The organism is Stenotrophomonas sp. VV52 (assembly GCF_002893095.1).
Lineage (GTDB): Bacteria > Pseudomonadota > Gammaproteobacteria > Xanthomonadales > Xanthomonadaceae > Stenotrophomonas > Stenotrophomonas aracearum.
Window position 1 is genome coordinate 1 of the sequence record NZ_PKQQ01000008.1, and the last position, 114,590, is coordinate 114,590.

General features: G+C 67.9%; 96 protein-coding genes, 1 other RNA gene, 2 pseudogenes and 1 riboswitch (1 of these 100 running past the window's edge). Of the genes and pseudogenes, 64 read left to right on the forward strand and 35 right to left on the reverse strand.

The window, feature by feature from the left end; all coding sequences use genetic code 11:
• A partial coding sequence (locus C2U58_RS13535; protein WP_146033472.1) for an SIS domain-containing protein occupies positions 1-517 on the forward strand: 517 nt, incomplete at its 5' end.
• Between the two features lie 34 nt (positions 518-551).
• Here the strand turns inward: C2U58_RS13535 and C2U58_RS13540 are convergent.
• Positions 552-1,955 (reverse strand): mannose-1-phosphate guanylyltransferase/mannose-6-phosphate isomerase, encoded by a 1,404-nt coding sequence (locus C2U58_RS13540; protein WP_102946323.1) that lies wholly within the window; start codon positions 1,953-1,955, stop codon positions 552-554.
• A gap of 11 nt (positions 1,956-1,966) precedes the next feature.
• Complete coding sequence (locus C2U58_RS13545; protein ID WP_102946324.1) at positions 1,967-3,316, reverse strand: phosphomannomutase; 1,350 nt, start codon at positions 3,314-3,316, stop codon at positions 1,967-1,969.
• A gap of 141 nt (positions 3,317-3,457) precedes the next feature.
• Here C2U58_RS13545 and C2U58_RS13550 point away from each other — a divergent pair, with 141 nt between their 5' ends.
• Positions 3,458-4,189 carry a CoA transferase subunit A gene (locus tag C2U58_RS13550; protein ID WP_102946325.1) on the forward strand — a complete coding sequence of 244 codons (732 nt, stop codon included), beginning with the start codon at positions 3,458-3,460 and terminating at the stop codon, positions 4,187-4,189.
• Position 4,190: 1 nt separating this feature from the next.
• Entirely contained in the window at positions 4,191-4,817 is a 627-nt protein-coding gene (locus C2U58_RS13555; protein WP_102946326.1) for a CoA transferase subunit B, read from the forward strand.
• A gap of 41 nt (positions 4,818-4,858) precedes the next feature.
• Here the strand turns inward: C2U58_RS13555 and C2U58_RS13560 are convergent, their stop codons facing one another.
• From C2U58_RS13560 to C2U58_RS13570, 3 genes are all read right to left on the reverse strand, one after another.
• On the reverse strand, positions 4,859-6,907 hold the full coding sequence (locus C2U58_RS13560) for a glycoside hydrolase family 99-like domain-containing protein (protein WP_102946327.1): 2,049 nt from the start codon (positions 6,905-6,907) through the stop codon (positions 4,859-4,861).
• A gap of 206 nt (positions 6,908-7,113) precedes the next feature.
• On the reverse strand, positions 7,114-9,945 hold the full coding sequence (locus C2U58_RS13565) for a rhamnan synthesis F family protein (protein ID WP_102946475.1): 2,832 nt from the start codon (positions 9,943-9,945) through the stop codon (positions 7,114-7,116).
• 323 nt (positions 9,946-10,268) lie between these two features.
• On the reverse strand, positions 10,269-10,577 hold the full coding sequence (locus C2U58_RS13570) for a SymE family type I addiction module toxin (protein ID WP_102946328.1): 309 nt from the start codon (positions 10,575-10,577) through the stop codon (positions 10,269-10,271).
• A gap of 571 nt (positions 10,578-11,148) precedes the next feature.
• On the opposite strand from C2U58_RS13570, the gene C2U58_RS13575 reads away from it, so the two are divergent.
• Genes C2U58_RS13575 through C2U58_RS13595 form a run of 5 tightly spaced genes read left to right on the forward strand, consistent with a single transcriptional unit; the run spans position 11,149 to position 14,681 of the window.
• A complete protein-coding gene (locus tag C2U58_RS13575; RefSeq protein ID WP_102946329.1) occupies positions 11,149-11,565 on the forward strand; it encodes a hypothetical protein in 417 nt (138 codons plus the stop codon).
• On the forward strand, positions 11,534-12,757 hold the full coding sequence (locus tag C2U58_RS13580) for a hypothetical protein (RefSeq protein ID WP_253256742.1): 1,224 nt from the start codon (positions 11,534-11,536) through the stop codon (positions 12,755-12,757). Before C2U58_RS13575 ends, C2U58_RS13580 begins: the two co-directional genes overlap by 32 nt.
• A complete protein-coding gene (locus tag C2U58_RS13585; protein WP_102946330.1) occupies positions 12,750-13,712 on the forward strand; it encodes a glycosyltransferase in 963 nt (320 codons plus the stop codon). The genes C2U58_RS13580 and C2U58_RS13585 overlap by 8 nt, the downstream gene beginning before the upstream one ends.
• Entirely contained in the window at positions 13,696-14,088 is a 393-nt protein-coding gene (locus tag C2U58_RS13590) for a GtrA family protein (RefSeq protein WP_070207012.1), read from the forward strand. The genes C2U58_RS13585 and C2U58_RS13590 overlap by 17 nt, the downstream gene beginning before the upstream one ends.
• Positions 14,085-14,681 carry a hypothetical protein gene (locus C2U58_RS13595; RefSeq protein WP_102946331.1) on the forward strand — a complete coding sequence of 199 codons (597 nt, stop codon included), beginning with the start codon at positions 14,085-14,087 and terminating at the stop codon, positions 14,679-14,681. The genes C2U58_RS13590 and C2U58_RS13595 overlap by 4 nt, the downstream gene beginning before the upstream one ends.
• Positions 14,682-14,788: 107 nt before the next feature.
• Here C2U58_RS13595 and C2U58_RS13600 read toward each other — a convergent pair whose 3' ends face one another.
• The gene (locus tag C2U58_RS13600; protein WP_102946332.1) at positions 14,789-15,748 is read right to left on the reverse strand and encodes a UDP-glucuronic acid decarboxylase family protein; all 960 of its coding nucleotides are present in this window, start codon (positions 15,746-15,748) and stop codon (positions 14,789-14,791) included.
• Between the two features lie 222 nt (positions 15,749-15,970).
• Between C2U58_RS13600 and C2U58_RS13605 the strand changes: the two genes are divergently transcribed.
• Positions 15,971-16,549 carry an alpha-ketoglutarate-dependent dioxygenase AlkB gene (locus tag C2U58_RS13605; protein WP_102946333.1) on the forward strand — a complete coding sequence of 193 codons (579 nt, stop codon included), beginning with the start codon at positions 15,971-15,973 and terminating at the stop codon, positions 16,547-16,549.
• A 185-nt stretch (positions 16,550-16,734) separates the two neighbouring features.
• Here the strand turns inward: C2U58_RS13605 and C2U58_RS13610 are convergent, their stop codons facing one another.
• The 4 genes from C2U58_RS13610 to C2U58_RS13625 are packed head-to-tail and all read right to left on the reverse strand — an operon-like array spanning position 16,735 to position 20,281.
• On the reverse strand, positions 16,735-17,412 hold the full coding sequence (locus tag C2U58_RS13610) for an ABC-type transport auxiliary lipoprotein family protein (RefSeq protein ID WP_102946334.1): 678 nt from the start codon (positions 17,410-17,412) through the stop codon (positions 16,735-16,737).
• Positions 17,409-18,335 (reverse strand): MlaD family protein, encoded by a 927-nt coding sequence (locus C2U58_RS13615; RefSeq protein WP_102946335.1) that lies wholly within the window; start codon positions 18,333-18,335, stop codon positions 17,409-17,411. The genes C2U58_RS13610 and C2U58_RS13615 overlap by 4 nt, the downstream gene beginning before the upstream one ends.
• Before the next feature lie 3 nt (positions 18,336-18,338).
• Entirely contained in the window at positions 18,339-19,169 is an 831-nt protein-coding gene (locus tag C2U58_RS13620) for an ABC transporter ATP-binding protein (RefSeq protein WP_102946336.1), read from the reverse strand.
• Entirely contained in the window at positions 19,169-20,281 is a 1,113-nt protein-coding gene (locus C2U58_RS13625) for an ABC transporter permease (RefSeq protein WP_102946337.1), read from the reverse strand. Before C2U58_RS13625 ends, C2U58_RS13620 begins: the two co-directional genes overlap by 1 nt.
• Positions 20,282-20,371: 90 nt before the next feature.
• Between C2U58_RS13625 and C2U58_RS13630 the strand changes: the two genes are divergently transcribed.
• Positions 20,372-21,631, forward strand: coding sequence for a threonine/serine exporter family protein (locus tag C2U58_RS13630; protein ID WP_102946338.1), 1,260 nt, complete (start codon positions 20,372-20,374; stop codon positions 21,629-21,631).
• 136 nt (positions 21,632-21,767) lie between these two features.
• Here the strand turns inward: C2U58_RS13630 and C2U58_RS13635 are convergent.
• The 3 genes and pseudogenes from C2U58_RS13635 to C2U58_RS13645 form a co-directional block, all read right to left on the reverse strand.
• Positions 21,768-22,139 (reverse strand): annotated as a pseudogene (locus C2U58_RS13635) (H-NS histone family protein); the annotation flags it as partial.
• A 154-nt stretch (positions 22,140-22,293) separates the two neighbouring features.
• Positions 22,294-23,985 carry a proline--tRNA ligase gene (locus tag C2U58_RS13640; protein WP_102946340.1) on the reverse strand — a complete coding sequence of 564 codons (1,692 nt, stop codon included), beginning with the start codon at positions 23,983-23,985 and terminating at the stop codon, positions 22,294-22,296.
• 61 nt (positions 23,986-24,046) lie between these two features.
• Positions 24,047-24,427: a DUF4124 domain-containing protein gene (locus C2U58_RS13645; protein ID WP_102946341.1), complete on the reverse strand. Its 381-nt coding sequence runs from the start codon at positions 24,425-24,427 to the stop codon at positions 24,047-24,049.
• A gap of 102 nt (positions 24,428-24,529) precedes the next feature.
• On the opposite strand from C2U58_RS13645, the gene pssA reads away from it, so the two are divergent.
• The 3 genes from pssA to rimI are packed head-to-tail and all read left to right on the forward strand — an operon-like array spanning position 24,530 to position 26,282.
• Positions 24,530-25,309 carry a CDP-diacylglycerol--serine O-phosphatidyltransferase gene (pssA, locus tag C2U58_RS13650; protein WP_102946342.1) on the forward strand — a complete coding sequence of 260 codons (780 nt, stop codon included), beginning with the start codon at positions 24,530-24,532 and terminating at the stop codon, positions 25,307-25,309.
• 56 nt (positions 25,310-25,365) lie between these two features.
• On the forward strand, positions 25,366-25,788 hold the full coding sequence (locus C2U58_RS13655) for a hypothetical protein (RefSeq protein WP_102946477.1): 423 nt from the start codon (positions 25,366-25,368) through the stop codon (positions 25,786-25,788).
• Complete coding sequence (rimI, locus tag C2U58_RS13660) at positions 25,785-26,282, forward strand: ribosomal protein S18-alanine N-acetyltransferase (RefSeq protein WP_102946343.1); 498 nt, start codon at positions 25,785-25,787, stop codon at positions 26,280-26,282. The genes C2U58_RS13655 and rimI overlap by 4 nt, the downstream gene beginning before the upstream one ends.
• A gap of 68 nt (positions 26,283-26,350) precedes the next feature.
• Here rimI and C2U58_RS13665 read toward each other — a convergent pair whose 3' ends face one another.
• From C2U58_RS13665 to C2U58_RS13675, 3 genes are all read right to left on the reverse strand, one after another.
• Positions 26,351-29,176 carry a valine--tRNA ligase gene (locus tag C2U58_RS13665; protein ID WP_102946344.1) on the reverse strand — a complete coding sequence of 942 codons (2,826 nt, stop codon included), beginning with the start codon at positions 29,174-29,176 and terminating at the stop codon, positions 26,351-26,353.
• A 73-nt stretch (positions 29,177-29,249) separates the two neighbouring features.
• Complete coding sequence (locus C2U58_RS13670; RefSeq protein WP_070207670.1) at positions 29,250-29,675, reverse strand: DNA polymerase III subunit chi; 426 nt, start codon at positions 29,673-29,675, stop codon at positions 29,250-29,252.
• The gene (locus tag C2U58_RS13675) at positions 29,662-31,152 is read right to left on the reverse strand and encodes a leucyl aminopeptidase (protein WP_102946345.1); all 1,491 of its coding nucleotides are present in this window, start codon (positions 31,150-31,152) and stop codon (positions 29,662-29,664) included. Before C2U58_RS13675 ends, C2U58_RS13670 begins: the two co-directional genes overlap by 14 nt.
• Before the next feature lie 104 nt (positions 31,153-31,256).
• Between C2U58_RS13675 and lptF the strand changes: the two genes are divergently transcribed.
• Positions 31,257-32,336: an LPS export ABC transporter permease LptF gene (gene lptF / locus C2U58_RS13680; protein ID WP_102946346.1), complete on the forward strand. Its 1,080-nt coding sequence runs from the start codon at positions 31,257-31,259 to the stop codon at positions 32,334-32,336.
• Positions 32,333-33,439 (forward strand): LPS export ABC transporter permease LptG, encoded by a 1,107-nt coding sequence (gene lptG, locus C2U58_RS13685; protein WP_102946347.1) that lies wholly within the window; start codon positions 32,333-32,335, stop codon positions 33,437-33,439. Before lptF ends, lptG begins: the two co-directional genes overlap by 4 nt.
• Before the next feature lie 30 nt (positions 33,440-33,469).
• Here the strand turns inward: lptG and C2U58_RS13690 are convergent, their stop codons facing one another.
• Positions 33,470-33,943, reverse strand: coding sequence for an RDD family protein (locus C2U58_RS13690; RefSeq protein WP_102946348.1), 474 nt, complete (start codon positions 33,941-33,943; stop codon positions 33,470-33,472).
• 30 nt (positions 33,944-33,973) lie between these two features.
• Here C2U58_RS13690 and xerD point away from each other — a divergent pair, with 30 nt between their 5' ends.
• Entirely contained in the window at positions 33,974-34,951 is a 978-nt protein-coding gene (gene xerD, locus C2U58_RS13695) for a site-specific tyrosine recombinase XerD (RefSeq protein WP_102946349.1), read from the forward strand.
• A gap of 7 nt (positions 34,952-34,958) precedes the next feature.
• Here xerD and C2U58_RS13700 read toward each other — a convergent pair whose 3' ends face one another.
• Positions 34,959-35,786, reverse strand: a complete 828-nt coding sequence (locus C2U58_RS13700; protein WP_102946350.1) for a hypothetical protein — start codon at positions 35,784-35,786, stop codon at positions 34,959-34,961.
• A 133-nt stretch (positions 35,787-35,919) separates the two neighbouring features.
• On the opposite strand from C2U58_RS13700, the gene C2U58_RS13705 reads away from it, so the two are divergent.
• Complete coding sequence (locus C2U58_RS13705) at positions 35,920-36,708, forward strand: thioredoxin fold domain-containing protein (RefSeq protein WP_102946351.1); 789 nt, start codon at positions 35,920-35,922, stop codon at positions 36,706-36,708.
• A 461-nt stretch (positions 36,709-37,169) separates the two neighbouring features.
• On the opposite strand, the gene C2U58_RS20430 is transcribed toward C2U58_RS13705, so the two are convergent.
• Complete coding sequence (locus tag C2U58_RS20430) at positions 37,170-39,251, reverse strand: glycosyl hydrolase family 18 protein (RefSeq protein WP_102946352.1); 2,082 nt, start codon at positions 39,249-39,251, stop codon at positions 37,170-37,172.
• Positions 39,252-39,551: 300 nt separating this feature from the next.
• Between C2U58_RS20430 and purL the strand changes: the two genes are divergently transcribed.
• The 17 genes from purL to pncB all read left to right on the forward strand — a co-directional run bounded on the left by purL (position 39,552) and on the right by pncB (position 68,266).
• On the forward strand, positions 39,552-43,436 hold the full coding sequence (gene purL, locus C2U58_RS13715; RefSeq protein WP_102946353.1) for a phosphoribosylformylglycinamidine synthase: 3,885 nt from the start codon (positions 39,552-39,554) through the stop codon (positions 43,434-43,436).
• A gap of 447 nt (positions 43,437-43,883) precedes the next feature.
• Positions 43,884-52,472: an ESPR-type extended signal peptide-containing protein gene (locus tag C2U58_RS13720; protein WP_102946354.1), complete on the forward strand. Its 8,589-nt coding sequence runs from the start codon at positions 43,884-43,886 to the stop codon at positions 52,470-52,472.
• A gap of 127 nt (positions 52,473-52,599) precedes the next feature.
• Positions 52,600-54,453 carry a S8 family peptidase gene (locus C2U58_RS13725; protein ID WP_102946478.1) on the forward strand — a complete coding sequence of 618 codons (1,854 nt, stop codon included), beginning with the start codon at positions 52,600-52,602 and terminating at the stop codon, positions 54,451-54,453.
• A 119-nt stretch (positions 54,454-54,572) separates the two neighbouring features.
• The gene (gene gspE / locus C2U58_RS13730) at positions 54,573-56,306 is read left to right on the forward strand and encodes a type II secretion system ATPase GspE (protein ID WP_102946355.1); all 1,734 of its coding nucleotides are present in this window, start codon (positions 54,573-54,575) and stop codon (positions 56,304-56,306) included.
• 2 nt (positions 56,307-56,308) lie between these two features.
• A complete protein-coding gene (locus C2U58_RS13735; RefSeq protein ID WP_102946356.1) occupies positions 56,309-57,529 on the forward strand; it encodes a type II secretion system F family protein in 1,221 nt (406 codons plus the stop codon).
• 10 nt (positions 57,530-57,539) lie between these two features.
• The gene (gene gspG, locus C2U58_RS13740; RefSeq protein ID WP_102946357.1) at positions 57,540-57,974 is read left to right on the forward strand and encodes a type II secretion system major pseudopilin GspG; all 435 of its coding nucleotides are present in this window, start codon (positions 57,540-57,542) and stop codon (positions 57,972-57,974) included.
• A 93-nt stretch (positions 57,975-58,067) separates the two neighbouring features.
• Positions 58,068-58,490: a GspH/FimT family pseudopilin gene (locus C2U58_RS13745; RefSeq protein WP_102946479.1), complete on the forward strand. Its 423-nt coding sequence runs from the start codon at positions 58,068-58,070 to the stop codon at positions 58,488-58,490.
• Positions 58,487-58,909 (forward strand): prepilin-type N-terminal cleavage/methylation domain-containing protein, encoded by a 423-nt coding sequence (locus tag C2U58_RS13750; RefSeq protein ID WP_102946358.1) that lies wholly within the window; start codon positions 58,487-58,489, stop codon positions 58,907-58,909. Before C2U58_RS13745 ends, C2U58_RS13750 begins: the two co-directional genes overlap by 4 nt.
• Positions 58,906-59,538, forward strand: coding sequence for a type II secretion system protein J (locus tag C2U58_RS13755; protein WP_102946359.1), 633 nt, complete (start codon positions 58,906-58,908; stop codon positions 59,536-59,538). Before C2U58_RS13750 ends, C2U58_RS13755 begins: the two co-directional genes overlap by 4 nt.
• Complete coding sequence (locus C2U58_RS13760) at positions 59,535-60,395, forward strand: type II secretion system protein GspK (RefSeq protein ID WP_102946360.1); 861 nt, start codon at positions 59,535-59,537, stop codon at positions 60,393-60,395. Before C2U58_RS13755 ends, C2U58_RS13760 begins: the two co-directional genes overlap by 4 nt.
• Positions 60,392-61,564 carry a PilN domain-containing protein gene (locus tag C2U58_RS13765; RefSeq protein WP_102946361.1) on the forward strand — a complete coding sequence of 391 codons (1,173 nt, stop codon included), beginning with the start codon at positions 60,392-60,394 and terminating at the stop codon, positions 61,562-61,564. The genes C2U58_RS13760 and C2U58_RS13765 overlap by 4 nt, the downstream gene beginning before the upstream one ends.
• Complete coding sequence (gspM, locus tag C2U58_RS13770; RefSeq protein ID WP_102946362.1) at positions 61,539-62,270, forward strand: type II secretion system protein GspM; 732 nt, start codon at positions 61,539-61,541, stop codon at positions 62,268-62,270. The genes C2U58_RS13765 and gspM overlap by 26 nt, the downstream gene beginning before the upstream one ends.
• Positions 62,260-63,075: a general secretion pathway protein GspN gene (locus C2U58_RS13775; protein WP_102946363.1), complete on the forward strand. Its 816-nt coding sequence runs from the start codon at positions 62,260-62,262 to the stop codon at positions 63,073-63,075. Before gspM ends, C2U58_RS13775 begins: the two co-directional genes overlap by 11 nt.
• A gap of 9 nt (positions 63,076-63,084) precedes the next feature.
• Complete coding sequence (gene gspD, locus C2U58_RS13780) at positions 63,085-65,286, forward strand: type II secretion system secretin GspD (RefSeq protein WP_102946364.1); 2,202 nt, start codon at positions 63,085-63,087, stop codon at positions 65,284-65,286.
• 72 nt (positions 65,287-65,358) lie between these two features.
• Entirely contained in the window at positions 65,359-66,216 is an 858-nt protein-coding gene (locus C2U58_RS13785; RefSeq protein WP_102946365.1) for a glycosyltransferase, read from the forward strand.
• Positions 66,213-67,043: a glycosyltransferase family 2 protein gene (locus C2U58_RS13790; protein WP_102946366.1), complete on the forward strand. Its 831-nt coding sequence runs from the start codon at positions 66,213-66,215 to the stop codon at positions 67,041-67,043. Before C2U58_RS13785 ends, C2U58_RS13790 begins: the two co-directional genes overlap by 4 nt.
• A 47-nt stretch (positions 67,044-67,090) precedes the next feature.
• Entirely contained in the window at positions 67,091-68,266 is a 1,176-nt protein-coding gene (gene pncB, locus C2U58_RS13795) for a nicotinate phosphoribosyltransferase (protein WP_102946367.1), read from the forward strand.
• Between the two features lie 6 nt (positions 68,267-68,272).
• Here the strand turns inward: pncB and C2U58_RS13800 are convergent, their stop codons facing one another.
• Complete coding sequence (locus C2U58_RS13800; RefSeq protein WP_102946368.1) at positions 68,273-69,589, reverse strand: NCS2 family permease; 1,317 nt, start codon at positions 69,587-69,589, stop codon at positions 68,273-68,275.
• Between the two features lie 470 nt (positions 69,590-70,059).
• Entirely contained in the window at positions 70,060-71,724 is a 1,665-nt protein-coding gene (ettA, locus tag C2U58_RS13805) for an energy-dependent translational throttle protein EttA (protein WP_070207759.1), read from the reverse strand.
• Positions 71,725-71,960: 236 nt separating this feature from the next.
• Here ettA and C2U58_RS13810 point away from each other — a divergent pair, with 236 nt between their 5' ends.
• The 4 genes from C2U58_RS13810 to ribD all read left to right on the forward strand — a co-directional run bounded on the left by C2U58_RS13810 (position 71,961) and on the right by ribD (position 75,637).
• Positions 71,961-72,449: an RcnB family protein gene (locus C2U58_RS13810; RefSeq protein ID WP_102946369.1), complete on the forward strand. Its 489-nt coding sequence runs from the start codon at positions 71,961-71,963 to the stop codon at positions 72,447-72,449.
• A gap of 139 nt (positions 72,450-72,588) precedes the next feature.
• Positions 72,589-73,842, forward strand: a complete 1,254-nt coding sequence (gene glyA, locus C2U58_RS13815) for a serine hydroxymethyltransferase (protein WP_102946370.1) — start codon at positions 72,589-72,591, stop codon at positions 73,840-73,842.
• Positions 73,843-73,981: 139 nt separating this feature from the next.
• Positions 73,982-74,503 (forward strand): transcriptional regulator NrdR, encoded by a 522-nt coding sequence (nrdR, locus tag C2U58_RS13820; RefSeq protein ID WP_070207761.1) that lies wholly within the window; start codon positions 73,982-73,984, stop codon positions 74,501-74,503.
• A 48-nt stretch (positions 74,504-74,551) separates the two neighbouring features.
• Positions 74,552-75,637 carry a bifunctional diaminohydroxyphosphoribosylaminopyrimidine deaminase/5-amino-6-(5-phosphoribosylamino)uracil reductase RibD gene (gene ribD, locus C2U58_RS13825; protein ID WP_102946371.1) on the forward strand — a complete coding sequence of 362 codons (1,086 nt, stop codon included), beginning with the start codon at positions 74,552-74,554 and terminating at the stop codon, positions 75,635-75,637.
• A 15-nt stretch (positions 75,638-75,652) separates the two neighbouring features.
• Here ribD and C2U58_RS13830 read toward each other — a convergent pair whose 3' ends face one another.
• From C2U58_RS13830 to C2U58_RS13840, 3 genes are all read right to left on the reverse strand, one after another.
• Positions 75,653-75,979: a transcriptional regulator gene (locus C2U58_RS13830; RefSeq protein WP_102946372.1), complete on the reverse strand. Its 327-nt coding sequence runs from the start codon at positions 75,977-75,979 to the stop codon at positions 75,653-75,655.
• Positions 75,976-76,311 (reverse strand): hypothetical protein, encoded by a 336-nt coding sequence (locus C2U58_RS13835; protein ID WP_216362404.1) that lies wholly within the window; start codon positions 76,309-76,311, stop codon positions 75,976-75,978. The genes C2U58_RS13830 and C2U58_RS13835 overlap by 4 nt, the downstream gene beginning before the upstream one ends.
• Before the next feature lie 204 nt (positions 76,312-76,515).
• On the reverse strand, positions 76,516-77,148 hold the full coding sequence (locus tag C2U58_RS13840) for an outer membrane beta-barrel protein (protein ID WP_102946374.1): 633 nt from the start codon (positions 77,146-77,148) through the stop codon (positions 76,516-76,518).
• 156 nt (positions 77,149-77,304) lie between these two features.
• Positions 77,305-77,449, forward strand: a riboswitch (FMN riboswitch).
• A 76-nt stretch (positions 77,450-77,525) separates the two neighbouring features.
• Between C2U58_RS13840 and C2U58_RS13845 the strand changes: the two genes are divergently transcribed.
• From C2U58_RS13845 to thiL, 5 genes are all read left to right on the forward strand, one after another.
• Positions 77,526-78,137, forward strand: coding sequence for a riboflavin synthase (locus C2U58_RS13845; protein WP_102946375.1), 612 nt, complete (start codon positions 77,526-77,528; stop codon positions 78,135-78,137).
• On the forward strand, positions 78,134-79,249 hold the full coding sequence (gene ribB / locus C2U58_RS13850) for a 3,4-dihydroxy-2-butanone-4-phosphate synthase (protein WP_102946376.1): 1,116 nt from the start codon (positions 78,134-78,136) through the stop codon (positions 79,247-79,249). Before C2U58_RS13845 ends, ribB begins: the two co-directional genes overlap by 4 nt.
• A gap of 183 nt (positions 79,250-79,432) precedes the next feature.
• Entirely contained in the window at positions 79,433-79,900 is a 468-nt protein-coding gene (gene ribH / locus C2U58_RS13855; protein ID WP_102946480.1) for a 6,7-dimethyl-8-ribityllumazine synthase, read from the forward strand.
• The gene (nusB, locus tag C2U58_RS13860) at positions 79,897-80,376 is read left to right on the forward strand and encodes a transcription antitermination factor NusB (RefSeq protein WP_102946377.1); all 480 of its coding nucleotides are present in this window, start codon (positions 79,897-79,899) and stop codon (positions 80,374-80,376) included. Before ribH ends, nusB begins: the two co-directional genes overlap by 4 nt.
• A gap of 19 nt (positions 80,377-80,395) precedes the next feature.
• On the forward strand, positions 80,396-81,367 hold the full coding sequence (gene thiL, locus C2U58_RS13865) for a thiamine-phosphate kinase (RefSeq protein WP_102946378.1): 972 nt from the start codon (positions 80,396-80,398) through the stop codon (positions 81,365-81,367).
• A gap of 48 nt (positions 81,368-81,415) precedes the next feature.
• Here thiL and C2U58_RS13870 read toward each other — a convergent pair whose 3' ends face one another.
• From C2U58_RS13870 to C2U58_RS13880, 3 genes are read right to left on the reverse strand one after another with little or no spacing between them, the layout of a single operon-like run.
• Positions 81,416-82,795, reverse strand: coding sequence for an FAD-linked oxidase C-terminal domain-containing protein (locus C2U58_RS13870; RefSeq protein WP_102946379.1), 1,380 nt, complete (start codon positions 82,793-82,795; stop codon positions 81,416-81,418).
• Between the two features lie 54 nt (positions 82,796-82,849).
• A complete protein-coding gene (locus C2U58_RS13875; RefSeq protein ID WP_102946380.1) occupies positions 82,850-83,218 on the reverse strand; it encodes a YraN family protein in 369 nt (122 codons plus the stop codon).
• Between the two features lie 7 nt (positions 83,219-83,225).
• Entirely contained in the window at positions 83,226-84,944 is a 1,719-nt protein-coding gene (locus C2U58_RS13880) for a penicillin-binding protein activator (protein ID WP_102946481.1), read from the reverse strand.
• 68 nt (positions 84,945-85,012) lie between these two features.
• Here C2U58_RS13880 and rsmI point away from each other — a divergent pair, with 68 nt between their 5' ends.
• Together rsmI and rnpB are read left to right on the forward strand one after the other, a co-directional pair.
• Positions 85,013-85,834, forward strand: coding sequence for a 16S rRNA (cytidine(1402)-2'-O)-methyltransferase (rsmI, locus tag C2U58_RS13885; RefSeq protein WP_070207771.1), 822 nt, complete (start codon positions 85,013-85,015; stop codon positions 85,832-85,834).
• A 141-nt stretch (positions 85,835-85,975) separates the two neighbouring features.
• An RNA gene (rnpB, locus tag C2U58_RS13890) (RNase P RNA component class A) lies at positions 85,976-86,331 on the forward strand.
• 64 nt (positions 86,332-86,395) lie between these two features.
• Here the strand turns inward: rnpB and C2U58_RS13895 are convergent.
• Positions 86,396-86,881 carry a DM13 domain-containing protein gene (locus tag C2U58_RS13895; protein ID WP_102946381.1) on the reverse strand — a complete coding sequence of 162 codons (486 nt, stop codon included), beginning with the start codon at positions 86,879-86,881 and terminating at the stop codon, positions 86,396-86,398.
• A gap of 107 nt (positions 86,882-86,988) precedes the next feature.
• Positions 86,989-87,780, reverse strand: coding sequence for an NRDE family protein (locus C2U58_RS13900; RefSeq protein WP_102946382.1), 792 nt, complete (start codon positions 87,778-87,780; stop codon positions 86,989-86,991).
• A 324-nt stretch (positions 87,781-88,104) separates the two neighbouring features.
• Between C2U58_RS13900 and mraZ the strand changes: the two genes are divergently transcribed.
• The 15 genes and pseudogenes from mraZ (at position 88,105) to lpxC (ending at position 104,864) form a co-directional block, all read left to right on the forward strand.
• The gene (gene mraZ / locus C2U58_RS13905; protein WP_070207774.1) at positions 88,105-88,551 is read left to right on the forward strand and encodes a division/cell wall cluster transcriptional repressor MraZ; all 447 of its coding nucleotides are present in this window, start codon (positions 88,105-88,107) and stop codon (positions 88,549-88,551) included.
• A 14-nt stretch (positions 88,552-88,565) separates the two neighbouring features.
• Positions 88,566-89,534 carry a 16S rRNA (cytosine(1402)-N(4))-methyltransferase RsmH gene (gene rsmH / locus C2U58_RS13910; protein WP_102946383.1) on the forward strand — a complete coding sequence of 323 codons (969 nt, stop codon included), beginning with the start codon at positions 88,566-88,568 and terminating at the stop codon, positions 89,532-89,534.
• Positions 89,531-89,794, forward strand: a complete 264-nt coding sequence (gene ftsL / locus C2U58_RS13915) for a cell division protein FtsL (protein ID WP_068849221.1) — start codon at positions 89,531-89,533, stop codon at positions 89,792-89,794. The genes rsmH and ftsL overlap by 4 nt, the downstream gene beginning before the upstream one ends.
• Positions 89,791-91,638 (forward strand): penicillin-binding transpeptidase domain-containing protein, encoded by a 1,848-nt coding sequence (locus C2U58_RS13920; RefSeq protein ID WP_102946384.1) that lies wholly within the window; start codon positions 89,791-89,793, stop codon positions 91,636-91,638. Before ftsL ends, C2U58_RS13920 begins: the two co-directional genes overlap by 4 nt.
• On the forward strand, positions 91,635-93,116 hold the full coding sequence (locus tag C2U58_RS13925) for a UDP-N-acetylmuramoyl-L-alanyl-D-glutamate--2,6-diaminopimelate ligase (RefSeq protein WP_102946385.1): 1,482 nt from the start codon (positions 91,635-91,637) through the stop codon (positions 93,114-93,116). Before C2U58_RS13920 ends, C2U58_RS13925 begins: the two co-directional genes overlap by 4 nt.
• Complete coding sequence (gene murF / locus C2U58_RS13930; protein WP_102946386.1) at positions 93,113-94,507, forward strand: UDP-N-acetylmuramoyl-tripeptide--D-alanyl-D-alanine ligase; 1,395 nt, start codon at positions 93,113-93,115, stop codon at positions 94,505-94,507. Before C2U58_RS13925 ends, murF begins: the two co-directional genes overlap by 4 nt.
• The gene (gene mraY, locus C2U58_RS13935; RefSeq protein ID WP_068849228.1) at positions 94,497-95,582 is read left to right on the forward strand and encodes a phospho-N-acetylmuramoyl-pentapeptide-transferase; all 1,086 of its coding nucleotides are present in this window, start codon (positions 94,497-94,499) and stop codon (positions 95,580-95,582) included. The genes murF and mraY overlap by 11 nt, the downstream gene beginning before the upstream one ends.
• Complete coding sequence (ftsW, locus tag C2U58_RS13940; RefSeq protein WP_102946387.1) at positions 95,582-96,907, forward strand: putative lipid II flippase FtsW; 1,326 nt, start codon at positions 95,582-95,584, stop codon at positions 96,905-96,907. Before mraY ends, ftsW begins: the two co-directional genes overlap by 1 nt.
• Positions 96,904-97,989 (forward strand): undecaprenyldiphospho-muramoylpentapeptide beta-N-acetylglucosaminyltransferase, encoded by a 1,086-nt coding sequence (gene murG / locus C2U58_RS13945; protein WP_102946388.1) that lies wholly within the window; start codon positions 96,904-96,906, stop codon positions 97,987-97,989. The genes ftsW and murG overlap by 4 nt, the downstream gene beginning before the upstream one ends.
• 22 nt (positions 97,990-98,011) lie before the next feature.
• The gene (murC, locus tag C2U58_RS13950; protein ID WP_102946389.1) at positions 98,012-99,448 is read left to right on the forward strand and encodes a UDP-N-acetylmuramate--L-alanine ligase; all 1,437 of its coding nucleotides are present in this window, start codon (positions 98,012-98,014) and stop codon (positions 99,446-99,448) included.
• The gene (locus tag C2U58_RS13955; protein WP_102946390.1) at positions 99,445-100,407 is read left to right on the forward strand and encodes a D-alanine--D-alanine ligase; all 963 of its coding nucleotides are present in this window, start codon (positions 99,445-99,447) and stop codon (positions 100,405-100,407) included. Before murC ends, C2U58_RS13955 begins: the two co-directional genes overlap by 4 nt.
• A pseudogene (locus C2U58_RS13960) lies at positions 100,404-101,081 on the forward strand (cell division protein FtsQ/DivIB); the annotation flags it as partial. The gene C2U58_RS13955 and the pseudogene C2U58_RS13960, both read left to right, overlap by 4 nt.
• 62 nt (positions 101,082-101,143) lie before the next feature.
• Positions 101,144-102,379 carry a cell division protein FtsA gene (gene ftsA / locus C2U58_RS13965; RefSeq protein ID WP_070209161.1) on the forward strand — a complete coding sequence of 412 codons (1,236 nt, stop codon included), beginning with the start codon at positions 101,144-101,146 and terminating at the stop codon, positions 102,377-102,379.
• Between the two features lie 174 nt (positions 102,380-102,553).
• Positions 102,554-103,780, forward strand: a complete 1,227-nt coding sequence (ftsZ, locus tag C2U58_RS13970) for a cell division protein FtsZ (protein WP_102946392.1) — start codon at positions 102,554-102,556, stop codon at positions 103,778-103,780.
• Positions 103,781-103,952: 172 nt separating this feature from the next.
• Complete coding sequence (lpxC, locus tag C2U58_RS13975) at positions 103,953-104,864, forward strand: UDP-3-O-acyl-N-acetylglucosamine deacetylase (RefSeq protein ID WP_102946393.1); 912 nt, start codon at positions 103,953-103,955, stop codon at positions 104,862-104,864.
• A 280-nt stretch (positions 104,865-105,144) separates the two neighbouring features.
• On the opposite strand, the gene C2U58_RS13980 is transcribed toward lpxC, so the two are convergent.
• Positions 105,145-105,573, reverse strand: coding sequence for a DUF721 domain-containing protein (locus C2U58_RS13980; protein ID WP_102946394.1), 429 nt, complete (start codon positions 105,571-105,573; stop codon positions 105,145-105,147).
• 12 nt (positions 105,574-105,585) lie between these two features.
• Here C2U58_RS13980 and C2U58_RS13985 point away from each other — a divergent pair, with 12 nt between their 5' ends.
• The 3 genes from C2U58_RS13985 (at position 105,586) to C2U58_RS13995 (ending at position 110,435) form a co-directional block, all read left to right on the forward strand.
• Positions 105,586-106,536 carry a M23 family metallopeptidase gene (locus C2U58_RS13985; protein ID WP_102946395.1) on the forward strand — a complete coding sequence of 317 codons (951 nt, stop codon included), beginning with the start codon at positions 105,586-105,588 and terminating at the stop codon, positions 106,534-106,536.
• A 164-nt stretch (positions 106,537-106,700) separates the two neighbouring features.
• Positions 106,701-109,433, forward strand: a complete 2,733-nt coding sequence (gene secA / locus C2U58_RS13990; protein WP_102946396.1) for a preprotein translocase subunit SecA — start codon at positions 106,701-106,703, stop codon at positions 109,431-109,433.
• Between the two features lie 48 nt (positions 109,434-109,481).
• Entirely contained in the window at positions 109,482-110,435 is a 954-nt protein-coding gene (locus C2U58_RS13995) for a Nudix family hydrolase (RefSeq protein WP_102946397.1), read from the forward strand.
• Positions 110,436-110,480: 45 nt separating this feature from the next.
• On the opposite strand, the gene C2U58_RS14000 is transcribed toward C2U58_RS13995, so the two are convergent.
• Both C2U58_RS14000 and metF read right to left on the reverse strand, forming a co-directional pair.
• Entirely contained in the window at positions 110,481-111,068 is a 588-nt protein-coding gene (locus C2U58_RS14000) for a DUF4124 domain-containing protein (protein ID WP_102946398.1), read from the reverse strand.
• Between the two features lie 53 nt (positions 111,069-111,121).
• The gene (metF, locus tag C2U58_RS14005) at positions 111,122-111,949 is read right to left on the reverse strand and encodes a methylenetetrahydrofolate reductase [NAD(P)H] (protein WP_102946482.1); all 828 of its coding nucleotides are present in this window, start codon (positions 111,947-111,949) and stop codon (positions 111,122-111,124) included.
• Positions 111,950-112,055: 106 nt separating this feature from the next.
• On the opposite strand from metF, the gene C2U58_RS14010 reads away from it, so the two are divergent.
• Positions 112,056-112,613, forward strand: a complete 558-nt coding sequence (locus C2U58_RS14010; RefSeq protein ID WP_102946483.1) for a DUF3228 family protein — start codon at positions 112,056-112,058, stop codon at positions 112,611-112,613.
• A gap of 85 nt (positions 112,614-112,698) precedes the next feature.
• On the opposite strand, the gene ybaK is transcribed toward C2U58_RS14010, so the two are convergent.
• The 3 genes from ybaK to ahcY form a co-directional block, all read right to left on the reverse strand.
• Positions 112,699-113,166: a Cys-tRNA(Pro) deacylase gene (gene ybaK, locus C2U58_RS14015; protein ID WP_102946399.1), complete on the reverse strand. Its 468-nt coding sequence runs from the start codon at positions 113,164-113,166 to the stop codon at positions 112,699-112,701.
• Between the two features lie 134 nt (positions 113,167-113,300).
• Entirely contained in the window at positions 113,301-113,855 is a 555-nt protein-coding gene (locus C2U58_RS14020; RefSeq protein ID WP_102946400.1) for a hypothetical protein, read from the reverse strand.
• A gap of 194 nt (positions 113,856-114,049) precedes the next feature.
• Positions 114,050-114,590, reverse strand: partial view of an adenosylhomocysteinase gene (gene ahcY / locus C2U58_RS14025; protein WP_070208734.1) — the 3' portion only. It continues 905 nt past the right edge of the window; only the last 541 of its 1,446 coding nucleotides appear in the window; the start codon falls outside the window, past its right edge; the stop codon is at positions 114,050-114,052.

Sequence of the window (114,590 nt, forward strand, 5' to 3'; positions counted from 1 at the left end):
GCGCTTCCTGCCGGGCAGCGTGCAGCATGCGTTGAACATGGAACCGCAGATCGCGGCGTGGGCCGAGCGCTTCGCGCGCAAGAATAGCGCGCTGTTCCTCGGCCGTGGCCTGCATTACCCGATCGCACTGGAAGGCGCGCTCAAGCTCAAGGAAATCACCTACATCCATGCCGAAGCCTACCCGGCCGGCGAACTGAAGCACGGCCCGCTGGCGCTGGTGGACGAAGACATGCCGGTGGTGGTGATCGCGCCCAACGACAGCCTGCTGGAGAAGGTGAAGTCCAATATGGAGGAAGTGCGAGCACGCGGGGGCGAGCTGTTCGTGTTCGCCGACCAGGACAGCCACTTCGTAGAGTCGGAGGGCGTGCATGTCATACGCACACCCCGCCACGTGGGTGCGCTGAGTGCGGTCGTTCACACCATCCCGGTGCAGCTGCTGGCGTATCACACCGCGCTGGCGCGTGGGACGGATGTCGACAAGCCTCGTAACCTTGCCAAAAGCGTTACGGTGGAATGAAAGGAGGGCCGGTCAATGACCGGCCCTTCTTCTTTCAGCTCCGCCCGTACGTATCCTCAAACCGCACGATGTCATCCTCGCCCAGGTAACTGCCGGACTGCACCTCGATGAGCTCCAGCGGAAGCTTGCCCGGGTTGCGCAGCCGGTGGGTCACGCCCAGCGGAATGTAGGTGCTCTGGTTTTCACCCAGCAGGATTACCTCATCACCGCGCGTAACTTCGGCGGTTCCGCTCACCACCACCCAGTGCTCGGCGCGGTGATGGTGCATCTGCAGGCTGAGCGTACCGCCGGGTTTCACCGTGATCCGCTTGACCTGGAAGCGCTCGCCATTGTCGATGGAGTCATAGGCGCCCCACGGGCGATACACCTTGCGGTGCCAGGTGGCTTCGGGGCGCGAATCGGCCTTGAGCTGGGCCACCACCTGCTTTATCTCCTGCATGCGGTCGCTGCGGCCGACCATCACCGCGTCATCGGTCTCGACCACGATCACATCGTCCAGCCCGACCAGCGCGATCAGGCGCTCGCCGTAGGCATAGGTATTGCGGCAGTCGATGGCGATCACGTCGCCGTGGTGTGCATTGCCATCCGCATCCTGTGCCGACACGTCGCGCAGCGCGGTCCAGGAGCCCACATCGTTCCAGCCGGCATCCAGCGGCACCACCACGGCGTCGTTGGTCTTCTCCATCACCGCGTAGTCGATGGAGTCGGCCGGCACCGCCGCAAATGCGTCCTTGTCCAGGCGGGTGAAGTCGGTATCGCGGCGCGCCAGCTGCCAGGCATTGCGACTGGCAGCCAGCATCTCCGGATGCAGGCGCTCCAGCTCGGCCAGGTAGCGTGAGGCCTTGAAGAGGAACATGCCGCTGTTCCAGAAGTACTCGCCAGACTGGACGTACTGAAGGGCGGTATCCGCATCCGGCTTCTCGACGAAGCGGTCCACCGCACGGACGGCACCGCCCGACGAGGCCTTGATGTAGCCATAGCCGGTTTCCGGCCCGGTCGGCACGATACCGAAAGTGACCAGCTTGCCCTCGCGCGCGGCCGGCAGTGCACTGAGAACCGCAGCCCGGAAGGCTTCCTCATCGGCGATCACATGGTCCGACGGCAAAACCAGCAACACAGGGTCGCCTTCCTCCAGCGTGGCTTCCAGCGCGGCCACCGCAATGGCCGGTGCGGTATTGCGCCCGACCGGCTCCAGCAGGATGGCCTGTGGCTGCACATCCAGCTGCTGCAGCTGCTCGGCGGCCACGAAGCGATGCTCCTCGTTGGCCACCACCAGCGGCGGTCGGCCCGCAATGGGTGCCACGCGTTCCCAGGTGGCCTGCAGCATGGTCTGCTCGCCGGCCAGTGCGAGGAACTGCTTCGGATAGGCCTCGCGCGACAGCGGCCAAAGGCGCGTGCCGGAGCCGCCAGACAGGATCACCGGAAGAATGTCGTTCATCGGACTACGCCTCAGGATGCCTTGAGCAACTGGGAGATTTCGTCGGTGCGCTGCTGCAGCAGGGCGGCATCACCTCGCGCTTCCACGTTCAGGCGAAGCAGCGGCTCGGTATTGGAGCTGCGCAGGTTGAAGCGCCACTCACCAAAGTCGGCGCTGATGCCATCGGTGTGGTCCAGCGTGGGCCCGTGCGAAGCGAAATGCTCCATCACCCGTGCCACCGCCAGCTTGGCGTCGCTGACCTTGAAGTTGATTTCGCCGCTGCACGGGAACTTCTGCATACGCTCTTCGACCAGCTCGGCCAGCGAAAGGCCGGATTCGGAGACCAGCGCCGCGATCAGCAGCCACGGAATCATGCCCGAGTCGGCGTAGGCGAACTCGCGGAAGTAATGGTGCGCGCTCATTTCACCGCCATACACGGCATCTTCGTCGCGCATCTTTTCCTTGATGAAGGCATGCCCGCTCTTGCACAGCACCGCCTGGCCACCGGCCTCTTCGACCATTTCCACGGTGTTCCAGAGCAGGCGCGGGTCGTGCACGATCTTGCCGCCCGGCTGCCGCGCCAGGATCGCCTTGGCCAGCAGGCCGACCAGGTAGTAGCCCTCGATGAAGCGGCCGGTATGGTCGAAGAAGAAGCAGCGGTCGAAGTCGCCGTCCCACGCGATCCCGAAGTCCGCACCGTTCTCAAGCACCGCCTTCGCGGTGAGCTCGCGGTTCTCGACCAGCAGCGGGTTCGGAATGCCGTTCGGGAAGCTGCCATCCGGCTCGTGCGCGATGCGGACGAACTCGAACGGGAGGTGGGGCGCCAGCAGGTCCACGATGGCACCCGCGCCGCCGTTGCCGGCGTTGACCACCAGCTTGAGCGGCTTGAGCGCGGTGCGCTCTACGTAGCTCAGCAGGTGCTCGATGTATGCGGACTTGTCGGGGTGCGACTGAATGCCGGCCTTGGGTTCAGCTGCAGGCGCGGTATCAGCCTCGACAGCGTCGGAGATGGCGAACAGACCAGTGTCCGAGCTGATTGGGCGGGCCTGCTCCTTGACCAGCTTCATGCCGTTGTAGTCCATCGGGTTGTGGCTGGCGGTGACCATCACCCCGCCGGCGGCCTTCAGGTGGTCCACCTGGAAGTAGACCTCCTCGGTGCCGCACAGCCCGATGTCCAGTACCTCGCGCCCGGCGCCGCGCAGGCCCGCGGCCAACGCGTCCTGCAGGCCAGGGCTGGTCAGGCGTACGTCGTGGCCGACGACGACGGTGCCCGGCGCCAGTTGGGCCGCCAAGGCCACGCCGATCCGGCGCGCCATGTCTTCGTTCAGCTCGTCCGGCACGCGGCCGCGGATGTCGTATGCCTTGAATGCGGGGAGGGTCATCGGGTGTCCTTTCAAAGTCAGTAGGCGAGTTTAGCTGGTGCCGTGTATGGGAAGCGTTTTCAGCCCGAACTCTCCGTTTAGCCGGGGCTACCCCTGCCAATGGCTACAATGGCGGCTTACATCAACGAGGTGAGGGCGTAGATGAGCAAGTCCCCAGACAACGGCCGGCGCGGCAAGCGCTACGCCAGTGCCGCCGAGGCGCTGCAGGGCGCGGTGGCCGACGGCCAGACCCTGGCGGTCGGCGGTTTCGGCCTGTGCGGCATTCCCGAAGCGCTGATCGCCGCGCTTCGCGACACCGGGGTGAAGGGCCTGACGGTGATTTCCAACAACGCCGGCGTGGACGGATTCGGCCTGGGCCAGTTGCTGGAAACGCGCCAGATCAGCAAGATGATTTCGTCCTACGTGGGCGAGAACAAGGAGTTCGAGCGCCAGTACCTGGCCGGTGAACTGCAGTTGGAGTTCAACCCGCAGGGCACCCTGGCCGAGCGCCTGCGCGCCGGCGGTGCGGGCATCCCGGCGTTCTTTACCGCCACCGGCTACGGCACGGTGGTGGCCGAGGGCAAGGAAACCCGCGAGTTCGACGGCAAGCACTATGTGATGGAAACCGCGCTGCGCGCCGACGTGGCGCTGGTCAAGGCGTGGAAGGCCGACGAGGCCGGCAACCTGGTGTTCCGCAAGACCGCCCGCAACTTCAACCCGGCCTGCGCCATGGCCGGCAAGCTGTGCGTGGTGGAAGTGGAAGAGGTGGTGCCGATGGGCAGCATCGACCCGGACCAGGTGCACCTGCCGGGCATCTACGTGCACCGCATCGTGCACAACCCGACTCCCGAAAAACGCATCGAACAGCGCACCGTGCGTGCGGAGGGCAACTGAGATGGCATGGACCCGCGATGAAATGGCGCAGCGCGCCGCCCGCGAACTCACCGACGGCGCCTATGTGAACCTGGGTATCGGCCTGCCGACCCTGGTGGCCAACCACATTCCCGAAGGCGTGGACGTGTGGCTGCAGTCGGAAAATGGCCTGCTCGGGATCGGCCCGTTCCCGACCGAAGCGGAAGTGGACGCCGACCTTATCAACGCCGGCAAGCAGACCGTGACCGCGCGTGCCGGTGCCAGCTACTTCGGCAGCCACGACAGCTTCGCGATGATCCGCGGTGGCCACGTCAACCTGGCGATCCTCGGTGCCATGCAGGTCACCGACAAGGGCGACCTGGCGAACTGGATGGTGCCCGGCAAAATGGTCAAGGGCATGGGCGGCGCCATGGACCTGGTGGCCGGCGTGCAGCGCGTAGTGGTGCTGATGGAGCACACCGCAAAAAACGGCGAGCACAAGATCCTGCCCGAATGCACGCTTCCGCTGACCGGCGTGGGCGTGGTCGACCGCATCATCACCGACCTGGCCGTGTTCGACGTTACCGATGCTGGCCTGAAGTTGGTCGAGGCCGCACCCGGCGTAAGCGATGAAGAACTGAAGGAAAAGACCGGGGTCAGCTTCAGCTGACCCGGGGTAACGGCGGTCCGCATACCTTGCCGGTGTGCGGATCAGCCGCGCTTTGCATAGGCGTAGGTTGAGCCGGTCTCTGCAACGCCCAGCGTTGCCAGTGTGTAGCCGGCGTCTTCGCAGACGGCGCCCAGCGCACGTTCCAGTACGTGCGCCAAGGTGCCATCGATCTGGCCCGCTTCAGGCTCGAACGCGCTGGGCGGCAGATGCGCGTCCAGCAACGGGCGCAGGGCCGCCAAACGCACCCAGAACATGCTGCCAGCACTGAACCGCGCGTCCAACAGGTCGGCGTGCAGCCCCAGTCGAACCTGCAGGCGCTGCAGCGCTTCTGCATTGGCGCCGACGTAGTCGCGCACCGCCAGCAGGTGTCCGGCCGGAGCGAGCAGGCCCAAGGTGGCATCCTGCGCGAACCGCTCCACAGCCTGTGCGCCGCGTCCGTCGTCCAGCAGGTGCTGCAGCAACTCCTGGCGCCATTGCGCGCCCTGCTGCATATGGGTGGAGCGCTTGGTATGCAGTTTCAGCACCACGTCTTCGCCCTGATCAAGCAGCAGGTTGGCAACATGAAGGAAGGGAAGGATGTCGCGACCGTGGTTGGCGAAGGTCAGGATCTCGCCAGCAAGGTCGGAGGCGTGCAGCAGGGCCTCAACGCGCTCGCGGTGTTCGGCGGCAGTGGTGATGACGAGTCGGTGTTCCAGCGCACTCTGCCGCAGGTGGGAGAGCAGCTCGGCCAGTTCTTCCAGATACCAGGCATGGATCACCACGCACGGGCGTGCCGGCTTGGCAGTGGTCGGCACCCGCAATGCCTGACGCGTTGCCTCGAGGTAGCCGTGGCCCAGCCGCAGGTCGGGCTCGAGCACAGCGCCTTCGGCCCACTCGTTCCACGCGTTGATGAAGACGAGCTTCTGCGCAGGCGCCACCGGTGCCAGGCGCTCGTGGATGGTCTTGGACAGCCAGTCCCGATACCCACGCGGTGAAGCATGCAGGTACACGCGGCCGCGCCCGGAGCGGCGTGCCTCGTTGTCCCAGCCGGGGTTCACACCGGGGTAGAGCGGGTAGTCCGGCAATGCACGCGCGCCGATCTCGCCGGCCAGCTCGCGCCAATCGCGCACGTCGCCCTGGAACTCCGGATTGATCAGGTACTGCTCGGCCGTTAGTGAACGCGGGTTGCTCATGTTGGGTGGGAACTCCACCGCCGCATCGAAATCGATTTCGCGCGGATCCGGGCGCTCGAAACCCTGCACGTAAGCCAGATGGATCTCGCCAATGTCGTTATCGCGGCACCACTGGCGCCAGCGCTGCGCGGTGCCGCGCGCGTCGGGAAGCAGATGGGGACGGTACACCAGCAGCATCGGCTTGCCGTCCACTTTCAGGGCACGGCGGTCACGCAGGTAATCCGCTACGTGGGCGATGAAGGCCAGATCGTCTTCGGCGCTGTGCTGCTGGCCGATCAGGATGTCTTCGCTGCGCCCGTCCCAGCGACGCGCCCAGTTCTCGTTGGCCCAGCACAGGCAGAACGGCATCTCGATACTGTCATCGGCCAGCCACTGGCGTAGCGGAGATTCCAGCAACGTCGTGCCGCTGAACCAGTAGTAATAGAAACAGAAGGCGCCGATGCCGTATTCCCGCGCCAGGGTGGCCTGCTCGCGCATGATCTGCGGGTTACGCAGGTCATAGAAGCCCAGGTCGGCCGGCAGCCGGGGCTGCACATGGCCTTCGAACTGGGGCAGGGCGCGAGTGACGTTCCGCCATTCGGTGAAGCCCTTGCCCCACCAGGCATCGTTCTGCTCGATGGGGTGGAACTGCGGCAGGTAGAACGCCACCAGGGTGGCTGGCAGCGTGTCTGGCAGGGCTCCGGCGCGATACGGTGAATGGCCGATGGCGGGCTCGTCGGCGCGCACCAGCGGGCGACGCGCGCTGTCGCCTGTGGAGCCTACTCGCCCGCGAGGCGGTGGTGGCACCCAGTCGCCGTGGCGGTCCAGGAAGCGCGCCCGTAGCCGATCGCGCTGCCCGTCGGGCAGGGGGAGTGCCCGGAAGCCTGTTCGCAGCACCAGGTAGACCGCCGAACGCAGGCGTGCCCTGAGGGTGGTCATGAACGGCAGACCCCGGTCAGAACAGGCGCAGCAGCAGGCATGGAGGTTCCGGCGTGTCGTTAATAGCCCCATTCTCGGGGTTTGAACGAACGGCGGCAACCGGGGGTAGTCGTGTCAGACGCGAGGGCGCATCGGGGCCTCCGAAGGCATCATCGGCTTATCTGGTAGTAGCGCTGCCGCTCAGTGCGGCGATTCGGTGGGAGGACCTAGCGAGGAGGCCGTGCGGAAACCGAGCCGCGTCCCGTGTAGGCGTCTTCGGTGTTCAGCTGGGCGAGCGGCGCGTGTGCGTCCCATCGACCGCTGGCAATACTGTGCAGTGGAATCTGCACGCCCGAGGGATCGAGCTTTAACCAAGCGATGTCTTCGCCAAGCGCAGCGCAGGCATCGTCGACGAAGTCCAAAGCACCTGCATGGATGCTCGCCAGGACCTCGGTGCCATCGGCAGACAGCTCGACGGGACCGAATCGTGGCTGCGGGTGGAGGCTGTCTTCGCAGGAAAACCCATTGAACTGCCCCTGTGGGGCCGCCAGAAGCGCCTCCAGCAACAGGTCATTGTCCAGGATGCTTGAGTCGGGCTCGCCCTCGGTGTCCCGCCCATCGGCGTATCGCGCATGGGCCCAGCCGCTGTCGCACACTGCTCGCGCACCGCTTCTCAGAGCCATGTAGTACCCGCCCTGATTTGCCTCCAGTACCCGGGCGAGGTTCCGCTGGATGCTGCCTGCGTAGCCGATGTCCACAAGCATTGCGGTGGCATCGCCCACGCTGGCGCGGTGATACATCCTATAAGCCTTGCGCTGCTGGCTTGCAAGCTTCATCAGTTCCGGCAGCGCAGGCAATAGCCAATGCGCCGCTTCGTCGGACATCTCCGGCAGAAACACATCCTGCTCCATGTGCTCTGGTGCATGGGCCCGCACGACACTCTCCGCCTCATCGCCCAATCGGGCCTGTAGCAGTGCGCTGAACGTTCCATTGAACGTCCCCTGGACTACCCGCGCGAGATCCTGTTCGTCGAACAGTGAAGGGAGCAACGTGGCGCGACGTGAGGCAAGGAAGTAGCGGCCCGACAGGGCCTTTGCAGGTGCGTGGTACGCCTGCAGGCGAACAAAGGCGTCCTGCAGCAGGTATCCTTCACGGCTCAGGAAGAGCAGGGTCTCGACCCCCCTGTCACACGCTACATCGATGGCAGCGAGCAGGAAGTCCAGCACCAGTGGGCCCAGTACCGCGTAGCCCAGTGTCGCGGCATCGAGTGTGGGTGCGCCTGTCAGCCGCCGAGGCGTTGTATCGGCGATCGCTGTAAACCGGTTGGCAAGCAGTCCGCGCCAGAGCTGCTCCGGCCATGGCGCATGCGCGCCCTGCGGATGCCGCAGCACCCGCAGCCCGGGCACTATGTCGAACAAGGCCGAAGGCCGCAGTATGTGCATCGGCGTGAGCAACCCTGCCTGCTGCGGCAACTGGACATCGGAATGCTCGTTGTCTCCAACGTGCAGCCAGCGCCCGTCCGAACATCCAACTTCGCGCGCGATCTGCTTCCATGTGCCGAGTCTGTCCTTGCGCAGGCCTGTCTCACACGAAATCCGCCAGTGTCCGATGTCGCGCACCACGGCTGAAGGAAGCACTACCTGCATGTCGCTGCGCGAAAGGTACATGTCTGAAAATGCGGATAGCGGCTGAATGCCAAGGCGCCGCAGTGCCGTCAGAACGCCTGTGCGGGGCTGCAGCAGGGCCTGCTCATGCGCGCGCTCCAGCTCTGCGAGCGAAGCGGCGTCCAGATCAGGGTGTGCAATCCGTTGTGCCAGCAGATCATGAATCTCCGCGAGTGTCGGATCGCGAGCCAGTCGTACCCGCAGCGCCGCTTCGGCATCGTCGCGATGTTCGGCGAATTGCTCAATACCGAAGCGTCGGTGCAGTCGCCATGCGAGGTGATCGCGCGCTGAGTTCGGCGTCAGGAAAGCGCGGGTGACCAGGGTGTCGAACACGTCCACGGTTACCCGCTCCGCCTCCAGCGACGCCATCTGCAACCGTTCGAACACATTGAACTCCAGGGCTGAAGCTGCGTTGCGCTCCCCCTCTACAGGGAGCGCCATGCGGCCATCTACTGGAAGGATGCCCAAGCGGTAACCCTGGTGACGCGTAACGATCCCCAGCAGACGTTCGACTGCATGGTGCAACGTGCCGTCAATCTGGCCAAGCTCGGGTGGAAATTCCTCCAGCCGCAATCGCAGGTGATAAAGCGGCCGTAGCGCAGGCACGCGTGCCCAGAACATGGAGCCCGCAGGAAAGTCGATGTAGCGCTGCCGATCAATCGCGATGCCCATGCGATTGGCGAGCGCCTGGCAGACATCGGCATTGCTGAGAAGGGTGTGACCCCACAATGGAACGCCCGCGTAACTCTCCGGGTAGACCATGCCCAGCTCCAGGTCGGCCTGGAACATGCCGAGGATCCACGCCAGGCGCTCAGGTGAACCGAACAGGCTTTGGATCAGATAGCGTCGCCATTCATCCTGCTCGCGGCCGGTATAGAACGATTTCTTGGTATGGATGTGCCCAACCATGTCCAGGGCGAGGATCTCGTCATGGAACGTAACCAACAGCGGGGCGATATCGCGTCCGCGGTTCTCGACGCGTTTCACAACCAGCCCGGAGAGGTTCGGCAGGGCGGCAAATCTCCGCCGCGCCTGTTCCTCGGCCTCCGCATCCACCACCGACACAAGGAGGGCATACGGCACCGGCAGCAGGGACAATGCTGCCGCGAATTCCTCAATCAGGTCGGGGTAGTAGACATGCGCCATCACGCCAACGCGAAGGCTGAAATCCCGTAGGGGGATGGGATCCGGCCGCGTCGGCGCGTCGAATGGCTCGGCTGCAGGAGTGTAAACCTTGCTGGCAGAGCGCAGGCGGCCAATGAGGCCGACCAGGCCCATGGCTCGAATGACCTTCAATCCACGCCGGATAACTGACCAGACGCCGACAGCGCCTCCGCCATGCCGGGCAATCGAACGATGGGCCGCGCCCACGTAACGGCGAAGGCTCAACGCCATGCCCTCCAACACCAGACCAAGAGAAGCGCGAGACGGTACCAACAGCGGCACGTTTCCGGTCGCGCCCTTTCATGCCTGGAGCGAACAATGGATTCGAGGCGGTCGGCCGCGACGGGGCGGAGCGCCTTGTGGGGAAAGGGTGCCGCCATCAGCGGCTGTGCTGGAGGAGCAGAAATCTCCAAATGAAACCGCGCCGGCTGCGGCGGAGATGCAGGTGACGGTAATGGCACCAACTTCGTACTTCCGCGCGCGAAGGGTGCGGAAGTACGCCACGCAGACGGCGTCGCCCCAGGTAGAGCGACGCCTTGCGTCGCTGGAACGCCTCAACGCCCGGAGTGCACCCGCCCAATCCGCCGCCTGATCGGCCGAAGCTGCACCGACACCGCCGGTTCCGCCGCACGCAGCAGGATGGCGCCGTCAAACATCTCCACGGTCAATCGCGTCCCTGGCGAGATGCCCGCCTCAGCCATCCACATGCCGCGCAGTTTGATGCAGGGGACGATCGGCTCACCGGGCTGGGGCCTGTGGTGTTGATAAATGAGCGATCCGACGATCACGCGCTTGGGTTTGTGCCAGCCAAGGCTGGGGCGGGTGGGGTGACTCGTGGGCGCATCGTTGTCACTGGAATACATGGTGGCTCTCCAAGGTGTTTCCCCCGCCGGGGTGGCGAGGGGAGTCGGGAGGTTGAAAGCCGTGCTGCAACAGACGGTGCGACGTATTCCCCTGAAGGGTTTTATATTCCGTCGCCCTCCCGACGTAGGAGGACCAGTGTGTTACAGCAGAGCTTTCAAACTCTCGGGTTCACCATGCGAACGACGTGACGATACCTCCAGTAGATTGTTTCTGTTGATTCACGCGCTTCAGTTGACGCTATCAATGGATGTGACGTTCTGGGCCCGGATAGCCCTGAAAGCGTTGCGGGGCGTGGGCGTAACGAAGTGGAATGGAGTTGGCAGTTGGGGTTTTTGCCGGGATTTCGGGTGGACCGCAGGGAGATCCGAGCTGGCAGTTTTGGCACCAAAATCTCTTCATCGCGCGATGTGGGCGATGTTTCGATCAGGGGTCATGCGTTACCGGACGTTGGAGGATTACGTGCGGTCGTCTGGGGACCGACCCTACCCGGCCCCCGCCCCCAAGGATGGCGAAGAGGCGCCATCGGGCCAATGCTAGAATTTCCGGCTTGGCTGAACCTGGAACGCTGCCGTGATCAAACCCGGGAAGGGAACCTCCTCCGTACTGCAACGCTGGCTGGTCGGCCTGTTGATAGGCGCGCTTCTGCTGGTGGGGCTGCGCGGCATCGCCAAGGACATCCGTTTCGACAGCTCGCTGTTGCGCCAGGCCTTTGATGCCGGTGCAGGGTGGAAGGAGTCGGTGCCGCCCGAGGTGGTCGAAGCCCGCGAGTTGCTCGCCCGCCACGGCGACCCCAGCGTGCCGGTTGCGCTGGCATCTGGCCTCTGGGAAGACCCGCTGGTGCGCGAGCGCCTGTGGGACGGGCTGTACCCCCGCCGCGTGCATTGGGCCGATAAGGGCCTGATGCTCTGGCGCACCCCCGGCCCGCAGCAGCCGAACTGCACTGAAATCTCAAGGAGTGAGCGCATTGTTCTCGTTGACTGCCACTGACGGGGGCGCGCGCGCCGCGCTGGGCATGCTGGCTGGCGTGCTGCTCTGTTATGCCTTTGCTGCCTTCGGCTGGCTAGGGCTGCCGACCCAGATCGCCTTCATCGCCGTGCTGGCCTGTGCGGTGTGGTCGCTGCTGGCCCTTCGCGACGGGCGGGCGGCCTGGATGGTGGGTATTGTCGCCGTACTGCTGGTCCTCGCGCTGGGCAGCCCCACCGACGAATGGGACCCGCGCTCGATCTGGATGCTGCACGCCAAGCGCATCTACCTGGAAAATTCGCTGTACGCCCAGCTGGATAATTACGCGATCTTCAGCCACAACGACTACCCCTCGCTGATGCCGCTGTGGTCGGCCACGGCGGCCAAGGTTGTTGGGCACTGGAACGAGATCTTCCCCAAGGCCGCCGCCACGCTCCTGCTGCTGCCGCCGCTACTGCTGATCGCGCGCAGCCTGCGCACCTGGTGGGCGGCGGGCCTGTTCGCGATGGCGGTGCTGGAAGTAGGCGGGCGCTATCTGGTTGACGGCTACATGGATGCCTTCCTGGCGGTCTATGCGGTGGCAGCGCTGGCTGTGGCGATCCAACCGCGCCGCGACGTCGCCGAGGGCACGTGGTTCAACCTCGCCGCCTATGCGGCGCTGTCGGCGGTGCTGACCCTGATCAAGAACGAAGGCGCGGTGCTGGCGATCCTGGTGGGGCTGGTCGCCGTCGCCACCGTGCTGCTGCGCGACCGACGCATCCCTTGGGCCCTGCTGGCCGCCTTCGCCCTGTCGATGGTCCCGCTGGTGGCTTGGAAGCTGGCTGTGGCCGGTACGGATCTGGGCAACGACCTGGCCCAGAGCGATCTGAAGGGGCAGCTGCTGGCGCGCCTGCCCGACCTTACCCAGAGCGTGCTGATCCTGAAGGCCCTGCTGCGCAGTGCCGCGTGGGTCCCGCTGGTGCTGCTGCTGGTACTGTGGGCGCGCATGTGGCGCGCGTCGGCCGCCCGGGCCGCGCTGGCGGTCGCTCTGGCCTACTTCGGCGTCCTGTTTGCGGTGTACCTGAGCACCCCGCACGACCTGGTCTGGCACCTGGCCACCAGTGCCAAGCGCGTGGCGCTGCCGGTACAGTTGCTGTTGATGTACGGCGTCCTGGTGCTGCTGGACCAGTGGAAACAGGCGGCCCCGCGCCAGCGTGCAGGAGAACGGAATGCTTGAGCCCAACGAATCGTTCGTGGTGGTCACCCCGGTCTACGAAGACCACGTGGCCTCGACCCGCTTGTTCACCGAGCTGGCGCGCCTGTATGGCGACCGCGTGTTCGTGGTGGCGGTGGACGACGGCTCGATCCGTGAGCCGGTGCAGCCGTTCCAGCTGTCCAGCTCCGGGGTGAGCGGGGTGGTGCTGAAGCTGCGCCGCAATGTCGGCCACCAGAAGGCCATCGCGGTCGGGCTGGGCTATGTAGAGGAAAACCTGCCGGACGCGCAGCGGGTGATCGTAATGGACTCGGACGGCGAGGACCTGCCCGAGACCATCGCCACGCTGCTGGAAGCCACCCGCGACGAGAATGTCGACGTGGCCGTGGCGCGGCGCAAGAGCCGGGTGGAAACGCTGCGCTTCCGCGCGTTCTACGTGGTCTACAAGTTCATTTTCCAGCTGCTCACCGGGCGCACCATCAGCTTCGGCAATTTCATGGCGATCAAGGTCAGTGCGCTGCACCGCCTCAACGCGATGCACGAGGTCTGGACCCATGTGGCCGCCGGCCTGATCGCCAGCAAGCTGCGCCTGGCGGTGTGCCCGATCAACCGTGGCCCGCGCTACGCCGGGCAGAGCAAGATGAACTTCGTGGGGCTCACGCTGCATGGGTTCCGCGCGCTGATGGTGTTCGCCGAAGACGTGCTGGTGCGGGTGGGCCTGATGTGCGTGCTGGTGTCCTCGGCCTCCATCGTACTGGCCGTGGTGGCCACCCTGCTCAAGCTGGCCGGTTATGCCACGCCGGGCTGGTTCTCGATGGCGCTGGGCGTGTTGTTCCTGGTGTTCCTGCAGACCGGCACGCTGACCCTGATGACGCTGATGCTGAGCGGGATCGTGCGCGGCACCATCCAGAAGCCGGGTGCCTACCGCGAGTACCTGGCGGGCGTTACCGAAGTCACCGCCGATGTCGCGCCGCGCTGATTTCCGCCAGCTGCTGCGGTACGTCATCAACGGGCTGGTAGCCACCGGCGTGCACTTCGCGGTGCTGACCCTGCTGGTGGAGGTGGTGCACGTGCCCTCCAAGGGCGTGGCCAATCTCGTGGCGGCAGCGGTCGCCATCGTGGCGTCGTTCCTGGGCAACCGCTACTTCGTGTTTGCCGCCACCCAGGCCCGCGCCAGTGGCCAGCTGTGGCGGTTCGTGCTGCTGTATGCCGCCATCGCGCTGATCAATGGCGGCCTGATGGCGCTCTGGTCGGACCTGTTCAAGTTCGATTACCGGATCGGCTTCGTGCTGATCAGCATCATCCAGTTCATCCTGTCGTTCCTCGGCAATCGCCTGCTGGTGTTCAAACCATGAAAACCCTGCGCAACGCACTGCTGCTCACCGCCGTCTACGTGCTGCTGCTGCTGGGCATCCACTTCCTGCATGTGCGCTTTTTCAGCGTCGACGTGGTGTTCTACGCGGCCATCGGCGATGCGTTGCTCGCGGCGGTGCTCACCGGCCTGTTGCTGCTGGTACCCGCGCTGCGCCGCTTCACCCTGACCGAGAAGGTTTTGCTGGTTGCGGTATGGCTGCTGGGCGGATACGCCTTCGCCATTTCGGTGCCCACCGTGATCGACCGCTCGCTGTCGTTCTACATCCTGGAAAAGCTGGACCAGCGCGGTGGCGGCATCCGCCAGGACGCCTTCCAGGACGTGTTCACCAAGGAATACATGGTGGAGCACCGGCTGGTGGACGTGCGCCTGACCGAACAGGAAAGCTCCGGCACCATCCAGATCAAAAACGGCTGCGTGCTACTCACCGAAAAGGGCCACCGCATGGCCGCGATGAGCCGCTTCTACCGCCAGCACTTCCTGCCCAAACAGCGCCTGCTGCTGGGCAAATACTCAGACGACCTGACCGACCCGTTCCGCCACAGCCGCCAGGACGTCACCTACCAGTGCAAGTGACGCGCAGGCTATTTGAACGCGATGAGGTGCGGTAGGGTCGGTTCCCAAACGACCGCACGTACCGATGCATCGCCCGGGAACGCATGACGCCCGAACGTAGCGATCTCTCAGGCGCTCAACAACCCATCAAAATACGCAATCGTCCGCCGAAGCCCATCCTCCAGCTTCACCTGCGGCTCCCACCCACCCAGCTTGCTCTTCGCCAACGTGATATCCGGCTGGCGTTGCATCGGGTCATCCTGCGGCAACGGCTTGAACACCAGCTTCGACCCCGAATTGGTCAACGCAATCACCGCCTCGGCAAGCTCGCGAATGGTCATCTCGGCCGGATTCCCCAGGTTGACCGGCCCGGTGAAATCCTTGTCCGTGGCCATCAACCGGATGAACCCCTCGATCAAGTCATCCACGTAGCAGAACGAGCGCGTCTGCTGCCCCTCGCCGTAGATGGTGATGTTCTCCCCGCGCAACGCCTGCACGATGAAGTTCGACACCACGCGCCCATCATTCGGGTGCATGCGCGGACCATAGGTGTTGAAGATGCGCGCCACCTTGATGTCCAGCCCATGCTGGCGGTGGTAGTCGAAGAACAGTGTTTCGGCGCAGCGCTTGCCTTCGTCATAGCAGGAGCGCGGGCCGATCGGGTTCACGTTGCCCCAGTATTCCTCGCGCTGCGGGTGCACGCTCGGGTCGCCGTAGACCTCGCTGGTGGAGGCCTGGAAAATCCGGCAGTCCAGCCGCTTGGCCAGCCCCAGCAGGTTGATCGCACCGTGCACCGAGGTCTTGGTGGTCTGCACGGGGTCATGGCTGTAGTGAACCGGCGAGGCGGGGCAGGCCAGGTTCCAGATCTCGTCCACTTCGATGTACAGCGGGAAGGTGACGTCGTGGCGCAGGAACTCAAAGTGCGGGTTGCCCAGCAGGTGCGCGATGTTGCGCTTGGTGCCGGTGAACAGGTTGTCCGCGCACACCACTTCGTGGCCCTGCCCGAGCAGGCGCTCGATCAGGTGCGAGCCGAGGAAACCCGCACCGCCGGTGACCAGGATGCGCTTGGTGCTGTCATGACTTCTCATTCGGGGTCTCTGGCTGTGGGCGGCTTGGGAAGGCCGAAGGGGGCCATTGTAGGCGGGTGGGGTGTGCGGGGCGTAGGGGTGGTCGCGCGGGGTGGGGTTGTTTCGATTGAGGTCCATGCGTTACCGGGCGTTGCGGGTCTCCGTGCGGTCGTTTGGGAACCGACCCTACCAGTGGGATTTCCGGCTGAGCTGAGTGAGTCCCCGCCGTGCTAGCGTTTGACCATGGATCTCCATCTTCCCGACGCCCAGGTGCACTGGCACCGCCATTGGCTGGCTACGCCTGCGGCCGATGCGCTGCAACGGCAGCTGCGCGGGGAGGTGCCGTGGGAGGTGCACAAGATCAGAATGTTCGGCCGGCAGGTGGATTCGCCGCGGCTGAGTTGCTGGATGGGGGATCCGGCGGCGCGCTACCGGTATTCGGGTACGGACTTCGTGCCGCATGCGTGGCATCCGGCGCTGGTGCCGTTGCGAGACGCGTTGGGCGAGTTCTGCGGGCAGGCATTCAACAGCGTGCTGCTGAACTGTTACCGGGATAACGATGACGGGATGGGGTGGCATAGCGACAATGAGCCGGAGCTTGGGCCTACGCCGGTGATTGCGTCATTGAGCCTGGGTGCTGCGCGCCGGTTCCTGCTGCGGCGGCGGGATGATCACACGCGCAAAGCCGAGGTGACGTTGGGTCATGGCGATCTGTTGATCATGGGAGGGCGGACGCAGTCGTTCTATCAGCATGCGTTGCCGAAGAGCGCGCGGCCTTTGGCCGAGCGCATCAACCTCACATTCCGGTGGATCAACGGGTAGAGCCACGCCGCGCCGCTTGACCAGTGTGCGCCATTGAGATGAACGCGTCGCCACGCGCCCGGAAAGGGACGCATCACCCGTAGCATGCATTTGTAGCGTGGCTGCGCGGTGTACGGGACGTTCCAGCCACGCAGGGCGTGGCTCTACCGATGATCGGCCACACACCCTCGATGTGCGTGACGCAATCAGCGCAGGCGTGAGGGAATCACCGTCGCCGTCTTGCTGTCATTCTGCCCCGTCACCAGCGTCCAACCCACCAGCTCACGGGTCACTTCCTCCAACCCCTTCTCCAGCGCATGCGCCACGTCACCGGTCGCCGTGCTCCCCACCGGCTGTTCCTGCCGGAACGTCCGATCGGCAACAACCCGCTGGTCAATCACATGGATCAGCTTGGCGTTGATCTCAATCAGCGCGGTCGGCGTCGCCTGGCCCCGGTAGTCCGACTCGAACCGTCGTACATCCAGCGCCAGCTTGTAGTCGGCGCGGATACCAGTAGTGGCGCGCGCCACCCCGGTAATGCGGCCGGAATCCTCGAAGGCGCGCACCAGTGCGTCGTCCACCATGTCGGTGGCCGGCTGCGCCCAGCTCACGCCCTTGTAGACCTCGAGCTCACCGGGGTTCGGGCGCACGTTGATGCGCGGGCTGTCGACCACGCGCGCGGCGGTCGGCTTGACCAGCACCAGCGCCCAGTCGACCTTCGGCCACGACGGGTCCGGCTGCACGCGCACCACCGGCGAGTAGATGGTGACCTGGCTGCGCTCGCCGCCGCCCAGCAAGGAGGAGCAGGCGCCCAGCGCGATCATCAGTGCCGCCGGCAGCAGCAGGCGGGGCAGGGAGGCGGGAAGAAGCGGCATGCGGCTCATTTGGGTTCGAACTCCTTCGGCGCGTCACGGCCGAGCAGGTAGCGGGCCGGGTTGTTGTCCAGTTTGTCGCTGACCCGGCGCAGGTCGCGGATCAGTCCGCGCAGTTCGGTCAGGGTCGGGCCGAGCTGGGCCAGGCCGTCGTTGGCGAAGCTGTTGATCGCCGCCCGGTTCTCGCCAAGGATGGAATCGGCACTGCCGGCGGCCGAGTCGAGCTTGGTCAGGGTGGTTTCCAGCTTGTCCAGGATCGGCGGCAGCTGCTGCACCAGGTTGGTGTCCAGGCGCTTGATGGTGCCGTTGGTGGTCTTGAGCGTGTCGTCCAGGCTGCGCGCGGCGTCACGCGCGCTCATCAGCAGTGCCTGGGTGCCCTGATCGCGGTCGGCCAGGCCGCCGCTGATGGTCTCCAGGTTGGCCAGGGTGGCGTTGATGCTGGCCACGTTGCGGTCGCTCAGCACCTGGTCCATGCGCTCGACGATGCGGTTGGCGACGTCGGTGATGTTCTGCAGCGCCGACGGCGTGGTCGGAATGATAGGGGCCGGGTCGCGGTTCACCGCGGTCAACGCCTGCGCCTGCGGGGTACCGCCGCTGAGTTGGATGATCGAGGGACCGGTCAGGCTGGTGATGGCCAGCTTGGCGCGGGTGTCCGTCTTGACCGGGGTGTTGGAGTTCAGGCGGATGCGGGCCACCACCTGGCGCGGGTCGTCCGGCACTAGGTTGAGTTCGGTGATCGAGCCGACCGCGATGCCGTTGTACTGCACCGGGCTGCCCACGGAGAGGCCGGTGACGGCCTCGCGGAACACCACGCGGTACTCGGTCCAGGTGCGGTCGGAGGAGTACTTGGCCGCCCACAACCCGAACGCCAGCAGTGCCAGCCCGACGATGATGGTGAAGGCGCCGATCAGTACGTAATTGGCTTTGGTTTCCATGGCTTACTCGCTCTTCTGCTTTGCGTCGCGTGCAGCACGCGCGCGCGGTCCGTGGAAATATTCCTGGATCCACGGATGGTCCAGTTGTTCGATCTCGTGCAACGGGGCGTTGGCGATCACCTTGCGGTCGGCCAGTACCGCCACGCGGTCGCAGATCGCATACAGCGTGTCCAGGTCGTGGGTGATCAGCATCACGGTCAGGCCCAGCGCTTCCTGCAGGGTCTTGATCAGGCGGTCGAAGGCGGCCGCGCCGATCGGGTCGAGCCCGGCAGTGGGTTCATCCAGGAACAGCAGGGGCGGGTCCAGCGCCAGCGCACGGGCCAGGCCGGCGCGCTTGCGCATGCCGCCGGACAGCTGCGAGGGCAGCTTGTTGATCGCATCGGCGGGCAGGCCGGCCAGTTTCACCTTGAGCAGGGCCAGCTCGTAATGCCAGCGCTCGGGCAGCTCGCCGTGGTGCTCCTTCAGCGGCACCTGCACGTTCTCGCCGACGGTCATCGAGGAGAACAGCGCGCCGTCCTGGAACAGTACGCCGGTGTTGCGTTCGATGTGCAGGCGGTCGGCGCGGTTGTCCGAACGTGCGTCCACGCCGAGCACTTCGATCTGGCCTTCGTCGGGATGGCGCAGGCCGAGGATGCTGCGCATCAGCACCGACTTGCCGGTACCCGAGCCGCCGACCACGCCGAGGATCTCGCCGCGGCGCACGTCCAGATCCAGCCCGTCGTGCACGACCTGGCTGCCGAAGCGGTTGGTGAGCCCGCGCACGCGGATCGCCAGCCCTTGGTCGTCGGCCAGTTCGGTGCGGGTGTCTTGTTCAGGGGCGGCCGTGGTCGTCATCACCAGTCCATGTGCATGAACCACAACGCGGCGAACGCGTCGATGATGATCACCAGCGAGATGGTCTGCACCACGCTGGACGTGGTGCGCTCGCCGACCGACTGCGCGGTGCCTTCCACCTTCAGCCCTTCCAGGCAGCCGATCAGGCCGATCACCGCGGCGAACACCGGCGCTTTGGCCAGGCCCACGAGCATGTGCCGCACTTCAATGGTGTCGTGCAGGCGCGCCAGGTACATCTGGGGCGGAATATCCAGGTCGAACGCGCCGACGGTGACGCCGCCGGCCAGGCCGGCGATCATCGCGATGAAGGTCAGCAGCGGCAGGGTGATGAGCAGCGCGATCAGGCGCGGCAGCACCAGCAGGTCGACCGGGTCCAGGCCGAGGGTCTGGATCGCGTCGATCTCCTCGCGCGCCTTCATCGAGCCGATCTGCGCGGTGAATGCGCTGGCGGTGCGGCCGGCCAGCACGATGGCGGTGAGCAGCACGGCGAATTCGCGCAGGAAGGCGATGCTGACCAGTTCCACCACGTAAATTTCGGCGCCGAAGTCGCGCAGGATGGTCGAGCCGAGGAAGGCGATCACCGCGCCGACCAGGTAGGACAGCAGCGCCACCAGCGGCACCGCGTCCAGGCCGACCTGCTCCATGTGGTGCACGGTGGAGGTGAGCCGGAAACGACGCGGTTCGCGGATCAGGCGCCCGGCCTTGACCAGGTTCTCGCCGAGGAAGCTGGCCAGCGCCACGATGTTGTGGGCGGTGGCATGCACGCTGACGCCCAGGCGTTCGAGCGCGGCCAGCACGCCGAAGTCGCGCTTGGCCTTGGGCCGGTCGTCGGCGACCTCTTCGATGGTGCAGACCAGCGCGCGGTGTTCCTCGCGGAAGGTGAGCGCGTCTTCGCCCAGGTCCGCGCGATGGGCCACGCGCAGCACCTGCAGCACGCCGGCCGAGTCCAGCTGGGTGATGCCGCTGGCGTCGATCCCGGTGACCTTTTCCGGCCCGGCGCGCAGGACTTCGGCCGCATCCAGCGCGGTGCGCAACGTCCACTGGCCAGACAAGAGGATCTTGCCGGGGTCCTGTGGATCCTGTTCGAGGTGGGGGGCGTTGTCGGGCGTCATGGCGTCTCCACGCAGCATAACCTGTCTACGTGTAGACCCCGTAGTGCCGGCCGCTGGCCGGCTTCCCTGATGCGGGTAATACTACGCCGCATGTCTGCCGACGCACCCGCCATTGCAACCCCTCCGGCCACCTACGCACAGCGGGTGGCTTTCGTGTCCGAAATCGCCGGGCGGCTGCACAGCTACGGCACCACCGCCCAGCGGCTGGAGGCCGCGGTAGTGGCGCTGGCGCAGCGGCTGGACCTGGACTGCGAGCCCTGGTCGAATCCGACCGGGCTGATCCTGAGCTTCAGCGACCCGACCAAGGCGATCGGTTCGTCGGACATCACGCGCGTGATCCGGCTGGCACCGGGCGAAAACGACCTGCACAAACTCAGCATTGCCGACCAGATCACCGACGCGGTGGCCAACGGCACCATGAGCATCGCCCAGGGGCATACCGCACTGCGGCAACTGGACAAGGATCCCGGCCGGCGCGGCAAGATCCGCATGATCCTGTCCTACAGCCTGGGGGCGGCCGGCGTGGCCGGGTTGTGGAAGCTGCCCTGGCTGGATATCGCCACGGCCGGCGTGATCGGGCTGCTGATCGGATTGATGACGCTGATCACCGACCGTCGCCCGGCCAGCCGCGAGGCGAGCGAGGCATTGGCCGCATTGCTGGCCGGTACCGTTGCGGCGCTGGTGGCTTCGTTCGTGGGCGCGCTGAACCTCAATACGGTGATCATCGCCTCGCTGGTGGTGATGCTGCCCGGTATGTCGCTGACCAACGCGGTGAATGAACTGGCCAGCCAGCACTGGGTATCGGGCACGGCGCGTTTCGCCGGTGCGATCACCACCATTCTGAAACTGACCGTGGGTGCGGTGATCGCGGTGACGCTGTCGGGCATTTTCGGCCTGGACCCGCTGGTGCGCGCGTCGCGACCGCAGGATGCGTGGGTGGAATGGAGCGCGCTGCTGCTGGCGGCATTTGCGTTCGCGATGCTGTTCAAGGCCAGCCGTCGCGATTATCCGTGGGTGATTGCCGCGTCTGTGGCCGGGTATGCGATTTCAAAATTCGCCGGGCAGGCATGGGGTATGCCGGCAGGGATTTTCATGTCGGCGATGGTGATGACCGCGGCGGGCAATCTGTTCGGGCGGCTGATGCAGCGCCCGGGGGCGATCATCCGGCTGCCGGGCATCATCATGCTGGTGCCGGGCAGTACCAGCCTGCGCGGGGTGCTGACCCTGGTGCAGCAGCAGGACATGGGCGCGGGGCAGGTGGTGTTGATGACGGTGTTGAATGTGGTGATGGCGCTGGTGGCCGGGTTGTTGTTTGGCAATCTATTGTTCCCGGCCAGAAAGAATCTGTGAGTTTCTGAGAGGTTCCCAAGGACACGCATGGCGTGTCTCTACGCGTGGATTTGCGCAAAAACGCATTCGGGCGGACAAAAAAAACGCCGGCATATCGCCGGCGTTTTCAATGCGTGCGCCAGGGGCGCGCCGCTTACTTCTTGATCAGGAAATCTTCCAGCTTCTTGCCCTTGGTGGTGTGCGCGGCCAGCCAGCGCGGCTGCTTGCCACGACCGGTCCAGGTTTCCTTGGGATTGGCCGGGTTGCGGTACTTCGGGGCAACCTTGCCAAGCACGCGAACCGGCTTGGCAGGCGCGGCCTTGGTCGCCTTGCCGGCGCGGCCGCGGGTGGGGGCTGCAACGCCCGCCACTTCTTCCAGGGTGTAGCCGTTGGCCTTGGCCAGCTTGCTCAACTGGGCCCGGACCTTGGTGAGGGCCGGACGCTTTGCGACGATGGTCTGCTGCTTCTTGGCGTTCTTGATCAGGGCGCCCAGCTCTTTGGCGGACAAACCACTCAGGTCAATACTCATCAACTACTCCGGAATCTAAAAAGAACGGCGGGGTGTGGCCAGTCCCTGGCATCGGCAACAGCATACATTCTCATTTGCCGCATGCACAGCCAGTAGGAATAATCAATGGAAATGGGACAATTAAATGCCGGGGTCTTTCACCCGGCATCCGTCATCATTTCGCAAACTTCGCCATCAGCCCGGCGCGGTCCAGGCTTTCCGCTTCACTGGCCGTGCGCGCACGGTATTCGAACGTGCCGGCAGCCAGGCCACGTTCGGACACCACCACGCGGTGCGGCACGCCGATCAGTTCGATGTCGGCGAACATGTTGCCCGGGCGCAGGCCACGGTCGTCCAGTGCCGCATCCAGACCGGCGGCCTGCAGCTCGGCGAGCAGTTCGGCGGCGGCCGCGGAAACGCTTTCGTCCTGCTTCGGGTTGATCACGCACACCACCACCTGCCACGGCGCCATCGCGTCCGGCCAGATAATGCCGGCGTCGTCATGGTTCTGCTCGATGGCCGCGGCCACGATGCGCGAAATGCCGATGCCGTAGCAGCCCATCGCCATCACCTGCGCCTTGCCGTTCTCGTCCAGCACGGTGGCATTCAATGCCTGCGCATACTGGCGACCGAGCTGGAACACGTGGCCCACTTCAATGCCACGGGCCACGCGCAGTTCGCCACCGTCGGCGGCGCGGTCGCCTTCCTTCGCGTTGCGGATGTCGGCCACTTCCGGTTCGGGCAGGTCGCGGCCCCAATTTACGCCGGCAATGTGGAAACCGGCTTCATTGGCACCGACCACGAAGTCGGCCATGGCTGCAACGTCGCGATCGGCCACGACGCGGATCGGCTGGGCGGGGTTGAGCGGGCCCAGGAAGCCCGGCTCGCTGCCCAGGTGGGTGGCGATTTCTGCTTCGCCGGCCATGCGGTAGCCCTGCAGGCCGTCCACCTTGCCCAGTTTGATTTCATTGACGTCGTGGTCGCCGCGCACCAGCGCCAGCACGAAGCCGGCCTCGGTCATTACCGCGATGGACTTCACCGTGCGCGAAAGCTCGATGCCGAGCAGGGCGGCCACTGCTTCGCAGGTCCTCTGGGTGGGGGTTTCCACCTTGCGCAGCGCCTCGCCGGCGGCCGCGCGCGGGCCGGGGGCTGCGGCAACGGCCGCTTCCATGTTGGCCGCGTAGTCCGAACCGGTGGAGAACACCAGCGCGTCTTCGCCGGAGTCGGCGATCACGTGGAATTCCTGCGAGGCGTCGCCGCCGATCGCGCCGGAATCAGCCTGCACCATGCGGAAGTCCAGGCCCAGGCGGGTGAACACGCGGGCGTAGGCGGCCTTCATGTTCTCGTACTCGCGCACCAGGCACTCGTCGTCCAGGTGGAAGGAGTAGGCGTCCTTCATCAGGAACTCGCGCGCGCGCATCACGCCGAAGCGCGGGCGGATCTCGTCGCGGAACTTGGTCTGGATCTGGAAGAAGTTGACCGGCAGCTGCTTGTAGCTGGACAGCTCCTGGCGCGCGAAATCGGCCGCGGCCTCTTCAGCGGTGGGGCTGTAGCAGAACACCTGCTCCTTGCGGTCCTTGATCTTGAGCAGCTGCGGGCCGAACTTTTCCCAGCGGCCGGTGGCTTCCCACAGCTCCTTGGGCTGGATGGTCGGCACCTGGAATTCCACGGCGCCGGCATTTTCCATTTCCTCGCGCACGATGCGCTCGACCTTGCGCAGCACGCGCAGGCCCAGCGGCGACCAGATGTACAGCCCCGAGGCCAGCTTGCGGATCATGCCCGCGCGCAGCATCAGCCGGTGGCTGGTGAGCTCGGCATCGCTGGGGGTTTCCTTGGTGGTACGCAGGTGGAACTGGGAGAGGCGCATCGTCGGCTTCGCTGAACGGCGGAAACCTATATTCTGACACGACCCTCCCGTGTATGGCCTGTCAGGCCGCCGGCTTGCAGTACGCCTTGATGGCTGCTTCAGCCAGGCCCTTCTGGGCCGTGCGCTGGTCCGCGTCCAGCGCCTTGTCGGGCTTGCCGTCGCCGTCGGTGTCCTGCATCACATCGCCCTTGCCGTTGAGCAGGGTCAGGTTGTTGCGGGCATTGGTGCAGTCGGTCGACTCGGCGGGGGCCGCTGCCTTGGCCGTGACGGGGCCGGCGGCCGGGTCGCGGTTCTGGATCTGGCGCTGCTCGGCCTGCTGGCCGGTGGGCGGCTTCTCGGAATACTGGGTGACGCCATTGGCGTCTTTCCACTTGTAGACGTTTCCGGCGCTGGCCGTAGCGCTGGCGAGCAGCAGGCAGCACACGAGGGGCAGGGCACGCATGGCAACTCCGGGCAGCAAGGGGTCAGGTGCGCGATTGCAGCATTCCCGCCCGGCGCTGGCAAGCCTCCCCCCAAACCGGGCCGCAGCCACTAAACTGGCCGCATGGATCAGATGAAACCCCCGCCGCGCTCGCGCAGCATTTACCTGTTGCCCAACCTGTTCACCACGGCCGGCCTGTTCGCGGGGTTCTACGCGATCATCGCCGCCGCCAATGGCGACTTCGTCAATGCCGCCATTGCGGTGTTCGTGGCAGCGGTCATGGACGGCCTGGACGGCCGCGTGGCCCGGCTGACCGGCACCAGCAGCGAATTCGGCGTGCAGTACGACTCGCTGGCCGACCTGGTCAGCTTCGGCATGGCCCCGGCGCTGGTGATGTACCACTGGTCGCTGTCGTGGCTGAAGTTCGACGACCCGATCATGGGCCGGGTGGGCTGGGCGGTGGCCTTCCTGTATGCGGCCTGCGCGGCGCTGCGCCTGGCCCGCTTCAACACCCAGGTCAGCGTGGTCGACAAGCGCTGGTTCATCGGCCTGGCCAGCCCGGCGGCCGCCGGTCTGATGATGTCCTTCGTATGGGCCTTCGCCGACGGCGCGCTGGGCTGGGATGGCAATGAACTGCGCTACGTGGCGCTGGGCGTGACCCTGATCGCTGCCCTGCTGATGGTCAGCCGGATCCGCTTCTGGAGCTTCAAGGGTGGCGGCGAGAAGGGCCCGCGCGCCGACCGCGTGCCGTTCCTGGCGCTGGCGCTGGTGCCGATCGCCATTGCGATCATGGTCATCGACCTGCCGCGCGTGCTGTTCGCGATGGGCGTGATCTATGCGCTGTCCGGCCCGGTCAGCTGGATCTGGCAGCGCACCCGCAAGTCGGCCGAGCCGACCGCGTGAGCGCGCCGGCCGCCCCGCCACTGTGGACCCCCGCCCAGCAGTCCTGGCTGCAGGCGATGGGGTACACGGTGTTCGTGGACGGCAGCGTCGAAGCGGGCCCCGAACCGGTGGTCGAGCTGGGCACGATCCCGGCGGTAGAGCCGGGCCCTGCCCGGCTGAACGAAGCCAATCCCCGTCAGGACGCAATCCCCACCCGCGACCCGGGTCCGGCCACCCCCCCTCGCCGCAACGCGCCGGCGGCCGAAGCTCCCGCCGCGCCCACACCCGCGCCCACCCGCACCGGCGCCCGCCGCCCGGCCGTCCGCATGCCGCCGCCGCTGCAGATCGCCCTGCTGCGCGCGTCCGGCTGCAATCCGAACGATCCTGACACCCAGGCGTTGATGGCCAGCTGGAACCTGGACGAGCTGCGCGGCAACGCGGCCGCCAAGCGCGCGCTGTGGCCGCAGTTGAGGGCACTGCGCAAGCGGGGCACCGCGTGAGCGCGGTCAGCTCGCCGCGCCCGCCGGCGCTGCGCGCACTGCGCGAGGCCGATCTTGATGCGGTGATGGAAATCGAACTGCGCGGCTACCCGTTCCCGTGGACGCGCGGCATCTTCGTGGATTGCCTGCGCGCCGGGTATCCGGCGTTGGCGATGGAAGACGATGGCGTACTGGTTGGCTACGGCGTGCTCAGCATCGCTGCCGACGAAGCGCATGTACTCAATGTCTGCATCGATCCGTACAGCCAGACCCGTGGCCTGGGGCGGAGACTGTTCCGCGCGCTGGTGAAGCTGGCGCGCGACCACGGCGCGCAGCGTGTGTTCCTGGAAGTGCGCCCGTCCAACACGCCCGCGGTGGCGCTGTACCACAGCGAAGGATTCAATGAGATTGGCCGTCGGCCGCGGTATTACCCGGCCAAGGACGGACGCGAAGATGCGCTGGTGATGGCGATGGAACTGGTGGACGACGACATCACGGTGATGCCGCCGTTGTGATCGGCGCAGCCACGCAGGGCGTGGCTCTACCCGAAGGTGGCGACAAACGCCGCCACCCCGATTCCTGATTACAGCTTCGCGCGCTGCGCGACCAACCCTTCCAGCTGCGTGGTCCATTCGACCAGGCGCACGCGCTCCTGCTCGACCACGGCGGCCGGTACCTTGTCGGTGAACTTGGAGAGCTTCATCGCGCTCTTCTCCTTCTCCGATTCCACCCGGCCGATTTCCTTGTCCAGGCGGGCGCGTTCGGCGCCCAGGTCGACCAGGCCTTCCAGCGGCACCAGCAGCTTCAGCTCGCCCACGATGGCGGCGGCCGCCGGCGGGGTGTCCGCGTCGGCAGCCAGCCATTCGATGCGTTCCAGCTTGAGCAGGAACGACAGCGACGAGGTGAAGCGCGCAACACGGTTGCGGTCCTCTTCACTGCCACCCTGCAGCAGCAGCGAGACCTGCTTGGCCGGCGGCAGGTTCAATTCACTGCGCACGCGGCGCAGTGCGTTGACCATCGACTTCAGCCATTCCACGTCCGCTTCGGCGCGCGCGTAGTCCCCGGCGAATTCCTCGGCGGTCGGGTAGGCGCGCAGCGAAATGGTGTCCGCGTCCAGGCCCAGGCGCGGCGCGACCTGCAGCCACAGCTGCTCGGTCACGAACGGGGTCAGCGGGTGCAGCAGGCGCAGCAGCGCTTCCAGCACGTACAGCAGGGTGTGGCGGGTGCTGGCCGCATCCTCGGCGTTGTCGCCGTTGAGCGCCGGCTTGGTCAGTTCCAGGAACCAGTCGCAGAACTCGTTCCAGGCAAACTCATACAGCGCCTGCGCCAGCAGGTCGAAACGGTAGTTGGCGTAATGCCCCTGCGCTTCGGCCGACACGGCTGCCAGTCGCGCCAGGATCCAGCGCTCGGCGTCGGTACGCGGTTGCGGCACGCCGCTGAACTGCGCACCTTCGGTGTTCATCAGGGTGAAGCGGCTGGCGTTCCACAGCTTGTTGCAGAAATTCTTGTAGCCCTCGGCGCGGCTCATGTCGAACTTGATGTCGCGGCCATGGGTAGCCAGCGCGGCGATGGTGAAGCGCAGCGCGTCGGCACCGTGGGCAATGATGCCGTCCGGGAAATCCTTGCGGGTCTGCTTCTCGATCTTCGGCGCGTCCTTGGGCTTCATCAGCCCGGTGGTGCGCTTGGCGACCAGGTCGTCGATGGAAATGCCGTCGATGATGTCCAGCGGGTCGAGCACGTTGCCCTTGGACTTGGACATCTTCTGGCCCTGCGCGTCGCGGATCAGGCCGGTGATGTAGACGTCCTTGAACGGGATCTTCCCGGTGAAGCTGTCGGTGGCCATGATCATGCGCGCCACCCAGAAGAAGATGATGTCGAACCCGGTGATCAGCACCGAGGACGGCAGGTAGCGCTCGAAACCACGCTCAGCCATGGCCTGCTCGTTCGGCCAGCCCAGGGTCGAGAACGGCCACAGCTGCGAGGAGAACCAGGTTTCCAGCACATCGCTGTCCTGGCGCAGCACCACGTCCGCGCCCAGCCCGGCGCGCGCGCGCGCGTCGGCTTCGTCGCGGCCCACGTAGCAGGTGCCGGCCTCGTCGAACCATGCCGGAATGCGGTGGCCCCACCAGAGCTGGCGGCTGATGCACCAGTCCTGGATGTTCTCCATCCAGTGGCGGTAGGTGTTGATCCAGTTGGCCGGAACGAACTGGATCGAACCGTTCTCGACCAGCTCCAGGCCGCGCTTTGCCAGCGCGTCCATCTTCACGAACCACTGGTCGGTCAGGTACGGCTCGATCACCTGCTGGGTGCGGTCGCCACGCGGCACCTGCAGCTTGTGCGCCTTGGTTTCGACCAGGATGCCCAGCGCTTCCAGCTCGGCCAGGATCACCTTGCGCGCTTCATAACGATCAAGGCCGCGATACTTTTCCGGCGCGTTGTCGTTGATCGCCGCCACCGGGGTGAACAGGTTGATCATCGGCAGGTTGTGGCGCAGGCCGACCTGATAGTCGTTGAAGTCGTGCGCCGGGGTGACCTTGACCACGCCGGTGCCGAACGCACGGTCCACGTACTCGTCGGCGATCACCGGCACGCTGCGCCCGGTCAGCGGCAGGGTGACGCTGCGGCCGATCAGGTGCGCGTAGCGCTCGTCTTCCGGATGCACCATCACGGCGGTATCGCCCAGCAGGGTTTCCGGGCGGGTGGTGGCCACGACCAGGTACGGGCGGGTTTCGCGCAGCGTCTCGACGCCGTCGGCGTCGCGCTCGACGTGCTCGTAGCTGGCGCCGTCTTCCAGCGCGTAGGCGATCGACCACAGGAAGCCGTCTTCCTCCACGCTTTCCACTTCCAGGTCGGAAATGGCGGTCTTCAGCACCGGGTCCCAGTTGACCAGGCGCTGGCCACGGTAGATCAGGCCCTGCTCATGCCAGCGCAGGAACGCCTCGACCACCGCTTCGGACGGCTGCGGGTCCATGGTGAAGGTGCTGCGCGACCAGTCGGCCGAGGTGCCCATGCGGCGCATCTGGCGCTCGATGATGTCGCCCGACTGCGCCTTCCATTCCCACACTTTCTCGATGAAGCCCTCGCGGCCCAGCGAGTCGCGGCTTTCGCCGTTGCCGGCCAGCGCCAGGTTGCGCGAGACCACCATTTCAGTGGCGATGCCGGCGTGGTCGGTGCCCACCTGCCACAACGTGTCGTAGCCGCGCATGCGGTGGTAGCGCACCAGCGCGTCCATCAGGGTCTGCTGGAAGGCATGGCCCATGTGCAGCGTGCCGGTCACGTTCGGCGGCGGCAGCAGGATGGTGTACGGCTCGCCCTTGCCGGACGGCTTGAAGTGCCCGGCCTTCTCCCAGGCGTCGTACAGCGCCGTTTCGAAGGTCTTGGGGTCGTAGCTGGAGGCAAGTTGGGTCATGCGGGGGCAACCAGGAGGCAATGAATAAAGGATCAGGGCGCCGGCCAGCCCGATCAAGGGCGCCGGCACGGGCTTACATGTCGTACTTGTTCAGGGTGAAGTCCAGCGCCTTGTACTGGCGCCAGCGCTCGCGCAGCGGTTCGCGCGCGGCCGGGTCGGCCGGGACTACTTCCAGCACCCGGTCGCAGGCGCCCAGGTACGGGTCGTCGCGCAGGTTGATCACCAGCGGCCGCGACGGGGCGGTGCTGCCGGGCACCGCGATCAGCACCAAGGCTTCTTCCTCGTCGGCGTCTTCCCCGGCGATCTGGTGCGGAATGTAGGCATCGTCGTCGAACGACCACAGCAGCTCGTCCAGCTCCTCGGCCTGGGCCTGGTCGCGGGCCAGCACCAGGGTCTGCAACCCGGCGTCATTGGCCTTGCGGGCCAGCTCGCAGACCAGGCGCAGCGGTTCGGTCAGGAACCGCGGCTTGGCGATCAGGTAGAAATCAGCCCGCGACATGGGCGCGGCCGGCCTGGTCCAGCAGCCACTGGGTCAGCAGGCCGACCGGGCGGCCGGTGGCCATGCCACGCTTGCCTTCGTCGCTGGCCACGCCGGCGATGTCCAGGTGCGCCCAGCGCTGGCCTTCGGTGAAGCGCGACAGGAAGCAGCCGGCGGTGATCGCACCGGCCCAGCGGCCGCCGATGTTGTAGACGTCGGCGAAGCTGGAATCCAGCATCGGCTGGTACTCGTCCCACAGCGGCAGGCGCCAGGCGCGGTCGAACACGTGCTCGCCGGCGGCCAGCAGCTCGTTGGCCAGGTCGTCGTGCTTGGTCATCAGGCCGGCGGTCTGGTGGCCCAGCGCGACCAGGCAGGCGCCGGTCAGGGTGGCCACGTCGACCAGCGCGGCCGGCTCGAAGCGCTGCGCGTAGGTGAGCGCGTCGCACAGGATCAGGCGGCCTTCGGCGTCGGTGTTGCCCACTTCAATGGTCTTGCCCGACATCGAGGTGATCACGTCGGACGGACGGTAGGCGTTGCCGTCGATGGCGTTTTCCACGGCCGGCACCACTACCACCAGGTTCAAGGGCAGCTTGGCGGTGACCGCAGCGACGAAGGTGCCGATGACGTTGGCGCCACCGCACATGTCGTACTTCATTTCCTCGATGCCGCCCTGGGTCTTCAGGTTCACGCCACCGGTGTCGAAGGTGATGCCCTTGCCGACCAGCACGTACGGCTTGGCGCTGCCGCCGTTGTTCCACTTCAGCACCACCATGCGCGGGCGGTTGGCCGAGCCACGGGCCACGGCCAGCAGCGAGCCCATGCCCAGGGCTTCCATGGCGGTTTCGTCCAGGATCTCGCCTTCAGCGCCGGCGTGGGCCTGGGCGAAGGCGACCGAGGACTCGGCCAGGTAGGCCGGGGTGCACAGGTTGGGCGGCAGGTTGCCCAGCTCGCGGGCGTGCTGCACGCCGGCGGCGATGGCCTGGCCCTGCAGCAGCGCCTGGGCGTCGGTGCCGGCGATGGCCAGCGTGGCCAGGCCCGGGGCCTCCGGCTTCTTCGTGCCCAGGGTGGCGGTGTAGCGGTAGCTGGCGTGGTCGGCCGCAATCACGGCCTGGCGGATGTTCCACGCGGCGTCGCGGCCCTTGATCTCCAGCTCGGAGAGGGTGAACAGCGCGTGGCGGACGACCCCGCTCTTCAGCGCCCGGCTGGCGTCGCCGACCGCCTTGAGGTACTGCGGCACGCCGAACTTGGCCGGTTCGCCCAGCCCGACCACCAGCACGCGCGGGGCGGACACGCCGTCCACGTCATGCAGCAGGGTGGTGGCGCCGGTCTTGCCGCTGACATCGCCGCGGGCGACCAGGGCGGCCAGGCGGCCACCGGAAGCGGCGTCCAGGGCCTGCGCCGCCGGGCTCAGGGTCTGGTCGGCGTAGGCGCCGACGATGACGCAGTCGACCTCAGCCGATGCCGGGGCTGCGTGATTCAGGGTAAATTCGAGGGCCATTGATCAGATTCCGTTGGCAAATCCGTACAATCGCGAGCTGTTTACGTCCCGTCAGTAGACTGGGCAGCCACGCGAACGAATCCGAGAGTTTAAACCACCGCCCCATGTCGAAGCTCGATCGCTATCTCCTGCGTGATTTCGTCCAGAGTTTCCTGGCCACCCTGATCGTCCTGCTGGTCGTAAGCGTCGGTGGCGTGCTGGTGGACATCCTCGGCAACATCGCCGACGGCCGCCTCCCGGCCAAGCTGCTGTTCTCCCAGCTGGGCCTGCAGTTCATCGTCTACATGCCGCTGATCCTGCCGCTGGCGCTGATGCTGGGCATGCTGCTGGCGGTTGCGCGGCTGTACCGGGACTCGGAAATGGCGGTGCTGACCGCCATCGGGGTCGGGCCCAAGCGGCTGTTGCGCCCGGTGCTCATGCTGGTGCTGCCTGTGGTGGGGCTGGTGGGCCTGTGCTCGATGTGGCTGGGGCCCTGGGCCGACCGGACCAGCGAGCAGATGATCGAAAGCGCCAACCGGAGCCTGGTCATGGCCGGGCTGGAGTCGGGCAAATTCACCATGCTGCCCAACGGCGGGGTGGTCTACCTGTCCTCGGTGAGCCCTGACGGCAGCGGCCTGGGCCGGATCTTCCTGCAGCGTTCGCGCGGGGACCGGATCGAGGTGGCGTCGGCGGCCAGCGGCAAAATGTTCTTCGAAGGCGACCGCCAGCGCTACCTGCAGCTGGACGACGGGCACCAGATCGAGGGCCCGGCCAACGGTGGGCTGGACTACCGCCTGATGCGCTTCGCCCGCAACGACGTGGCCCTGCCCGACGGGGCGGTGACCCGCGACGAGAAAGACCCCGAGCTGCTGCCGACCACCCAGCTGTTCGGCGACGCGCGCCCGGAGGCGCAGGCGCAGCTGCATTCGCGCATCACCCCGCCGCTGATCGCGCTGGCGTTCGCGCTGATGACCGTGCCGCTGGCGCGCAGTTCGCCGCGCCAGCAACGCTACGGCCGCATGATGCTGGCCTTCCTCGCCTACATGGTCGGCATGAATCTGATGTTCATTGGTACCCGCTGGATCGCCGACGGCAAGCTGTCGGGCACGGTGGGGCTGTGGTGGTTGAGCCTGCCGCTGCTGGCGCTGGCGATCTGGATGTACCTGCGTGACGGCAAGCTGTCGCGCCCGCGGAGGACCGCATGAAGCTTCTTCCGATGCGGTTCGACCTGTACCTGGGCCGGGCGGTGTTCAGCACCGTCCTGATCACCTGGGCCGTGCTGGTCGGCCTCGATGTGGTCATGGCCTTCTCCGGCGAGTTCAAGGACGTGGGCAAGGGCGGGTACACGCTCGGCCATGCGGCGGCCGGGGTGCTCTACACCGTGCCGCGCCGGGCCTACACGTTCTTCCCCACCGCGGCGGTGATCGGCGCGCTGATGGGCCTGGGCCAGATGGCGGCTACCTCCGAGCTCACTGCGCTGCGCGCGCTGGGGCTGTCGCGCAAGCGGCTCAGCGCCTCGGTGGCAATCGCCCTGTCGCTGATGACCGCGGTGATGGTGGTGAACGGCGAAACGCTGGCGCCGTGGGCCCAGCAGCGCTCGGACAGCATCAAGGCCAGCGCGAAGTCCGGGCAGAGCCTGGCGTCCTCGCGCTATTCCGGGGTGTGGGTACGCGAAGGCGACACCTTCCTCAGTGCGGGCAGCGGCGACGAGCAGCTGTTGCCGGGCGCCGGCACGCGCCTGGTGCTCAACGACGTGCGTCTGTACAAGATTGCCGAGGACGGCAAGATCGCATCGCTGACCCACGCCGAATCGGTGGTGCATGACGCCAGCGGCTGGACCTTGAACAAGGTGCGTCGCGACACGTTCAATGAACGCTCGGCCACGCGCACAACGGCCGAGTCGGAGAAGTGGGATTCGCAGCTGGATGCGGGCGCGCTGGCAACGGGCTTCTCCAAGCCGCGCAACCTGGCCGCGCGCGACCTGCGCACCAGCATCGAGTACCGCAAGCGGAACGGACTGGACGCGCGCGATTACGAAGACATCTACTGGAGCCGCTGGTTCTACCCGCTCAACGTGCTGGCGCTGTGCCTGGCAGCGGTGCCGTTCGCCTTCGGTTCGCTGCGCAGCGGCGGCATGGGCAAGCGGTTGTTCCTGGGCATCCTGTTCGCGCTGGGCTTCTGGCTGCTGCAGCTGTTCTTCGGGCGCATGGCCGGCGCGTTGAAGTTCGATTACCGCATCGCGTACGCGCTGCCGCCGATCGTGATGCTGGTGGTGTCGGGGATGTTGTTCCGGCGGAAGTCGGGGTAACCCCGGCCGTTGGCCGGACCACGTACCCCGTTACCGTTTCGGATTGCGTCGCAACCGTGTACCGCTTGCACGGTCGTGCCAGGTAAGACGTTCCCGGTCGGCCAGGGCCCACCAGAATCCCAACCCGCCCAGCAGGACCGACACGGTGCCCACCGCGTAGCGGATCCACAGCTGCCGCACCGTCGGCACGGTGCCATCGGCGCCCACCACCTGCAACCGCCACGGCCGCATCCCCAACGTCTGCCCGCCGCGCCGCCAGCTCATCGTGGCGTACAGCCCGGTGACGACCCAGCAGCACACCCATAGCGCCCATTGCAGCGCACTGAACGGCGCGATGTTCTCCCGCGCCGCGTGGCCCACCGCATAGCCGGCGGTGAACAGCGCGCCTGCCAGCATCCATAGCGCCAGCGCGGGGAAGAAGTCATACACCAGCGCCAGCAGCCGCCAGTGCAGCAGCGCGCTCGGGCGGGGGGTGTCGGTGGCGGCAACGGTCGGCGTGCTCATGCGCCGAGCATACCTGCGTATCCTGTGCGCATGTCCACCCCCTCCACGCCCGCCGCGCGCCGCCAGCTGGTGCAGCACCTGCCCGAACTGCGTGCCGACGACGCCGCCTCGATCCGCCACTTCCTCGACGCGATCTGGGCAGAGCAGGGCCTGGCCCGGGCCAGCCTGGACAGCTACCGGCGCGACCTGGAAGGGCTGGCGCGCTGGCGCGACGGCACCGGCGGCGGCCTGGCCGGCATCGACCGCGCCGGCCTGTTCGACTACCTGGCCTGGCGTGCGAAACACGGCTGGTCGCCGCGCAGCAATGCGCGCCTGCTGTCGGCGCTGCGTGCGTTCTACGGCGACGCGCTGCGACGCGGGCTGCGCAGCGAAGACCCCAGTGCGCTGCTGGACCCGCCGCGGCTGCCGCGGCTGCTGCCCAAGGCGCTCGCCGAAAGCCAGATCGACGCGCTGCTGGCCGCGCCCGACGTGGAGCAGCCCCTCGGCCTGCGCGACCGCGCCATGCTCGAGCTGATGTACGCCGCCGGCCTTCGCGTGAGCGAGCTGGTGGACCTGCCGGCCAACGCGGTCAACCTGCGCCAGGGCGTGCTGCGGGTGACCGGCAAGGGCAGCAAGGAACGGCTGGTGCCGCTGGGCGAGGAATCCCAGCACTGGCTGGAGCGCTACCTGCGCGAAGCCCGCCCGCAGTTGACCGGTACCCGCACGGTGCCCGCCGCCCGCGACGGCAGCGTGCCGCTGTTCCTTGAACTGTCACTGCATCCGCTGAGCCGGCAGCAGTTCTGGGCGCTGGTGAAGAAGTACGCCGTGCTGGCCGGGATCGACCCGGTGCGGATCAGCCCGCACGGCCTGCGCCACAGTTTCGCCACCCACCTGCTCAACCGTGGCGCGGACCTGCGCGCGCTGCAGATGCTGCTCGGCCACAGCTCATTGTCCACCACCCAGATCTACACCCTGGTCGCGCGCGAGCATCTGCAGAAGCTGCACGCGAAGCACCATCCGCGCGGTTAGCGCCGCCTCAGGCGTTGGATTCACCCGGTCGCCAGTCGCGCGCCAGGCTGATGGCGCGGGGCTGGCCAACGCGGGGCGGCTTCGGCGGGGCATCGCCGGTGGGCAGCGGTCGGGCGAGAAACGCCGTGAAGCGGTCGGGGTTGTCGGGGTCGACCAGCCTGTCGGTGGCCACGCGCCCGCTCGGGCCGTCGCTGTTGGTCAGCATTTCCCGCCGCAGGTAGCGCACCACGCTCCATTCGGCGCTCATGCCCGATCCGACCGGCGCACGCGCCTGCAGCGTGTCGAACACCGCTGCCACCACCTCGGACTGACTCCGGGCGGGATCGGCGTCTGCGAGGAGGTCGGCGGTGGCCAGGACTTCCGCGCGCAGATCCTTCAGCGAATTCAACTGGCCCTTCCACACGGCATCGGCCAATGCCGCAAGGGCGCGGTCCTGGAACTGTTCGTTGGACGTGACCGACGTCCTGGAGCTGGTCGAGGTGCGCGATGCCAGCGACTCCAGCGATCCCGAGAGGCTTCGCGCCGCCGGCACCGGCGACGGGTTGCTGATGCGGGTCAGCATGTCGTGCATGGACCGGCTGTGTGCCATCGGCGATGCGTTCTGGTACAGCGTCTGGCGCAGGTCGGTGAGGTAGCGGGTGCGGTTGAGCAGCTGCGGTTCGGATACCTGGTCCCGCCGCCACGCCTGGGTCAAACGCGCCTCCCGGTTCTGGATCGCCACCAAGGCGGTCCTGAAGCGATTGCCGTCATGGGGCGAGCGGACACTCAGCTCCACCTTGGCTGACGTGCTGCCAAGCTGTGCCTTGAACCAGAGCAGGGAGGAGGGAATGCGCATGGCTGGGAATCGATTCGGGGGAAGGAATCATCGTCGGCCCCGCCGGCAGCGACTTCCAGAAATCCCTCGGCCTCACAGGCTGCGCCCGGGCGCCTGTGCGAGAATCCGCCCACTCTCTCCCGTGGATGTAACGATGCGTCGAGTTCTTACCGTGGCCCTGTTCGGTGCGCTCAGCCTGACCGCCTGCGCCCAGCCGGCCGCTCCCGGTGCCACGCCGGCCGCCAAGCCGGGCAGCAGCGCTGCCGCCCCGGCCGCCAAAGACAATCCCAATGCCGACCAGACCGTGCGCAGCGCGCTGGCCGGGCTGGACCCGAAGTTCAAGCCGGACTACGTCGGCGCCGCACCGTTCCCGGGCTTCCGTGAAGTGCTGGTCGGCGGTCAGGTGCTGTACGTCTCCGACGACGGCCGCTACCTGATGCAGTCCCAGCCGTACGACATCCAGAACCGCGCCCCGGCCAGCAGCGCCGGCCTGCTGGCCTACCGCAAGGCCCTGCTGGACAAGGTGCCGCGCGGCGATCGGATCGTGTTCGCCGCGCCCAATCCCAAGCACACCCTGACCGTGTTCACCGACATCGAATGCGGCTACTGCCGCAAGATGCACCAGGACATCCCGGAACTGAACAAGCTGGGCATCACCGTGGAATACCTGGCCTTCCCGCGCATGGGCCCGGCCAGCAAGGACTTCACCGACATGATCTCGGTCTGGTGCGCGACCGACCGCCGCCAGGCGCTGACCCATGCCAAGCAGGGCCAGCCGGTTGCCCCGAAGAACTGCACCAGCCCGGTGGCGATGCAGTACGACCTCGGCCAGCAGGTCGGCGTGAGCGGCACCCCGGCGGTGTTCGCGGCCGACGGCACCCAGCTCGGCGGCTACGTGCCGCCGGCGCAGCTGGTCAAGGCGCTGGAGCGCCAGGCGCGCTGAGCCTGGCACGCCCGGGCGGTTGATACAGGCGCGCGCCCCAGCCGTTGTGCAGCCAGCTGGCGTTGGACGTTGCCCGGTCGGATTCGACCGCGGCAACCCGATTGGTAAGGGTGTCCGGGGCGCAGCTGCGTAGTGGCAGGGTGGTCAGGTCAGGCGCGGTTGTCCTGCTGCCGTTGCCCCAGGTCGGCTCCCATCGGCGGGCTGCCTGCCAGTTCCTGATCGTCTTGATGGAAATGGGCTTGAGCAGCGTCCGGATTTCGACTTTGTCCCGGGCGCGCGCATTGCCGAATACAGCCGCCACGCGTAGAAAAACCGTTGGGGTTCGCAAGCTGGGTTACCGCACTGTTGAACAGGGTGGCCCATTATTCGTCGGCGACGCTTGCCGACGACTTCCATGATTCGATCAACGACTACGCCGTATCGCGCCCGGAGCCATCGCGGCCCCGGGCGCGTCCTGCGCGTTACTTCAAGCCATTGCTGATCGTGTTCACCAGCGTGCCCTGGGTGTCATCGCCGCTGAACTCCCAGAAGAACGCGCCGCCGAGGCCCTGGGTTTTCACGTAGCCCATCTTCTCGGTGACCATCGCCGGAGTGTCGAAGCTCCAGAACGTGGTGCCGTTGTAGCTCCAGGTGGCGCGTGCGTTGGCGTCGGTGAAGATCGGATGGTTGAGGTTCTTCAGCACCTTCCAGTCTTCAATGCCCGCTTCGTACGTCCCCGCCGCCGCACTGCCGCTCTGGTACAGGCCGTTGTTGACGTTCGGCACGTTGGTCCAGCCGCGACCGTAGAAACCGATGCCCAGGTTGAGCTTGCTGGCCGGCACGCCACGCGCGATGAACGCTTCCATCGCATCGTTGCTGTTGTACAGCTTCGTATCGCCGGTCGACGGGTCCGACGGCGAATCGAACAGCGCCGAATGGTGGCCGGTGATCGGGTCGAACGCGCCGTGGAAGTCGTACGTCATCACGTTGATGTAATCGAGATAGCCGTGATACGCCGCCGGGTCGGTCACCCGGATCTTGTCGATGCCCGCGCCGACCGCCACGGTCAGCAACAGGCCCGGGCGCACCGCATCGAGCTGGCGGCGGAACTCGGCCATCAGCGCGGTGAAGTTGGCGTTGTCGGCCGCAGTACCGCAGCTCAAGCCGCACGCGACCGGGTACTCCCAGTCGATGTCGATGCCATCAAACACCCCGGCCGCCGCGCCTACGCCACCAGCACCGTCGGTCACCGGCAGGTTGCCCTTGATGTAGGCGTCGATGCACGACGCCACGAAGGCCTGGCGGTTGGCCGGCTGCGCCGCGCTGGAGAAGCCGCGCGACCAGGTCCAGCCACCGAGCGAGATCAGCACCTTCACGTTCGGGTGCTTGGCCTTGAGCTGCTTGAGCTGGTTCCAGTTGCCGCGCAGCGGCTGGTCCCACGTGTCTGCGCTGCCGCTGACGCTTTCACCGGCCTGGAAGGCCTTGGTGTAGTCGGCGAACGCGTCGCCGCCGGCCCCGGTGTTCGGGTCCGAAGGCTGGGTGACGCCCACTTCGCAGCGGTTGTTGCGCACGTTGCCGAACGCGTAATTGATGTGGGTCAGCTTGCTGGCCGAGCCGCTGGTGTCGATGTTCTTGACCCGGTAGTTGCGGCCGTAGATGCCCCACTGGGTGAAGTAGCCGATCACCCGCTTGTTGCCACCGCCGCCACCGCCCGCTGCGGTGGTGACGCTGATCGACGCGCTCTGCGCCGAGGCGTTGCCGGCGTTGTCGCGCGCACGCACACGGTAGGTGTACGCGGTGCTGGCAGTCAGCCCGCCGTCGGTGTACTGGGTGGCGCTGGGCGAACCGACCAGGGCGCCGTTGCGGTACACGTCATAGCCTGCGACGCCGCTGCCGCCGTTGTTGTCGGTGGCTGCGGTCCAGGCCAGGTTGACCGTGGTGGCGGTCTTCGAGGGCGAGGACAGACCACCCGGCACGCTGGGCGCGGTGGTGTCATTGCTGGCCGCGTTCACGGTCACGCTCACCGTGGCCGAAGACGTCACCGCATTGTTGTTGTCGGTGGCCACCGCCTTGAAGGTGTGGGTGCCGGCCAAGGCATTGGCCCAGGTGACGCTGTAGGGCGCGCTGGTGTCGATGCCGAGCGAAGTGCCGCCCCGGAAGAATTCGACCTTGCTCACGCTGCCGTCGGCGTCGCTGGCGTTGGCGCTCACGGTAATGCTGCTGCCGGCGCTGAAGCTGGCGCCGTTGGCCGGCGAGGTCAGGCTGACGCTGGGGGCCTGGTTGCTGCCGCCGCTGTCGCAGGCGCCCAGGTTGGTGTAGTACGGCGCGCCGGCCGGATGGTCGGGCGGGGCGTTCCAGATGTCCTGGTTGGCCCGGTAGAGGATGCCGCCTTTCTGCAGCGTGCTGCCTGCCAGGTAGATCGCATTGCCGTTCCACTCGGGCACTCCGGTACAGCTCGCGGCAAGCGCGACGCCGGGGGCGAGGGTGGCCGAGGCCAGCGCAAGCGCCAGCAGCCAGCGAGGGGATAACGATGTCACCGTACTGCGCGCAATCGGGTCAGCCATGGTCGTACTCCGATCAAGGGTGGCGCTGGGCGGCGGGGTGCCGCCCAGCGGTGCAGCAGGTCCGGGGCCGGTGAGAGGGGCCGGCAACAGCAGTGGGGGCGGACGGGGTCCCGCCGGGCGTCGGGCTGGGCGGGTCGTGGCAACGTTGTCATGGATCGGCGGGCCATTCCGTGCGCCAGCGCAAAGTTCGGGCGGCTGGTCGGTGAACCGGGACGGGCCGGCGGCAGCCCGGCAGCGACCACCCGGGGGCGTCGGACCGGTACAATAGTGGGCCCCGTCTCCAACCACGGTTCCCCGGACATGATGGTCCTCGAGGGCGCATCCGCCCTTTCGCCGTTCCGCCGCGAACGGCTTGAAACCCGCCTGCAGTCCCTTGCCGCCGACGTTCGCATCACCGGTGCCTGGCACGTCTACTTCATCCAGACCGAGGGCGAGGCCACGCCGGACCCGGCGATCCTGAGCCGGATCCTGGAAGCCCAGCCCGCGCTGGCACCGCAGGAGGCCGGGGCCGTCACCCGCTTCGTGGTGCCGCGCCTGGGCACGCTGTCGCCGTGGTCGAGCAAGGCCACCGAACTGGTGCGTGGCGCCGGGCAGCCGATCCGCCGCGTGGAACGCGGCCTGCGTATCGACCTGGCCGGCTGGCCGGCCGATGCCGACGCCCGCGAGGCGCTGGTGCGCGCGCTGCATGACCCGATGACCCAGTCGGTGCTGGACGACGCCGCCCAGGCCCAGGCGCTGTTCACCGCGCCGGCCCGTGGCGAGCTGGAGCGGGTGGCGCTGGACGACCTGGAAGAGGCCAACCGCCGGCTCGGCCTGGCCATGGCCCAGGACGAGATCGACTACCTGCGCCAGCGCTTCGGCGAACTGGGCCGCAAGCCGTCGGACGTGGAACTGATGATGTTCGCGCAGGCCAATTCCGAGCACTGCCGGCACAAGATCTTCAACGCCAGCTGGACCATCGACGGCGCCGACAAGCCGCACTCGCTGTTCCGCATGATCAAGAACACCCACCAGCAGACCCCGCAGCACACGCTCAGCGCGTACAGCGACAACGCGGCGGTGGTGGCCGGTTTCCCGGCCGCGCGCTATCGGCCGGACCCGGACAGTGGCCAGTACCGCAGCGAGCCGGTGGTCGACTCGGCGTTCTGCATCAAGGTGGAAACGCATAACCACCCGACCGCGATCGCCCCATTCCCGGGTGCTTCGACCGGCGCCGGCGGCGAGATCCGCGACGAAGGCGCCACCGGTCGCGGCGGCAAGCCGAAGGCCGGCCTGACCGGCTTCTCGGTCTCGCACCTGCGCATTCCGACCCTGCCGCAGCCGTGGGAAGCGCCGCGCGCGCTGAACCCGCGCATGGCCCCGGCACTGGACATCATGCTGGAGGGCCCGCTCGGCGGCGCCGCCTTCAACAACGAGTTCGGCCGGCCCAACCTGCTCGGCTACTTCCGCAGCTTCGAACTGCCCGAAGGCGAGGGCCTGACCCGCGCCTACGACAAGCCGATCATGCTGGCCGGTGGCCTCGGCGCGATCGACCAGGTCCAGGTGGAAAAGCTCAAGCTGCAGCCCGGCGACGCGGTGATCGTGCTCGGTGGCCCGGCCATGCTGATCGGCCTCGGTGGCGGTGCCGCCAGTTCGGTGGCTTCCGGCGAAAGCGCCGAGGACCTGGACTTTGCCAGCGTGCAGCGCGACAACCCGGAAATGGAGCGGCGCTGCCAGGAGGTGATCGACCGCTGCGTCGCGCTCGGCCTGGACAATCCGATCCGCTGGTTCCATGACGTTGGCGCCGGTGGCCTGTCCAACGCCATTCCCGAGCTGCTGCACGACTCCGGCGTGGGCGGTGTGATCGACCTGGGCAAGGTGCCCACCGACGATCCGTCGCTGTCGCCGATGCAGTTGTGGTGCAACGAATCGCAGGAACGCTACGTGCTCGGCGTGCCGCAGGCGCGCCTGGCCGAGTTCGCCGCGCTGTGCGCGCGCGAGCGTTGCCCGTTCGCTGCTGTCGGCGTGGCCACGGCGGAAGAGCGCCTGGTGGTCGCCTACGGCGCCACGGTCGGCAACATTCCGGCCGATGCGCCGATCGACCTACCGATGGACGTGCTGTTCGGCAAGCCGCCGAAGATGCACCGCGACACCGCGCACCCGCCGGCACCGCGCTGGCCCGCGCTGAAGACCCACGGGCTGGACCTGCACGAGGCCGGCCTGCGCGTGCTGGCGCACCCGTCGGTGGCCTCGAAGAACTTCCTGGTCACCATCGGCGACCGCAGCGTCGGCGGCCTGACCGCGCGCGAACAGATGATCGGCCCGTGGCAGCTGCCGCTGGCCAACGTCGCGATCACCCTGTCCGGCTTCGACACCCTGGCCGGTGAAGCGATGGCCATCGGCGAACGCACCCCGCTGGCCCTGCTGGACGCGGCTGCGTCGGCGCGCATGGCGGTCGGCGAAGCCATCACCAACCTGTGCGCGGCCCCGGTCGATGCGCTGGAGACGGTGAAGCTGTCGGCCAACTGGATGGCTGCGGCCGGCCACAATGGTGAAGATGCGCTGCTGTACGACGCGGTGCGCGCCGTGGGCATGGAACTGTGCCCGCAGCTGGACCTGAGCATTCCGGTCGGCAAGGACTCGCTGTCGATGCAGGCGCAGTGGCACGACGCCGGCCAGGCACACAAGTCGGTGTCGCCGGTGTCGCTGGTGATCTCCGCGTTCGCCCCGGTGGCCGACGCCAGCACCCAGCTGACCCCGCTGCTGGACCGCGACACCGACAGCGAGCTGTGGCTGATCGGACTGGGCGCGGGCAAGCAGCGCCTGGGCGGTTCGATCCTGGCCCAGGTGCATGCCGACCACAGCGCGCTGCCGGCCTTCGCCGGTGCCGTGCCGGACCTGGATGACCCGCAGCGCCTGCGTGGCTTCTTCGAACTGATCCGCGACGCCCGCCAGGCCGGCCTGCTGCTGGCGTACCACGACCGCAGCGACGGCGGTGCGTTTGCCGCCCTGTGCGAGATGGCCTTCGCCTCGCGCCAGGGCCTGGACATCACCCTGGACGCCTGGGGCGATGACCCCTTCCGCAGCCTGTTCAATGAAGAACTGGGCGCCGTGGTGCAGATCGCGCGCGAAGACCGCGCCGCGTTCGCCGACCTGGTCGAGCGCCATGCGCTGACCGAATGCGCACAGCGCATCGCGCGCCCGACCACCGCACCGGTGGTGCGGGTCTCGCTGCAGGGCGAAAGCCTGGTCGAGTGGCGCTGGGAAGCGCTGTTCGACGCCTGGTGGTCGGTCACCCACGCCATGCAGAAGCTGCGCGACAACCCGGACAATGCCGACCAGGAACGCGCCGTCGCGCGCAGCTTCACCGCGCCGGGCCTGAAGCCGAAGCTCAGCTTCGACCTCAATGAAGATGTGGCAGCTCCGTTCATCAACACCGGTGCGCGTCCGCGCGTGGCGGTGCTGCGCGAGCAGGGCGTCAACGGCCAGATCGAAATGGCCAACATCTTCGAACGTGCCGGCTTCGACAGCTTCGACGTGCACATGAGCGACTTGATCGAAGGCCGCGTGCAGCTGTCCGACTTCACCGGCCTGGCCGCGTGCGGTGGCTTCAGCTACGGCGACGTGCTCGGTGCCGGTCGCGGCTGGGCCACCTCGGTGCTGGAGCGCAGCGCACTGCGCGATGCGTTCGCTGCGTTCTTCGCGCGCGAAGACAGCTTCGCGCTGGGTGTTTGCAACGGCTGCCAGATGATGAGCCAGCTCAAGGACATCATTCCCGGTGCCGAACACTGGCCGCAGTTCCGCCGCAACCGCAGCGAGCAGTTCGAAGCACGTACCGCGTTGCTGGAAGTGGTGGAGTCGCCGTCGATCCTGCTGCGTGGCATGGCCGGTTCGCGCCTGCCGGTGGCAGTGGCGCACGGTGAGGGCCAGGCGGTGTTCGCCAGCCCGGTCGACCAGGCGGCGGCACGCGTCTCGCTGCGCTACGTGGACGGTGATGGCAACGTTGCCAGCCAGTACCCGTTCAACCCGAACGGGTCGCCCGACGGCATCACCGGCCTGACCAGCAGCGACGGCCGCGTCACCATCATGATGCCGCACCCGGAGCGCACGCCGCGCGCAGTGAACCTGAGCTGGCGTCCGGCGGACTGGAACGGTGACTCGCCGTGGCTGCGCATGTTCCGCAACGCAAGAGTATGGTGCGGCTGAGTGCGTGTGATGACGCAGTGAGCACCATGTGAAAAAACCGCCGACGTTGTCGGCGGTTTTTTTTTGCGCGCGATTTCAACCTGTGTCGAAGCAACGAGTTACAGCGCGTTACATGCGTGAATGCGTGTGATGAAGAATGCTCACATCGATCTAACAAAACACGTTGATGAATAGTCAGATCTGTGACGACTCTCGCGTTCGCACAGTTTTTGACGTCAAAGTCTTGACGCCACCAAAACCCTGCGTTAACACTGAGGTCTCATTTCGACAGCGTTCAGTTCTGCAGTAACCCCACGGATGGCGCGTTCTCTGTTCGTTGCACACGCCGTTCGGCACTTCACGCAGTGATCCAAAAAATTCAAGCACACGCCCCCAGGGGACGTTGGACCACGGTGTCCGGCGTTGGCGTCGCTTTGCCTAAAACCAGTCCAACCAGGAGTCGCATCGATGAATCGGATTTATCGCAAGGTCTGGAACAAAGCACTGGGGCAGATGGTGGTTGCCTCCGAATTGGCCAGCAGCCAGACCCCGGGCGTGGTGATCGACCAGCGACGGTCTGCCGACGCACGCGGTGCGTCGGTGTTGTCCGCCGCCATTGCGTTGACGCTGGGACTCGGCATGAGCGGCGCGATATCCGATGCGCATGCGCAATCGGTGGAAGTGGGCGGCAACGCGAACTGCGTGGTGCTCAACAGCAACGTGATCGACAGCTGCGTGGTTGACGGCAACGCCACGGCGTCCGGCACCAATGCGGTGGCGATCGGCAGCAACAGCACGGCCTCGGCCGCCAACAGCGTGGCACTCGGCGCCGGCTCGCGTGCCGCACGCGCCAACACGGTGTCGGTGGGTGACGCCGGCAAGGAACGCCAGGTGACCAATGTCGCCGCCGGCACCGCCGCGACCGACGCGGTGAACAAGGCACAGCTGGACACGGTGGCGGCGACCGCTGCCGGTGCAACCCGCTATTTCAAGGCCGACGGCGCTGGCGACAACAGCGACGCGGCCAGCATCGACGGTGACGGCGCGCTCGCTGCCGGTGCCGACGCCAACGCCGACGGCGACGGTGCGATCGCACTCGGCCACAACAGCCAGGCGCTGGCCAACGCCACCACGGCAGTGGGCACCGATGCGGTGGCTGCGGGCCTCGGCGGTAGTGCATTCGGCCAGAACAGCCTCGCCATCGGCGACGCGACCGTGGCTGTCGGCCAGAGCGCGATGGCGTTCGGCCTCGGCGATGTCGCGCTCGGTGCGTCCGCCTTTGCCGCCAGCGAAAACGGCGCAGCTACGGCGATCGGTGGCCTGGCCGAAGCCAGTGCCGACGGTGCCACCGCGATTGGTGGCGGCGCATTGGCCATCGGCGCGGGCAGCACCTCGCTCGGCCGCGGCGCCGGCAGCGGCGGCGAAGCCTCGATTGCGGTGGGTGCGTTCAGCACCGCCGTGGCCGACTTCAGCGCGGCCCTGGGCTCCAACTCCGCTGCCGTTGCCGTGGGCAGCGTCGCGCTGGGTGCAGGCTCGTACGCGGATCGCGTCGACACCGTCTCGGTCGGCAACAACAACGGCCTGGAACGCCAGATCACCCACGTCGCCGCCGGCACCGAAGCCAGCGACGCGGTGAACAAGGCCCAGCTCGACGAAGTGGGCGACGTGGCCGCCACCACCGCGAAGTACGTGCAGGTCACCGGCAGCGCCGACAGCGATGCCGGCGCATTTGCCGATGGCGACAACGCCACCGCCGTGGGTGAAGCCACCAACGCACTTGGCAACGGCACCACCGCGCTCGGCAGCGGCGCTACCGCCGTTGCGCAGAACGCCACTGCGGTCGGCTACAACGCACTGGCCAGTGGCCAGAACAGCGCCGCGTTCGGCAACAACGCCCAGGCCAACGGCCCGGGCAGCGTCGCCGTGGGCGGCGCCGCCGTGGACGAAGACGGCAACCCGCTGATCACCAACGGCGGGGTGCCGGTCGATACCGGTGCCACCAGCGCCGGCGTCGGCGGCACCGCGGTGGGCGCCAGCGCCGAAGCCTCCGGCTTCGCCGCGTCCTCCTACGGCGTCGGCGCGTATGCGGCCGGTGCGCAGTCGTCCGCGTTCGGTGCGGTCGCCAATGCGACGGGCGACTACGCCACGGCGGTCGGCACCCAGAGCGTGGCCGCCGGTACCAGCAGCACCGCCATCGGTGGTCCGGCCGACCTGATCCCGGGCCTGGGCTTCTTCGTGCAGACCCAGGCCAGCGGCGAAGCCGCCACGGCGGTCGGCGCCGGTGCGATTGCCAGCGGCGACTACGCGGTGGCCAACGGCACGCTGAGCGAAGCCTCCGGCACTGAAGCGACGGCCGTGGGCTACTTCGCCTATGCGCCGGGCGAGGGCGCCTCCGCGCTCGGCGCGGAAAGCTGGGCCAGCGGCGAGCTGAGCACGGCAGTTGGCTTCTACAGCACCGCACGCGGTGCCAACAGCGTCGCGCTGGGTGCCAACTCCACCGCGGTGCGCGACAACACCGTGTCGGTCGGCGATGTCGGCAGCGAGCGCCAGGTCACCCACGTGGCCGCCGGTACCGAAGACACCGATGCGGTGAACAAGGCGCAGCTGGACAGCGTGGCCGCCACCGCCGATGAAACCGCCAAGCGCTTCAAGGCCAATCCGTCGCAGGACAGCGACGTGGGTGCGTTCGCCGACGGCGACGGCGCCCTGGCTGCCGGCGAAGCCAGCAACGCGTTCGGCGCGGGTGCGACCGCGGTGGGTAATGGCGCGTCGGCACTCGGCGATGACAGCGTCGCGGTCGGCCGCAACGTCGCCGCCACCGGCACTGGCAGCGTCGCCATCGGCGGCCTTGGCCAGGCCTACGACCAGTACAACCAGCCCATCGTCGACGGCGATGGCAATGCCGTCACCGTGGGCACCACCGCTGCACAGGACGCAGTTGCGGTCGGTGCCGGTGCGCAGGCCACCGGTGCGCAGAGCAACGCGTTCGGCAACGGCGCACAGGCGCTGGGCGACAACAGCCTGGCCCAGGGCTACAAGTCGCGCGCGACCGGCGACTACAGCACTGCACAGGGCGACAACGCGTTTGCCAGCGGCGTGGAAAGCACCGCCACCGGTGCGTACGCATGGGCCACTGCTGAGAGCGCCACCGCGTTCGGCGCCAGCGCCTGGGCTACCGACGCCAATGCCACTGCGGTGGGGTACGCGGCCTGGGCCGACGGCGCCGGTGCCACCTCCGTGGGCTACAACAGCTGGGCGCGCGGCAGCAGTTCCACCGCACTGGGTCGCGGCGCCTTCGGCTACGGCGACAACAGCGTCGCGGTCGGCTACCAGGCGCTGGGCAACAGCATCAACACCATCGCCATCGGCACCAATGTCGTGGCCGGTGGCGAAAGTGCCATCGGCATCGGTGCCGGCAGCAACGCCAGCGCCTCCAACGCAGTGGCGCTCGGTGCAGGTTCGCGCGCGGATCGTGCGTACACCGTCTCGGTCGGCAACGACGACCAGCAGCGCCAGATCACCCAGGTGGCTGCCGGTACCGAAGGCACCGACGCGGTCAACGTGGACCAGCTGACCGCCGCCACGGACAAGTTCCAGGCCACCGGTGACGGCGTGGCCGTGGCCGGCGGCGCTGAAAGCGTGGCGGCCGGTTCGAATGCCGCCACCGATGGCGACTACGCCACGGCGGTGGGCTCCAGCAGCTTCGCCAGCGGCAGCGGTGCGTCGGCAGTCGGCAGCGGCGCGTTCGCCCTCGAGACCAATGCCACCGCGGTCGGTTTCAACGCGCTGGCCACCACCGCCAATGCAACGGCGAGCGGGGCCAACGCGCAGGCCACCGCCGAGTACGCCACCGCCAGCGGCGCTGAAAGCCTGGCCTCGGGCGAGCAGAGCACCGCCAGCGGTGCGGCCAGCGTGGCCTCCGGCGCAGGCAGCCTGGCCGGCGGCGCACTTTCCGAAGCAGCCGGTGAGGAATCGGTCGCGCTCGGTTACTACAGCACCGCCAGCGGTTCCGGGGCCACGGCAGTGGGCGCGGAAAGCGTGGTCAGCGGCACCCTGTCGGCCGGTTACGGCTTCGCCTCCGAAGCCACCGCCGGCTACACCACCGCCATTGGTGGCTACGCCGCCGCCACGGCCTTCAACGCGACTGCGCTGGGCAGCTTCGCCCAGGCCACCGGGTCGAACAGTGTCGCGCTCGGCGGCGATGCCGTCGCCAGCGGTTCCTACAGTACCGCCACCGGCCAGGGCAGCCTCGCCAGCGGCACCAACAGCGTGGCCGTCGGTGGCGCGCTGTTCGGCCTGCTGCCGACCGAAGCCTCCGGCAACTACTCCACCGCCGTGGGTGGTGGTGCGTGGTCGCCGGGCTTGAACAGCACGGCGCTGGGTAACGCCGCCACCTCCGAAGGCGAAAACAGCGTGGCGCTCGGTGCGGACTCGATTGCCGACCGCGACGACAGCGTGTCGGTGGGCAGCGCCGGCAGCGAACGCCAGGTCACCAACGTGGCCGCCGGTACCGAAGGTACCGACGCGGTGAACCTCGACCAGCTCAACGCGGTCGCCGACGCGGCCGCCACCACCAGCAAGTACTTCCAGGCCAGCGGCAGCGATGCCAGCGACGCCGGTGCGTTCGTCGACGGCGACGATGCACTGGCCGCCGGTGAAGCCAGCAACGCCATCGGCAACGGCGCCACCGCGCTGGGCGCCGGCAGCACCGTGGTCGCAAACGAAGCCACCGCGGTCGGCTTCAACGCCACCGCCACCGCCGACAACGCGGTAGCACTGGGCAGCAATGCCGCCAGCAGCGGCGCCGGTGCCGTTGCAGTGGGCGACCTGAGCAATGCCAGCGGCAACGCCTCGGTCGCCATCGGCGGCGGCGCGCTGTCGCAGGGCTTTGGCGGCGTGGCGATCGGTGCCGGTTCCGAAGCCAGCGGCCTGGCCGCAACGGCGGTCGGTTACGGCGCCTGGGCGCTGGGTCGCGAGACCACCGCGATCGGCAACTTCGCCACCGCTGACGGCTGGGCCGCCAGTGCGTTCGGTGCAGGTGCCACCGCCGGCTTCTTCGGCACCGCCATCGGTACCTACAGCCAAGCCTCTGAAGTCGCCACCGCGGTCGGCCAGGGCACCTTCGCCGACATCGCCGGTGCGGCGTTCGGCGTGCAGGCGCGCGCCGGTACCTACGGCGTGGCACTGGGCAACAACGCAGCGACCGCCGACTCCGGTGTAGCCGTCGGCTTCAACGCGCTGGCCGGCGCCGATGCCAACAGCGCCAGCCAGGGCGTGCAGACCACGGCGGTCGGCAGCGAAGCCTGGGCCACCGAAGACGGTGCCACCGTGGTCGGTTACAACAGCTATGCGCAGGCGGTGAACTCGAGCGTGCTCGGCAGCAACACCTGGACCACCAAGGACGCTGAAAACAGCGTCGCGCTGGGTGCCGGCACGCTGGCCGATCGTGCCAACTCGGTCTCGGTCGGTGCCGCGCAGGCCTGGACCGATGCCGCCGGTGTAGTGCATGACGCCATCGATCGCCAGATCACCAATGTCGGTGCGGGTACCGAAGACACCGATGCGGTCAACCTGGCGCAGTTGAAGGAAGTGGCAGCGGTGGCTGAAACCACCAGCAAGTACTTCCAGGCCAGCGGCAGCGACGACAGTGATGCCGGTGCCTTCGTCGACGGCGACAACGCGCTCGCCGCCGGTGAGGCTTCCAACGCGATCGGCAACGGTGCCAGTGCACTCGGCAGCGGCGCCAACGCCCTGGCCGACAACGCCACTGCAGTGGGCTTCAACGCGCTGGCCACGGCCGAAGGCGCCGCAGCGCTGGGCAGCGAGGCCCAGGCGACCGGCGAGAACAGCGTCGCGGTCGGTAACGGTGCCGCCGCCAGCGAGATCGGTGCCAGCGCCATCGGTGCCGGTGCGCAGGCCTCGGGCGCCTACAGCAGCGCCAGTGGCAGCGAAGCAATTGCGTCGGGCCAGCAGGCCACCGCGAACGGCTTCCGCGCCACTGCATCCGAAGCCGGTGCATCGGCGTTCGGCAGCTACAGCGAAGCCAGCGGCCAGCTGTCCTCGGCACTGGGTTACGGTTCAATCGCCTCCGGCGCCAGCGCCGTTGCGGTCGGTGAGTACAGCGAAGCGACCGGCGATGAAAGCGTCGCCATTGGCGGCAGCACCTTCTTCGGCTTCATTCCGGCGCGTGCGTCGGGCACCGGTGCTGCGGCCTTCGGTGCGGGTGCCTGGGCCACCGACGACTACACCACCGCGATCGGCTGGAATTCGTGGGCCGACGCCGTCAGTGCCACCGCACTGGGCGAAAGCGCCACCGCCACCGGCGTGAACAGCGTGGCGCTGGGTGCCGGTTCCAGTGCGGACCGCGACAACAGCGTCTCGGTCGGCACTGCCACTTCGCAGCGCCAGATCACCAACGTGGCAGCGGGTACGGAAGGCACCGACGCGGTGAACCTCGACCAGCTCAATGAAGTGGCCGACACCGCCGAGGAAACCAACCGCTACTTCAAGGCCTCCGGCAGCGGCAACGGCGATGACGTGGGCAGCTACGTCGATGGCACCTACGCCACCGCCGCAGGTGAAGCCTCCAACGCGTTCGGCACCGGCGCTTCGGCCTACGGCAGCGGTTCGCTGGCGTCCGGCCGCTATGCTTCGGCGTCGGGTTACAACGCGTCGGCCACCGCCGATTCGGCCACCGCGGTCGGTGGTGCGCTGTACTACGAAGATGCCAACGGCAACGTGTTGCTGGACAAGGCGACCAGCGCCAGCGGCACCGGCGCCACCGCGCTGGGTGCCGGTGCGCAGGCGGACGGGGCGTTCAGCACCGCCAGTGGTGCCGGTTCCACCGCAGCGGGTGTGCAGTCGTCCGCCTTCGGCTACAGCGCCGAAGCGGGCAGCGACTACAGCACCGCCGTCGGTGCGTTCAGCGCGGCCAGTGGCGTGCGCACCACGGCGGTGGGCTACGGTGCCGAAGCCAGCGGCGATTACGCCACTGCGTTCGGCTGGGGCAGCACCGCCTCCGGTGCGTACAGCATCGCCATCGGCAACAGCGCACAGGCCAGCGGCGCCAACAGCTTCGCCAGTGGCGCCAGTGCCTGGGCCACCGCTGCGCAGACCACCGCGGTCGGACAGCTGGCGTGGGCTACCTCGGCCGGCTCCACCGCCCTCGGCCAGGACAGCTACGCCTACAGCGGCATCAACGCCACCGCCCTGGGCAAGAGCGCCTGGGCCAACGGCACCGGCAGCGTGGCGCTGGGCGCAGGCTCGCGTGCCACCGAAGCCAACGTGGTCTCGGTTGGTGGCGGCAACGGCACCACCGGTCCGGCCACGCGCCGCATCACCAATGTGGGCGCGGCGGTGCATGCCACCGATGCGGTGAACAAGGCGCAGCTGGACAGCGTCGCTGCAACCGCCGATGCGGTGGGGCAGCGCTTCCAGGCCAGCGGCACCGGCGTGGCCAGCGCCAGCGGCACCGATGCGCTGGCGGCCGGCTCGGCAGCCACCGCCAGCGGCACCCGCAGCAGCGCACTGGGCACCGCCGCCACCGCGTCGGCCACGGGCGCCACCGCGGTGGGTGCCGATGCCAAGGCAAGCGGCACCAACAGCACGGTGCTCGGCCGTTTGTCCTCCACCAATGCCACCAACGCGGTGGCGATCGGTAACGGCGCGTTCGTCAGCAACGGCGCCGGGGGTGTCGCACTCGGTGCCGGCGCTGCCGCGTCCGGGGCGAACTCGCTGGCGCTGGGTGCGGGGTCGCGTGCTACTGAAGCCAACGTGGTCTCGGTCGGTGGCGGCAACGGTACCGATTCGCCGGCCACCCGCCGCATCGTCAATGTCGCGGCCGGTCGTGTCGCCGCCGGCAGCACCGACGCGGTCACCGGTGGCCAGCTCAACACCACCAACCAGCGCGTGGGCGCGGTGGAAACCCGGGTCGGCGACATCGACGACCGCATCGGGTCGGTGGAGAACGCCACGGTCAATGCGCTGAGCTACGACGACAGCAGCCGCGGCACGCTGACCCTGTCGGGGATCGAAGGCACCACCGTGGACAACGTCGCCAACGGGTCCATCGCCAGCAGCAGCCGCCAGGCCATCAACGGCGGGCAGCTGTTCCAGGCACTGACCGACACCGCCAGCTTCCTCGGCGGCGGCGCCAGCGTCGGCATGCAGGGCGTGTTCGTGGCGCCGAACTACGTGATCCAGGGCAGCACCTACAACAACGTAGGCGATGCACTGGGCGCGCTCGACGCCAAGGTCAGCGACCTCGACCAGCGCATCGCCGGTGGCGGCAGCAACGCGGCACGTGCGCGCACCGCGTCGGTGTCCACCGCCAGCGTGGCGGCCGCGCCCGAAGCGGCTGACACGGCGGCGACCACCGCTGCCAGCGCGGACACGGCCCGCGTCGCCAGTGCGGATGCGCCGGTGGTGCAGGGCACGCCGACCGCGACCAGCTACGGCAGCTCGCAGCCGGTGGCAGCCGCGCTGCCGGTCACCTCGGTGGCCATGGGCGAAGGCGCCGTCGCCAGCGGCGCGTCGGCAACCGCGATCGGGCAGGGGGCCAGCGCCACCGCCGCCAACTCGGTGGCCCTGGGCCAGGGCTCGGTCGCCGACCGTGCCGACACGGTCTCGGTGGGTGCGGTGGGGGCCGAACGCCAGGTCACCAACGTCGCCGCCGGCAGCGCCGCTACCGACGCGGTCAACAAGGGCCAGCTGGATGGCGGGGTTGCCGCGGCCAACAGCTATACCGACCAGCGGTACAGCGCGATGGCCGACACCTTCGACATCTACAAGGGCGAGATCGACGAACGCCTGCGTCACCAGGACCGTCGCATCGACCGCCAGGGAGCGATGAACGCGGCCATGCTCAACATGGCCACCAGCGCCGCCGGCATCCGGACGCAGAACCGGGTCGGTGTCGGCGTCGGCTTCCAGAGCGGCGAGTCGGCGTTGTCGCTGGGTTATCAGCGCGCCATCAGCGACCGCGCCACCGTCACCCTGGGTGGTGCGTTCAGCAGTGATGACAGCTCGGTGGGCGTGGGTGCCGGCTTCGGCTGGTAACCCGCGCATGCAATGCAAGGCCTGAGGGGGCGGGTCACGGGAACCCTGGCCAGGGCCGGCCGGGGTTTCCGCATGGAGTGTTGGCCTGAACAGTCGTTTGATCCATGACCTTGAAGAGGATTTCAACGTGACCAAGAAGCAGAACCTTCGCATCAACGTGCTGGCAGCCGCCGTGCTGTCGCTGTCCGTGGGCGCCAGCGCCTATGCCGCCGGGTTGCCGGTCAAGGAGCCGGCGCGCCAGGCCAGCACCGCCCAGCAGAATTCCGAACGCATCATCGTCAAATACCGCACCGGCACCGCCGCTGCCGCCGACCGTTCGGCCAAGCTGGCCGCGGTGACCTCGGCGGTCTCGCGCGCCAGCCTCGGCGCCACTGCCTCGCGCAGCGCCGCAGCCAGCCCGCAGCTGCTGCGCCGGCTCGGCACCGGCGCGGACGTGATCCGCCTGCAGGGCAAGCTCAGCCAGGCCGACCTGCAGAAAGTGCTGAAGGAAATCCAGGCCGACCCGTCGGTCCAGTACGCTGCCGCCGACGTCAAGCTGCAGCGCGCCGACACGCGCGCCAAGGAAACCCCGCAGCTGGTGCCGAACGACCAGTACTACGCGCAGTACCAGTGGCACCTGCACAGCGCCACCGGTGGTGTGAATGCACCGGCCGCGTGGGACGTGGCGCAGGGCGAAGGCGTGGTGGTGGCGGTGCTGGATACCGGCATCTTGCCGCAGCATCCGGACTTTGCGGCCGGCACCCTGCTGGAAGGCTATGACTTCATCAGCGACGCGGAAACCTCGCGCCGTCCGACCGATGAACGCGTCCCGGGTGCGCTGGATTACGGCGACTGGGTCGAGAACGACAACGAGTGCTACGCCGGTTCGCTGGCTGAAGACAGCTCCTGGCACGGCACGCACGTGTCCGGCACGGTCGCCGAAGCGACCAACAACACGATCGGCATGGCCGGCCTGGCCTACAAGGCCAAGGTGCTGCCGGTGCGCGTGCTCGGCAAGTGCGGTGGCTACCTGTCCGACATCGCCGACGCGATCACCTGGGCCTCCGGCGGCACGGTTGCCGGCATTCCGGCCAACCCGAACCCGGCCGAAGTGATCAACATGAGCCTGGGCGGCGGCGGCGCGTGCGACCCGGCGTACCAGGATGCGATCAACGGCGCCGTGTCGCGCGGCACCACCGTGGTGGTGGCGGCCGGCAACCAGGCCTCCAACGCCTCCGGCTACCGCCCGGCCAGCTGCGCCAACGTGATCGCGGTCGGTGCGACCCGCATCACCGGCGGCATCGCCTCCTACTCCAACTTCGGCGCGGCGGTGGACCTGTCCGGTCCGGGCGGTGGCGGCGGCGTGGACGGCAACCCGGGCGGCTACGTCTGGCAGGCCGGCTACAACGGCCTGACCACCCCGACCTCCGGTGCCTACAGCTACATGGGCATGGGCGGTACCTCGATGGCTTCGCCGCACGTGGCCGCCGTGGCCGCGCTGGTGCAGGGCGCGCTGGCCTCGGCCGGCAAGGACCCGCTGACCCCGGCGCAGCTGGAAACGCTGCTGAAGCAGAGCGCACGCACCTTCCCGGTGACCATCCCGGCCGCGACCCCGATCGGCAGCGGCATCGTCGACGCCAAGGGCGCGCTCGACAAGGCCCTGGAAGAGCCGTGCACCGAGGACTGCGCGCCGGATGCGACGCCGCTGACCAACCGCGTGGCGGTCACCGGCCTGAGCGGCGCCGGCGGCAGCGAAACGCTGTACAGCTTCGAAGCGGCGGCCGGCAAGACGGTGAGCTTCCTCACCTACGGTGGCAGCGGCAACGTCTCGCTGTATGTCAGCGCCGGCGAAGAGCCGTCCGCGACGGACTTCGACGCCAAGTCGGCGCGTCCGGGCAACAGCGAAACCGTGCGCTTCACCGCGCCGGTGGCGGGCACGTACTACATCAAGCTGGTCGGCGAATCGGCCTTCAGTGGCGTGAGCATCCAGGCCGTTCAGTAACGGCCCGGTAGTGCCTGCGGGAGCCCGTCCTGTGACGGGCTCCCGTTTTTCTGTCGGCCACCACCGCATGTGGCCCTACGGCGAACTGGTAAAGTCGGCAGGTCGCCAGGAGAGCTCTCGTGAATGCGGTAACCCACGATCTTGCTGAAGAGTCGTCCACCGATGCGGAAGCCCGCATCGTGGCGCTGTTGCTGCGCAACGGGCGGCTGAAAGAGGCCGACCTGGCCCGCGCGCGCCCGCTGCAGCGCGAGTCCGGCGGCAGCCTGCTGCCGCTGCTGGTGCGGCTGGGCCTGGTGTCCGAACGCGACCACGCCCAGGCCTGCGCCGAGGTGCTGGCGTTGCCGTTGCTGGAAGGCAAGGCGGTGCCCGAAGCGCCCCCCGAATCCCTGCTCGACGCGCTGCCGCTGTCGCTGCGCTTCCTCAAACAATTCCACGCCTGTCCGCTGGCCCTGCACGACGGCGTGCTCGACCTGTGGCTGAGCGATCCGCAGGAGCCCTACACCGCCGACGCGGTGCAGCTGGCGATGGCGGTGCCGGTGCGCCTGCATGTCGGGCTGCGCTCGGAGATCGACGACGTGATCGAGCGCTGGTTCGGCCAGGGCCGCAGCGCGATGGGCGCGATCATCGAAACCGCCGACGGCGAAGGCAGCGCGGTCGACGATATCGAACACCTGCGCGACCTCGCCTCCGAAGCCCCGGTGATCCGCCTGGTCAACCTGGTGATCCAGCGTGCGGTGGAACTGCGCGCCTCGGACATCCATATCGAACCGTTCGAAAACCGCCTGAAGGTGCGCTACCGCGTCGACGGCGTGCTGATCGAAGGCGAAAGCCCGCCGGCCAATCTCACCGCCGCGGTGATCAGCCGCATCAAGATCATGGCGCGGCTGAACATCGCCGAACGCCGCCTGCCGCAGGACGGCCGCATCATGCTGCGCGTGCAGGGCAAGGAGCTGGACCTGCGCGTGAGCACCGTGCCCACCGCACACGGCGAAAGCGTGGTGATGCGCCTGCTCGACCGCGACACCGTGGTGTTCGACTTCCACCGGCTCGGCTTCACCGACGCGTTCCTGCCGCAGTTCCGCAAGGTGCTCGACCAGCCGCACGGCATCCTGCTGGTCACCGGACCCACCGGTTCGGGCAAGACCACCACGCTGTACACCGCGCTGAGCCAGCTCAACACCGCCGACGTCAAGATCATCACCGTTGAAGACCCGGTCGAATACCAGATCGAAGGCATCAACCAGATCCAGGCCAAGCCGCAGATCGGGCTGGATTTCGCCAGCGCGCTGCGCAGCATCGTGCGCCAGGATCCGGACATCATCATGATCGGCGAAATGCGCGACCTGGAAACCGCGCGCATCGCGATCCAGTCGGCGCTCACCGGGCACCTGGTGCTGTCCACCCTGCACACCAACAACGCCGCCGGCGGCATCACCCGCCTGCTCGACATGGGCGTGGAAGACTACCTGCTGACCTCCACCATCAACGGCATCCTGGCGCAGCGCCTGGTGCGCCGGCTGGAGCCGCAGCATGCGCTGCGTTACCTGGCCTCGCCCGAAGAGATCGAACGCTTCGACCTGCGCAGCCTGCAGCCGGAAGGCGAGATCTACCTGTACCGCGCGCAGCCCTCCGCGCTCGCGCCCACCGGCTACCTCGGGCGCACCACCATCATGGAATTCCTGGTGATGAACGACGAGCTGCGCCGCGCGGTGATGCGCCGCGCCGGCATGGGCGAAGTGGAGCAGATCGCACGCGCGGCCGGCATGCGCACCATGTACGAAGACGGCCTTTCCAAGGCGCTGCAGGGCTACACCACGATTGAAGAAGTACTGCGCGTGACGGAGGAAAGCTGAGCATGCCGCAGTACCGCTACAAGGCCCTCAACGCGCACGGTGAGCTGTTCGACGGCCAGATGGACGCCGCCAGCGAAGCCGATGTCGCCGCGAAGCTGCAGGACCAGGGGCACCTTCCGATGGAAGCGCGCCTGGCCGGGGAGGGTGGGGCGGGCAGTACCTCGTGGACCGCGCTGCTGCGGCGCAAGCCGTTCGACGGCGCCGCGCTGGTCCAGTTCACCCAGCAGCTGGCCACCCTGCTCGGCGCCGGGCAGCCACTGGACCGTGCGCTGACCATCCTGCTGGAACTGCCCGAAGACGAACGCAGCCGGCGGGTCATCACCGACATCCGCGACGTCGTGCGCGGCGGTGCGGCCCTGTCCACCGCGCTGGAACGCCAGCACGGGTTGTTCTCGCGGCTGTACATCAACATGGTGCGTGCCGGCGAAGCCGGTGGCAGCCTGCACGACACGTTGCAGCGACTGTCGGACTATCTCGAACGCAGCCAGGAACTGAAAGGCCGCGTGATCAACGCACTGATCTACCCGGCGATCCTGCTCGCGGTGGTCGGCGGCGCGCTGCTGTTCCTGCTCGGTTACGTGGTGCCGCAGTTCGCGCTGATGTACGAAAGCCTGGACGTGGCCCTTCCGTGGTTCACCCAGTGGGTGCTCAACGCCGGCCTGGTGGTGCGCGAGGGCTGGCTGGCGATGATCGTGGTGCCGGCGCTGGCGCTGCTGGTGGTCGAGCGCAAGCTGCGCCAACCGGCCGCACGCGTGGCGCTGGATGGCTGGCTGCTGCAGCGCAAGGGAATCGGCGGGCTGATCGGCAAACTTGAAACCGCGCGACTGGCACGCACCCTCGGCACGCTGCTGCGCAATGGCGTGCCGCTGCTGTCCGGGCTGGGCATCGCGCGCAACGTGCTGGGCAACCGCGCGCTGGCCGCCGATGTCGATGTCGCCAGCGACGACGTCAAGAACGGCAACGGCCTGTCCGCCGCGCTCGGCAAGGGCAAGCGTTTCCCGCGGCTGGCGCTGCAGATGATCCAGGTGGGCGAGGAATCGGGCGCGCTGGATGTCATGCTGCTCAAGACCGCCGACACCTTCGAACAGGAAACCGCACGCGCCATCGATCGCCTGCTGTCGGCACTGGTGCCGGTGATCACCCTGGTGCTGGCCTCGGTGGTCGGCCTGGTGATCGTCGCCGTGCTGGTGCCGTTGTACGACCTCACCAATGCCATAGGCTGAAGGAGCTTCCATGATCCACCGTCGCACCCGTTCCCACTTCGCGTCGCCGCGCAACCAGTCGGGCATGAGCCTGCTGGAAATCATCATCGTCATCGTGCTGATCGGCGCGGTGCTGACCCTGGTCGGCAGCCGCGTGCTCGGCGGCGCCGACCGCGGCAAGGCCAACATCGCCAAGTCGCAGGTGCAGACCATGGCCGGCAAGATCGAGAACTACCAGCTCGATACCGGCAAGCTGCCGGCCAAGCTCGACGACCTGGTCACCCAGCCCGGTGGCAGCAGCGGCTGGCTGGGTCCGTACGCCAAGCCCGCTGAACTGAACGACCCGTGGGGCAATGCGCTGGAATACCGCGCACCCGGCGAAGGCCAGCCGTTCGACCTGATCAGCCTGGGCAAGGACGGCAAGGTCGGTGGCAGCAGCTACGACGCGGACATCAAGTACGAGTAAGCGCGCTTGGGCCGTTCCGCAGCATCGTGCAGTCCTCGCAGGCGACGCGCCGCGCCGCAGCGTCGCGCCGTGCGCGGCGTTTCGCTGCTGGAAATGCTGCTGGTGGTGGCGCTCATCGCGATCATCGGTGCGGTCACCGCCACCGCCATGAATGGTGGCATCGACGGCATGCGCCTGCGCAATGCGGGCAAGGAAATCGCCAGCCAGCTGCGCTACACGCGCACCCAGGCCATTGCCACCGGTGAACGCCAACGCTTCCTGATCGACCCGCAGGCGCGCACCTGGGAAGCGCCCAACGGGCGCCACGGCAGCCTGCCGGCCGCCATCGAGGTGCACTTCCGCGGCGCCGGCCAGGTCGCCGGCGTGGCCAGCGGCAAGGCCGGCATCGCCTTCCACCCGGACGGCGGCTCCAGCGGCGGCAGCATCGAGCTGGGCGTGCGCGACGCGCTGTGGCGCATCGACGTGGCCTGGATCACCGGCGAGGTGCGCTCCGGGCCGGTGCGGGGTGCGCAATGAAACGACAGCGCGGTTACTCGCTGCTGGAAGTGATCGTCGCCTTCGCGCTGCTCGCGCTGGCGCTGACCCTGCTGCTGGGCAGCCTGTCCGGCGCGGCGCGCCAGGTGCATGGCGCCGACCTGCGCACCCGCGCCACCCTGCATGCGCAGTCGCTGCTGGCCGCGACCGGGATCGAGGCACCGCTGCAGGTCGGGCGCACCCAGGGCGACTGGGAGGACGGGCGCTATCGCTGGGACCTGCAGGTCGAACCGTATGTCGACCCGCGCGTCGATACGCTGCAACCGGCCGCGGCCAACATCGCCACCGGTCCCACCCTGGCCCAGCTGACCCTGCAGGTACGCTGGGGCGAGGGTAATGGCGAACGCCTGCAGTGGCGGTCGCTGCGGCTGCTGCCCACCACCCCGGACGCAGCGCGATGAGCCGTAGTGCTGCCCGTGGCTTCACCCTGATCGAAGTGCTGCTGGCCACGGTGCTGCTGGTCGGCGGCCTGGCGCTGGCGTTCGCCACCGTGCGTTCGGCGATGAACATCGCCCAGCGCGGCGAGCGCGTGGCCGCGCAGAACGAGCGCATGCGCGCGGTGGAAGGCTTCCTGCGGCGGCGCTTGAGCATGGCGCTGCCGACCGCCGCCGAACCACCCGATCCCACCCGCGAACCGCTGTACTTCCTCGGCGAACCGCAGCACATGCTGTTCGTGTCCGAACTGCCCGGCTACCTCGGTCGTGGCGGTTCGTACGTGCATGAGCTGCAGGTCAACCGCAGCGGCAATGACCTGCGCCTCGATGTGGCGCTGACCCTGGTGCAGAACGGCGAACGCATCGCCGAAACGCCGCCGCGCCCGCCGGAAATGCTGGCCGACGCCCTGCGCGAGGTGGCGTTCCGCTACCGCGGCATCGACCCGCAGAGCGGCCAGCTCGGCGAGTGGCAGACCCAGTGGGAGGACACCCGGCGCTTGCCGCTGCTGGTGGAAGTCCGCATCGTGCCACTGCAGGGACCGGCGTGGCCGCCGATGGTCGCCGCGCTGTCGCAGGCGCGCGAGGCACGCCGATGAGGCGCACGCGCGGTGCCGCACTGGTGCTGGTGCTGTGGCTGATCGCGCTGCTCACCGCCGTGGTCGGTGCGTTCGCGCTCAGTGCGCGCATCGAACACCTGCAGCAACGGGTGATCGGCGACGATGCGATCGGCCAGGAACACGCCCGCGCAGGACTGGAGTACGCGCTGTTCCGCATGCGGCCCTCCGCGCTGCAGCCGTCCTGGCAGGCCGACGGCCGCCGCTACCGCTGGGAATTCGACGGCCGCCGCATCGACCTGCGGGTGGTCGACGAGAACGGCAAGATCAATCTCAACCTGGCCGACACCGCCCTGCTCGGCGGTTTCCTGCGCGCGCTGGACGTGGAGCCCGGGCGGGCCCAGCAGCTGGCCGGCGCGATCGCGGACTGGCGCGATCCCGACAACCTCAAGCAACCCGGCGGCGGTGCCGAAACAGCCGACTACCAGGCGGCCGGCCTGCCGTATGGCGCGCGCAACGGGCGCTTCGAGTCCCTGGACGAACTGCAGCGGGTCCTCGGCATGGATCCGGACCTGTATGAACGGATGGAACCGATGCTGACCCTGTACAGTCGGCAGTCGCGTCCGGATCCCCGTTTCGCGGCCGGGCCGGTGCTGACCGCGCTCGGGCTGGACGCCGAACCGCTGCTGGCCGAGCGCGAGCGCAGCGAGGCGGCGGGCGACGAAAACGTGACCGGCGCGCTTGCCAGTGGCAGCGGCACCTATAGTATCGAGAGCCGCGCGACGGACCCGCGCGGCCGGGTGTCGGTGCTGCGCGCGGTGGTACGCATGGGCGCGGCGGGCACGCCCGGAACGACATACACGGTACTTCGCTGGGAACAGGGAATGGCAGCTCGATGACGGTTTGGCGGGACAGTCTGGAACAGGCACGGGGACGGCTCGCGCCCGGCGTGGGCACTGGCCTGCGCTGGTGGCGGCGTTCGCTGCTGGCCTGGTTGCCGCTGCGCTGGCAGTGGGCGATGGGCTGGTCGCAGTCGCGGTTGCTGCTGTCGCGGCATGCCGAGCAGCTGGTGCTGCGCCGCGACACCGCCGAGCAGGTCCAGGCCGTGGCCGAACTGCCGTGGCCGACCGCGCCCGCCGACCTGGAGGGGGTGCTCGACGCGCGCCTGCGCGGACTGCCCCGGCACTGGGTATTGCCGGCCTCCGCGGTGCTGCGCCGCCCGCTGCGCCTGCCGGCCGCTGCCGCGCCGCGCCTGCGCGACGTGGTCGGTTTCGAGATCGACCGGCAGACCCCGTTCGAAGCCAGCCAGGTGCATTACGACGTGCGCGAACTGGGCACGCTGCCCGACGGCCAGCTGCAGGTGGAGCTGGTGGTCATTCCGCGCCAGGCGCTGGAGCAGTGGTCGCAGCAGGCCGGCACCTGGGCGCAGCAGCTGGCCGGGGTGGATGCCGACGATGGCCACGGCCAGCCGCTCGGCGTGAACCTGCTGCCGGCGACCCAGCGCCAGCTCACCCGCGACCCGATGCGGCGCTGGAACCTGCTGCTCGGCTGCGCCGCTGTGGTGCTGTTGGCGCTGGCCGCGACCCAACTGCTGGACAACCGCCAGGCCGCCGCCGAGCGCCTGCGCGAGCAGGTCGACGCGTCCGCGCGCGATGCCCGCCGCGTGGCCGCGCAGCGCCAGCAGCTGCAGGAGCTGGTCGACGGCGCCGCATTCCTGGAAGCCAAGCGCAGCGAGCACGCCAGCACCGTGGAGCTGTGGAACGAACTCACCCGCCTGCTGCCCGACGGCACCTACCTGGAAAAGCTGTCGGTGGAAGGCAACACCCTGCAGCTGATCGGCCTCAGCCGCGAAGCCTCGCAGCTGGTGCCGCTGCTGCAGGACTCGCCGTTGTGGCGCAAGGTCAACCTGACCGGCGTGCTGCAGGCCGACGGTGGGGCCGGTGGCCGCGACCGTTTCACTCTCACCGCCGAGCTGCAGCCGCTGCCCGGCGCACCGGACCCGGCCGCACCCGCCGCTGCCACGCCCGCCCCGGAGGTTGCCGATGGCAATGCCGCCGACACGCCGTGACCGCTGGCTGGCGCTGGGCCTGCTGCTGGCCGCGTTGGCGCTGGCCTACCTGCTGCTGGTGCACCCGTGGTTCACCCGCCCGCTGCTGGACATCAACCGCGACATTGCCGACACGCAGGAGCGCGAGCAGCGCGTGGACGCGCAGCTGCAGCAACGCGGCCAGGTGCAACAGCGGTTGCAGGAGGTGGAAGCAGCCCTGCAGGGGCGACCCGGCTTCCTGCGCGAACCCACCGCCGAATCGGCCGCGGCTGCGCTGTCCAGCCGCCTGCAGGACGCGGTCGCCTCGGCCAGCCCGGGCAACCGCAGCTGCACCATCAGCAACCGCTCGCCGCTGACCGATACCGCGCGCGACGCGCAGTTCCCGCGCGTGGCGCTGCAGGTCCGGCTGCGCTGCGGCGTGCCGGAAATGGCGGCGGTGCTGCACACGCTTGAAACCGGCAGCCCGCGCCTGTTCGTGAACAACCTCAACCTGCTGGCGCAGCGCTTCCAGGCCTCGCCGAATGAAAGCGGCACCGGCCTGGACGTGTCGTTCGAGCTGGTCGGCTACCTCAAACCCGGTGCCGGCACCGAAGCGATTGCCGCTCCGGCTGCGGCAGCGCCCGGCCCGGCCCCGGCCGGGCTGGAACCGGTAGGCTCGGCGATGGCCGCACCGACCGACCCCGGCGTTGCGCAACCGGTTGACGAGGGCACGATCATTGAAGATTGAACTGGCCTCCCTGCGCAGCTGGTGGCTCGGCGGTGTGGTCGCCTGGGCCGCCGCGAGCTGGATCGCCACGCTGTTCGGCGTGGGCGGCCGCATCGCGCCGCCCGACGCCGGCGACCGCGTGCCGCCGGCATTGCCCACCTTGGCGCCGGCCGCGCCGGAACGGCTGGCCTCGGCCGAGTCCTACGCCGCCATCGGCGCGCGTCCCTTGTTTGCCGAAGACCGCAAGCCACGGCCGTACCTGCTCGGTGGCAGCGATGCCGGCAGTACGTCCAGCGCGGTCACCCTGACCGGTGTCCTGCTGACCTCCGAATTCGGCATGGCCATCCTCACGACTGACCAGAAGCAGTCGCTGCGCCTGCGCCTCAATGGCGAGGCAGTGAATGGTTGGCAGTTGGTGGCGCTGGAACCGCGCAGTGCCACCGTGAGTGGTCCCGGCGGCACCCAGACTCTGGAACTGGTGACCTTCAGCGGCCAGGGTGGCGAGCCGCCGACCGTGCTGGGAACGGCGGCCGGCGCGGGGCAGGGCAACGGCGTTCGCCCGCCGGCGCCGCCGCCGACCTCCAACCCGATGCCGCGCGTGCCACCGGCCTCCGCGCAGGCCGCCGAAGCGGCTGCGAACGCGGCCGCAGCCGCTGCTTCCGCCGCCGCTGCGGCGCAGACGCCGAACGCGCAGCCGCCCGCGCAGGGACCGAGCGAACAACAGATGCAAGCCATCCGCGCCCGCATCCAGGCGCGCCGCCAGCAATTGCAGCAACAGCAACAGTCGCAGCAGCCGCCGCCAGGCGGCTCCGGCCAAACCAAATAGAGTGAAAGCATGACATTGCGCCTTTTCTCCCTGTCGTTCGCCGTCGCCCTGCTTGCAGGCTGCGCTTCCGTGCCCGCTCCCGAGGTGCAGCGCAATGCGAACCTCACCGGCAAGCACCAGGTCGTGGCCGGCGACGGCTCGCATGACGGCGTCGACGCGCAGCCGCTGGGCGAAGGCTCGCCGCAGCCGGTGATCCGCCGTGGCAGTGGCACCATGATCAACCGCAGCGCGGCGGCAGCGCCGTCGCCGGCGCTGTCGCAGGCCAGCACCGGCACCGCCACCTTCAACTTCGAAGGCGAGTCGGTGCACGCGGTGGTCAAGGCGATCCTGGGCGACATGCTCGGCCAGAACTACGTGATCGCCCCCGGCGTGCAGGGCACCGTGACCCTGGCCACGCCCAAGCCGGTGTCCTCGGCGCAGGCGCTCAACCTGCTGGAAATGGTGCTGGGCTGGAACAACGCGCGCATGGTCTACAGCGGCGGCCGCTACAACATCGTTGCCGCCGACCAGGCGCTGGCCGGCACCGTGGCGCCGAGCACCGCACCGGCCGCCAACGCACGCGGCTTTGAAGTGCGGGTGGTGCCGCTGCAGTACATCTCGGCCACCGAAATGAAGAAGGTGCTGGAGCCGTACGCGCGGCCCAACGCCATCGTCAATGTCGACGGCGGCCGCAACGTGATCACCCTGGGCGGCACCCGCGCGGAGCTTGAGAACTACCTGCGCACGGTCGAGATCTTCGACGTGGACTGGCTGTCGGGCATGTCGGTGGGCGTGTTCCCGATCCAGACCGGCAAGGCCGAACAGGTCGCCGCCGACCTCGAAAAAGTGTTCGGTGAAGAAAGCAAGACCCCCAGCGCAGGCATGTTCCGCTTCCTGCCGCTGGAAAACGCCAATGCGGTGCTGGTGATCACCCCGCAGGCGCGCTACCTGGACCAGATCCAGCAGTGGCTGGAGCGCATCGACACCGCCGGTGGCAGCGCTCGGCTGTTTTCCTACGAGCTGCGCTACATCAAGGCCAAGGACCTGGCCGAACGCCTGGCCGAAGCCTTCGCCAGCGAGAATGGACGCGGGGGGCGGAGCTTCGACACCTCGCTGGCGCCGGGCGCGACCATCCAGAACCTGAGCAGCCAGGATGGCACCGGCGGCTCCAGCCTCAACAGCGGTAACGCCAGCACCGGCGGCACCAACCGCACCGGCGGCATGGGCGACGGCACCATGAATCTGCCGCAGCGCCAGTCCGGCAACGCCAGCTTCAACCTGGAAGTGCAGGGCGATTCGGTCGGCGTTTCCGCGGTCGAGGAAACCAACACGCTGCTGGTGCGCTCCACCCCGCAGGCCTGGCGCTCGATCCGCGAAGTGATCGAAAAGCTCGACGTGATGCCGATGCAGGTGCACATCGAAGCGCAGGTGGCGGAAGTGGCGCTGACCGGCGACCTCAGCTACGGCGTGAACTGGTTCTTCGAGCAGGCGGTGCAGACCGGCAAGACCGAAAGCGGCATCGACCTGCCCAGCGCGCTCGGCCGCTCGATCTGGGGCAGCATTTCCGGCCGGGTCGGCGACACCGGGCTGGGCTGGACCTTCCTCGGCAAGAACGCGGCGGCGGTGGTGACCGCGCTGGACAAGGTCAGCAACCTGCGCCTGCTGCAGACCCCGTCGATCTTCGTGCGCAACAATGCCGAAGCCACCCTCAACGTGGGTACCCAGATCCCGATCAACTCGGTGTCGGTGAACACCGGCGTCGGTGGCGACAACACCTACAGCCAGGTCCAGTACCTGGACACCGGCGTGATCCTCAAGGTGCGCCCGCGCATCACCCGCGACGGCGTGGTGTTCCTGGACATCGTGCAGGAGGTCAGTTCGGCCGGCGCAATTCCGTCCGGTTGCGACCCGACCCGCACCACCTGCAACCCGCCGATCAACACCCGCAAGATCTCCACCGAAGCGGCGGTGCAGAGCGGCGACACCATCATGCTGGCCGGGTTGATCACCAACAACGACGAAACCGGCGCCGACGGCGTGCCGGGGCTGAGCCGGATCCCGGTGCTCGGCGCCCTGTTCGGCAAGAAGACCCAGGTCAGCGGGCGTTCGGAGGTGATCGTGCTGCTCACCCCGACCATCGTGCGCAACGCGCAGGAGTCGCGGAACCTGACCGACGAATACAGCAACCGCTTCCGCGCGATGGAGCCGTTCCCGGCCCGCCCGAAGCGCTGAACCGGCGGCGGCTGCGCGGTTGGCGGCCGCGCCTGCTACGCTGCGGGCACGACGCCGCGCAGAGGGGAAGGGATGGGGACGATCGTGTTGCTGCCGATCGCGGTCGATGACAGCGCCCTGGACCGCTGCCTGGCCGCGCTGGACGCCGGCAGTCCGCCCGGAACGCCGGTATGGCTGGCCGACGACGGCCAGGCCGGGCCGCGCGCGCAGGCGGTGATCGAGCACTGGCTGGCGCATACACCGCTGCGCGCCGAATACACCCGCCGTGCGCGCCCGATCGGCGAAGTCGCCCACCTGGATGAAATGCTGCGCGCCTGCGAGGGCAGCGACGTGGTGGTGCTGGCGCCCGACGCAGTGCCCGCGCCAGGCTGGCTGCAGCAGCTCGATGCGTGCTTCGCCCGCGATGCCTCGATCGGCTCGGCGACGCCGTGGTGCAACGCCGGCGAAACCGCCGCGTGGCCGCGACTGGGCGAGATCGATCCGGTTCCAGAAAACCTGGACGCGATGGCCCAGGCCTGCGCGGCACTGCCCAGCCTGCACCCGGAGCTGCCCTCGGCGGTGACCCATGCGGTGCTGCTGCGGGCCAACGCGCGGCGCAAGGCGGGCGGCCTGGACATGCACAGCTATGCCTCGTGGAACGCGGCGCTGGTCGACCTGAGCCTGCGCATGGCGGGGTTGGGCTGGCGCAACGCGCTGTGCGAAAACGCCTTCGTCGCGCGCGAACGCGAGGCGCAGGCGCAGGACGGCGACATGGAGGCGCTGGGCACGCGCTGGCCGGCCTGGCAGCCGCGCCTGGCCGGGTTCCTGATGGGCGACCCGCTGCTGCAGCTGCGCCAGGACCTGCAGCGCCTGCACCAGCAGGCGATAATGCCGCGTTCCCAGGGCGATCTGTTCGCGTCGCCCGCCCCGCCCCCGGAGTCGTCGGTTTGAATCCCTGCATTGCCGTTGTGATCGTCAGCTACCAGAGCGCCAGCACCCTGGACGCCTGCCTGGCGCGGTTGCGCGCCGCCGCCGAGGTCGCCGAGATCCGGGTGGTGGACAACAATTCCGACGACGGCACGCTGGATATCGTGCAGCGCCACGCCAGCGCGGATCCGCGCGTGCGCTTCATCGCCAACCCGGACAACCCCGGCTTCGCGGCGGCCAACAACCAGGGCGTGGCCGACAGCCATGCGCCGTGGCTGGCCTTCATCAACCCGGACCTGATGGTCGGCCCCGATACGCTGGCGCTGCTGCGCGCGCGCGGGGAGTCGCTGGGCGACTGCGTGCTGGGCGTGGAGCAGGTCGACGAGCAGGGCCAGCCGGATGCGGCGGTGCGCCGTCGCGATCCGGACTTCGCGGCGATGCTGCGCCATCCGGGGCAGGGCGCGCGGCTGGCGATTGCGGCCGATCCGGCGCAGACGCTGCAGGTGGTGCCGGCGCTGTCGGGGGCCCTGCTGCTGATGCCCCGCGCGCTGTTCGAGCGCATCGGGGGCTGGGATGCGGGCTACCGGCTGCATGCCGAAGACCTGGACCTGTGCCGGCGCGCGCGTGAGGCCGGTGCGGTGGTGGCGATCGCCAACGACCTGCAGGTGGTGCACGTGCGCGGGGTATCGAGCCGGTCGCGGCCGTTCTTCGTGGAGTGGCACAAGCACCGGGGCCTGTGGCGCTACTTCCGCAAGTTCGAGGCGCCGCGCCGCAACCTGGCGGTGCAGGTGGCGGTATGGGGGGCGATCTGGGCCCACGCCGTCGCGCAGGTGCCGAGGCTTCTGCGCTAGGTACCCGCCGATGGTGGGTACATGTTCCCGGGTGCATACTGCCCGGCATGATCATCCAATCGCTGCTCGACACCGACCTGTACAAATTCACCATGATGCAGGCGGTGCTGCACCAGCACCCCGGCGCGCAGGTGCAGTACCGGTTCAAGTGCCGCACGCCCGGCATCGACCTGGCGGCATACATCGACCAGATCAACGCTGAAATCGACCACCTGTGCACGCTGCGCTTCACGGCGGAAGAGCTGGATTACATGCGCGGGCTGCGCTTCGTGAAGCCGGACTTCGCCGACTTCCTCGGCCTGTTCCACCTGGACCGCAAGTACATCGACCTGCGTGCGTCGCAGACGGTGCCGGGCGAGATCGAGCTGGACATCACCGGTCCGTGGCTGCACACGATCCTGTTCGAGGTGCCGCTGCTGGCGATCATCAACGAGGTCTGGTTCCGCAACACCAGCACGCCGGATTTCGCCGAGGGCGAGCGCCGCCTGCAGGCCAAGACCGCGCTGCTGCGCGACACGCCGGGCTTCGAGCTATGCCGCATCGCCGACTACGGCAGCCGCCGCCGTTACTCGCGCGACTGGCATGCGCGCATGCTGCCGATGATGCGCGAGGCGTTGGGCGAACAGTTCGTGGGCACCAGCAACGTGCATTTCGCGCGGCTGTACGGGATGACGCCGCACGGCACGATGGCGCACGAGTACCTGCAGGCATTCCAGGCGCTGGGGCCGCGGCTGCGCGATTCGCAGGTGGCGGCGCTGGAGTCGTGGGCACGGGAGTACCGGGGCGACCTGGGCATCGCGCTGTCGGACGTGGTCGGGCTGGAGGCGTTCCTGCGCGACTTCGACATGTACTTCTGCAAGCTGTTCGACGGGGTGCGGCACGATTCGGGCGACCCCTTCAGCTGGGGCGACCGGATGCTGGCGCATTTCAGGGAGCGCCGCGTGGACCCGCGCAGCAAGGTGCTGGTGTTCAGCGACGGGCTGAACATCGAGAAGGTGATGCGCCTGTTCGATTACTTCCGTGGCCGCTGCCAGGTGGCGTTCGGGGTCGGCACGCACCTGACCAACGACCTGGGCCCGACGCCGCTGAACATCGTGATCAAGATGGTCCGCTGCAACGGCCAGCCGGTGGCCAAGCTCAGCGATTCGCCGGGCAAGAGCATGTGCGACGACCCGGGCTACCTGGCGTACCTGCGCCAGGTATTCGAGTTACCGCCGGAATAGATAAAATTATTCGAGCGCGTACCGCGCCACGAACAATGCGGCCACCAACCAAACCGCCGGATGCACTTCACGCCAGCGCCCGGTACCGGCTTTCAACGCGGCATAGGCAATGAATCCGAACGCCAACCCGTTCGCGATCGAGTAGGTGAACGGCATTGCCAGCGCGCACAGCGCGGCAGGTACGGATTCGGTGAGGTCGTTCCATTCGACATCGACCAGCTCGCGCAGCATCAGCCCGGCAACGAACAGCAGCGCGGGCGCGGTGGCGTAACCGGGCACCATGCCGGCCAGCGGGGAGAACAGCAGGGCGGCGAGGAACAGGGCGGCCACCACCAATGCGGTAAGCCCGGTCCGTCCACCGGCCTGGACGCCGGAGGCGCTCTCGGCAAAGGCAGTAGTGCTGCTGGTGCCCAGCAGGGAGCCGGCGACAATCGCAGTGCTGTCGGCGAGCAGGGCGCGGCCAAACCGCTTCTGGGCGCCGGGCAGCTTGAGCAGTCCGGCGCGGCCGACCACACCGTACAGGGTGCCGGTGGCATCGAACACTTCGACCAGTACGAACACGAGCACGACCTGCAGGAGCACGGCGAGTGGTGCGCCGCCGTCGTGGTGGAGCAGACCGGGCAGGTCGAGCTGGAGGAAGGTGGGGGCGAGGCTGGGCGGCAGGGAGACGATGCCGTGGTACTGGACGTTGCCGAGCAGCCAGGCGGCGCCGGTGACGGCGAGGATGCCGATCAGGATGGCCCCTTTAATGCGGCGTGCTTCAAGGATGGAAATCAGCAGGAAGCCGGCGAGGGCGAGCAGGGGCGGGGCGGTGTTGAGCGGGCCGAGCGCGACCAGGGTGTCGGGGTTGGCGACGATGACGCCGGATTTCTGCAGGGCGATGATGGCAAGGAACAGGCCGATGCCTGCAACAATCGAGGCGCGCAGGGAGGCGGGAATGCCGGCCACGAGCCAGGCGCGCACGCCGGTCAGCGAAAGGGCGAGAAACACGAGGCCGGAAATGAAGACGGCGGCGAGCGCCTGCTGCCAGGGCAGGCCGGCGGCGCCGACTACGGTGAAGGCAAAGAACGCATTCAAACCCATGCCGGGTGCCATGCCGACCGGGAAATTGGCGGCGAACGCCATCACCAGCGAGCCCAGCGCGGCGGCCAGGCAGGTGGCGACGAACACAGCGCCCGGGTCCATGCCGGTGGTGGACAGGATGTCGGGGTTGACGAAGACGATGTAGGACATCGTCAGGAACGTGGTCAGCCCGGCCAGGAGTTCGGTGCGCACGGTGGTGCCGTGCTTTTCGAGCTGGAACAGGCGTTCAAACAGTTTCATGGTGGGGGATCCATTGGAAAAGCAGAGCAACAGCAACAGCAACAGCCCTCGTCTGGGGGCTTCACTGGTTAGGGCCGTCGGGGGTGGGTTTGCGGGGGACGCCGTGAATCCGTCCATGGAGGCTAAGTCGCGGCATCCATGCCGCTCATTCCCCCGCAAACCCACCCCCGCCGACCCTCCGATAGTGCGGCGGTGAGTCGCTGAAACGCGGTAGCGCCGGGCTCTGCCCGGCTGCTCTTTCCAACCGCACGCGACAATTTATCGGGGCGGGCGGCGGGTAGCCCCCGGAGGGACGCTAGAAAACATGGATGTTTTCTAGCAGCCTACATGGACGTATTCACGGCGTGTCCCGGAGCGGGGCTGCCCGACGCCCGCCCCAGCTCGTATGAATCGAAACGCCGCGCTTTTGCCGTTGCCGTTGTTTCCAACACACAGAACAAAACGGCCGCGCGAGCGCGGCCGTTTCACTGTTACTTCAGCGCCTTGAAGCGCAGGCGCTTCGGGGCGGCGTCGTCGCCCATGCGGCGGCGCTTGTCTTCTTCGTACTCGCGGTAGTTGCCCTGGAAGAACTCCACGTGCGAGTCGCCTTCGAACGCCAGGATGTGGGTCGCGATGCGATCCAGGAACCAGCGGTCATGCGAAATCACGAACGTGTTGCCCGGGAACTCCAGCAGCGCATCTTCCAGCGCACGCAGGGTTTCGATGTCCAGGTCGTTCGACGGTTCGTCGAGCAGCAGCACGTTGCCACCCTGCAGCAGGGTCTTGGCCATGTGCAGGCGGCCACGCTCACCACCGGACAGCGAACCCACCAGCTTCTGCTGGTCCTGGCCCTTGAAGTTGAAGCGGCCGATATAGGCGCGCGACTGGATCTCGACACCGTTGATGTTGAGGATGTCCAGGCCACCCGCGATTTCCTGGAACACGTTGTGGTTGCCTTCCAGCGCGTCGCGGCTCTGGTCCACGTACGACAGCTGTACCGTCGGACCGACCACGATCTCGCCCGAATCCGGCTTTTCCTGGCCGGTGATCATCTTGAACAGCGTCGACTTACCCGCACCGTTCGGACCGATGATGCCCACGATCGCACCCGGCGGCACCAGGAAGTTCAGGTCGTCGAACAGCAGGCGGTCGCCGAACTTCTTCGACACGTTCTTGAATTCCATCACCGAGTTGCCCAGGCGCTCGCCCGGCGGGATGAAGATTTCATTGGTCTCGTTGCGCTTCTGGTAATCGACCGACTGCAGCTCTTCCAGGCGGGCCAGACGCGCCTTGCCCTTCGTGCGGCCACCCTTGGCGTTCTGGCGCGACCACTCCAGTTCCTTCTGGATCGCCTTCTGGCGAGCCTTTTCCTGGTTGTCTTCCTGCTTCAGGCGCTCTTCCTTCTGCATCAGCCAGTCGGTGTAGTTGCCCTTCCACGGAATGCCGCGGCCGCGGTCCAGTTCCAGGATCCACTCGGCGGCGTTGTCCAGGAAGTAGCGGTCATGGGTCACCGCCACCACCGTGCCGGTGTAGCGCGCCAGGAACTGTTCCAGCCATTCCACCGACTCCGCGTCGAGGTGGTTGGTCGGTTCGTCGAGCAGCAGCATGTCCGGCTTCTGCAGCAGCAGGCGGCACAGCGCCACGCGGCGCTTTTCACCACCCGACAGCTTGCCCACGATCGCGTCCCACGGCGGCAGGCGCAGCGCGTCGGCGGCCACGTCCAGCTGGTTTTCCAGGGTGTGCGCATCGCCGGCGGCCAGGATCGCCTCCAGGCGCTCCTGTTCCTTGGCCAGCTTGTCGAAATCGGCGCCTTCCTCGGCATAGGCCAGGTACACCGCGTCCAGCGCGGCCTGGGCCTGCAGCACCTCGCCCACGCCTTCCTCGACCGCTTCACGCACGGTCTTGGTCGGGTCCAGCTCCGGTTCCTGCGCCAGGTAGCCGACCTTGATGCCGGCCTGCGGGCGGGCTTCGCCCTCGAAGTCGGTATCCACGCCGGCCATGATCTTCAGCACCGTCGACTTGCCGGCGCCGTTCAGGCCGAGCAGGCCGATCTTGGCACCCGGGAAGAACGACAGCGAGATGTCCTTGATGATCTGCCGCTTGGGCGGGACCACCTTGCTGACGCGGTTCATGGTGTAGATGTATTGCGAGGACATGAGCTCTCCGAAGGCGCAACCCTGCGCCCGTTCCGGCAGGAACAGGAACAGAAGGAAAAAGGATGGCGTCAATTATAGCCGGAAGCGCCGCCAGCCGCCGAACCGCCCGTGGGGCGGGGCTTGCCACTGCCTGAATGGGGCATCATCGAACGCGAAATGGAAACCGTTTCCAGCCGGAAACCGTTCAGATGCCGTCAGCATGATAGGAAGCGTCAATCCACCAAGCGAGGCCAATCATGCCTATGAATCGAATTGTGGTCGGAACCGTGGCCTCGCTGCTGGCACTGGGCAGCATTGCCCCCGCCTTCGCCGACGACCACCGTGGCCGTGGCCACGACAGGCACGAACGTCACGAGGATCGTCGTGAACGCCATGAAGACCGTCGCGAGCGTCGCGAGGACCACCGCGAGTGGCGCGAAGACCGTCGCGAAGCCCGCCACGACCGCCGCTACTACGACAACCACCGCTACTACCGTCCGGCCCCGCCGCCGCGCGTGGTCTACCGCCCGGCGCCGCCGCGCCCGGTCTACGGCGGCTATGGCTGGGCCCGTGGCCACCGCTACAACGAGTACTACCGGGGCCCGGTCTACGTGGTCAACGACTACAGCCGCTACTCCGTGCGCCGCCCGCCGTACGGCCACCACTGGATCCGCGACGACCGCGGCAACCTGCTGCTGGTCGCCATCGCCACCGGCATCATCGCCGACTACATCATCAACCGGTAATCCCGGGGCAGCCACGCCCTGCGTGGCTGACGCGGACCCCACCCCAAGCGCGCCCTCACCGGCGCGCTTTTTCGTTCCAGCCCCGGTTCCGCCTTACAATCACAGGCCCGCTGTTCCCCCCTTCTGCCTGGAGTAAGCGATGTTCCCGCGTGACGTCCGCATCGAAACCTACGATCCCGAACTGGCCAAGGCCATTGCCGCCGAAACCCAGCGTCAGGAAGACCACGTCGAGCTGATCGCCAGCGAGAACTACACCAGCCCGGCCGTGATGGAAGCCCAGGGCAGCCAGCTGACCAACAAGTACGCCGAAGGCTACCCGGGCAAGCGCTACTACGGGGGCTGCGAATACGTGGACATCGCCGAACAGCTGGCGATCGACCGCCTCAAGCAGCTGTTCGACGCCGACTACGCCAACGTGCAGCCGCACAGCGGCTCGCAGGCCAACCAGGCGGTGTACTTCGCGCTGCTGCAGCCGGGCGACACCATCCTGGGCATGAGCCTGGCCCACGGCGGCCACCTGACCCACGGCGCCAAGGTCAATGCCTCGGGCAAGCTGTTCAACGCAGTCCAGTACGGCGTGAACGAGCAGGGCCTGATCGATTACGACGAAGTCGAGCGCCTGGCCCTGGAGCACACGCCGAAGATGGTCGTGGCCGGCTTCTCCGCCTATTCGCAGGTGGTGGACTGGGCGCGCTTCCGTGCCATCGCCGACAAGGTCGGTGCTTACCTGTTCGTGGACATGGCGCACGTGGCTGGCCTGGTCGCCGCTGGCGTCTATCCGAGCCCGCTGTCGCACGCCCACGTGGTCACCTCGACCACCCACAAGACCCTGCGCGGCCCGCGTGGCGGCATCATCATCGCCAAGGGCGCTGGCGAAGAGATCGAGAAGAAGCTGCAGTCGATCGTGTTCCCGGGCATCCAGGGCGGTCCGCTGATGCACGTCATCGCGGCCAAGGCCGTGGCCTTCAAGGAAGCGCTGGAGCCGGGCTTCAAGGCCTACCAGCAGCAGGTGGTCAAGAACGCCCAGGCGATGGCCACCACCCTGATCGCGCGCGGCTACAAGATCGTCTCCGGCGGCACCGAAAACCACCTGATGCTGGTCGACATGATCGGCAAGGACGTGTCCGGCAAGGACGCGGAAGCCGCCCTCGGCAAGGCCCACATCACCGTCAACAAGAACTCGGTGCCGAACGACCCGCGTTCGCCGTTCGTGACCTCGGGCCTGCGCCTGGGCACCCCGGCGGTGACCACCCGGGGCTACACCGAGCAGGACTGCGTGGAACTGGCCAACCTGATCGCCGACGTGCTCGACGCCCCGGCCGATGCCGCGGTGATCGCCCGCGTCCGCGACGCGGTCAGCGCCCAGTGCCGCAAGTACCCGGTCTACGGCTGATGTACCTCCCGGCAGCGGCGCCAGGCGTCGCTGCCGGGAACCATGAACCACGTCCCGATTTGTACGCTGGAGTCTTCTCAGGTACCGTTGCGACGCTGCCGTGACCACGGCATGACGTTTTCCTGATGCAAGGCGTTCCATGTACTGTCCGTTCTGCCAGCATGCCGATACCCGGGTGATCGACTCGCGCGTCTCCGAAGACGGCGCGACGATCCGCCGTCGGCGCGAGTGCGAGGCCTGCAACGAGCGCTTCAGCACCCTGGAAACCATCGAATTGAAGCTGCCGGCGATCGTCAAGAGCGACGGCAGCCGCGAGCAGTTCGACGCGCGCAAGCTGCGGGTCGGCTTCGACCGCGCGCTGCAGAAGCGCCCGGTCCCCGAAGACAAGATCGAACTGGCGGTGCGCGCGGTGATGCAGCAGCTGCGCATGTGCGGCGAGCGCGAAATCCCCTCGATCAAGGTCGGCGAGTTCGTGATGAACGAACTGCGCAAGCTTGACCATGTCGCCTATGTCCGGTTTGCCTCGGTCTACCGCAGCTTCGAAGACGTCGCCGATTTCCGCGAGGAAATCGAAAAGCTCGAACGCGAGCTGCCGGCCAGCACCGAACAGCTGCAGCTCCTCGGCGACGTGATCGCCCTGACCAAGAAAAAGAAAGGGTAGAGCGGGGCTCTGCCCCGCTGATCCAGGGCTCTGCATTACCATCAGGTAATGAGCACCTTCACCACCCTCGACCACCTGCACATGGCGCACGCCCTGCGCCTGGCCGAACGCGGCCGCTTCACCACCCGGCCCAACCCCATGGTGGGCTGCGTCATCGCCCACAACGACCGCGTGGTCGGCGAAGGCTGGCACCAGCGCACCGGCGGCCCGCACGCGGAAGTGTTTGCCCTGCGCCAGGCCGGTGAGGAAGCGCGTGGCGCCACGGCCTACGTCACCCTGGAACCCTGCGCCCATTACGGACGCACGCCACCCTGCGCCCTCGCACTGATCGAAGCCGGCGTCTCGCGCGTGGTCGCCGCCATGCGCGATCCGTTTCCGAAGGTCGACGGTGGCGGTTTCACCCTGTTGCGCGAGGCCGGCATCGAGGTCGCTGAAGGCCTGATGGCCGCCCAAGCGCGTGAGCTCAACCTCGGATTCCTGTCGCGCTTCGAGCGCGGCCGGCCCTGGCTGCGGGTCAAGCTCGCCGCCAGCCTGGACGGGCGGACCGCCATGGCCGACGGCAGTTCCAAATGGATCACCGGCGCCGCTGCCCGCGAAGACGTGCAGCATTGGCGCGCACGCGCCGGCGCGATCCTGACCGGTGCCGACACCGTACTCGCCGACGACCCGCAGCTCACCGTACGCCTGGCCGACACCGAGGTGATCCCGCCGCTGCGGGTGGTGCTGGACTCGCGCCTGCGTTCGCTGGAATGCGCCCGCGTGCGCGAGGGTGGGGCGCCCACCCTGTACCTGCACGACGCATCGGTAAGCGCGCCGGACGCTGCCGATGCCGAATTCGCCAGCGTGCCCAGCGTTGACGGCCGCCTGAACCTGGCCGCTGTGCTGGCCCTGCTGGCCGACCGCGGCATCAATGAAGTGCACACCGAGGCCGGCGCCACCCTCTGCGGCGCACTGCTGGCCGGCGGCTGGGTGGACGAACTCCTGCTCTACCAGGCGCCGACCCTGTTGGGCGAACAGGGCCGGCCGCTGCTGACCGGTCTGGGCATCCACGCCATGGAACAGCAGCGTCGGCTGCGGCTGGTAGACCAGCGTCAGGTAGGCGACGACCTGCGGTTGCTGCTGCGTCCTTGGTGATCCCGTCGCACGGAATTACGCCGCAGCCGCACCGAGCGCTGCCAGATGCTGCACGGTCTGTGGATACGCCTCGACAAGCCGGATCAGTGTCGCAGCCTGCGCATTGGGCCGTGCACGCCCCTGCTCCCAGTTCTCAAGGGTCCGCGCGTTGGTCCGCAGGTACATGGCGAAAATCGGTCGCGACATGTTGAGCTTCTCGCGGATGGCGATCAGCTCGGTCGCCGCCAGTGGCGGTAGTTCAGCCAGTTTTACCGCGTGCGTGCGCAGGGTAGCCTTGCCTTCCCGCGCCTGGGCGAGCTCCTCCATGCCCTCGACCAGCTCAGCGAAAATATCTCGTTTCATGTCGGGCTCCTCGCCTTTCGCTCCAGATCCAGCAGCCTCGAAAGAAGCTGCCGTTGTGCCGGATCCAGGTCGTCCTGGATGCCTTTGCCGTACACCGTGAACAACCAGAACTGCGCACCTTCGGGCCACCAGTAATAGATGACCCGCAGGCCACCACGCTTGCCACGCTGGCGGCCCTCGTCAGCACATCGGACCTTCCGCAGCCCACCCGTACCCACGATCAGATCGCCGCGCTCCGGTTGACGCATCAGGCACTGCTGCAGCTCTCGAAAGCCTGCGTCATCAAGGTGATCTGCCCGGTTACGGGCGAATCCAGTCAGTTCCACAAACACGGCATGCATAAGTGTACGTTATCTGCGTATGGTTTCCAGTGAACGATACGCAAGGCTCTGAGTTCGTTCCCGGCCGCGGGTCACATCCATGGCCCGCCGCCGAACGCAGAACTGATCGAAAATCGCAGATCGATAGGCAAAAAAAACGGGCCCCTTGCGGGGCCCGTCGATCAGGGCGCGATTGGGTGCAGCCCGATCAGCAACTCAGAAGCTGGCGCGCACGCCCACCGAGTACTGGGTCACGTCGTCGTAGTACTGCACTTCGCCGACGATGCCCCAGTTGCGGGTGAAGCTGACCTGGCCGCCGACGGTGCCGATCCACACGCCGTCCATGTCGCTGCCGTCGATGTAGCCGGCCTTCAGCCAGGCTTCGGTGGCGCGCGAAGGCTTGCCACGCAGGCCCAGCGAGCCGCGGCCTGCGTTGGTGTGGAACTTCACGGTGTCGGTTTCAACGCCGTCGTCGAACTTGACCTCGTTGTTGATGCGGGTCCAGGCCGCGTCCGCCGTGAAGTCCAGGCGGTCGGTCAACGGCATGTGGTACCCGATGCCCAGCTCGGGCTGTTCCAGCGTGTTCTTGAGGCGGAACGCGCCGATGTCGTCTTCCAGGTGGTAGGTCTTGGAGGTGGTGCTGTAGCCACCAAACACGTAGACCTGCTCGGCGATCGCGAACGAACCGCGGATGTAGCCACCGTCCAGCTTGGGGTTGCTGCCCGGGTTGCTGATCTGCTGCTGGGTCCAGCCGCCTTCGACCCAGGTGTAGCTCATGCTGTCTGCTGCGGAGGCGGCGAGTGGGGCGGCGGCCAGCAGGGCGGCGGCCAGTGCGATGATCTTGCGCATTCGAATTCCTTGGAAAATGAGGTCCATTTCAGCCGACCCATCGTGGGCGGCAGCGCGGCGGTCATCGCCGGGCGGCGCGCATATTAACAAAAGTTTCACAGAAAGCGGCCGGTCAGCCAGCGCTGGTACAATGGGCGGGCCGGTTCGCCGGTATACAAACGTCTTCAGGGCGGGGTGCGATTCCCCACCGGCGGTAGGTGCGCAAGCACGAGCCCGCGAGCGCTTCCGGTTCCGCCGGAAGGTCAGCAGATCCGGTCCGATGCCGGAGCCGACGGTATAGTCCGGATGAAAGAAGACGGTGCCACAGGGCCTTTGCGGCCCTGCGCCCGCCTGTTTGCCTTGCGGCGTTTTTCGCTCACTTTTCGCGGAGAACGTTAGTGTTTACTGGAATCATCGAAGGCGTCGGCCACCTGGCCGCTCGCGATCCCCTTGGCGGCGATGTCCGCTTCACCTTCCATGTTGGCAGCCTGCCGTTCGAGCACGTGCAGATGGGCGAGAGCATCGCCATCAACGGCGTGTGCCTGACCGTGGTCGCCTTCGACGCGACCTCGTTCGCGGCCGATGCTTCGACCGAGACGCTCGGCCTGACCACGCTGGGCCAGCTGGCCCCCGGTGCTGTGATCAACCTGGAACGGGCCATGCGCCCGACCGACCGCTTGGGCGGCCACCTGGTCAGCGGCCATGTCGACGGCCTGGGCCAGGTGCTGTCCATCCATGAGGATGCGCGCGCCCAGCGTTGGCGCTTCGCCGCCCCGGCCGGACTGCTGCGCTATATCGCGAAGAAGGGCTCGATCTGCGTGGACGGGGTCAGCCTGACCGTCAATGAAGTGGACGATGCCGGCTTCGAGGTCGCGCTGATTCCGCATACCGTGGCCAACACCGCCTTCGCCGCCACCGGCGTGGGCAGCGCGGTGAACCTGGAAATCGACCTGGTCGCCCGTTATGTCGAACGTCTGATCGCCCTCCCGGCACAGGAAGCCCGCGCATGAATTTCGCCCCCATCCCCGAGATCCTCGAGGACATCCGCCTCGGCCGCATGGTGGTCATCGTCGACGACGAAGACCGCGAGAACGAAGGCGACCTGATCATGGCCGCCGAGCTGGTCAAGCCGTCGGACATCAACTTCATGGTCACCCACGGCCGTGGCCTGGTGTGCCTGCCGCTGACCCGCGAGCGCGCCGCCGACCTGGGCTTGGCGCCGATGGTGCAGGCCAATACCGCGCAGTTCCAGACCAACTTCACGGTCAGCATCGAGGCCGCCGAAGGGGTCACCACCGGCATTTCCGCCTACGACCGCGCGCACACCATCCGCACTGCGGTGAAGCCCGACGCGAAGCCGGCCGACCTGCACCAGCCGGGCCACATCTTCCCGCTGATCGCCCAGCCGGGCGGCGTGCTGACCCGCGCCGGGCACACCGAAGCCGGCGTCGACCTGGCCATGCTGGCGGGGCTGGAACCGGCCGGCGTGCTGGTGGAGATCCTCAACCCGGACGGCAGCATGGCGCGCCGCCCGGAGCTGGAAGTGTTCGCCCGCGAGCATGGCCTGAAGATCGGCTCGATTGCCGACCTGATCGCCTACCGGCTGGCCACTGAGAAGACGGTCGAGCGCGTCGACGAGCGCGACATCGACACCGAGTTCGGCCCGTTCAAGCTGGTCACCTACCGCGACCGGATCGCCCACGACCTCCATTTCGCCCTGGTCCGCGGCAACCCGGACACCGAACCGACCCTGGTCCGGGTCCAGGTGGAGAACCCGCTGGCCGACCTGCTGCACTGGCGCCGCGACGATTTCGGCGTGGCCGCCACCGACGCCCTGCGCGCCATTGCCGCCGCCGAGCGTGGCGTGATGGTGGTGCTCTCGGCCCCGCGCGACACCAACAGCCTGCTGGCCCGGCTGCGCCAGCAGCCGCAGCCGGTCACCCCGGGCAAGGACAAGGACGTGAGCCAGTGGCGCCGCAACGGTGCCGGCGCCCAGATCCTGTCCGACCTCGGCCTGGGCAAGCTACGCGTGCTCGGCACCCCGCGCCGCCAGATCGGCCTGGCCGGCTACGGCCTGGAAATCATCGACACAGTGGGGAACCCGTCACCGCATGCGCGCTGACGCCCCACGATTTGCTTTGCAAATCGCGGGCCCCTCTTACCATCACCCAGACCCCCGCCGCTTCGCGGCAGCCCCCTGACTCAGGGGGCTTCTCCACCAGACCTCTCCCTTGGCGCGCGACAACCCGGCCACACGCGGCCATGCGCTAGAATATTCATCTATCAAATGGACCCCACGCCGACCATGAGCCACTTTGAAGGCGATCTCCGGACACCGGAACAGGCCCGTTTCGCCATCCTCGCCAGCCGCTGGAACGCCCGCATCACCGACGTGCTGGTGGCCGGCGCGCGCCAGAGCCTGGCCGGCAACGGCATCGAGGAAGCGGCCATCGACGTGATCCGCGTCCCGGGCGCCTGGGAACTGCCGCTGGTGGCCGCCCGCCTGGCCGCCGCGCATGAGCATGCCGCGATCATCGCCCTGGGCTGTGTGATCCGTGGCGACACCCGCCACTACGAACACGTGGCCGATGGCTGCGCCGAAGGCCTGATGCGCGTGCAGCTGGACTTCGGCGTGCCGGTGCTCAACGGCGTGCTGGCCGTGGAACGTGCCGAGGACGCCGAAGCGCGCGCCGGTGGCAGCCACGGCAACAAGGGTGAGGAAGCCGCACTGACGGCGTTGGAAATGGTCAATCTTCTGGAGCAGTTGCCGTGAACAAACCAAACCCGGGCAAGCCCTCCGGCAAGCCAGTCCGCCGCGATGGCATCGACCCCGTGCTGCGCTCGCGCGCGCGCCGTCGCGCCCTGCAGGCGATCTACGCGTGGCAGATCTCCGGCGGCAACGCGCAGTCGGTGATCGCCCAGTTCGCCCACGAACAGGCCCGCGAAATCGCCGACCTGGCCTACTTCGAAGCGCTGGTGCACGGCGTGCTCGACCACCGCAAGAGCTTGGACGAGGCGCTGGATCCGTTCGTGGACCGCGGCATCGACGAGGTCGATGCGATCGAGCGCGCTGCGCTGCGCGTGGCCGCCTATGAACTGCTGTACCGCCAGGACGTGCCGTACCGCGTGGTGATCAACGAAGCGATCGAGTCGACCAAGCGCTTCGGTTCCGAACACGGCCACACCTATGTCAACGGTGTGCTGGACCGCGCGGCGGTCGAGTGGCGCAAGACCGAAAGCGGACACTGAGCCGCGGCCCGGGCATGCCATGTCCCTTGCCGAATTCTCCCTGATCGAACGCATCCGCACGCGCACCCGCGCGCGTGCCGACGTGGTGCTTGGCATCGGCGACGATGCCGCGCTGCTGCAGCCGCGTGCCGGCGAGCAGCTGGTGGTGACCGCCGACACCCTTAACAGCGGCGTGCATTTCCCGGCCGAAACCCCACCCTACGACATTGGCTGGAAAACCCTGGCGGTGAACCTGTCCGACCTGGCCTCGATGGGCGCGCGCCCGTCGTGGTGCGTGCTGGCGCTGTCGCTGCCGGACGCGGAAACGGCGTGGGTGGATGCGTTTGCCGACGGTTTCTTCGCCCTGGCCGACCTGCATGACATCGTGCTGGTCGGCGGCGACACCACGCGTGGCCCGCTGTCGCTGTCGGTCACCGCGATGGGGCAGGTCGCCGCGGGCACGGCACTGCGCCGCGACGCCGCCCAGGTGGGCGACGACATCTGGGTCAGCGGCACGCTCGGCGATGCCGCAGTCGCGCTGCGCGCGTGGCAGGCCGGCACGCTGGACGTGCGCTCCCCGGCCGGAGACGCCCAGGTCGATTACCTGCGCCAGCGCCTGGCCCGGCCCACGCCACGGGTGGCACTGGGCACTGCGCTGGTGGGCATTGCGCGTGCCGCAGTGGACATCTCCGACGGCCTGCTCGCCGACCTTGGCCACATCTGCGAGCGCAGTGGGGTCGGTGCGCAGATCGATCCCGAACAGCTGCCCATTTCCGCAGCCGCGCGCGCCCGCATCGGCCTGGCCCATGCACGCGATGCCGCGCTGCGCGGCGGCGACGACTACGAACTGTGTTTCACCGCTGCGCCCGCACAACGTGCAGCGCTGGCTGAGCTGGCCAGCCGTCTGGCGCTGCCGCTCACCCGTGTCGGCGTCATCGTCGCCGGCAACGGCGTCAGCACCGGCAGTGAATCAACTGGCCCAAGCGGCTACGAACACTTCAACGAGCTGTAACCCAACGGCGCCGCCCCCACGTAGAGCGGAGCTCTGCTCCGCTGCTCTTCACGCAGGCGGCAACACCTTCCCCGGATTGAGGATCCCATCCGGATCCAGTGCCTGCTTGATCGCCCGCATCGCCGCCAGCGTGGCCGGGGTGAACGCCTGGGCCATGAAATCGCGCTTGGCCAGGCCGATCCCATGTTCGCCCGACAGCGTGCCGCCCAGCGCCAGCGTGAGTTCGAAGATCTTCGGCAGCGCGGCGTGTGCGCGTACGTTTTCGTCGGCGTCGTCGGGGTGGTACAGGATGTTGACGTGCAGGTTGCCGTTGCCGGCATGCCCAAAGGTGACGATGGTCAAGGCGTACTGCTGCGCCAGCGCCTGCACCCCGGCGACCAGGTCGGGAATGCGCGACACCGGCACCACCACGTCTTCGTTGATCTTGCCCGGCGCGATGCTGCGCAGCGCCGGCGACAGCGCCTTGCGCGCCGCCCACAGTTTCTCGCGCGCGCTGCCTTCCATCGCCACGTCCAGCGCCAGGATGCCGTCGCCTTCGGCAGCGGTGGCCAGGGCCTGCAGCAGGTAGGGCAGGGTGTCGTGGTCGCCATCGGCTTCGACCAGCAGCATCGCGCCGGCGGGCGGCACCTCGGCGCCGTTCCGGCGCAGCAGCTCCAGGCTGCGTGCGTCCATGAATTCCAGGCGGGTCGGCACCACAGGCTGCGCCATCAGCCGCGACACCGCGGCGGCGGCCGCATTGGCATCGCGGTACAGCACGCGCAACCCGGCCTGGGTCACCGGCAGCGGAGTCAGTTTCAGGGTGGCTTCCACGATCACCGCCAGCGTGCCCTCACTGCCCACCAGCAGATGGGTCAGGTCGTAGCCGGTGGCATCCTTGGTGTAGGCGCCGCCGCACTGGATCAGCTCACCGGCACCGGTCACCGCGACCAGGCCGAGCACGTTGTCGCGGCTGGTGCCGTACTTCACCGCGCGCGGGCCGCCGGCATTGCACGCCAGGTTGCCGCCGATGCTGCAGATGTCCGCGCTGGATGGGTCCGGCGCCCAGAACAGGCCGTGTTCCACCAGCGCGTGCTGCAGGTCGCCGTTGAGCACGCCGGGTTCCACCACCGCGCAGCGGTTGCCCGGCTGGATCTCCAGGATGCGGTTCATGCGTGCCAACGACAGCACGATGCTGCCAGTGACCGGCACCGCCGCCCCGGTGGTACCGGTGCCGGCGCCGCGCGCCACGATCGGCACCGCGTGCGCGCGGCAGGCCTGCACGATGGCCACCACCTGCTCGCGCGTGGTGGGGAGCGCAACGCCGCTCGGCAATGCATGCCGCCACGAATTGTCCTGCGCATGCGCGGCCAGGGCAGCAGTATCGGTACGCCAGCCGTCCTCGCCGAGCAAGGCGGACAGCGTGGCAACGAATCCATCAGGTAGGTGCATAGGTTCCGGTAGTGCCGGCCGCCGGCCGGCTCCTCAAGACAATGATCGAAGCCATCAACAATCCTCCAACCGGAATGCATCCCGCAACCAGTTCAACCGCGGCGGCTCGCCACTGGCCTCCACCACATCGAACCGGCACGGCCCGCGCGCCAGCTCCGGGTGCGCCAACAGGAACAGCTGCGCCGCCAGCACCAGCTTGCGCCGCTTGCGCAGGTCTACCGACGTCGCGCCGCCGCCGAAACGTGCATCGGCGCGGTAACGCACTTCAACGAACACCGTGGTGACGCCATCACGCATCACCAGGTCCAGCTCACCGCCCTTGTAGCGCACGTTGCGTGCGAGCGGGCTCAGCCCGGCGCCGCGCAGATGGGCGAGCGCAGCGGTTTCCACCGCCGCACCCCGCTGTGCCCGCGCCGTCGCCACGGCACACTCAGTTGCTGGCCACCGGCATCGGGCGGCCGCCGCTGAAGGTCGACCATGCCGGCACCCGCAGCACGTTGCCGTTGCTGTCCAGGAACAGGGTGCCGGTGGCGCCGGCCAGGCCGCCTTCGTTGGCGACCTTGTCCAGGTACGCGCTGATCTTCCACGCATCGAACCCGAACGCGAACAGGCGCCCAGCCGCCCCGCGCGCGGTCGGCAGCATCTGCCCGGCGGTGGCGGCCGAGGGCAGGCCGGCCACGCCCCGCACGTTCCAGGCTTCGTTCGGGTAGACGATGCCGTCCAGCGCCATGTCTTCTTCCGGCTTGCCGGTGCCCAGGGTGAGCTGCGAGGTGCCCACGCGGGTGGCGCCGCCCACCCCGGCCAGGGCCAGCTGCGGGGCCAGCGCGCGCGCCTGCGGCGCCTTCACCGCCAGCAGCACGCCGTCGACCGCACCGGCGGCACGCACCTGCGCGCCGATATCGCCGACCGCATCGTTCACGCCCATCGTGGCCAGCACCTGGCCGCCGCGCTGGGTGAAGCGCTCGCGGAAGGCGGCAGCGGTGCGGCGGCCGTTGTCGTCATTGCTGTGGATCACCAGCACCTTGCTGCGCTCGCGGCCGCGCAGGAATTCGGCGGCGATGATGCCGTCGTCTTCCGGCGCCAGCGAGAACCCGGCGCTGCCGGCCGGCGGGCTGCTCTTGCCGCGGTTCAAGGCCAGTACCGGCACCGGCAGCTGGGCGCGGCCGAATACCGCGTCCACTTCGTCGCGGCCGAGCGGACCGACGATGAAGTCCGCACCGGCGCCGACCGCCTTGTCGTACGCGGCAATGGCACCGTCCGGGGTGCCGGCGGTATCGATGAACTGGATGTCCGGGCGCTGCCGGCTTTCGCCGTAGTAGCCGCTGAGCAGGCCGTCGCGCACCGGCTGTGCGGCGGTGGCGAGGCGGCCGCTGAGCGGCAGCAGCACCGCCATCTTCACCGGCGGCCGGTAGCCGTCGGCCATCGCCGGCGCACGCTTGCTCGTATCGAACTGGGCCACGCCGTCGCGGTCGAACGGGCGCGGCAGCGGCAGGCCGCGTGCGATCAGTGCGCGCCCGGCAAAGTTGTACAGCGGCTCGTTGGCCGGCAGCGCGGCGGCGCGGGCGCGCAGGGTGGCATCGTCGAGGGTACCGAGCAGCCCGGCAATGGCCTGCTGGTTGTCGGCGCGGGCCTGGCCGCTGAGCGCGGCGTGCGCGCGGGCGCGCTCGGTGGCAGCGCCGATCGCATCGCCGGTGGCCTGCAGCGCGTTGGCGCGGGCCAGCTGCCAGCGCGTGCGCAGCGGGGCGGCCACTGTGTCGGAGGATTCCTTGAGGAAGGTCAGCGCCTGCGCTGGCTGCTTGTCGGCCAGGGCCAGTTCGGCGCTGGTCAGGTGGAAGCGCTGCAGGCTGGCGCCGCTGAGCTGGCGCGCGGTGACCTGGGTCAGCAGGGTGCGGGCGCGGGCATTGTCGCCGGCCTCGTGCCAGGCGAAGGCCGCATCGGCGAGCACCGCGCTGCGCGCGTTGCCGCGCAGCGTGTTGGCCAGCGCCTCCAGCTGCACCGCGGCGTCACGCGGCTTGCCCTGGTCGATCAGCGCCAGGGCCTGGCCCTGCGCCGGCGAATCCGGGGCGCTGGTCAGGCTGGTCGTGGCGCAGCCGGCGAGCAGCAGCAGCGACAACGACAGGGCGGAGATCCGTGCGGCGGGCTTGTTCATGATCAGGTCCATTCGATGGGGTCTCGTACACGTTAGGATTCTACCCTTGACCTGTGAGTGCCGTTGCGATGAGTGCTGTCCCCACGCTGTATGTCGTTGCCACCCCGATCGGCAACCTGGCCGACCTGACGCCCCGGGCCCAGGAGGTCCTGCGTTCGGTGGCCGCGATCTGCGCCGAGGACACCCGCCGCAGCGGCCAGCTGCTGGCCCATTTCGGCATCCAGCAACCGCTGGTGGCGCTGCACGACCACAACGAGGAGGCGCTGGCCCAGCGCATCGTGGCGCGCCTGCAGGCCGGCGAATCGCTGGCGCTGGTGAGCGATGCCGGCACCCCGCTGGTCAGCGACCCCGGCTACCGGCTGGTGCGAGCCGCGCGCGCGGCGGGCATCCGGGTCAGCCCGGTGCCGGGCGCCTGCGCGGCGATTGCCGCGCTCAGCGTGGCCGGCCTGCCCAGCGACCGCTTCACCTTTGAAGGCTTCCTGCCGGCCAAGGGCTCGGGTCGACGCGAGCGCCTGCAGGCCCTCGCGGGGGAAACCCGCACCCTGGTGTTCTACGAATCCTCACACCGCATCGCGGAGTCGCTCGCGGACATGGCTGCCGCATTCGGCGCGGACCGCCCCGCGGTGCTGGCGCGCGAGCTCACCAAGCTGTTCGAGACCGTGCTCGACGGAGATCTGGCGGGGCTGCTCCAGCAGGTGGAAGCCGACGACAACCAGCGCAAGGGCGAGTTCGTGGTGATGGTGCAGGGCGCGGCGAACGATGAAGAAGCGCAGCTGGCCGAAGGGCGCCGCGTGTACGCCAAGCTCAGCGAACACCTGCCGCCGTCGACCGCGGCCAAGCTGGCAGCGGAATTGACCGGCGCACCGCGCAAGGCGTTGTACGGGTCGTAAACGCCAGCTGCTTTCCCATCCGTATCCAGATCCCAACTCGCGACGTAACGGTTCGTAGGTCCGGCCGCTGGCCGGACACCGCGCAACGCGCGGCTCAAAATTCCGAAGCCGCAATCCGAACGGTGTTAAGATGTGTTTGGCGAAGCAGGCCAGGCAGTCGCGTCATCCCCGTCAAACGGGATGCCGAGGAAAGTCCGGGCTCCGCAGGGCAAGGTGCCAGGTAACGCCTGGGCGGCGCGAGCCGACGGAAAGTGCAACAGAAAGATACCGCCTACGTTCCCCTCGGGGAGCCGGTAAGGGTGAAATGGTGCGGTAAGAGCGCACCGCGAGTCTGGCAACAGACCGGCACGGCAAACCCCACCTGGAGCAAGACCAAATAGGGTCCTCATGGCGCGGCCCGCGTCGGGACCGGGTAGGTTGCTTGAGCGTCACGGTGACGTGGCGCCTAGAAGAATGACTGTCCACGACAAAACCCGGCTTATCGGCCTGCTTCGTCTCTCTTCTTTCGATATCACCCGTCCGGCGTCATCGCGCCGGACGGGTGTTCGTTGTTTCCGCGCGTCATCCCCCGCCGTTCCGGTATTCCGCAGCCGAAATGAATTGCGAGAACGCCTCGCACCACACCACCACGGTGGTGTATTCGTTCACGTCCACGTTGGCCGGCACGTCCAGCAGGAAGCGCTCGAACGTCTTTACGTCGCCGATCAGCTGCGCGTCCTGCTTGATGCGCAGGAAGTCGCCGCGGGTGTCCACGAACGCGTTGGTCAGGTACACCTTGTAATCCGGGCCCGGCGCCATGCGGCCGTCGAAGGCGATTTGAGTGGCGCTTACGCTGACCGCTCCGTCGGCCCAGTGCACCGGGTCGCTGCCTCTCAAGGTGCGCTCGAAGCGTGCGCTGTAGTCGCTGTTGTCCATGGCCTCGGCTACCAGCGCGGCGCTCGGGCCATCGGGCGCGGTCAGGATCGGCAGCAGGTAAACGCCTGCGCCGAATCCAACGGCGAGGGTCAGGGCGTGGGTGGCGAGCAGCAGGGTCAGTCGGCGGTTCATGGGGATGTCCGGTAAGCAGGGGCGCAGTGCGCCAGCGGTGCGGGTGCACCGGTACCGGACAAGAGCGGGGCGTCAGTGGATTGGATGCGCGGGGCAGGGCGCCGCGTTCACCCGCCAGCGGGCATGGGCACCGGCGCGTCGGGACCGACGGTCAATGCGGTTTCGCCGATGCAGGCGCCGGACGGGTCGAACCGACGCTCACGGATGAACCCATGGCCATCAGCGTCCAGCGCGATCACCGTGCTGGCGCGGGTGCCGTACTCCGGGCTGCGGATGAACGCCGAGGACAACCAGCGCTCGCGTTCCAGGCCGATCCCGGTATCGGGCAGGGTGCTGTCGTCGGCACGGGTCTCGTCGGCCAGTGCCGCCCACAGCGGGGCCAGGTCCTCGCGGCCGGCGTCGATCCAGGCCTGCATCGCGGCGTTCAGGCGCAGTGTCTTCGGCCACGGCGCGTCGAGCGGTCCGTTGGACATGCCGTGGACGCCGGGCGCCAGTGCCTGCTTCAGCAGGGGGTGGTTGCCCAGGAACTGGCAGCTGTCGCGGTCGGCCAGCAACAGGTTGAACGGCGCGAAAGTCGCCGCATCCCGGGTGAGCGTGTCCACGAAGTCGGCGGCCGGGGTGGTCGCGCGCAGGTAGTCCGCCACCAGGGCTCCGCGCGACGGGCCAGCCTGCAGCGCCAGCGGGTCGCGAACGTTGGTCACCACGGCCATGCGGCCGTCGGCACCCACACCGGCCCAGGTGCCGCCCGAGCGCAGGTCGCGCCCGGCCAGCAGGCCGCGGTCGGGTGCGGGCCAGGCGGCCAGCGCGGCGGTCGGGCGCTGGTGGAATTCATCGCGGTTGCCGGCCATCAGCAACTGCCAGCGGGGGTGGGCCTTCCAGGCCAGGGCGAGCAGACACATGGCCCGCATTGTGCCGAATCTGCGCAGTCACGGGTTGGTCGCGACCACGCGGCTACTGAATGCGCGCGGAGGTTTCACGCCGCCTCCACAGGCCTGAACTTCCACCCAATCTTAAAAATTGAGACGAAACAGCAACTTGTGGATAAGCCTTGAACAAGTCTCTAAACATTGCTGCAAGCCCTTGATGTCCAAGGCGATTTCCCGTCGGCAAAACTGTTGACAACCCCATGACCGCTGCTAAGGTGGGCAACAGAGGAGAAACCGGGTTTTTTGTGGTTTTTCGTGGTTCAATGTTTCACCGGGCGAAGGAAAGGTGCACGCGTCGTGTTTCAGGGCGAGACGGCCATCACAGTTGACGACAAAGGACGCATGGCGGTTCCCACCGCGCATCGTGACCTGGTCGCGCGCGTGAGCAACAACCGGCTGGTCCTGACCTACAACCCCTTCGAGTCCGGCTGCCTGTGGCTGTACGCCGAGCAGGAGTGGGAGCGGGTCCGCGACGACGTCATGGCCAAGCCCAACACACAGCGCGTCGTGCGGCTGCTGCAACAGAAGCTGGTCGGTTCGGCCGCGCATCTGGAGCTGGACGGCAACGGTCGCATCAGTATTCCGGCCAGCCACCGCGGTGCCGTTGGCATTGAAAAGAAGGCGGTGTTGCTCGGCATGGGCGACAAATTCGAATTGTGGAGCGAGCAGGCTCATCGCGCATTGATCCAGCAGACGTTGTCTGACACGGATCTGGGCGACGGGTTGCTCGATTTGAAGTTGTGAGCCGGGGTGCCCGGGTGCGCGGAGGCGCGCAGACCGGTCACCTTCCGGTGTCGCAGTCGCCGGCGGGCCACCTGCCGGTCCTGTACACGCAGGTCCTGGACGGCCTGAGGGTGATCGAAAACGGAACGTATCTCGATGGCACGTTTGGTCGTGGCGGCCATGCCCGCGGCGTGCTCGAGCAACTCGGTCCCGGAGGCCGGCTGCTGGTCATGGACAAGGATCCCGAAGCGATTGCGGTAGCCGAGCGCGATTTCGCGCCGGACCCGCGCGTGGCGATCTTCCGTGGCAGCTTCGCCGACCTGCTGCACTGGAACGAAACCGCCGAGGGCCTGGACGGGGTGCTGTTCGACCTGGGCGTGTCCTCGCCGCAGCTGGACGTGGCCGAGCGCGGTTTCAGCTTCGGCAAGGACGGTCCGCTGGACATGCGCATGGACCCGGACAGCGGCGAAAGCGCGGCGCAGTGGCTCAACCGCGTGGAAGAGCGCGAGCTGATGGACGTGCTGTGGACCTATGGCGAAGAGCGCCAGGGCCGCCGCATCGCCCGTGCCATCATCGCCCGCCGCGAGAAGCAGCCGTTCTCCCGCACCGCCGAACTGGCCGAGCTGATCGCCTCGGTGATGCCGCGTGGCAAGGACAAGATCCACCCGGCAACGCGCAGCTTCCAGGCCATCCGCATCCACATCAACCGCGAACTGGCCGACCTTGAAGCCGGCCTGGACGCGGCGATGGCACGGCTCAAGCCCGGTGGCCGGCTGGCAGTGATCAGCTTCCATTCGCTGGAAGACCGCATCGTCAAGCAGTTCATGAACCGCCACGCCAAGGCGCCGCCGAGCAACCGCCGGCTGCCCGAGCTGGCCGCGTTCGTGCCAACCCTGGACCTGATCGGCGGTGCCATCAAGGCCGAGGACGACGAACTGGCGGTCAACCCGCGCTCGCGCAGCGCCGTGCTGCGCGTGGCCGAAAAGCGCGCGGTGGCCGCATGAGCCGCCTGCTGCTGGTCGTGCTGCTGGCCTGCACCATCGCCTCGGCGATCGGTGTGGTGTTCATGCGCCACCGCCATCGGCAGACCTTCGTCGAACTGTCGCGCGTGGAGCGCGCCCGCGACGAACTGAACATCGAGTTCGGCCGCCTGCAGCTGGAGCAGGCGACCCTGGCCGAAGCCACCCGCGTCGACCGCGTGGCGCGCGAGCGGCTGGGCATGAAATTCCCGGAAGCGGCCGACGTCGTGGTGGTGCGGCCATGAACAAGACCGGCCGCAACCGTGCCCGCAACAGCTTCAACCTGCGCCAGCGCCTGAAGTGGGTCGGACTGGCGCTGGGCCTGTGCTCGGTCTCGCTGGTTGGCCGCGCCGCCTACGTGCAGCTGGTCAACAGCGACTTCTACCAGCGCCAGGGCGAAGCGCGTTACCTGCGCGAACTGCCGATCAACACCTCGCGCGGCATGATCACCGACCGCAACGGCGAGCCGGTGGCGGTGTCGACCCCGGTCGCTTCGATCTGGGTCAATCCGCAGGAACTGATGCGCGCCCCGGACCGCATTCCGGAGCTGGCCACTGCGCTGGGCATGCCGCTCGATGAGCTCTCCACCAAGCTCAGCCAGAAGGCCGACAAGGAATTCATGTACCTGCGCCGCCGGATCAACCCGGACGATGCAGAGAAAGTAGTAGCACTGAAGATTCCAGGCGTGGCCTCGCAGCGCGAGTTCCGCCGCTTCTACCCGCAGGGTGAGGCGATGGCGCACGTGCTCGGCTTCACCAACATCGACGACCGCGGCCAGGAAGGGCTGGAGCTGGCCTTCGACGAATGGCTGCGCGGCAAGGCCGGCGCCAAGCGCGTGATCCGCAACCGCAAGGGCGACACGGTCGAGAGCGACCTGCTGCGCGCCGCCGAGCCGGGCAAGGACCTGACCCTGAGCATCGACCGCCGCATCCAGTTCCTGGCGTTCAAGGAACTGCGCAACGCGCTGATCGAGAACAAGGCTGCGGGCGGCTCCATGGTGATCATGGACGTGGCCACCGGCGAAGTGCTGGCGATGGTCAACCTGCCGACCTACAACCCCAATTCGGTGGGCGGCGCCGCGCCGGACACCCGTCGCAACCGCGCGGTGACCGACCTGGTCGAGCCCGGTTCGACCATGAAGCCGCTGACCATCGCCTCGGCGCTGCAGTCCGGCGTGGTCACCAAGGACACCACGGTCGACACCAACCCGGGCTACATGGCGATCGGCCGCTATACGATCAAGGACGTACCGCGCAACAACGGCGTGCTCAACGTCACCGGCGTGATCACCCGCAGCTCGAACATCGGTGCGGCCAAGATCGCCGCCAAGATGCCCGACCAGGTGTTCTACGACCATGTGCACAGCTTCGGCTACGGCACCTCGCCGCACAGCGGCTTCCCGGGCGAGTCGGCCGGCGTGTTCCCGCGCCCGGCGCGCTGGAGCGGCTCGTCCAAGACCACCATGTCCTACGGCTACGGCCTGAACGTCACCCCGCTCCAGATCGCCACCGCGTACTCGGCACTGGGCAACGGCGGCAAGCTGATCGCGCCGACCTTCGTCAAGGGCCAGCGCAACGAAGGCAAGCAGATCATCGACGAGAATGTCGCGAAAGAAGTCGTGGCGATGATGGAAACCGTGGTCACCCAGGGCGGCGCCAAGCAGGCGGCGGTGCTGGGCTACCACGTGGCCGGCAAGACCGGCACCGCGCGCAAGGCCGGCCCCGGCGGCTATGAGCGTGGCCATTACAACGCGCTGTTCGCCGGCGTGGTGCCGGCCAGCAACCCGCGCTTTGCTACGGTGATCGTGATCAACGACCCGCAGGCCGGCAAGTACTACGGTGGCCTGGTGTCGGCCCCGGTGTTCCACAACGTCATGGAAGGCGCGCTGCGCCTGATGGACGTGCCGCCGGACGATATCGACTCCTGGCTGGCCGCGCAGCAGTCCGGAAAGATGGGCCACGCCGCTGCCTCGCTGCCGACCCCGCCGCCGGCCGAAGCCGTGGTCGCCCCCGACGCCGCCGCCGAATTCGATGCCGCGCTGCCCAGCGCGCACGCCACGTTGCCGCCCGCGCAGGGAGGCACGCAATGAGCCAGATGATGTTGCTTTCGCAGTTGCTTCCCGATGTGGTGCTCAGCCACGACCCGTCGATTACCGGCCTGGTCCTGGACAGCCGCGCGGTCCGCCCCGGCAACGCCTTCGTGGCGATTGCCGGCTTCGGCGCGCACGGGCTGGGCTTCGTCGACCAGGCCCGCGCCGCCGGTGCGGCCGCGATCCTGTTCGATCCGCCGGCCCCGGCCGAGCTTCCGGCCCCGGCCGACGCCATTGCCGTTCCCGGGCTGCGCAGCCGCATGGGTGGCATGGCCGACCAGTTCCATGGCCACCCGTCGCGTGCGATGACCATGGTCGGGGTGACCGGCACCAACGGCAAGACCTCCACCGTGCAGCTGCTGGCCCAGGCCTGGCACCTGCTCGGTACCCCCAGCGGCAGCATCGGCACGCTCGGCGTCGGCCTGTACGGCAACGTGGTGCCGACCGGCTTCACCACCCCGCTGGTGCTGCAGATGCATGAAGTGCTGGCGCAGCTGCGCGACCAGGGCGCGCGTGCGGTGGCGATGGAAGTCAGCTCGCATGCGCTCGACCAGGGCCGCGTGGATGCCGTGCATTACGACGTGGCGGTGTTCACCAACCTCACCCGCGACCATCTCGACTACCACGGCGACATGGCCCGGTACGGCGCCGCCAAGGCCAGGCTGTTCCACCGCGCCGGCCTGAAGGCGGCGGTGGTCAACCTGGACGACAGCTTCGGCAGCGAACTGCTGCGCACCGTCGACGCGGGTGTGCAGCAGATCGGGGTCAGCTCGCGCGGCGCGCAGCACGCCACCCTGCGTGCCGACTCGCTGCGCCTGGACGGCCGCGGCATCGCTTTCGACCTGGTGGTCGACGGCGCGCGCCACCCGGTGCAGTCGCCGCTGCTGGGCCGCTTCAACGTGGACAACCTGCTTGGCGTGGCCGGTGCACTGTTCGCGCTGGGCCACGCACCGGCCGACATCGCCGTGCTGCTCTCGCAGCTGCAGCCGATCGCCGGACGCATGAACCGGCTCGGCGGCACGGACGGCCAGCCGACCGTGGTGATCGACTACGCACATACCCCCGACGCGCTGGAGCAGGCGCTGTCCAGCCTGCACGGCCACCTGGCCGGCCGCCTGTTCTGCGTGTTCGGCTGCGGCGGCGAGCGCGATACCGGCAAGCGCCCGCAGATGGCGGCCATTGCCGAGCGCCTGGCCAACGTGGTGATCGTCACCGACGACAACCCGCGCGGCGAAGACGGCGACGTCATCGTGGCCGACATCGTGGCCGGCCTGGCCCGCCCGGCTGCGGCCACGGTGCAGCGCGACCGCGCCGCGGCGATCGCCACGGCGATCGGCCAAGCGGGCGAGGGCGACATCGTGCTGATCGCCGGCAAGGGCCACGAGCCCTACCAGGAAATCCACGGCGTGCAGTACCCGTTCAACGACACCGAGGTGGCGGCCCGCGTGCTGTCGCAGCGGCATGGGGGCGCACGATGAAGCGCACCCCGCTGTCGCTGATCGCGCATTGGGCCGGTGGCGAGATCCATGGCGAAGACACCGCCATCGACGCCATCAGCAACGACACCCGCACCCTCGCACCGGGCAGCCTGTACGTGGCCCTGCGCGGCGAGCGCTTCGACGGCCATGACTTCGCCGCCGATGCGGTGGCGCGCGGCGCCAGCGCGATGCTGGTCGAACGCCTGCTCGACGTGGCCGTGCCGCAGATCGTGGTCGGCGACAGCGAGCACGCGCTCGGGCGCATCGCCGCCGGCATGCAGCGCGACCGCAGCGCCGCGGTGTTCGCGATCACCGGCAGCAACGGCAAGACCAGCGTCAAGAGCCTGCTGCTGGCGATCCTGGAGCAGGTCGCGCGCGAGCGCGGTGCGGTGGTGTATGCCAACCCGGGCAACCGCAACAACGAGATCGGCCTGCCGCTGGCGGTGATCGACGCCCCGGAAGACGCCGACTTCGCCGTCTACGAGATGGGCGCCGGCAAGCCGGGCGACATCGCCTACCTCACCGACATCGCCCGCCCGCAGTACGCGCTGGTCAACAACATCGCGCCGGCGCACCTGGAGCGGATGGGCAGCCTGCAGGGCGTGGCCAGCACCAAGGGCGCGATCTACGCCGCGCTGCCGGCCGACGGCGTGGCGGTGATCAACGCCGACGACGCCTATGGCGCCTGGTTCGAACAGCACGTGGTCGGCCAGCCGCCGCGCAGCCGGGTGCTGCGTTATGCGCTGGACCACAGTGCCGACGTCACCGCGCAGGCGATCAAGCCGGCCGCCGACGGCAGCCAGTTCACCCTGGTCGCCCCGACCGGCGCGGTCAGCCTCACGCTCGCCCTGCCGGGTCGCCACAACATCAGCAACGCGCTGGCCGCGGCCTCGCTGGCGCTGGCCGCCGGCATCGGCCTGGACAGCATCGCCGCCGGCCTGGCCCGCGCCGAACCGGTGCCGGGCCGCCAGATCGCGCACCGCCTGCCCAGCGGCGCGGTGCTGATCGACGACAGCTACAACGCCAACCCTGGTTCGCTGGCCGCCGCCATCGACGCGCTGGCCGCGTCGAAGGACGAGGCCTGGCTGGTACTGGGCGACATGCGCGAACTCGGTCCGGATGGTGAGGCCCTGCACGCGCAGGCCGGCCGCCGTGCACGCGAGGCCGGGCTGAAGCGCCTGTACACGCTGGGCACGCTGAGCGCTGCGGCATCGCAGGCGTTCGGCGAGGGCGGCCGCCATTTCCAGACCCATGACGCGCTGGCCGCGGTGCTGGCCAACGGACTGCATGCTGGCGTGCGCTGCCTGGTCAAGGGCTCGCGCGGCAGCGCCATGGACAAGATTGTGAAAGCGCTGCTGGCGCGAGGAGAGGAAACCCCCCATGTTGCTTGAACTGGCTCGATGGCTGCAGCAGTTGGAGAGCCTGTTCGGCTTGTTCGGCTACCTGACCCTGCGCGGCATTCTCGCTGCGCTTACCGCGTTGTTCCTGTCGCTGTGGCTGGGCCCGGCGATGATCCGCAAGCTGGCCCAGTTCAAGGGCGGCCAGCCGATCCGCACCGACGGCCCGCAGACCCACTTCTCCAAGGCCGGCACGCCGACCATGGGCGGTTCGCTGATCCTGCTCACCATCACCCTGTCGGTGCTGCTGTGGGCCGACCTGCGCAACCGCTACGTGTGGGTGGTGCTGGCGGTGATGCTGTGCTTCGGCGCGATCGGCTGGTACGACGACTGGATCAAGATCGTGCGCCGCGACCCGAACGGCCTGAAGTCGCGCTGGAAGTACCTGCTGCAGTCGATCTTCGGCCTCGCCGCCGGCCTGTTCCTGTTCTACACCGCCGACGTGCCGGCCGCGCTGACCTTCTACATCCCGATGTTCAAGTCGGTGGCGCTGCCGCTGGCCGGGATCAGCTTCGTGGCGATCGCCTACTTCTGGATCGTCGGCTTCTCCAACGCGGTCAACCTGACCGACGGCCTGGACGGGCTGGCGATCATGCCGACCGTGCTGGTCGCCTGCGCGCTGGGCGTGTTCGCCTACGCCTCGGGCAACGTGGTGTTCTCCAACTACCTGCAGATCCCGCAGATCCCGGGCGCCGGTGAACTGGTCATCATCTGCGCGGCCATCGCCGGCGCAGGCCTGGGCTTCCTGTGGTTCAACACCTACCCGGCCATGGTGTTCATGGGCGACATCGGTGCGCTGGCGCTGGGCGCGGTGCTGGGCACCATCGCCGTCATCACCCGCCAGGAGCTGGTGCTGGTGATCATGGGCGGCGTGTTCGTGATCGAAACGCTGTCGGTGATGATCCAGGTCGCCTCGTTCAAGCTGACCGGCAAGCGCGTGTTCCGCATGGCGCCGATCCACCACCACTTCGAACTCAAGGGCTGGCCGGAGCCGCGCGTGATCGTGCGCTTCTGGATCATCTCGGTGGTGCTGGTGCTGATCGGCCTGGCCACGTTGAAGGTCCGCTGATGAACGACCTGTCGCGCCAGGCAACCCGCCTTGAAGCCATCGGAGGCCACTTCGACAAGTGGCTGCTGGGCGCGATCATCGCGCTCACCGGGCTGGGTGTGGTGATGGTCGCGTCGAGCTCGATCGCGCTGATGAGCAGCCCGTTCTACTACCTCAACCGTCATCTGATCTTCCTGGCGGTGGGTATCGTGCTGGCCGGCATCGCCATGCGCACCGAGCTCAAGAGCATCGAGCAGTACAACCAGATGCTGCTGCTGGGCTGCTTCGCGCTGCTGGTGGTGGTGTTCATTCCGGGCCTGGGCAGCAGCGTCAACGGCGCCCGCCGCTGGATCAACCTGGGCTTCTCCAAGTTCCAGACCGTCGAAGCGGTGAAGGTGCTCTACATCGTGTGGCTGTCCAGCTACCTGGTGCGCTTCCGCGACGAGGTCAATGCGACCTGGCCGGCGATGCTCAAGCCGCTCGGCGTGGCCGGCGCGCTGGTGGTGCTGTTGCTGCTGCAGCCCGACTTCGGTTCCTCGACCCTGCTGCTGGCGATCACCGCCGGCATGCTGGTGCTGGGCGGGGTGAACCTGCCGCGCATGTCGATGCCGATCGTGTTCGGGCTGGTGGCGATGAGCGCGCTGGCGATCATCGAACCGTACCGCATGCGCCGCATCACTTCGTTCTGGGACCCGTGGGCCGACCAGCAGGGCGACGGCTACCAGCTGTCCAACGCGCTGATGGCGGTGGGCCGTGGCGAGTGGACCGGCGTCGGGCTGGGCAACTCGGTGCAGAAGCTGTACTACCTGCCCGAAGCGCATACCGACTTCATCTTCTCGGTCACTGCCGAGGAGCTGGGCTTCGTCGGCACCTGCCTGATCGTGGCGCTGTACGCGCTGCTGGCCGGGCGCGCGTTCTGGATCGGCATGCGCTGCGTGGAGATGAAGCGCCACTTCTCAGGCTACATCGCCTTCGGCATCGGCCTGTGGGTGAGCATGCAGAGCTTCGTTTCGATTGGCGTGAACCTGGGCATCCTGCCGACCAAGGGCCTGACCCTGCCGCTGATCTCCTCGGGCGGCTCGAGCATCCTGATGACCTGCGTGGCGATGGGCCTGCTGCTGCGCGTGTCCTACGAACTGGACCGTGCCGAACGCCGCCAGGCAGTGCGCATGGGCGCGGCCGACCTCGACGAGGCGGCTCCGGTCGAAGCACCGGCCAGCGCCAGCGCCGTGGCTGCGGCCATGCAGGAACGCGAGCCGCGCGCCGCCGCGCACCGCGACAGCGCCCCGCGTGGCACCAGCCGCATGCAGCAGCGCATTGAACCGACCCTGGGGAGGATGGGATGAACGCCTCTTCTTCGCAGCGTCCGGTGATGATCATGGCCGGTGGCACCGGCGGCCACATTTTCCCCGGCCTGGCCGTGGCCCGGGTGCTGCGCGCGCGTGGCATTCCGGTGACCTGGCTGGGCAGCGACGGCGGCATGGAAACCCGGCTGGTGCCGCAGCACGACATCCACATCGACACGCTGGCGATCAGTGGCCTGCGCGGCAAGGGCAAGCTGGCCCTGCTGACCGCGCCCGGGCGCCTGCTGCGCGCGGTGCGATCGGCCGGCTTCCTGATCCGCGACCGCCAGCCGCGTGCGGTGATCGCCTTCGGTGGCTTCGCCTCCGGTCCCGGCGGCCTGGCCGCGCGCCTGCACGGCCTGCCGCTGCTGGTGCACGAACAGAACCGCGCGCCGGGCCTGACCAACCGCGTGCTGTCGCGCTTCGCGCGGCGGCTGCTGACCGGCTTCCCGGGCAGCTTCGCGCAGCGCGAGGAAGCGGTGGGCAACCCGGTCCGCGCCGAAATCGCCGCGATCGCCGCGCCGGAACAGCGCCTGGCCGACCGCCAGGGCCCGCTGCGGCTGCTGGTGCTGGGTGGCAGCCAGGGCGCACGCGCGCTCAACAACGCGGTGCCCAATGCATTGGCCGCGCTGGGCGACAGCGTGTCCGTGCAGGTGCGCCACCAGAGCGGCGAAAAGCTGCACGCCGAAGCGCTGAAGGCCTACCAGGACGCGGGCGTCAGCGCGCAGGTGGAACCGTTCATCGCCGACATGGCCGAGGCCTTCGGCTGGGCCGACCTGGTGGTGTGCCGTTCCGGTGCTTCCACCCTGGCCGAGCTGTGCGCGGTCGGCGTGGGCAGCGTGCTGGTGCCGTTCGCCGCCGCGGTCGACGACCACCAGACCCGCAACGCCGAGTACCTGGTCGAGCGTGGCGCGGCCGTGCTGCTGAAGCAGGACGACGCGCTCGCCCCTGCACTGCAGGGCGTGCTGCGCGAGCTGGCCACGAATCCCGGCCGACGCATGCAGATGGCCGTGGCCGCGCGTGCGCTGGCCAAGGTCGATGCCGCAGAGCGCATCGCCGACATCATCCTCGAGGAATCCAAATGAACACCGCTACGCGAGGCCGCGCATGATCCGCCGCCTTCACGACACCAATGACCTGGTGCGCGCCTTCCCGCGCGTGCATTTCGTCGGCATTGGCGGCACCGGCATGAGCGGCATCGCCGAAGTGATGCTGACCCTGGGCTATGAAGTGTCCGGTTCGGACAACGCCGACAACGCCGCGACCCGTCGCCTGGCCAGCCTGGGCGCGCGCGTGATGCGCGGCCATTCGGCGGCCAACGTGCTGGGTACCGACTGCGTGGTGGTGTCCAGCGCGATCCGCGAAGACAACCCGGAACTGATGGAAGCGCGCAGCCAGCGCATTCCGATCATGCAGCGTGCGGCAATGCTGGCCGAACTGATGCGCTTCCGCCGCGGCATCGCGGTGGCCGGTACCCACGGCAAGACCACCACCACCAGCCTCACTGCGGCGGTGCTGAGCGAAGGCGGGCTGGACCCGACCTTCGTGATCGGCGGCCAGCTGCTGGCGGCCGGTGCCAACGCCAAGCTCGGCGGCGGGCAGTGGCTGGTGGCCGAGGCCGATGAAAGCGACGGCAGCTTCCTGCGCCTGAACCCGCTGGTCTCGATCATCACGAACATCGATGCCGACCACCTGGAAAACTACGGCAACGACTTCGGCCGCGTGCAGGCCGCCTTCGCCGAATTCCTGCAGCGCCTGCCGTTCTACGGCCTGGCGGTGCTGTGCATCGACGACCCGGAAGTGGCCGCACTGGCCGCGCAGACCCCGCGCCACGTGATGAGCTACGGCATGAGCAGCAACGCCGACGTGCGCGCCGAGGACGTGGTCCAGGACGGCCCGCGCATGCGCTTCACCCTGCGCCTGCCGGAAGGCAGCAGCCATCCGGTGACCCTGGCCCTGCCGGGCGCGCACAACGTGCTCAACGCCCTGGCCGCTGCTGCGGTGGGCTGGCAGCTGGGTGTGGCGCCGGACGCCATCGCGCGCGCGCTGGAAAGCTTCGCCGGCATCGGCCGCCGCTTCAACGACCTGGGCATCGTCACCACCAGGACCGGTGCGCGCGTGCGGGTGATCGACGACTACGGCCACCACCCGCGCGAGCTGGCGGCGGTGTTCGCTGCCGCCCGTGGCGGCTGGCCGGACCAGCGCCTGGTCGTGGCCTTCCAGCCGCACCGCTACAGCCGCACCCGTGACCAGTTCGACGCGTTCGCCGCGGTGCTGTCCGAAGTGGACGCACTGGTGTTGAGCGAGGTCTACCCGGCCGGCGAAGCGCCGATTCCCGGTGCCGACTCGCGCTCGCTGGCGCGCGCCATCCGCGCGCGCGGCCGCAGCGAGCCGGTCGTGGTCGGCGTAGCGGCCGAACTGCAGAACGTGCTGCCCGATGTCCTGCAGGACGGCGACCTGCTGCTGATGATGGGCGCCGGCGATATCGGCCACGTGGCCCACGTCGTCGCTACCGAAGGTTTTGGCGAGGGCCCTGCCGCATGAACACGCCTGTCTTCCCGCCGCTGCGCGTCACCGATCCGGCCCTGTTCGGCCGTGTCGCCGTGCTGCTGGGCGGCACCTCCAGCGAACGCGAAGTGTCGCTGGATTCCGGTCGCAACGTGATCGAGGCGCTGCGCGCGCGCGGCGTCAACGCGATCGCCGTGGACGGCATCCCGGCGCTGACCCTGGCGCTGGTGGAAAAGCGCTTCGATCGCGTCTTCAACATCCTGCACGGCCACAACGGTGGCGGTGAGGACGGCATCGTGCAGGGGCTGATGGAGGCCTTCGGCGTGCCGTACACCGGTTCGGACGTGCTCGGCTCCGCGCTGGGCATGGACAAGATCCGCACCAAGCAGGTCTGGCTGTCGCTGGGCCTGCCGACCCCGCAGTACCGCAAGGTCACTGCCGAAACCGTCCACGCGCACGCGGCCGAACTCGGCCTGCCGGTGGTGGTCAAGCCGGCCAACGAAGGCTCCAGCGTGGGCATCAGCCGGGTCACGGATGAAGCCGGCCTGGACGACGCGGTGGCGCTGGCTGCGCGCTACGACGGCCAGCTGCTGATGGAGCAGATGGTGGTCGGCGACGAACTCACCGTGGGCATCCTCGGCGACCAGGCGCTGCCCTCGATCCGGATCGTGCCCAAGGGCCAGTGGTACGACTACAACGCCAAGTACCTGGCCGACGACACCCAGTACCTGTGCCCGGGCCTGGACGGCGACGACGAAGTCGAGATCCGCCGCATCGCGCTGGAGGCGTTCCGCGCCGCCGGGTGCCGCGGCTGGGGCCGCGTCGATGTGATGCGCGACCGCGCCAGCGGCCGCTTCTACCTGCTCGAAGTGAACACCGCGCCGGGCATGACCAGCCATTCGCTGGTGCCCAAGGCGGCCGGCCAGGCCGGGATCGGCTTTGAAGAGCTGGTCTGGCGCGTACTCGAACAGACCGTGGAGACCCGCCACGCATGAACGCGGCGCTGCGCATCTTCGTCTGGTTGCTGGCCCTGTCGCTGGTGGCGCTGCCCGTGGTGGCGGTGCTCAACGGCTGGGTCGGTGCCGAACGCTGGCCGCTGGCCAAGCTGCGCGTGCACGGCGAGTTCAAGCGGGTGCCGGCCGAACAGCTGCAGCAGGTGGTGCTGCCGTATGCGCGCTCCGGATTCTTCGCGGTCAAGCTGCAGGACGCCCAGGACGCGATCGAAACGCTGCCGTGGGTGGAAAGCGCGCAGGTGCGCAAGCAATGGCCGGACGTGCTGGAAATCACCTTGGTCGAGCACAAGCCGTTCGCACGCTGGGGCAAGGACCGGCTGCTGTCCGAGCAGGGCAAGCTGTTCGCCACCCCGCAGAAGCTGCAGGACCTCAAGCTCCCCGACCTGGACGGCCCGGACACCCAGACCCAGGAAGTGGTGGCGCTGTACAACGACGCGCGCGCGCTGTTCGCACCGGCCGGGGTCGACGTGACCCGGGTCAACATGGATGCGCGCGGCAGCTGGTCGCTGCAGCTGAGCAACGGCACCGAAGTGGTGGTCGGCCGCGATGACGCGCGCTCGCGCCTGCAGCGCTTCGTGCGCGTCCTGCCGCAGCTGGCCAACCAGCAGGTGCCGATCGAGCGCGCCGACCTCCGCTATACCAATGGTTTCACGCTGAGCTGGGGTACCCCGGCCGCGGCCGCGCCGGCCAATGTGGCGCACAGCACGCAGGACAGGACATGAATCGCAAGGGTGACAAATCGCTGATCGTCGGCTTGGACATCGGCACCTCCAAGGTGGTCGCACTGGTCGGCGAGTACTCGCCGGGCAATCCGATCGAGGTGATCGGCATCGGCTCGCATGAGTCGCGCGGGCTCAAGCGCGGCGTGGTGGTGGACATCGAATCGACCGTGCAGTCGATCCAGCGCGCGGTCGAAGAGGCCGAGCTGATGGCCGGCTGCGAGATCCGCTCGGTGTATGCCTCGATCTCGGGCAACCACGTGCAGTGCAAGAACTCGCCGGGGATCGTGCCGATCCGCGACGGCGAAGTGACCTGGGGCGACCTCGACCGCGTGCTGGATGCGGCCAAGGCGGTGGCCATTCCTGCCGACCAGAAGATCCTGCATGCGATCCCGCGCGAGTACGTGCTGGACGACTCGCAGGAAGGCATCCGCAACCCGGTCGGCATGACCGGCGTGCGCCTGGAAGTGCATGCCCACCTGGTGGTATGCGCGCAGTCGGCGGCGGCCAACATCAGCAAGTGCGTGCAGCGCTGCGGCCTGCAGGTGGACGACCTGGTGCTCTCCTCGCTGGCCTCCAGCGTGGCAGTGCTGACCGCCGACGAGCGCGAACTGGGCGTGGTGCTGGTCGACATGGGCGCCGGCACCACCGACCTGGCCGTGTTCGTGCAGGGCGCGATCTGCCACACCGCCTCGCTGCCGATCGCCGGCGACCACGTCACCAACGACATCGCGCACATGCTGCGCACGCCGACCCCGGAAGCCGAGCAGATCAAGGTGCGCTACGCCTGCGCCCTGGCCCAGCTGGCCACCGCGGAGGAAAGCATCCAGGTGCCCAGCGTCGGCGACCGTCCGCCGCGCCGGATGCCGCGCCACGCGCTCGCCCAGGCGGTGCAGGGCCGTTACGAAGAGATCTTCGAGATGGTGCAGGCCGAACTGCGCCGTTCCGGCTTCGAGGAACTGGTGCGTGCCGGCATGGTGCTCACCGGTGGTGCCTCGAAGATGGAAGGCGTGGTCGAACTGGCCGAGGAAATGCTGCAGATGCCGGTACGCGTGGGCATTCCGCAGCACGTCACCGGGCTGGGCGAAGTGGTCGGCAATCCCGTGCACGCCACCGGCGTGGGCCTGCTGCTGATGGGCAGCCAGACCGAACATCCGCGCCGTCCGTCGCTGCCCACCGGGCGCGCGGGCAGCATGTTCAACAAACTCAAGACATGGTTCCGGGGCGAGTTCTGACGCCCCGGGGCGATACCGCCGGTTGACCATCGGCGTGCTTCAAACCGGGAAACATTCCGGCGCACCACACCGCTACATACATAACCCACACAGCCGCAACGGCAACATGCAGCGCAATGGCAGGACGCCAAAGCGCCCATGCCAACCAGAAGCGGATATAACGAGGACACGGACATGGCGCATTTCGAACTGATTGAGAAGATGGCACCCAATGCGGTGATCAAGGTGATCGGCGTGGGCGGCGGCGGCGGCAACGCCGTGGCGCACATGGTCAGCACCAGCGTGGACGGCGTGGAATTCATCACCGCCAACACCGACTCGCAGGCCATCAAGAATTGCGGTGCCAAGCTGCAGCTGCAGCTGGGTACCAACGTCACCAAGGGCCTGGGCGCAGGCGCGAATCCGGAAGTGGGCCGCCAGGCCGCGCTGGAAGACCGCGAGCGCATCATGGACGCCCTGCAGGGCGCGGACATGGTGTTCATCACCGCCGGCATGGGCGGTGGCACCGGTACCGGCGCTGCGCCGGTGGTGGCACAGCTGGCCAAGGAAATGGGCATCCTGACCGTGGCCGTGGTCACCAAGCCGTTCCCGTTCGAAGGCCGTCGCCGCATGCAGGTCGCGCTGAAGGGCATCGAGGAACTGAGCCAGCACTGCGACTCGCTGATCACCATTCCGAACGAAAAGCTGATCACCGTGCTCGGCCGCAACGCCACCATGATCCAGGCCTTCCGCGCCGCCAACGACGTGCTGCAGGGCGCCGTGCAGGGCATCGCCGACCTGATCGTGCGTCCAGGCCTGATCAACGTCGACTTCGCCGACGTGCGCACCGTCATGTCCGAAATGGGCCTGGCGATGATGGGTACCGGCACCGCCCGCGGCGATGACCGCGCCCAGGCCGCCGCCGAAGCCGCCATCCAGAACCCGCTGCTGGACGATGTGAACCTGGCCGGTGCCAACGGCATCCTGGTCAACATCACCGCCGGCGCCGACTTCACCATGGCCGAGTTCGACGAGATCGGCCGCACCATCGACGGCTTCGCCTCCGAAGACGCCACCGTGGTGGTCGGTACCGTGCTGGATCCGGACATGCAGGACGAGGTCCGCGTGACCGTGGTCGCCACCGGCCTGAACCGCGCCGTGGCCGCCAAGAGCCAGCGTCCGGGCGAGCGCGCACCGATCAAGCTGGTCCGCAACGCCACCACCGGCCAGCCGGAGTTCGGCGACTTCGACAACGGCGCCGACGCGGTGTCCAAGGCCGTCGGCGGCATGGGCCTGGGCCTGCGTCGTCCCAGCGCCGACACCGTGGCTGCCTCGGCACCGGCGTCCTCGGGTCCGGCCACGGCCGAACTGCCCAACGATTACCTGGACATCCCGGCGTTCCTGCGCCGCCAGGCGGACTGAGGATCGCCAGCCGGGGCCTTGTCCTCCCCGGTGAGCGCCTCCATGTCCCTTGCTGCCGGGCCAGGATGGGCCCGGCAGTCTGCCGTCTCCGGTTCAGAAAGGAGCGGTGGTAGTGCGTGTTATTCTTGTTTGTCACTGCCGCGCTGACCGCGCGCTTCCCCCGGTTGCCCCCATGATTCCCCAACGCACCCTCAAGAACACGATCCGCGCCACGGGCGTTGGCCTGCACAGCGGTGACAAGGTCTACATGACCCTGCGCCCGGCGCCGGTCAATCACGGCATCGTGTTCCGGCGCGTGGACCTGGACCCGGTGGTGGAAGTGCCGGCCCGTGCCGACCTGGTCACCGAAGTGACCCTGTGCACCGGCCTGACCTGCAACGACGCCAAGATCCAGACCGTCGAACACCTGATGTCGGCCCTGGCCGGCTTGGGCGTGGACAACATCATCGTGGAGCTGTCCTCGGCCGAGCTGCCGATCATGGACGGTTCCTCCGGCCCGTTCGTGTTCCTGCTGCAGTCGGCAGGCATCGCCGAACAGGACGCGCCGAAGCGCTTCATCCGCATCCTCAAGACGGTGGAAGTCACCGACGGCGACAAGGTCGCCCGCTTCGAGCCCTATGAAGGCTACAAGCTCGGTTTCACCATCCAGTTCGACCACCCGATGATCCCGGCCAAGCAGTCGCGCGCCGAGATCGAGTTCTCCACGGCCGCCTACACCAGGGAAATCGCCCGCGCGCGCACCTTCGGCTTCATGCGCGACCTGGAGTACATGCGCGAGCGCAACCTCGGCCTGGGCGGTTCGATGGACAACGCCATCGTGCTCGACGAATTCCGCGTGCTCAACGACGACGGCCTGCGTTATGCCGACGAGTTCGTGCGCCACAAGATCCTCGACGCGATCGGCGATCTCTACCTCGCCGGCGGCCAGGTGCTGGGCGCCTACGAAGGCTTCAAGTCCGGCCACGCGCTCAACAACCAGCTGGTGCGCGCCCTGCTGGCCGATGCCAGCGCCTGGGAGTGGGTCAGCTACGAAGCCCCGAGCAGCGACGTCCCGGTCGTATACGGCGTCCCTGCATACTCGTAAGTGATTGAAAACGTAGAAAAAAGAACGGCGCCCTCGGCGCCGTTCTGCATTCCGGGCCGCGCCCGGATGTGATGTTGATGTCAATGAACCGTCTACGTACCGTGGTCACATTTTTGTGAACCCGATCCCGTTTCCGACCAACTTTAACGTTTATTTAATAAAAGAATAACGACTGGTCGACCCGGCGCGGCTACGATGGCCGCCGGCTCCCTGCCAGATTCACACCTTTGTGACGACGACGGGGAAGGGGCGGGACGCCCCGATGCCTGCGGGTCGTGGATCAGTCCACGTCCTTCAGACAGGCCAACGCGTCGCGTAGCCCTTTGTGCGTGGCGGCTGAAACTGCGTGGGGGCCATTCCTGTTGTCGATCGCTGGGGAGCGTGGAGGAGGGGCAGCCGCGGTTTTGACGGTCACCTTGGTGACCTTCAGCCCGATGGAACGGGCCGCGTCGATCAGCTGTGCTTCGGCAAGCCGCACCTTGGCATGCCACACGGCGGAGTCGACGACAAAAACGAGGTGTTCGCCGTTTACATTCGCCAGCCGGCAACGGGTGGCCAGGGTAGGCGGCAGATGGGGGCGCAACTGACGGTCCAGCGTGTCGAGCCACAGCGCACGACGCAGCGGGTTGCTGGTTTTGCCATCCATGACTGCATCCAGCGCCGGCTTCGGGGCGGATGCGGGACGGGCACTGGATTTCGGCTCAGACATGAAAACTCACTGATGGCATTCAAAAAGATCGTAATCAAAACGCGTGAAGGACAGGCCAAGACGCCGCTTGCGCGTTTGCGTTTCTACTTCGAGGACAGGCCCCGCGCCCTGCTGGGCAGCGTGCTCGGCCTGGGTTGCCTGATCGGCTTCGGTGCCGGCCTGGGCGGCAGCATGTTCAATGATTCCCGGCTCCACGCCAAGGTCGCCCAGCAGGAACGCGACCTGGCCAAGGCCCAGCAGGACGCGCAGACCCAGGTCAACGCGCTGGCCGCCCGGATGGGCGAGCTGCAGGCGCAGGCGACCCGGCTCAACGCGCTCGGCGAGCGCCTGACCCAGATGGGCAAGCTGGAAGACGGCGAGTTCGACTTCAACGAGACCCCCGGCCTCGGTGAAGGCGAACCCGGCCCGACCCAGGACATCCCGGTCAGCGCGGTCAACGCCGACTTACAGGTGCTGGAGCAGCGCTTCGCTGCTTCAGGCCGCCAGTTGTCGGTGATGGAGTCGCTGATGTTCGACCATCAGCTGGACCAGAACGCGGTGCCGGGTCGCATGCCGATCCGCAACAGCTACATCACCTCCAGCTTCGGCGGTCGCGCCGACCCGTTCGGTCGCGGTCGCGGCAACCACAAGGGCATCGATTTCCATGCCAAGGTCGGCGACCCGGTGATGTCCGTGGCCGACGGCGTGGTCAGCTTCGCCGGCGTGAAGGGCGGCTATGGCAACGTGGTCGACGTCGACCATGGCAACGGCTACGTGACCCGCTACGCGCACAATTCGCGCCTGGTGGTGAAGGTTGGCGCGCTGGTCCGGGCCGGGCAGGAAGTGGCCAAGGCCGGTTCCACGGGCCGTTCCACCGGTGCCCACGTGCACTTCGAGGTCTGGGAACGCGGCCAGGTGGTCAACCCGCGCAAGTTCCTGGGCGACGGCGGCAATACCCCGGTCGGGCGGGTCTCCCGCGGCTGAGGGCTGCATCTGGCGGATCGCGGGCGCTTGAAACCAAGTGCCCTCGTCCCAAGCTACAATGGGTGTTGCCATAGACAGGGCGCGATGCGCCCTGTTTCGTTTGCGGCGGGCGGTCCCAGGGGGAGCGCCGCCGTTGGGGCGTCTCATTCCAACCGGTTCCTTCAATGATCAACAGCCTGCTTACCCGCGTCTTCGGCAGTCGTAACGAACGCCAGCTGCGCCAGCTCAACCGCATCGTCGCCAAGATCAATGCGTTGGAGCCGGACATCGAAAAGCTCTCCGACGAGCAGCTCAAGGCCAAGACCCCGGAGTTCAAGCAGCGCATCGCCGACGGCGAAGCCCTGGACAAGGTCCTGCCGGAAGCCTTCGCGGTCTGCCGCGAGGCCAGCCGCCGCGTGCTCGGCATGCGCCACTACGACGTCCAGCTGATCGGCGGCATGGTCCTGCACCTGGGCAAGATCGCTGAAATGCGCACCGGTGAAGGCAAGACCCTGGTGGCCACGCTGCCGGTGTACCTGAACGCGCTGGAAGGCAAGGGCGTGCACGTGGTCACCGTGAACGACTACCTGGCCCGCCGCGACTCCGCGCAGATGGGCAAGCTGTACAACTGGCTCGGCATGAGCGTCGGCGTGGTCTACCCGGGCATGCCGCACAGCGACAAGCGCGAGGCCTATGCCAGCGACATCACCTACGGCACCAACAACGAATTCGGCTTCGACTACCTGCGCGACAACATGGCGCTGTCGCGTGCCGACCGGTACCAGCGCGGCCTGCACTACGCCATCGTCGACGAGGTCGACTCGATCCTGATCGACGAAGCGCGTACCCCGCTGATCATCTCCGGCCCGGCCGACGATTCCCCGGAGCTGTACATCCGCGTCAACCGCGTGGTGCCCAGCCTGATCCGCCAGGAAGCCGAAGAAGGCGAGGGCGACTTCTGGGTCGACGAGAAGGGCAAGCAGGTGCACCTGTCCGAAGCGGGCATGGAGCACGCCGAGCAGCTGCTGGTCGACGCCGGCATCCTCAGCGCCGAAACCGAAGGCCTGTACGCGGCGCAGAACCTGACCGTGGTCCACCACCTCAATGCCGCGCTGCGCGCGCATGCCATCTACCAGCGCGACGTCGATTACATCGTGCGCGACGGTGAAGTGGTGATCGTGGACGAATTCACCGGCCGTACCCTGGCCGGCCGCCGCTGGTCGGATGGCCTGCACCAGGCGGTGGAAGCGAAGGAAGGCGTGCCGGTCCAGCGCGAGAACCAGACCCTGGCCAGCATCACCTTCCAGAACCTGTTCCGCATGTACAAGAAGCTGTCCGGCATGACCGGTACGGCCGACACCGAAGCCTACGAATTCCAGAGCATCTACGGCCTGGAAGTGGTGGTCATCCCGACCAACCGCCCGACCATCCGCAAGGACTCGCCGGACCAGGTGTTCCTCAACCGCAACGGCAAGTTCAACGCCGTGCTGGCCGACATCCAGGAGTGCAACACGCGCGGCCAGCCCGTGCTGGTCGGCACCACCTCGATCGAAACCTCGGAAATGCTGTCCGAGCACCTGCGCAAGGCCGGCGTGCACCACGAAGTACTCAACGCCAAGCAGCACGACCGCGAAGCGACCATCATCGCCAACGCCGGCATGCCCGGTGCCGTGACCATCGCCACCAACATGGCCGGTCGCGGTACCGACATCGTGCTGGGCGGTTCGCATGAAGCGGAGCTGCACGCGCTGGGCGAAGACGCCACTGCCGAGCAGCGCGCCAAGGTCAAGGCCGACTGGCAGGTCCGCCATGACCAGGTCAAGGCGGCCGGCGGCCTGCACATCGTGGGCACCGAACGCCACGAATCGCGCCGTATCGACAACCAGCTGCGCGGTCGCTCCGGCCGCCAGGGCGACCCGGGTTCCTCGCGCTTCTACCTGTCGCTCGAAGACAACCTGATGCGCATCTTCGCCTCGGACTGGGTCCAGAAGGCGATGCGCATGATGGGCATGAAGGAAGACGACGTCATCGAAGACCGCCTGGTCAGCCGCCAGATCGAAAAGGCGCAGCGCAAGGTCGAAGCGCACAACTTCGACATCCGCAAGAACCTGCTGGACTTCGACGACGTCAACAACGACCAGCGCAAGGTCATCTATTCGCAGCGCGATGAACTGCTCGACGCCGAGTCGGTCAAGGACAACGTCGACGGCATCCGCGGCGACGTGATCTTCGACATCGTGGCGCGCTTCGTGCCGCCGAACTCGATCGACGAACAGTGGGACCTGGCCGGCCTGGAGGCGACGCTGGCCTCCGAGCTGGGCCTGCAGATGGACGTCACCGGCCTGCTCAAGCAGCACGAAGAGCTCGACGCCGAAGCCATCGCCAACAAGGTGCAGGCGCGTGTCGACGAGCACTTCGAGCAGAAGGAAGCCGGTGTGGGCGAAGAGACCATGCGTGCGCTGGAAAAGCACGTCATGCTGACGGTGCTCGACCAGAGCTGGAAGGAACACCTGGCCCGCATGGATTACCTGCGCCAGGGCATCTACCTGCGCGGTTACGCGCAGAAGCAGCCCAAGCAGGAATACAAGAAGGAAGCCTTCGAGCTGTTCTCGGAAATGCTGGAGAACGTCAAGCGCGAAGTGGTGACCCTGCTGGCACGTGTGCGCATCCGCAGCGAAGAAGAAGTGGCGGCGCTGGAAGCGGCCGAGCGCCAGCAGGCCGAAGCGCGCCTGCTGCAGTCGCAGTTCCAGCACCAGAACGTGGGTGGCTACGGCGCCGACGAGGAAGCAGCCGACGTGGAAGCGCAGCGCAACGGCGTGGCCCAGGTCTCGCGCGACGAACCCAAGGTCGGCCGCAACGACCCGTGCCCCTGCGGCAGTGGCAAGAAATACAAGCACTGTCACGGCCAGCTGACCTGATCCAGGAAACCCCGCGAAAGCGGGGTTTTTTTATGCCATCCTGACCGCATGCCATCCCCCAGACGATCGATCCACGTCGTGGCTGCCGTCATCACCGATGCCCGCGGCCGCATCCTGCTCAACCGTCGCACCGAGAACCGCGACATGGCCGGCCTGTGGGAATTCCCCGGCGGCAAGCGCGAGGCCGGCGAGAGCTCCGAGCAGGCGCTGGTCCGCGAGCTGCGCGAAGAGCTGGGGATCGAGGCCGAGATCGGCGACTGGATCATGGACGTGCCGCAGGCCTACCCGGACAAGCACCTGCGCCTGGAAGTGCGGCATGTGCGCAGCTGGAAGGGCTCACCGCGCGGCCGCGAGGGCCAGGCGATCACCTGGGTGGCCCCGGACAAGCTGTCGCGCTACTCCATGCCCCCCGCCGACCTGCCGGTCGTGGCTGCGCTGCGCCACCCGGACCGCTACCTGATCACCCCCGAGCCGGACACCGACGAGGACGCCGCCCACCAGGACTGGTACGCGCGCCTGGCGCGCGCGCTGGACGCGGGGGTCCGCCGGGTGCAGCTGCGCACCCCGACCAGCCCGGCCCGCATCCAGCTGGCCGAGCAGGCCGTGTCGCGCCACCGCAGCGGGGTGCAGTGGCTGCTCAACCGCGACATCGAGCTGGCCCGCCGGCTGGGCGTGGGCGTGCACCTGGGCGGCGAGCAGCTCCTGCAGCTGGAGGCGCGGCCGTTGCCCGCCGAGCAGCTGGTGGCCGCCTCCTGCCACGACCTGCCGCAGCTGCAGGCCGCGCAGCGGCTGGGCTGTGACTTCGCCGTGCTCGGCCCGGTCCAGGCCACCACCAGCCATCCAGGCACCGCCCCGATCGGCTGGGAGGCCTTCGAAACCCTGCGCGCCCAGGTATCGCTGCCGATCTACGCCCTCGGCGGCCTGCACCCGGACGACATCACCCAGGCCCGCCGCCACGGCGCCCAGGGCATCGCCTCGATCAGCGCGTTGTGGCCGACATGACCACCGCGTAGCGTCACGCCACGCGTGTCCCACGCACTGCCCGAACTACAACGTAATCCAGAAACACCCATACGCCCGCCGCAACCCGAACACGGTCCGCGCCGGCGTCGCACTGTTCCCCAGGGTCTGCTCCAACCGCAACCCGATGGGGCGCGGCCGCGAAACCGGCGCCACTGTCGCCACCGCCTCGGCCAGGCTCGCGTTCGGATCCACCGGCACCGGCGTCGGCACTGCCGCCACCTCCGGATATACCGGCGCGATATCGATCAACGGCCGCTGCACCACCGACTCCAGCCGCCCGATGATGCTGTTGGCGGTGGCATCGGAAACATTGCCCCACAGGTAGATCGAGGACAGCCGATTCACGTCCTGCTGGCTGACCGCATCGCGGATCTGCCCGGTCAACTCGCTCAGCCGGCGAGCGCACCCGGCGCGGTAGATGCCGGTGTTACCGACCGAGGCCGCGCGCGGCGGCATCCGCGCACTGGCACCCAGCGAATCGCAGCTGCGGTCGGTGAACACGGTTTCGCCCTGCGCGGTGGTGCAGCGGTTCACGCGCTGCGCCTGTGCCTGCGCCCAAGGGGCCCAGCACAGCAGGCACAGCGACAACAGCAGAGCGGCGAGCAGTTTCATTGAAGCAGCGTAGCGGCGAACGCGTTATCTGCAAGCGATTCGGCGTGACCCGTTCAGCGGCCCAGCAACTTCAGCACCTGGGTAGTCGGCTTGGCCAGGTTGAGGGTATAGAAATGCAGCCCCGGTGCGCCGCCGGCGACCAGCCGCTCGCACAGCTGCGCCACCACTTCAGCGCCGAACGCGCGCACCGACTCGGCGTCATCGCCAAAGGCCTGCATGCGCTTGCCGATCCAGCGCGGAATCTCCGCGCCGCACTGTTCGGAGAAGCGGCGCAGCTGGCTGAAGTTGGAGATCGGCATGATCCCCGGCACGATCGGCACCTGCACGCCAAGCTTGCGTACCGCGTCGACGAAGTGGAAATAGGCGTCGGCGTTGTAGAAATACTGGGTGATGGCCGCATCGGCACCGGCGTCGATCTTGGCCTTGAAGTACGTCAGGTCGCGCAGCGCGTCGTCCGACTGCGGGTGCGTTTCCGGGTAGGCACCGACTTCGATGTGGAACGCGTCGCCATGCTCGGCGCGGATGAAGGCGATCAGCTCGCTTGCATAGCGCAGGTCGCCGGGGTGGCCCATGCCCGAGGGCAGGTCGCCGCGCAGCGCGACGATGCGCCGGCAGCCGATGGCGCGGTACAGCTTGAGCAGCTCGCGGATCTCTTCGCGGCTGCCGCCCACGCAGGACAGGTGCGGCGCCGCTTCGAAGCCATGGTGCTGCTTGAGGTGGCGCACCGTTTCGGAGGTGTAGCTCAGGGTCGAGCCGCCGGCGCCGAAGGTGCAGGACACGTACTCGGGCGCGTAGGCGGCCAGCTTGGCTGCCGTGCGGTCCAGCTGGGCGCGCTGTTCGTCGGTCTTGGGCGGGTAGAACTCGAAGCTGAGGGCGGTCATGGGCGGCAGCGGCGGCGGGCGTGGGGTCATCATATCGCTCCATCGCGATGAATGTAAAATCGTGCGCAGCGGTTACCCTGTGCGCCTGTTTTCACGCTTCGACGCCATGACCATCGTCCTTACCGAGTTCGCCCGTCCCCGCCTGTTCCCGCGCGTGCCGCGTGGCAATACCATCCAGGACTGCACCGCCGAGCAGTTCCAGGCGCACCTCAACGCGCACGCGCCGTTCAAGGTGCTCGATGGCTACGCGCCGTTCTGCAAGCTGCATGTGTACGAAAACTGGACCAGCACCCGCTGCCTGACCGTCCCGGTCACCGACGCCAACCGCCACCAGCTGCGCAGCGGCTACGAGGCGCGCAACCGTGATGAGCTGCCGGTACTGGTGCGCTGGTTCGAGGGCGTGGAATCGCCGCGCGCGAACTACCTGGTGGTGATCCTGTACAGCGCCGGGCAGCTGGCGAAGGAAGGCTCGCCGATCGACGCCGACTGGGGCATCGTCGGCTGCATCTATACCGCCGAACCGGAAGAAGTGCCGATGGCGCCGATCACCATGATGCGCAATGCGCTGGGCGTGGAGGAGGGCGGATCCGGCGTGCCGCTGGACCGCGAGGCGTACCAGCGCGCGGTGGCGTTCTGGGAGAACAACGCGAATTGGCGGCCCTGACGTTCACACCGCGGTAGAGCCACGCCCTGCGTGGCTGCAATGTCGAACGAAGACACGTTACCGCGCAGCCACGCAGGGCGTGGCTCTACCGGCCAATGCTGACAACCTGCCCTGCCGTCAACGCAATCAAATCCCCCGGCGCCAGCGCCACCTCCAGGCCGCGCCTCCCAGCACTGACATGCATCGTCTCCAGCGCCTGCGCGCTGGCGTCGATGAACGTCCGGTGCTTTTTCTTCTGGCCCAGCGGACTGATCCCTCCGACCAGGTAGCCGGTCGCGCGCTGCGCACCCGCCACATCGGCCATCTCGCACTTCCGGCAGCCCGCGGCATCAGCCAGCGCCTTCAGGTCCAGGCTGCCGCTGACAGGGACGATCGCCACCAGCAGCTCATGCTTTTCCGTGCTGGCCAGCAGGGTCTTGAACACCTGCGCAGGGTCCAGACCGAGTTGCTGCGCGGCCTCGCCGCCGTAAGAAGCGGCGTTGGCATCATGCTGATAGGACAGCACGCGGTGCGCGATGCCGTGCTTGCTGAGCAGGTTGATGGCCGGGGTCATGGCAGGTCGCATTGCCGGGAAAAGCACATCGTAACGAGGTGGCGCCGGCCTGGCTTGACCCAGGCTACCGCTGGAGTGGCCGCACGGAAAAAGCGGGCGCCAGTGACGCCCGCTTCGAGTACTTCGTTCGAGTCTCAGTACGAGTCGAACGCGGCAAGCCTCGTTTCGCACTGCGCACTGTCCGCACCGGCATGTTGCTTCCTTGCCGCAGCTACGGCCAGGTCCTCGGCAGCACTGGAGTTGGCGGCGGTGATCCTGTAGGTGCCCGAGTCGGCCGAGGACGCCTCCAGCCGTGCGCCGTCGGCATCCCATACGGCGCAGTAGTACGACGTTCCGGAACCTGCAGCCGGCGACGTGGTCGCTGCCGGTGCTGGCGCAGGTGCCGTCGTTGTCGACGTTGGTTCCGAAGCTGCGGTGCTTGATGTCCCGGTCACCGGATCGCATTGGGCTTTGGTCAGAGTGACCTTCCCCTTCTTGTAGCGCGTGGCGGCAGCCAGTGCGCCCGCCTCCGCTGCCTTCAGGTCGGCAGCTTTGATGAGGTATTTCCCATCTTCATTGCTGCTTCCTTCCACCTTCGAGCCATCGGCGCCGGAAAACACCATGCACCGATATTCAGCAGCGTGGACGGGGGACATGTAGACGGCACCGCACAGTGCCAGCAGTGCGGGAAGTACGAACTTGATATTCATGGAAATCTCCGGAAAGCATCCAGATATTCCCCCGCGCGCCGATCATCCCGGGCCCGATGTGAGGGTTGGGTGCAATCGGGATGAAAGCCGCTTAACGAAAACGGGCGCCCGAAGGCGCCCGTTTGAATCCCGGATGCCGCCGACCACCGGTCGGCAACCCATCCGGTAGCGCCGGGCGCTGCCCGGCACCCCCATCAGTAGCGGTAATGCTCCGGCTTGAACGGACCTTCCACCGGCACGCCGATGTAGTCGGCCTGGTCCTGGGTCAGGGTGGTCAGCTTCACGCCGATCTTCTCCAGGTGCAGGCGCGCCACTTCCTCGTCCAGCTTCTTCGGCAGCAGGTAGACCTTCTTCTCGTAGCTGTCCTTGTTCGCCCACAGGTCGATCTGGGCCAGGGTCTGGTTGGCGAACGAGTTGGACATCACGAAGCTCGGGTGGCCGGTGGCGCAGCCCAGGTTCACCAGGCGGCCTTCAGCCAGCAGGAAGATCGCGTTGCCGTTCGGGAAGACGTACTTGTCCACCTGCGGCTTGATGTTGATGTGCTGCACGCCCGGGAAACCGACCAGCGCATCGACCTGGATCTCGTTGTCGAAGTGGCCGATGTTGCACACGATGGCCTGGTCCTTCATCGCGCTCAGGTGTTCGATGCGGATGATGTCCTTGTTGCCGGTGGTGGTGACGTACAGGTCGGCACGGCCCAGGGTCGACTCGATGGTGTTGACCTCGAAGCCTTCC

Excerpts from the sequence above, each read along its gene's own strand:
- gspD (WP_102946364.1), top strand. The coding sequence starts at position 63,085 with ATGACATTGCGCCTTTTCTCCCTGTCGTTCGCCGTCGCCCTGCTTGCA.
- ribB (WP_102946376.1), top strand. The coding sequence starts at position 78,134 with ATGAATTTCGCCCCCATCCCCGAGATCCTCGAGGACATCCGCCTCGGC.
- murF (WP_102946386.1), top strand. The coding sequence starts at position 93,113 with ATGAAGCGCACCCCGCTGTCGCTGATCGCGCATTGGGCCGGTGGCGAG.
- C2U58_RS13640 (WP_102946340.1), bottom strand. The coding sequence starts at position 23,985 with ATGCGCCTCTCCCAGTTCCACCTGCGTACCACCAAGGAAACCCCCAGC.
- C2U58_RS13750 (WP_102946358.1), top strand. The coding sequence starts at position 58,487 with ATGAAACGACAGCGCGGTTACTCGCTGCTGGAAGTGATCGTCGCCTTC.
- gspG (WP_102946357.1), top strand. The coding sequence starts at position 57,540 with ATGATCCACCGTCGCACCCGTTCCCACTTCGCGTCGCCGCGCAACCAG.
- C2U58_RS13590 (WP_070207012.1), top strand. The coding sequence starts at position 13,696 with ATGTCGCGCCGCGCTGATTTCCGCCAGCTGCTGCGGTACGTCATCAAC.
- C2U58_RS13810 (WP_102946369.1), top strand. The coding sequence starts at position 71,961 with ATGCCTATGAATCGAATTGTGGTCGGAACCGTGGCCTCGCTGCTGGCA.
- C2U58_RS13705 (WP_102946351.1), top strand. The coding sequence starts at position 35,920 with ATGCGTCGAGTTCTTACCGTGGCCCTGTTCGGTGCGCTCAGCCTGACC.
- C2U58_RS13925 (WP_102946385.1), top strand. The coding sequence starts at position 91,635 with ATGAGCCAGATGATGTTGCTTTCGCAGTTGCTTCCCGATGTGGTGCTC.
- ftsW (WP_102946387.1), top strand. The coding sequence starts at position 95,582 with ATGAACGACCTGTCGCGCCAGGCAACCCGCCTTGAAGCCATCGGAGGC.
- ribH (WP_102946480.1), top strand. The coding sequence starts at position 79,433 with ATGAGCCACTTTGAAGGCGATCTCCGGACACCGGAACAGGCCCGTTTC.
- C2U58_RS13830 (WP_102946372.1), bottom strand. The coding sequence starts at position 75,979 with ATGAAACGAGATATTTTCGCTGAGCTGGTCGAGGGCATGGAGGAGCTC.
- metF (WP_102946482.1), bottom strand. The coding sequence starts at position 111,949 with ATGACCGCCCTCAGCTTCGAGTTCTACCCGCCCAAGACCGACGAACAG.
- C2U58_RS13995 (WP_102946397.1), top strand. The coding sequence starts at position 109,482 with ATGCCATCCCCCAGACGATCGATCCACGTCGTGGCTGCCGTCATCACC.
- C2U58_RS13870 (WP_102946379.1), bottom strand. The coding sequence starts at position 82,795 with ATGCACCTACCTGATGGATTCGTTGCCACGCTGTCCGCCTTGCTCGGC.
- lptF (WP_102946346.1), top strand. The coding sequence starts at position 31,257 with ATGTCGAAGCTCGATCGCTATCTCCTGCGTGATTTCGTCCAGAGTTTC.
- pncB (WP_102946367.1), top strand. The coding sequence starts at position 67,091 with ATGATCATCCAATCGCTGCTCGACACCGACCTGTACAAATTCACCATG.
- xerD (WP_102946349.1), top strand. The coding sequence starts at position 33,974 with ATGTCCACCCCCTCCACGCCCGCCGCGCGCCGCCAGCTGGTGCAGCAC.
- C2U58_RS14020 (WP_102946400.1), bottom strand. The coding sequence starts at position 113,855 with ATGAATATCAAGTTCGTACTTCCCGCACTGCTGGCACTGTGCGGTGCC.
- C2U58_RS13720 (WP_102946354.1), top strand. The coding sequence starts at position 43,884 with ATGAATCGGATTTATCGCAAGGTCTGGAACAAAGCACTGGGGCAGATG.
- C2U58_RS13630 (WP_102946338.1), top strand. The coding sequence starts at position 20,372 with ATGTCTGCCGACGCACCCGCCATTGCAACCCCTCCGGCCACCTACGCA.
- murG (WP_102946388.1), top strand. The coding sequence starts at position 96,904 with ATGAACGCCTCTTCTTCGCAGCGTCCGGTGATGATCATGGCCGGTGGC.
- C2U58_RS13645 (WP_102946341.1), bottom strand. The coding sequence starts at position 24,427 with ATGCGTGCCCTGCCCCTCGTGTGCTGCCTGCTGCTCGCCAGCGCTACG.
- mraY (WP_068849228.1), top strand. The coding sequence starts at position 94,497 with ATGTTGCTTGAACTGGCTCGATGGCTGCAGCAGTTGGAGAGCCTGTTC.
- C2U58_RS13565 (WP_102946475.1), bottom strand. The coding sequence starts at position 9,945 with ATGGCGTTGAGCCTTCGCCGTTACGTGGGCGCGGCCCATCGTTCGATT.
- C2U58_RS13550 (WP_102946325.1), top strand. The coding sequence starts at position 3,458 with ATGAGCAAGTCCCCAGACAACGGCCGGCGCGGCAAGCGCTACGCCAGT.
- C2U58_RS14010 (WP_102946483.1), top strand. The coding sequence starts at position 112,056 with ATGACCATCGTCCTTACCGAGTTCGCCCGTCCCCGCCTGTTCCCGCGC.
- C2U58_RS13585 (WP_102946330.1), top strand. The coding sequence starts at position 12,750 with ATGCTTGAGCCCAACGAATCGTTCGTGGTGGTCACCCCGGTCTACGAA.
- C2U58_RS13570 (WP_102946328.1), bottom strand. The coding sequence starts at position 10,577 with ATGTATTCCAGTGACAACGATGCGCCCACGAGTCACCCCACCCGCCCC.
- C2U58_RS13545 (WP_102946324.1), bottom strand. The coding sequence starts at position 3,316 with ATGACCCTCCCCGCATTCAAGGCATACGACATCCGCGGCCGCGTGCCG.
- ftsL (WP_068849221.1), top strand. The coding sequence starts at position 89,531 with ATGAGCCGCCTGCTGCTGGTCGTGCTGCTGGCCTGCACCATCGCCTCG.
- C2U58_RS13595 (WP_102946331.1), top strand. The coding sequence starts at position 14,085 with ATGAAAACCCTGCGCAACGCACTGCTGCTCACCGCCGTCTACGTGCTG.
- C2U58_RS13920 (WP_102946384.1), top strand. The coding sequence starts at position 89,791 with ATGAACAAGACCGGCCGCAACCGTGCCCGCAACAGCTTCAACCTGCGC.
- ettA (WP_070207759.1), bottom strand. The coding sequence starts at position 71,724 with ATGTCCTCGCAATACATCTACACCATGAACCGCGTCAGCAAGGTGGTC.
- C2U58_RS13540 (WP_102946323.1), bottom strand. The coding sequence starts at position 1,955 with ATGAACGACATTCTTCCGGTGATCCTGTCTGGCGGCTCCGGCACGCGC.
- C2U58_RS13620 (WP_102946336.1), bottom strand. The coding sequence starts at position 19,169 with ATGACGACCACGGCCGCCCCTGAACAAGACACCCGCACCGAACTGGCC.
- C2U58_RS13675 (WP_102946345.1), bottom strand. The coding sequence starts at position 31,152 with ATGGCCCTCGAATTTACCCTGAATCACGCAGCCCCGGCATCGGCTGAG.
- pssA (WP_102946342.1), top strand. The coding sequence starts at position 24,530 with ATGGATCAGATGAAACCCCCGCCGCGCTCGCGCAGCATTTACCTGTTG.
- C2U58_RS13765 (WP_102946361.1), top strand. The coding sequence starts at position 60,392 with ATGACGGTTTGGCGGGACAGTCTGGAACAGGCACGGGGACGGCTCGCG.
- C2U58_RS13840 (WP_102946374.1), bottom strand. The coding sequence starts at position 77,148 with ATGCGCAAGATCATCGCACTGGCCGCCGCCCTGCTGGCCGCCGCCCCA.
- C2U58_RS13610 (WP_102946334.1), bottom strand. The coding sequence starts at position 17,412 with ATGAGCCGCATGCCGCTTCTTCCCGCCTCCCTGCCCCGCCTGCTGCTG.
- C2U58_RS13900 (WP_102946382.1), bottom strand. The coding sequence starts at position 87,780 with ATGTGTCTGCTCGCCCTGGCCTGGAAGGCCCACCCCCGCTGGCAGTTG.
- secA (WP_102946396.1), top strand. The coding sequence starts at position 106,701 with ATGATCAACAGCCTGCTTACCCGCGTCTTCGGCAGTCGTAACGAACGC.
- C2U58_RS13615 (WP_102946335.1), bottom strand. The coding sequence starts at position 18,335 with ATGGAAACCAAAGCCAATTACGTACTGATCGGCGCCTTCACCATCATC.
- C2U58_RS14000 (WP_102946398.1), bottom strand. The coding sequence starts at position 111,068 with ATGAAACTGCTCGCCGCTCTGCTGTTGTCGCTGTGCCTGCTGTGCTGG.
- nrdR (WP_070207761.1), top strand. The coding sequence starts at position 73,982 with ATGTACTGTCCGTTCTGCCAGCATGCCGATACCCGGGTGATCGACTCG.
- ybaK (WP_102946399.1), bottom strand. The coding sequence starts at position 113,166 with ATGACCCCGGCCATCAACCTGCTCAGCAAGCACGGCATCGCGCACCGC.
- C2U58_RS13985 (WP_102946395.1), top strand. The coding sequence starts at position 105,586 with ATGGCATTCAAAAAGATCGTAATCAAAACGCGTGAAGGACAGGCCAAG.
- purL (WP_102946353.1), top strand. The coding sequence starts at position 39,552 with ATGATGGTCCTCGAGGGCGCATCCGCCCTTTCGCCGTTCCGCCGCGAA.
- C2U58_RS13755 (WP_102946359.1), top strand. The coding sequence starts at position 58,906 with ATGAGCCGTAGTGCTGCCCGTGGCTTCACCCTGATCGAAGTGCTGCTG.
- C2U58_RS13735 (WP_102946356.1), top strand. The coding sequence starts at position 56,309 with ATGCCGCAGTACCGCTACAAGGCCCTCAACGCGCACGGTGAGCTGTTC.
- C2U58_RS13785 (WP_102946365.1), top strand. The coding sequence starts at position 65,359 with ATGGGGACGATCGTGTTGCTGCCGATCGCGGTCGATGACAGCGCCCTG.
- C2U58_RS13625 (WP_102946337.1), bottom strand. The coding sequence starts at position 20,281 with ATGACGCCCGACAACGCCCCCCACCTCGAACAGGATCCACAGGACCCC.
- C2U58_RS13665 (WP_102946344.1), bottom strand. The coding sequence starts at position 29,176 with ATGACCCAACTTGCCTCCAGCTACGACCCCAAGACCTTCGAAACGGCG.
- C2U58_RS13880 (WP_102946481.1), bottom strand. The coding sequence starts at position 84,944 with ATGAACAAGCCCGCCGCACGGATCTCCGCCCTGTCGTTGTCGCTGCTG.
- C2U58_RS13760 (WP_102946360.1), top strand. The coding sequence starts at position 59,535 with ATGAGGCGCACGCGCGGTGCCGCACTGGTGCTGGTGCTGTGGCTGATC.
- C2U58_RS13700 (WP_102946350.1), bottom strand. The coding sequence starts at position 35,786 with ATGCGCATTCCCTCCTCCCTGCTCTGGTTCAAGGCACAGCTTGGCAGC.
- gspM (WP_102946362.1), top strand. The coding sequence starts at position 61,539 with ATGGCAATGCCGCCGACACGCCGTGACCGCTGGCTGGCGCTGGGCCTG.
- C2U58_RS13690 (WP_102946348.1), bottom strand. The coding sequence starts at position 33,943 with ATGAGCACGCCGACCGTTGCCGCCACCGACACCCCCCGCCCGAGCGCG.
- rsmI (WP_070207771.1), top strand. The coding sequence starts at position 85,013 with ATGAGTGCTGTCCCCACGCTGTATGTCGTTGCCACCCCGATCGGCAAC.
- C2U58_RS13600 (WP_102946332.1), bottom strand. The coding sequence starts at position 15,748 with ATGAGAAGTCATGACAGCACCAAGCGCATCCTGGTCACCGGCGGTGCG.
- C2U58_RS20430 (WP_102946352.1), bottom strand. The coding sequence starts at position 39,251 with ATGGCTGACCCGATTGCGCGCAGTACGGTGACATCGTTATCCCCTCGC.
- C2U58_RS13955 (WP_102946390.1), top strand. The coding sequence starts at position 99,445 with ATGAACACGCCTGTCTTCCCGCCGCTGCGCGTCACCGATCCGGCCCTG.
- C2U58_RS13800 (WP_102946368.1), bottom strand. The coding sequence starts at position 69,589 with ATGAAACTGTTTGAACGCCTGTTCCAGCTCGAAAAGCACGGCACCACC.
- thiL (WP_102946378.1), top strand. The coding sequence starts at position 80,396 with ATGTCCCTTGCCGAATTCTCCCTGATCGAACGCATCCGCACGCGCACC.
- C2U58_RS13895 (WP_102946381.1), bottom strand. The coding sequence starts at position 86,881 with ATGAACCGCCGACTGACCCTGCTGCTCGCCACCCACGCCCTGACCCTC.
- C2U58_RS13605 (WP_102946333.1), top strand. The coding sequence starts at position 15,971 with ATGGATCTCCATCTTCCCGACGCCCAGGTGCACTGGCACCGCCATTGG.
- lptG (WP_102946347.1), top strand. The coding sequence starts at position 32,333 with ATGAAGCTTCTTCCGATGCGGTTCGACCTGTACCTGGGCCGGGCGGTG.
- ribD (WP_102946371.1), top strand. The coding sequence starts at position 74,552 with ATGAGCACCTTCACCACCCTCGACCACCTGCACATGGCGCACGCCCTG.
- C2U58_RS13745 (WP_102946479.1), top strand. The coding sequence starts at position 58,068 with ATGCTGCTGGTGGTGGCGCTCATCGCGATCATCGGTGCGGTCACCGCC.
- ftsZ (WP_102946392.1), top strand. The coding sequence starts at position 102,554 with ATGGCGCATTTCGAACTGATTGAGAAGATGGCACCCAATGCGGTGATC.
- ftsA (WP_070209161.1), top strand. The coding sequence starts at position 101,144 with ATGAATCGCAAGGGTGACAAATCGCTGATCGTCGGCTTGGACATCGGC.
- C2U58_RS13670 (WP_070207670.1), bottom strand. The coding sequence starts at position 29,675 with ATGTCGCGGGCTGATTTCTACCTGATCGCCAAGCCGCGGTTCCTGACC.
- C2U58_RS13980 (WP_102946394.1), bottom strand. The coding sequence starts at position 105,573 with ATGTCTGAGCCGAAATCCAGTGCCCGTCCCGCATCCGCCCCGAAGCCG.
- glyA (WP_102946370.1), top strand. The coding sequence starts at position 72,589 with ATGTTCCCGCGTGACGTCCGCATCGAAACCTACGATCCCGAACTGGCC.
- murC (WP_102946389.1), top strand. The coding sequence starts at position 98,012 with ATGATCCGCCGCCTTCACGACACCAATGACCTGGTGCGCGCCTTCCCG.
- lpxC (WP_102946393.1), top strand. The coding sequence starts at position 103,953 with ATGATTCCCCAACGCACCCTCAAGAACACGATCCGCGCCACGGGCGTT.
- C2U58_RS13655 (WP_102946477.1), top strand. The coding sequence starts at position 25,366 with ATGGGGTACACGGTGTTCGTGGACGGCAGCGTCGAAGCGGGCCCCGAA.
- C2U58_RS13560 (WP_102946327.1), bottom strand. The coding sequence starts at position 6,907 with ATGACCACCCTCAGGGCACGCCTGCGTTCGGCGGTCTACCTGGTGCTG.
- C2U58_RS13555 (WP_102946326.1), top strand. The coding sequence starts at position 4,191 with ATGGCATGGACCCGCGATGAAATGGCGCAGCGCGCCGCCCGCGAACTC.